Source organism: Streptomyces sp. UC4497 (genome assembly GCF_054871485.1).
On the sequence record NZ_JBTYHB010000019.1, the window covers coordinates 56,477 to 155,557 of the forward strand.

At 71.3% G+C, this 99,081-nt stretch carries 93 protein-coding genes (1 of these 93 running past the window's edge); 35 read left to right on the forward strand and 58 right to left on the reverse strand.

Going from position 1 to position 99,081, the window contains the following annotated elements:
• Positions 1 to 640, reverse strand: the 5' portion of a protein-coding gene (locus tag ACYSUO_RS24990; protein ID WP_461778477.1) for an amino acid ABC transporter ATP-binding protein. It extends 104 nt beyond the left edge of the window; only the first 640 of its 744 coding nucleotides appear in the window; it begins with the start codon at positions 638 to 640; the stop codon falls past the left edge of the window.
• Between the two features lie 134 nt (positions 641 to 774).
• A complete protein-coding gene (locus tag ACYSUO_RS24995; protein WP_461778478.1) occupies positions 775 to 1,224 on the reverse strand; it encodes a DUF6278 family protein in 450 nt (149 codons plus the stop codon).
• 144 nt (positions 1,225 to 1,368) lie between these two features.
• Between ACYSUO_RS24995 and ACYSUO_RS25000 the strand changes: the two genes are divergently transcribed.
• The gene (locus tag ACYSUO_RS25000) at positions 1,369 to 3,183 is read left to right on the forward strand and encodes an SGNH/GDSL hydrolase family protein (protein ID WP_461778479.1); all 1,815 of its coding nucleotides are present in this window, start codon (positions 1,369 to 1,371) and stop codon (positions 3,181 to 3,183) included.
• Between the two features lie 3 nt (positions 3,184 to 3,186).
• Here the strand turns inward: ACYSUO_RS25000 and ACYSUO_RS25005 are convergent, their stop codons facing one another.
• The gene (locus ACYSUO_RS25005; RefSeq protein ID WP_461778480.1) at positions 3,187 to 3,855 is read right to left on the reverse strand and encodes a class I SAM-dependent methyltransferase; all 669 of its coding nucleotides are present in this window, start codon (positions 3,853 to 3,855) and stop codon (positions 3,187 to 3,189) included.
• Positions 3,856 to 3,898: 43 nt separating this feature from the next.
• A complete protein-coding gene (locus ACYSUO_RS25010; RefSeq protein WP_461778481.1) occupies positions 3,899 to 4,678 on the reverse strand; it encodes an exodeoxyribonuclease III in 780 nt (259 codons plus the stop codon).
• A gap of 133 nt (positions 4,679 to 4,811) precedes the next feature.
• Here ACYSUO_RS25010 and ACYSUO_RS25015 point away from each other — a divergent pair, with 133 nt between their 5' ends.
• Positions 4,812 to 5,387 carry a hydrolase gene (locus ACYSUO_RS25015; protein WP_461778482.1) on the forward strand — a complete coding sequence of 192 codons (576 nt, stop codon included), beginning with the start codon at positions 4,812 to 4,814 and terminating at the stop codon, positions 5,385 to 5,387.
• 6 nt (positions 5,388 to 5,393) lie between these two features.
• Here ACYSUO_RS25015 and ACYSUO_RS25020 read toward each other — a convergent pair whose 3' ends face one another.
• The 9 genes from ACYSUO_RS25020 to ACYSUO_RS25060 form a co-directional block, all read right to left on the reverse strand.
• Positions 5,394 to 6,029: an MBL fold metallo-hydrolase gene (locus tag ACYSUO_RS25020; RefSeq protein ID WP_461778483.1), complete on the reverse strand. Its 636-nt coding sequence runs from the start codon at positions 6,027 to 6,029 to the stop codon at positions 5,394 to 5,396.
• 44 nt (positions 6,030 to 6,073) lie between these two features.
• Positions 6,074 to 7,369, reverse strand: a complete 1,296-nt coding sequence (pcaDC, locus tag ACYSUO_RS25025) for a bifunctional 3-oxoadipate enol-lactonase/4-carboxymuconolactone decarboxylase PcaDC (protein WP_461778484.1) — start codon at positions 7,367 to 7,369, stop codon at positions 6,074 to 6,076.
• A gap of 145 nt (positions 7,370 to 7,514) precedes the next feature.
• Positions 7,515 to 8,096, reverse strand: a complete 582-nt coding sequence (locus tag ACYSUO_RS25030) for a sugar kinase (RefSeq protein WP_461778485.1) — start codon at positions 8,094 to 8,096, stop codon at positions 7,515 to 7,517.
• A gap of 71 nt (positions 8,097 to 8,167) precedes the next feature.
• A complete protein-coding gene (locus ACYSUO_RS25035) occupies positions 8,168 to 9,331 on the reverse strand; it encodes an ROK family glucokinase (RefSeq protein WP_461778486.1) in 1,164 nt (387 codons plus the stop codon).
• 221 nt (positions 9,332 to 9,552) lie between these two features.
• Positions 9,553 to 10,413: an ATP-binding cassette domain-containing protein gene (locus tag ACYSUO_RS25040; protein ID WP_461778487.1), complete on the reverse strand. Its 861-nt coding sequence runs from the start codon at positions 10,411 to 10,413 to the stop codon at positions 9,553 to 9,555.
• A complete protein-coding gene (locus ACYSUO_RS25045) occupies positions 10,410 to 11,459 on the reverse strand; it encodes an ABC transporter permease (RefSeq protein WP_461778488.1) in 1,050 nt (349 codons plus the stop codon). The genes ACYSUO_RS25040 and ACYSUO_RS25045 overlap by 4 nt, the downstream gene beginning before the upstream one ends.
• The gene (locus ACYSUO_RS25050) at positions 11,456 to 12,460 is read right to left on the reverse strand and encodes a sugar ABC transporter substrate-binding protein (RefSeq protein WP_461778489.1); all 1,005 of its coding nucleotides are present in this window, start codon (positions 12,458 to 12,460) and stop codon (positions 11,456 to 11,458) included. Before ACYSUO_RS25050 ends, ACYSUO_RS25045 begins: the two co-directional genes overlap by 4 nt.
• Positions 12,461 to 12,597: 137 nt before the next feature.
• The gene (locus ACYSUO_RS25055) at positions 12,598 to 13,605 is read right to left on the reverse strand and encodes a sugar ABC transporter substrate-binding protein (protein ID WP_461778490.1); all 1,008 of its coding nucleotides are present in this window, start codon (positions 13,603 to 13,605) and stop codon (positions 12,598 to 12,600) included.
• A 128-nt stretch (positions 13,606 to 13,733) separates the two neighbouring features.
• Entirely contained in the window at positions 13,734 to 14,498 is a 765-nt protein-coding gene (locus ACYSUO_RS25060; RefSeq protein ID WP_461778491.1) for a GntR family transcriptional regulator, read from the reverse strand.
• 148 nt (positions 14,499 to 14,646) lie between these two features.
• Between ACYSUO_RS25060 and ACYSUO_RS25065 the strand changes: the two genes are divergently transcribed.
• A complete protein-coding gene (locus ACYSUO_RS25065) occupies positions 14,647 to 15,651 on the forward strand; it encodes a Gfo/Idh/MocA family protein (protein ID WP_461778492.1) in 1,005 nt (334 codons plus the stop codon).
• A gap of 52 nt (positions 15,652 to 15,703) precedes the next feature.
• Here ACYSUO_RS25065 and ACYSUO_RS25070 read toward each other — a convergent pair whose 3' ends face one another.
• The 8 genes from ACYSUO_RS25070 to ACYSUO_RS25105 form a co-directional block, all read right to left on the reverse strand.
• Complete coding sequence (locus ACYSUO_RS25070) at positions 15,704 to 16,894, reverse strand: cytochrome P450 family protein (protein WP_461778493.1); 1,191 nt, start codon at positions 16,892 to 16,894, stop codon at positions 15,704 to 15,706.
• Between the two features lie 95 nt (positions 16,895 to 16,989).
• Entirely contained in the window at positions 16,990 to 18,231 is a 1,242-nt protein-coding gene (locus ACYSUO_RS25075) for an ROK family protein (RefSeq protein ID WP_461778494.1), read from the reverse strand.
• A gap of 64 nt (positions 18,232 to 18,295) precedes the next feature.
• A complete protein-coding gene (locus ACYSUO_RS25080) occupies positions 18,296 to 18,964 on the reverse strand; it encodes a response regulator (protein WP_461778495.1) in 669 nt (222 codons plus the stop codon).
• Positions 18,965 to 18,988: 24 nt separating this feature from the next.
• Positions 18,989 to 19,561 carry a GTP-binding protein gene (locus ACYSUO_RS25085; RefSeq protein WP_461778564.1) on the reverse strand — a complete coding sequence of 191 codons (573 nt, stop codon included), beginning with the start codon at positions 19,559 to 19,561 and terminating at the stop codon, positions 18,989 to 18,991.
• Between the two features lie 79 nt (positions 19,562 to 19,640).
• Positions 19,641 to 20,072, reverse strand: coding sequence for a DUF742 domain-containing protein (locus ACYSUO_RS25090; protein ID WP_461778496.1), 432 nt, complete (start codon positions 20,070 to 20,072; stop codon positions 19,641 to 19,643).
• Positions 20,069 to 20,521: a roadblock/LC7 domain-containing protein gene (locus ACYSUO_RS25095; protein WP_461778497.1), complete on the reverse strand. Its 453-nt coding sequence runs from the start codon at positions 20,519 to 20,521 to the stop codon at positions 20,069 to 20,071. Before ACYSUO_RS25095 ends, ACYSUO_RS25090 begins: the two co-directional genes overlap by 4 nt.
• Before the next feature lie 155 nt (positions 20,522 to 20,676).
• Positions 20,677 to 23,130, reverse strand: a complete 2,454-nt coding sequence (locus ACYSUO_RS25100; RefSeq protein ID WP_461778565.1) for a sensor histidine kinase — start codon at positions 23,128 to 23,130, stop codon at positions 20,677 to 20,679.
• A gap of 191 nt (positions 23,131 to 23,321) precedes the next feature.
• Positions 23,322 to 24,593 carry a sensor histidine kinase gene (locus ACYSUO_RS25105; protein ID WP_461778498.1) on the reverse strand — a complete coding sequence of 424 codons (1,272 nt, stop codon included), beginning with the start codon at positions 24,591 to 24,593 and terminating at the stop codon, positions 23,322 to 23,324.
• Positions 24,594 to 24,772: 179 nt separating this feature from the next.
• On the opposite strand from ACYSUO_RS25105, the gene ACYSUO_RS25110 reads away from it, so the two are divergent.
• The gene (locus ACYSUO_RS25110) at positions 24,773 to 24,991 is read left to right on the forward strand and encodes a hypothetical protein (protein WP_461778499.1); all 219 of its coding nucleotides are present in this window, start codon (positions 24,773 to 24,775) and stop codon (positions 24,989 to 24,991) included.
• Here the strand turns inward: ACYSUO_RS25110 and ACYSUO_RS25115 are convergent, their stop codons facing one another.
• Complete coding sequence (locus ACYSUO_RS25115) at positions 24,992 to 25,417, reverse strand: guanyl-specific ribonuclease (protein WP_461778500.1); 426 nt, start codon at positions 25,415 to 25,417, stop codon at positions 24,992 to 24,994.
• Positions 25,418 to 25,633: 216 nt separating this feature from the next.
• Between ACYSUO_RS25115 and ACYSUO_RS25120 the strand changes: the two genes are divergently transcribed.
• Positions 25,634 to 26,365, forward strand: coding sequence for a 3-oxoacyl-ACP reductase family protein (locus tag ACYSUO_RS25120; RefSeq protein WP_461778501.1), 732 nt, complete (start codon positions 25,634 to 25,636; stop codon positions 26,363 to 26,365).
• A 70-nt stretch (positions 26,366 to 26,435) separates the two neighbouring features.
• On the opposite strand, the gene alc is transcribed toward ACYSUO_RS25120, so the two are convergent.
• Both alc and allB read right to left on the reverse strand, forming a co-directional pair.
• Positions 26,436 to 27,569: an allantoicase gene (alc, locus tag ACYSUO_RS25125; RefSeq protein ID WP_461778502.1), complete on the reverse strand. Its 1,134-nt coding sequence runs from the start codon at positions 27,567 to 27,569 to the stop codon at positions 26,436 to 26,438.
• 4 nt (positions 27,570 to 27,573) lie between these two features.
• Positions 27,574 to 28,926 (reverse strand): allantoinase AllB, encoded by a 1,353-nt coding sequence (allB, locus tag ACYSUO_RS25130; protein WP_461778503.1) that lies wholly within the window; start codon positions 28,924 to 28,926, stop codon positions 27,574 to 27,576.
• Between the two features lie 225 nt (positions 28,927 to 29,151).
• Between allB and ACYSUO_RS25135 the strand changes: the two genes are divergently transcribed.
• Positions 29,152 to 29,952 carry an IclR family transcriptional regulator gene (locus ACYSUO_RS25135; RefSeq protein WP_461778504.1) on the forward strand — a complete coding sequence of 267 codons (801 nt, stop codon included), beginning with the start codon at positions 29,152 to 29,154 and terminating at the stop codon, positions 29,950 to 29,952.
• 161 nt (positions 29,953 to 30,113) lie between these two features.
• Here the strand turns inward: ACYSUO_RS25135 and ACYSUO_RS25140 are convergent, their stop codons facing one another.
• Entirely contained in the window at positions 30,114 to 30,809 is a 696-nt protein-coding gene (locus tag ACYSUO_RS25140; protein ID WP_461778505.1) for an ABC transporter ATP-binding protein, read from the reverse strand.
• On the reverse strand, positions 30,806 to 31,879 hold the full coding sequence (locus ACYSUO_RS25145) for an ABC transporter permease (protein WP_461778506.1): 1,074 nt from the start codon (positions 31,877 to 31,879) through the stop codon (positions 30,806 to 30,808). The genes ACYSUO_RS25140 and ACYSUO_RS25145 overlap by 4 nt, the downstream gene beginning before the upstream one ends.
• Positions 31,880 to 32,015: 136 nt before the next feature.
• Between ACYSUO_RS25145 and ACYSUO_RS25150 the strand changes: the two genes are divergently transcribed.
• Together ACYSUO_RS25150 and ACYSUO_RS25155 are read left to right on the forward strand one after the other, a co-directional pair.
• Positions 32,016 to 33,197, forward strand: a complete 1,182-nt coding sequence (locus tag ACYSUO_RS25150) for a sensor histidine kinase (RefSeq protein WP_461778507.1) — start codon at positions 32,016 to 32,018, stop codon at positions 33,195 to 33,197.
• Between the two features lie 40 nt (positions 33,198 to 33,237).
• Positions 33,238 to 33,861 (forward strand): response regulator, encoded by a 624-nt coding sequence (locus tag ACYSUO_RS25155; protein WP_266715307.1) that lies wholly within the window; start codon positions 33,238 to 33,240, stop codon positions 33,859 to 33,861.
• Between the two features lie 9 nt (positions 33,862 to 33,870).
• Here the strand turns inward: ACYSUO_RS25155 and ACYSUO_RS25160 are convergent, their stop codons facing one another.
• Entirely contained in the window at positions 33,871 to 34,314 is a 444-nt protein-coding gene (locus ACYSUO_RS25160; RefSeq protein WP_461778566.1) for a universal stress protein, read from the reverse strand.
• A gap of 361 nt (positions 34,315 to 34,675) precedes the next feature.
• Here ACYSUO_RS25160 and yczR point away from each other — a divergent pair, with 361 nt between their 5' ends.
• Entirely contained in the window at positions 34,676 to 36,154 is a 1,479-nt protein-coding gene (gene yczR / locus ACYSUO_RS25165) for a MocR-like transcription factor YczR (protein WP_461778508.1), read from the forward strand.
• Between the two features lie 17 nt (positions 36,155 to 36,171).
• On the opposite strand, the gene ACYSUO_RS25170 is transcribed toward yczR, so the two are convergent.
• On the reverse strand, positions 36,172 to 36,489 hold the full coding sequence (locus ACYSUO_RS25170; protein WP_461778509.1) for a DUF5955 family protein: 318 nt from the start codon (positions 36,487 to 36,489) through the stop codon (positions 36,172 to 36,174).
• Between the two features lie 195 nt (positions 36,490 to 36,684).
• On the opposite strand from ACYSUO_RS25170, the gene ACYSUO_RS25175 reads away from it, so the two are divergent.
• Positions 36,685 to 37,287, forward strand: a complete 603-nt coding sequence (locus tag ACYSUO_RS25175; RefSeq protein WP_461778510.1) for a nucleotidyltransferase family protein — start codon at positions 36,685 to 36,687, stop codon at positions 37,285 to 37,287.
• 201 nt (positions 37,288 to 37,488) lie between these two features.
• Entirely contained in the window at positions 37,489 to 39,111 is a 1,623-nt protein-coding gene (aceB, locus tag ACYSUO_RS25180; protein ID WP_461778511.1) for a malate synthase A, read from the forward strand.
• Between the two features lie 57 nt (positions 39,112 to 39,168).
• On the opposite strand, the gene ACYSUO_RS25185 is transcribed toward aceB, so the two are convergent.
• The 10 genes from ACYSUO_RS25185 to ACYSUO_RS25230 form a co-directional block, all read right to left on the reverse strand.
• Positions 39,169 to 39,933 carry a DUF899 family protein gene (locus tag ACYSUO_RS25185; RefSeq protein ID WP_461778512.1) on the reverse strand — a complete coding sequence of 255 codons (765 nt, stop codon included), beginning with the start codon at positions 39,931 to 39,933 and terminating at the stop codon, positions 39,169 to 39,171.
• Positions 39,930 to 40,268, reverse strand: a complete 339-nt coding sequence (locus ACYSUO_RS25190) for an ArsR/SmtB family transcription factor (RefSeq protein WP_461778513.1) — start codon at positions 40,266 to 40,268, stop codon at positions 39,930 to 39,932. The genes ACYSUO_RS25185 and ACYSUO_RS25190 overlap by 4 nt, the downstream gene beginning before the upstream one ends.
• On the reverse strand, positions 40,265 to 40,747 hold the full coding sequence (locus ACYSUO_RS25195; RefSeq protein ID WP_461778514.1) for an SRPBCC family protein: 483 nt from the start codon (positions 40,745 to 40,747) through the stop codon (positions 40,265 to 40,267). The genes ACYSUO_RS25190 and ACYSUO_RS25195 overlap by 4 nt, the downstream gene beginning before the upstream one ends.
• 122 nt (positions 40,748 to 40,869) lie before the next feature.
• Positions 40,870 to 41,784, reverse strand: coding sequence for a HipA family kinase (locus ACYSUO_RS25200; RefSeq protein WP_461778567.1), 915 nt, complete (start codon positions 41,782 to 41,784; stop codon positions 40,870 to 40,872).
• Between the two features lie 30 nt (positions 41,785 to 41,814).
• Entirely contained in the window at positions 41,815 to 42,402 is a 588-nt protein-coding gene (locus ACYSUO_RS25205; RefSeq protein WP_461778515.1) for a GTP-binding protein, read from the reverse strand.
• Positions 42,383 to 42,817: a DUF742 domain-containing protein gene (locus tag ACYSUO_RS25210; RefSeq protein WP_461778516.1), complete on the reverse strand. Its 435-nt coding sequence runs from the start codon at positions 42,815 to 42,817 to the stop codon at positions 42,383 to 42,385. Before ACYSUO_RS25210 ends, ACYSUO_RS25205 begins: the two co-directional genes overlap by 20 nt.
• Positions 42,814 to 43,251 (reverse strand): roadblock/LC7 domain-containing protein, encoded by a 438-nt coding sequence (locus ACYSUO_RS25215; RefSeq protein ID WP_461778517.1) that lies wholly within the window; start codon positions 43,249 to 43,251, stop codon positions 42,814 to 42,816. The genes ACYSUO_RS25210 and ACYSUO_RS25215 overlap by 4 nt, the downstream gene beginning before the upstream one ends.
• A complete protein-coding gene (locus tag ACYSUO_RS25220) occupies positions 43,248 to 45,917 on the reverse strand; it encodes a sensor histidine kinase (protein WP_461778518.1) in 2,670 nt (889 codons plus the stop codon). The genes ACYSUO_RS25215 and ACYSUO_RS25220 overlap by 4 nt, the downstream gene beginning before the upstream one ends.
• Positions 45,918 to 46,005: 88 nt before the next feature.
• The gene (locus tag ACYSUO_RS25225) at positions 46,006 to 46,788 is read right to left on the reverse strand and encodes an MHYT domain-containing protein (RefSeq protein WP_461778519.1); all 783 of its coding nucleotides are present in this window, start codon (positions 46,786 to 46,788) and stop codon (positions 46,006 to 46,008) included.
• 292 nt (positions 46,789 to 47,080) lie between these two features.
• Positions 47,081 to 47,716: a winged helix-turn-helix transcriptional regulator gene (locus ACYSUO_RS25230; RefSeq protein ID WP_461778520.1), complete on the reverse strand. Its 636-nt coding sequence runs from the start codon at positions 47,714 to 47,716 to the stop codon at positions 47,081 to 47,083.
• A gap of 106 nt (positions 47,717 to 47,822) precedes the next feature.
• On the opposite strand from ACYSUO_RS25230, the gene ACYSUO_RS25235 reads away from it, so the two are divergent.
• Together ACYSUO_RS25235 and ACYSUO_RS25240 are read left to right on the forward strand one after the other, a co-directional pair.
• Positions 47,823 to 49,031, forward strand: coding sequence for a pyridoxal phosphate-dependent aminotransferase (locus tag ACYSUO_RS25235; RefSeq protein WP_461778521.1), 1,209 nt, complete (start codon positions 47,823 to 47,825; stop codon positions 49,029 to 49,031).
• A 1-nt stretch (position 49,032) separates the two neighbouring features.
• The gene (locus tag ACYSUO_RS25240) at positions 49,033 to 49,674 is read left to right on the forward strand and encodes a peptidase (protein WP_461778522.1); all 642 of its coding nucleotides are present in this window, start codon (positions 49,033 to 49,035) and stop codon (positions 49,672 to 49,674) included.
• Between the two features lie 199 nt (positions 49,675 to 49,873).
• Here the strand turns inward: ACYSUO_RS25240 and ACYSUO_RS25245 are convergent, their stop codons facing one another.
• Together ACYSUO_RS25245 and ACYSUO_RS25250 are read right to left on the reverse strand one after the other, a co-directional pair.
• Positions 49,874 to 51,196 carry an SWIM zinc finger family protein gene (locus ACYSUO_RS25245; protein WP_461778523.1) on the reverse strand — a complete coding sequence of 441 codons (1,323 nt, stop codon included), beginning with the start codon at positions 51,194 to 51,196 and terminating at the stop codon, positions 49,874 to 49,876.
• The gene (locus ACYSUO_RS25250) at positions 51,193 to 54,138 is read right to left on the reverse strand and encodes a DEAD/DEAH box helicase (RefSeq protein ID WP_461778524.1); all 2,946 of its coding nucleotides are present in this window, start codon (positions 54,136 to 54,138) and stop codon (positions 51,193 to 51,195) included. The genes ACYSUO_RS25245 and ACYSUO_RS25250 overlap by 4 nt, the downstream gene beginning before the upstream one ends.
• Before the next feature lie 211 nt (positions 54,139 to 54,349).
• On the opposite strand from ACYSUO_RS25250, the gene ACYSUO_RS25255 reads away from it, so the two are divergent.
• From ACYSUO_RS25255 to ACYSUO_RS25275, 5 genes are all read left to right on the forward strand, one after another.
• Complete coding sequence (locus ACYSUO_RS25255; protein ID WP_461778525.1) at positions 54,350 to 54,943, forward strand: histidine phosphatase family protein; 594 nt, start codon at positions 54,350 to 54,352, stop codon at positions 54,941 to 54,943.
• A gap of 89 nt (positions 54,944 to 55,032) precedes the next feature.
• The gene (locus tag ACYSUO_RS25260; RefSeq protein WP_461778526.1) at positions 55,033 to 55,665 is read left to right on the forward strand and encodes a hypothetical protein; all 633 of its coding nucleotides are present in this window, start codon (positions 55,033 to 55,035) and stop codon (positions 55,663 to 55,665) included.
• Positions 55,666 to 55,747: 82 nt separating this feature from the next.
• Positions 55,748 to 56,170 (forward strand): acyl-CoA thioesterase, encoded by a 423-nt coding sequence (locus ACYSUO_RS25265; RefSeq protein WP_461778527.1) that lies wholly within the window; start codon positions 55,748 to 55,750, stop codon positions 56,168 to 56,170.
• 24 nt (positions 56,171 to 56,194) lie between these two features.
• Complete coding sequence (locus tag ACYSUO_RS25270; protein ID WP_461778528.1) at positions 56,195 to 56,680, forward strand: GNAT family N-acetyltransferase; 486 nt, start codon at positions 56,195 to 56,197, stop codon at positions 56,678 to 56,680.
• Positions 56,681 to 56,826: 146 nt separating this feature from the next.
• The gene (locus ACYSUO_RS25275) at positions 56,827 to 57,783 is read left to right on the forward strand and encodes a hypothetical protein (protein ID WP_461778529.1); all 957 of its coding nucleotides are present in this window, start codon (positions 56,827 to 56,829) and stop codon (positions 57,781 to 57,783) included.
• A gap of 49 nt (positions 57,784 to 57,832) precedes the next feature.
• On the opposite strand, the gene ACYSUO_RS25280 is transcribed toward ACYSUO_RS25275, so the two are convergent.
• The 10 genes from ACYSUO_RS25280 to ACYSUO_RS25325 all read right to left on the reverse strand — a co-directional run bounded on the left by ACYSUO_RS25280 (position 57,833) and on the right by ACYSUO_RS25325 (position 69,064).
• A complete protein-coding gene (locus ACYSUO_RS25280) occupies positions 57,833 to 59,296 on the reverse strand; it encodes a nucleobase:cation symporter-2 family protein (protein WP_461778530.1) in 1,464 nt (487 codons plus the stop codon).
• A gap of 257 nt (positions 59,297 to 59,553) precedes the next feature.
• A complete protein-coding gene (locus ACYSUO_RS25285) occupies positions 59,554 to 60,939 on the reverse strand; it encodes an 8-oxoguanine deaminase (protein ID WP_461778531.1) in 1,386 nt (461 codons plus the stop codon).
• 46 nt (positions 60,940 to 60,985) lie between these two features.
• Positions 60,986 to 62,392, reverse strand: coding sequence for a nucleobase:cation symporter-2 family protein (locus tag ACYSUO_RS25290; RefSeq protein ID WP_461778532.1), 1,407 nt, complete (start codon positions 62,390 to 62,392; stop codon positions 60,986 to 60,988).
• Positions 62,393 to 62,478: 86 nt separating this feature from the next.
• A complete protein-coding gene (gene pucL / locus ACYSUO_RS25295; RefSeq protein ID WP_461778533.1) occupies positions 62,479 to 63,414 on the reverse strand; it encodes a factor-independent urate hydroxylase in 936 nt (311 codons plus the stop codon).
• Positions 63,415 to 63,419: 5 nt separating this feature from the next.
• Positions 63,420 to 63,818, reverse strand: a complete 399-nt coding sequence (uraH, locus tag ACYSUO_RS25300) for a hydroxyisourate hydrolase (RefSeq protein WP_461778534.1) — start codon at positions 63,816 to 63,818, stop codon at positions 63,420 to 63,422.
• A gap of 20 nt (positions 63,819 to 63,838) precedes the next feature.
• On the reverse strand, positions 63,839 to 64,345 hold the full coding sequence (gene uraD / locus ACYSUO_RS25305; RefSeq protein ID WP_403719966.1) for a 2-oxo-4-hydroxy-4-carboxy-5-ureidoimidazoline decarboxylase: 507 nt from the start codon (positions 64,343 to 64,345) through the stop codon (positions 63,839 to 63,841).
• Positions 64,346 to 64,505: 160 nt separating this feature from the next.
• A complete protein-coding gene (locus ACYSUO_RS25310) occupies positions 64,506 to 64,817 on the reverse strand; it encodes a helix-turn-helix domain-containing protein (protein WP_461778568.1) in 312 nt (103 codons plus the stop codon).
• A 50-nt stretch (positions 64,818 to 64,867) separates the two neighbouring features.
• The gene (locus ACYSUO_RS25315; protein ID WP_461778535.1) at positions 64,868 to 65,134 is read right to left on the reverse strand and encodes a hypothetical protein; all 267 of its coding nucleotides are present in this window, start codon (positions 65,132 to 65,134) and stop codon (positions 64,868 to 64,870) included.
• Between the two features lie 61 nt (positions 65,135 to 65,195).
• Positions 65,196 to 66,818, reverse strand: coding sequence for an ABC transporter substrate-binding protein (locus tag ACYSUO_RS25320; protein ID WP_461778536.1), 1,623 nt, complete (start codon positions 66,816 to 66,818; stop codon positions 65,196 to 65,198).
• Entirely contained in the window at positions 66,815 to 69,064 is a 2,250-nt protein-coding gene (locus ACYSUO_RS25325) for a hypothetical protein (protein WP_461778537.1), read from the reverse strand. The genes ACYSUO_RS25320 and ACYSUO_RS25325 overlap by 4 nt, the downstream gene beginning before the upstream one ends.
• Before the next feature lie 369 nt (positions 69,065 to 69,433).
• Here ACYSUO_RS25325 and ACYSUO_RS25330 point away from each other — a divergent pair, with 369 nt between their 5' ends.
• From ACYSUO_RS25330 to ACYSUO_RS25340, 3 genes are all read left to right on the forward strand, one after another.
• Positions 69,434 to 70,270: a TIM barrel protein gene (locus ACYSUO_RS25330; protein ID WP_461778538.1), complete on the forward strand. Its 837-nt coding sequence runs from the start codon at positions 69,434 to 69,436 to the stop codon at positions 70,268 to 70,270.
• 54 nt (positions 70,271 to 70,324) lie between these two features.
• The gene (locus tag ACYSUO_RS25335; protein ID WP_461778539.1) at positions 70,325 to 71,221 is read left to right on the forward strand and encodes a 2-hydroxy-3-oxopropionate reductase; all 897 of its coding nucleotides are present in this window, start codon (positions 70,325 to 70,327) and stop codon (positions 71,219 to 71,221) included.
• A gap of 183 nt (positions 71,222 to 71,404) precedes the next feature.
• On the forward strand, positions 71,405 to 72,862 hold the full coding sequence (locus ACYSUO_RS25340; protein ID WP_426899461.1) for a catalase: 1,458 nt from the start codon (positions 71,405 to 71,407) through the stop codon (positions 72,860 to 72,862).
• A gap of 450 nt (positions 72,863 to 73,312) precedes the next feature.
• Here the strand turns inward: ACYSUO_RS25340 and ACYSUO_RS25345 are convergent, their stop codons facing one another.
• Positions 73,313 to 74,215, reverse strand: a complete 903-nt coding sequence (locus tag ACYSUO_RS25345) for a LysR family transcriptional regulator (protein ID WP_461778540.1) — start codon at positions 74,213 to 74,215, stop codon at positions 73,313 to 73,315.
• A 113-nt stretch (positions 74,216 to 74,328) separates the two neighbouring features.
• Between ACYSUO_RS25345 and ACYSUO_RS25350 the strand changes: the two genes are divergently transcribed.
• Positions 74,329 to 75,075 (forward strand): SDR family oxidoreductase, encoded by a 747-nt coding sequence (locus ACYSUO_RS25350; protein ID WP_461778541.1) that lies wholly within the window; start codon positions 74,329 to 74,331, stop codon positions 75,073 to 75,075.
• 1,269 nt (positions 75,076 to 76,344) lie between these two features.
• Here ACYSUO_RS25350 and gcl read toward each other — a convergent pair.
• Positions 76,345 to 78,132, reverse strand: coding sequence for a glyoxylate carboligase (gcl, locus tag ACYSUO_RS25355; RefSeq protein WP_461778542.1), 1,788 nt, complete (start codon positions 78,130 to 78,132; stop codon positions 76,345 to 76,347).
• A gap of 290 nt (positions 78,133 to 78,422) precedes the next feature.
• Between gcl and ACYSUO_RS25360 the strand changes: the two genes are divergently transcribed.
• Entirely contained in the window at positions 78,423 to 79,115 is a 693-nt protein-coding gene (locus ACYSUO_RS25360; RefSeq protein ID WP_461778543.1) for a hypothetical protein, read from the forward strand.
• A 108-nt stretch (positions 79,116 to 79,223) separates the two neighbouring features.
• Positions 79,224 to 79,769 carry a GNAT family N-acetyltransferase gene (locus ACYSUO_RS25365; protein WP_461778544.1) on the forward strand — a complete coding sequence of 182 codons (546 nt, stop codon included), beginning with the start codon at positions 79,224 to 79,226 and terminating at the stop codon, positions 79,767 to 79,769.
• 24 nt (positions 79,770 to 79,793) lie between these two features.
• Here ACYSUO_RS25365 and ACYSUO_RS25370 read toward each other — a convergent pair whose 3' ends face one another.
• On the reverse strand, positions 79,794 to 81,404 hold the full coding sequence (locus ACYSUO_RS25370) for an AMP-binding protein (RefSeq protein ID WP_461778545.1): 1,611 nt from the start codon (positions 81,402 to 81,404) through the stop codon (positions 79,794 to 79,796).
• 259 nt (positions 81,405 to 81,663) lie between these two features.
• Here ACYSUO_RS25370 and ACYSUO_RS25375 point away from each other — a divergent pair, with 259 nt between their 5' ends.
• From ACYSUO_RS25375 to ACYSUO_RS25415, 9 genes are all read left to right on the forward strand, one after another.
• Positions 81,664 to 82,440, forward strand: a complete 777-nt coding sequence (locus ACYSUO_RS25375) for an alpha/beta fold hydrolase (RefSeq protein WP_461778546.1) — start codon at positions 81,664 to 81,666, stop codon at positions 82,438 to 82,440.
• Positions 82,441 to 82,547: 107 nt separating this feature from the next.
• Positions 82,548 to 83,090 carry an adenylyl-sulfate kinase gene (cysC, locus tag ACYSUO_RS25380; RefSeq protein WP_461778569.1) on the forward strand — a complete coding sequence of 181 codons (543 nt, stop codon included), beginning with the start codon at positions 82,548 to 82,550 and terminating at the stop codon, positions 83,088 to 83,090.
• Positions 83,087 to 84,025, forward strand: a complete 939-nt coding sequence (gene cysD / locus ACYSUO_RS25385) for a sulfate adenylyltransferase subunit CysD (protein WP_461778547.1) — start codon at positions 83,087 to 83,089, stop codon at positions 84,023 to 84,025. The genes cysC and cysD overlap by 4 nt, the downstream gene beginning before the upstream one ends.
• A gap of 2 nt (positions 84,026 to 84,027) precedes the next feature.
• The gene (locus ACYSUO_RS25390) at positions 84,028 to 85,386 is read left to right on the forward strand and encodes a sulfate adenylyltransferase subunit 1 (protein WP_461778548.1); all 1,359 of its coding nucleotides are present in this window, start codon (positions 84,028 to 84,030) and stop codon (positions 85,384 to 85,386) included.
• Positions 85,387 to 85,677: 291 nt separating this feature from the next.
• Positions 85,678 to 86,004: a TcmI family type II polyketide cyclase gene (locus tag ACYSUO_RS25395; RefSeq protein ID WP_461778549.1), complete on the forward strand. Its 327-nt coding sequence runs from the start codon at positions 85,678 to 85,680 to the stop codon at positions 86,002 to 86,004.
• Positions 86,001 to 87,275, forward strand: a complete 1,275-nt coding sequence (locus ACYSUO_RS25400; protein ID WP_461778550.1) for a beta-ketoacyl-[acyl-carrier-protein] synthase family protein — start codon at positions 86,001 to 86,003, stop codon at positions 87,273 to 87,275. Before ACYSUO_RS25395 ends, ACYSUO_RS25400 begins: the two co-directional genes overlap by 4 nt.
• Entirely contained in the window at positions 87,272 to 88,492 is a 1,221-nt protein-coding gene (locus ACYSUO_RS25405; protein WP_461778551.1) for a ketosynthase chain-length factor, read from the forward strand. The genes ACYSUO_RS25400 and ACYSUO_RS25405 overlap by 4 nt, the downstream gene beginning before the upstream one ends.
• 19 nt (positions 88,493 to 88,511) lie before the next feature.
• Positions 88,512 to 90,290, forward strand: a complete 1,779-nt coding sequence (locus ACYSUO_RS25410) for an ABC transporter ATP-binding protein (protein ID WP_461778552.1) — start codon at positions 88,512 to 88,514, stop codon at positions 90,288 to 90,290.
• 70 nt (positions 90,291 to 90,360) lie between these two features.
• Positions 90,361 to 92,301 carry a multicopper oxidase family protein gene (locus ACYSUO_RS25415; protein ID WP_461778553.1) on the forward strand — a complete coding sequence of 647 codons (1,941 nt, stop codon included), beginning with the start codon at positions 90,361 to 90,363 and terminating at the stop codon, positions 92,299 to 92,301.
• 13 nt (positions 92,302 to 92,314) lie between these two features.
• Here ACYSUO_RS25415 and ACYSUO_RS25420 read toward each other — a convergent pair whose 3' ends face one another.
• From ACYSUO_RS25420 to ACYSUO_RS25430, 3 genes are read right to left on the reverse strand one after another with little or no spacing between them, the layout of a single operon-like run.
• Positions 92,315 to 92,716, reverse strand: a complete 402-nt coding sequence (locus tag ACYSUO_RS25420; protein WP_461778554.1) for a GNAT family N-acetyltransferase — start codon at positions 92,714 to 92,716, stop codon at positions 92,315 to 92,317.
• A complete protein-coding gene (gene purB / locus ACYSUO_RS25425) occupies positions 92,700 to 93,971 on the reverse strand; it encodes an adenylosuccinate lyase (RefSeq protein WP_461778555.1) in 1,272 nt (423 codons plus the stop codon). Before purB ends, ACYSUO_RS25420 begins: the two co-directional genes overlap by 17 nt.
• A gap of 2 nt (positions 93,972 to 93,973) precedes the next feature.
• Positions 93,974 to 94,237 (reverse strand): hypothetical protein, encoded by a 264-nt coding sequence (locus tag ACYSUO_RS25430; RefSeq protein ID WP_461778556.1) that lies wholly within the window; start codon positions 94,235 to 94,237, stop codon positions 93,974 to 93,976.
• Between the two features lie 206 nt (positions 94,238 to 94,443).
• Between ACYSUO_RS25430 and ACYSUO_RS25435 the strand changes: the two genes are divergently transcribed.
• Positions 94,444 to 95,625, forward strand: a complete 1,182-nt coding sequence (locus tag ACYSUO_RS25435) for a glycosyltransferase (protein ID WP_461778557.1) — start codon at positions 94,444 to 94,446, stop codon at positions 95,623 to 95,625.
• A gap of 149 nt (positions 95,626 to 95,774) precedes the next feature.
• On the opposite strand, the gene ACYSUO_RS25440 is transcribed toward ACYSUO_RS25435, so the two are convergent.
• Positions 95,775 to 96,854 carry a glycosyltransferase gene (locus tag ACYSUO_RS25440; RefSeq protein ID WP_461778558.1) on the reverse strand — a complete coding sequence of 360 codons (1,080 nt, stop codon included), beginning with the start codon at positions 96,852 to 96,854 and terminating at the stop codon, positions 95,775 to 95,777.
• Positions 96,855 to 96,941: 87 nt separating this feature from the next.
• Positions 96,942 to 97,811, reverse strand: coding sequence for a glucose-1-phosphate thymidylyltransferase RfbA (rfbA, locus tag ACYSUO_RS25445; protein WP_461778559.1), 870 nt, complete (start codon positions 97,809 to 97,811; stop codon positions 96,942 to 96,944).
• A gap of 193 nt (positions 97,812 to 98,004) precedes the next feature.
• Here rfbA and ACYSUO_RS25450 point away from each other — a divergent pair, with 193 nt between their 5' ends.
• Entirely contained in the window at positions 98,005 to 99,012 is a 1,008-nt protein-coding gene (locus ACYSUO_RS25450; protein ID WP_461778560.1) for a Gfo/Idh/MocA family protein, read from the forward strand.
• The last annotated feature ends 69 nt before the right edge of the window (positions 99,013 to 99,081 follow it).

The window sequence follows — 99,081 nt, forward strand, 5'->3', positions numbered from 1 at the left end:
TGAAGACGACGCGGTCGGCGGCGGTGCGCGCGAAGCCCATCTCGTGGGTGACGACGACCATCGTCATGCCCTCGTGCGCGAGTTGCTGCATGACCTCGAGCACCTCGTTGATCATCTCCGGGTCGAGTGCCGAGGTCGGCTCGTCGAAGAGGAGGGCCTTGGGGTCCATGGCGAGAGCGCGGGCGATGGCCACGCGCTGCTGCTGGCCGCCGGACATCTGCGCGGGGAACTTGTCGGCGTGGGCGGCGAGTCCGACCCGGTCGAGGAGTTCGCGGGAGCGCTTGTCGGCCTCGTCCTTCTTGCGCTTCCTGACCTTCAGCTGGGCCAGCGAGACGTTCTGGAGGACCGTCTTGTGCGCGAAGAGGTTGAACGACTGGAAGACCATGCCCACTTCGGCGCGCAGTTGTGCGAGCGCCTTCCCCTCCTCGGGGAGCGGCTGTCCGTCGAGTCGGATCGTTCCGGACTCGATGGTCTCCAGACGGTTGATCGTCCGGCAGAGCGTCGATTTGCCCGACCCCGAAGGGCCGATGACCACCACCACCTCCCCCTTGCCGACGGTGAGGTCGATGTCCTGGAGGACATGCAGCTCCCCGTAGTACTTGTTCACGTCTCGCAGCTCGATCAACGGATCGACGGCCATCGGCAGTCCCTGCCCACTTTCAGCTGTGTCGGTCCGCGCAAACTATCCACGCTTACATGGGACTTAACAGACGACACGCACTTATGGGCATTAACCGTATTTGAGGCTCAGCTACGCGGCGCTCCGTGCACGGTCTACGACTCGGCGGCCTCCGCGTAGAACTGGGAGAGCTCGGGCGCCCCACTCGCCGCCCACTCGTGCCCGGCCTCCACGACGTCGATCTCGCGGCCCGACTCGAGCCGCACCACCGGCTGCCCGTTGTCCCAGATCACCCACGTGGCGCCCGAGACGTGCCGCACCATGACCGAACCGAGATAGAGGCCCGCGTCGTTGCCCAGCCAGTGCAGCGTGTCCTCGTCCTCCCGCCAGCGCGGCACGAGTTGGTCGAGGGCCTCCAACGACCGCACCGATTCGTCCAGTTCGACCCCCGCGTCGTCGGCATGGGAGCGCAACAGCTCGCACTCGGAGAGGAGTTCGACAAGTCCGCTCTCACCCTCGTCACCTTCGTCGCCGGTCGGGAACACGGCGACGCCGTGCGCCGGACCGTGCTTCTTGCGCCAATTAGCCGCGAAAGGGATCTTCATATCGCCCAGATTGGCATCCGAGCACCTGCCCGCACCACAGGCGCGCGGAGGTGGCGCCGCGCGGAGTTCAGGAACCGGACACCGGCCTTTCTCCCCCGTTTACCTCGCGGCACATTGACGGGCCATCACCCCGTCCTTAGCTTCATGGCGCAACCACCACGGCGGACACACAAGCGGAGGGAGTCGGTCTTGCGCCGACGCATTTGGGGAGCCGCGTTCATACTGGCCGTCTGTGCGGGGGTCACCCCTGTCACCGCGGTCCACGCGGCACCCGCCAGACCCGGGCCGCTCCCCCTGGAGCGGCTCTTCGACAACCGGGCCGTCAGCGACGACACGCGGCCCGGCGAAGCGGACTTCGACGGCGCGGGCAGCTCCCTGTCCGCGCAGGACCTCACCGCGGCCGGCTGGACGCCCGGCCGCACCATGGACCTCGACCGGGCCCGGCTCACCTGGCCGCGGACCGCGGGGTCGGGACCCGACAACGTACGGGCGAACGGGCAGTCCGTACGGGTGAGCGGGCGCGGGGACGCGCTCGCCTTCCTGGTCGCCGGGACCGGCGGCGACGCGACCGGTTCCGGCACCGTGCGGTACGCGGACGGCTCCCGCTCGACGTACCGGCTCACCGCGCCGGACTGGCGCACCGGGCCGCTCGCCACGAAGTCGGTGGCGCTGCCGCACCGGAACACGCCGAACGCCCAACTCCCCGAGAAGACGCGGCTGTACGCGGTGACCGTGCCGGTGCGCAAGGGCCGGCAGATCTCCTCCGTCGACCTGCCGAGGGCGAGCGGCGGGACGCTGCACGTCTTCGGCATGTCCGTGCGCGCGGCGACGTCCGGCTGGACGGGCACCTGGTCGGCCTCGCCCGCCGGGTACACCGCGGTGGGGCCGTGGGCGGACCGCACCATCCGGCTCGTCGTGCACACGAGCACCGGCGGGCCGAAGGTCCGCATCCGCCTGGAGAACACCTTCGCCGCGACCCCGGTGCGGATCGGGAGCGCGTCGGTGGCGGTGCAGGGGGCGGGGGCCACGGCGCTCGGGAAGCCGGTGCCGCTGACGTTCCGCGACTCCTCCGGCACCCAACTCCCGGCAGGCGGGCAGGCGTTCAGCGACCCGGTGGACTTCGACGTGCCGGAGAACACCAACCTTCTCGTGAGCTTCCATCTGCCGGAACCCGTCACCGCGGCGCCCGTGCACAGCCAGGCCATCCAGCGCAGCTACGTGAGCACGACGGGCGATCACGCCACTGAGGCGGACGGCTCCTCGTACACCTCGACGATCTCGTACTGGCCGCTGCTCACCGGGGTCGACGTGGGCGGCGGCCCCGGTTCCGTCGTGCTGCTCGGCGACTCCATCACGGATGGCGTGAAGTCGACACTGGACGCGAACCACCGCTGGCCCAACGTGCTCGCCACGCGACTCCTCGCCCAGTCGAAGGTGCCGCACTACGGCGTCCTCAACGAGGGCATCTCCGCGAACCGGGTCGTCGCCGACCGCTACCCCGGCGACGGGCTCTCCACCGACACGGGCGGCGTCAGCGCGCTGCACCGGCTCGACCGCGACGTGTTCGCGCAGACCTCGGCGAGGACGGTCGTCGTCTTCCAGGGCGTGAACGACGTGCGCTGGGGCGCGAGCGCAGCGCAGGTCGAGGCGGGGCTGCGGGAGATCGTGGCGCGGGCGCACGCGCGGGGCCTCAAGGTGATCGGGGCGACCATCACGCCGTGCGAGGGCGAGGCCCTGTGCACACCGGCCGCCGACGAGCAGCGGGAGGCCATCAACTCCTTTGTCCGCAGCGCCGGTTCGGGCTTCGACGGCTTCCTCGACTTCGACGCCGTCCTCCGGGACCCGGCCCACCCGGCGCGGATGCTCCCCGCGTACGACAGCGGGGACCATCTGCACCCCGGTGACCCGGGTCTGAAGGCGCTGGCCGACTCGATCGACCTGAACGTGCTCAGGCCGTAGCGGTCAGGCCGTGGCCGCCGGCCTCCGGGCGATCAGGATTCCCTGCCTGCCCTGGGTCGCCCGCTCGTAGTCCTCGGGCTCGCGGATCAGCTTGGCCTCCACCGGGAGGCCGGACTGCTCCACGAGCCCGACGACGTGCTCCGGGTCCAGCCAGTAGACGTCCAGCGAGAGATCGTGGCCGTAGGCGTGGTCCAGGTGCCGCAGCAGGTCGCCCACCTTGAAGCCGAGCAGCAGGTAGCCTCCGGGGGCGAGGACGCGGTGGAACTCGGCGAACACCGTCGGCAGCAGCTCCGGCGGCGTGTGCACCGTCGAGTACCAGGCAACGACGCCGCCCAGCGAGCCGTCGGCCAGGTCCAGGCCGGTCATCGTGCCCTCCTCGAACCGCAGTCCGGGGTGAGCGCGACGGGCCTCCGCGACCGTCTTCGGCGAGAGGTCGATGCCGAACGCGGAGAGCCCGAGGGAGTTCAGATGGGCCGTCACATGTCCGGGCCCGCAGCCGAGGTCGGCCACGGGCCCGGCGTCCGCCCGCTTGACGCGCTCGGCGAAGACGCCGAACACCGCGTGCGCGTACAGGTCCTGCGGGAAGAGCGGGGGAACGATCTCGGCGTAGGCGCCGGCGGCGGTGTCATAGGCCAGTTGGGTCGAGTTCAGGTACGTCGTCAGATCCGTCACGGGCGCAGACGCTAGCGCCCGCCACTGACAATCGGGGTCGGTCTCAGACGTCGAGGTCCACCACGACCGGCGCGTGGTCGGAGGCGCCCTTGCCCTTGCGCTCCTCGCGGTCCACGTAGGCGTCGGAGACGGCCTTGGCGAACGGCTCGTTCCCGTAGACCAGGTCGATGCGCATGCCCTTGTTCTTCGGGAAGCCGAGCGCGCGGTAGTCCCAGTACGTGAAGGGGTGGTCGTACTTGAGAGGGCGCGGCATGACGTCGCTCAGGCCCGTCTCGCGCAGCGCCGTGAGCGCCGCCCGCTCGGCCGGGGTCACATGTGTCGCACCCTCGAAGAGGGAGATGTCCCACACGTCGTCGTCCGTCGGCGCCACGTTGTAGTCGCCCATCACCGCGAAGGGGCGCGAGCCCGCCGCGTCGCCCGCGACCGCCGCCTTCAGGGCCTCGAACCACTGGAGCTTGTACGCGTAGTGCGCGTGGTCCACCTCCCGCCCGTTCGGCACGTAGACCGACCAGACGCGGACCGGGCCGCAGGTCGCGGAGACCGCGCGGGGCTCCTCCACGCCGTCGTAGCCGGGGTCGCCGGGCACGCCCTTGACCACGTCCTCCAGGCCCACGCGGGAGAGCAGCGCCACCCCGTTCCACCTGCCGTTCGCGTTCACCGCCGACTCGTAGCCCAGCTCCCGCAGCTCGTCCGCGGGGAACTGCTCCGCCGAGCACTTGGTCTCCTGGATGCACAGCACGTCCGTGCCACTGCTCTCCAGCCAGGCAAGGAGGCGCGGCAGCCGCGCGGTGATCGAGTTCACGTTCCAGGTAGCAATGCGCATGTCCCACAACCTACCCGGCGGGTCCGACAGCGGCCGATCCCGTGCCGTGGCGTGACCTCGCACCCCTGCCACCACACCCGCGATCGACAGGCAATCTTGCAAGTTTTTCTGTTAGACAGTTAGCCTGCCGAACATGACGATCAACACCCCTCTCGACGAGCGCCCCGCCCTCGTCCTCATCGACCTCCAGAACGGCATCCTCGGCCTGCCGACCGTGCACCCCTCCGCCGACGTCCTCAAGAACGGGGTCAAGCTCGCCGAGGCCTTCCGCGCCAAGGGCCTGCCGGTCGTGCGCGTGAAGGTCGCCTGGTCGCAGGACGGCGGCGACCTCCCCACGGGCCGCGCCGCCGCGGGCGCCATGACGCAGGCGCCGCCGCCGGCGTTCTCCGAGTTCCCCGACGAGCTCGGCCCGCTCGGCGACGACATCGTCATCACCAAGCGGCACTGGGGCGCCTTCACCGGCACCGAGCTGGACCTCCAGCTGCGCCGCCGCGGCGTCACGCAGATCGTGCTCTGCGGCATCTCGACGTCCATCGGCGTCGAGTCCTCCGCCCGCTCCGCGTGGGAGCTGAGCTACAACCTGGTGCTGGTCGACGACGCGACGACCGACACGGACGCCGAGTCCCACGAGCACAGCTTCGGCAAGATCTTCCCGCGCATCGCGGAGATCGGCTCCACGGACGAGGTCATCGGACTGCTCGGCAGGTAACGCGGTTCAGACCTGCGCCGAGCCCCCAGGGGCCAGGCGCAGGTGCTCCGTGCCGCCGAGCCCGCCGATCTGGTTGTCGTAGATCGGCCGGGCGAGGTCCGTGAGCAGCGCGTCGTGGATGTCGTACGCGCGGCGCGGCTTGACCTCCCGTACGTAGTCGATCACTTCGGCGATCTTGTTCCAGGGCGCCATGACGGGCAGCATCAGCGTCTCGACCGGGTGGTCGGGGACGGTGAGGGCGTCGCCGGGGTGGAAGACCGTGCCGCCGTCGACGAGATAGCCGACGTTCGTGATGCGCGGGATGTCCGGGTGGATCACGGCGTGCAGCTCGCCGTGCGCCTGGACGTCGAAGCCCGCGGCCGTGAACGTGTCGCCGTGGCCCACCGTGTGGACGCGGCCGGGGAACGCGGCGGAGATCTGCTCCGCGACCGATTTCAGGGTCCAGATGTGCGCGCCGGGGTTGGCCTCCATCCCGGCGCGCAGCCGGTCCTCGTTGAAGTGGTCGGGGTGCTCGTGCGTCACGAGGATCGCGTCGGCGCCGACGGCCGCGTCCTCCTCGGAGAATCCGCCCGGGTCGATGACGAGCGTCTGCCCGTCCTTCTGGAGCCGGACGCAGGCGTGGGTCTTCTTCGTCAGCTTCATACGTTCCATCCTGCGCCCGCCCACGCCCCGTTTCACGCCCCGGGTCACTCCTGGGGCGTGGTCTCCTCGCGGATCACCTGCTGCGCCACCTTGAACGCCGCGTTCGCGGCCGGGACGCCGCAGTAGACGGCGGTCTGCAGCAGGATTTCCTTGATCTCCGCGGCGGTGAGGCCGTTGCGCAGCGCCGCGCGCGTGTGGAACACCAGCTCGTCGAGGTGGCCGCCCGCGACCAGGGTCGCCAGGGTCACCGAGGAGCGCGTGCGGCGGTCGAGCCCCGGACGGGACCAGATCTCGCCCCACGCGTAGCGGGTGAGGAACTCCTGGAAGTCACCGGAGAAGTCGTCCGCCGTGGACAGCGCCCGGTCCACATGGGCGTCGCCGAGGACCTCGCGGCGCGTCTTGAGGCCCGCGTCGTGCGGGTCGGGCCGGGTCGCGGCCTCCGGCTGCTGCGCGGCCGCGATCTCCGCGCGCGGCGGGGCCGACGGGGGCGGCGGCGCGAGGACCGGCTTGACCGGTGCGGCCTGGATGGCGGTCTGCCCGGTCTCGTGGACGGCGGGCCAGGCCGAGGTGAAGTGCCGTACGAGGAGGTCGGTGACGGCGGCCGGCTGTTCGACCGGGGCCAGGTGGGAGGCGCCGGGCACCACCGCGAGGCGGGCGTCCGGTATGCCGGCGACCAGCGTGCGGGCCTCGGCGGGCCCCGTGACCTGGTCCTCCGAGCCGACGAGGACGAGCGTCGGCACGCCGATGTCGGCAAGGTCCTCGCGGACGTCGAAGGCGGCGAGCGCCTCGCACGAGGCGATGTAGCAGCCCGGGTCCGTCGTGCGGACCATCTGCACCGCCCAGTCCGTGATCGCGGGCTGCGCGGAGGCGAAGCCGTGCGTGAACCAGCGCTCGGGCGCCGTACGGGCGATGGGGTCCAGACCGTTGCTGCGCACGATGACGCCGCGCTGGCGGAACTCGTCGGCGGTGCCGAACCGCGGTGAGGCCGCGATCAGGGCGAGCGACGCGACGCGCTCCGGGTGGCGCAGCGCGAGCTCCGCGCCGATCGCGCCGCCCAGCGAGCAGCCCGCGTAGCCGAAGCGCTGGATGCCCAGGTCGTCGAGCGTGGCGAGCAGCCGCTCCGCGAGCACCTCGACGGAGCCAGCCGGGTGCGCGGGGGAACCGCCGTGGCCGGGCAGGTCGAAGCGGAACACCCGCCAGTGCTGGGCCAGCTCGGGCACCTGGCGGTCCCACATGTGCCACGTCGTGCCGAGCGACGGGCCGAGGATGAGCACCGGGGCGGAGTCGTCGTCACGGCCGTCGAATCGGTACTGCAGGCGCGGGGTCTTCGTGTCACTCACACCCGCCACGCTAGCCAGTGCACCTGAGCGATCCAGTGGCGGGTCCCCACAATGGACGTGACGTGTTCACTCCGGGTTCGAGGTGTGGACCAGGAGTGGGGGCGCCGTGAAGAGCGGGCGCCCCGGGCTCCGGTCAGGGGTGCGCTCAGGGGTGCGTCATCGAGACCACGTACACCATGGGGTGGTCGGGGTTGGAGCGGTTCACCACGATCGTCTGGGTCGGCGACGGGTCCTCCTGGGAGTGGGTGAGGCCGTACCAGGGGCCGGGGCCCGTGAAGTCCCAGCCCGCGATCTTCCGGTCGCGCTCGCTGATCGCGATGTCGTCGGTCGCCAGGTCACCGACCGTGTAGCCGGCGTCGACGTTCTCCAGGAACTCGTCGAGGCCCTTGTTGCTGGTGAGGAACTGCGCGTACAGGCGGCTCACCTTGTAGTTGTTCGTCTCGTAGTAGGCGACGTTGCGCGAGTGCGACGGGATCGGGATCTGGTAGAGGCGGCGCTGCACCTTGGACGGCCAGCCGACGGTGAGCCCGGTGATCGAGTACTTCGCCTCCTTGTCCTTGCCGCTGTCCCGGCTCTGGCCCGCGGAGATCACCAGGTAGCCGGCGGGGATGCCGATGAGCAGCACGATGGTCAGGAGCGTGAGGACGCGGCGTCGGATCACATGGCCGCGCTCCTCGGCCGGTCGCGGCGCTTCGTCCGCGGTCGGGGGCTGGCGGGGCACGGTCATGGCTGGCTTCCCTGTCACTGTCTCGGGCGTCGTCCGCGGCGTCTGAGGCGTCTGAGGCGCTGGCACCGGGGCTAGCCCTGCTCCGCGCCGTCCACGGGCGAGCCGGTCGTGCTGCGCGTGCGGGTGTACCGCTCGTACCGCTCGTGGCGCTCCACGCGGCGGCGCTTGGCGCGGCGGAAGCGGCGGGCGACGAGCCGGGCCAGGTCCGCGGCGCCGACCATGCCGGCCTCGGGGCCGAGCTGGGCACGGGCGATACGGGCCTCGGGCCGGTAGCCACGGCCGGTGAGCTGCCGCTTGAAGGCGTCCCGCGCGGGGACGATCAGCAGGTCGTCCGCAGCGCTGACACCGCCGCCGATGACGAAGCACGACGGGTCGAGGGCCGCCGCGAGGTTCGCTATGCCGACGCCCAGCCACTGGCCGATGTCCTGCAGCAGCTCGACGCACATGGCGTCGCCCTCGCGGGCCAGCTGCGTGATGAGCGGCCCGGTGATGTCGGGGATGTGCCCCTGGACCCGCTCGATGATGTTGTACGCGACCGGGGAGTCGGCCGCGGCGAGCTCGCGGGCCTCGCGGACCAGGGCGTTGCCGGAGCTGTACTGCTCCCAGCAGCCGCGGTTGCCGCACGGGCAGCGGTGCCCGCCGGGGACGACCTGCATATGGCCGAACTCGCCGGCGACACCGAACTTGCCGCGCTTGACCTGCCCGTCCTCCAGGATCGCGCCGCCGATGCCCGTCCCGAGCGTGATCATGACCAGGTGGTCCTCGCCGCGCCCGGCGCCGAAGCGCCACTCCGCCCAGGCAGCGGTGTTGGCGTCGTTGTCGACGAGTACGGGGACCGCGAGGCGGCCCGCGAGCCGGTCGCGGAGGGGTTCGTTGCGCCACGACAGGTGGGGCGCGAACAGGACGCGGTTGCGGTCCGCGTCCACCCAGCCGGCCGCGCCGATGCCGACGGCGTGCACGTCGTGCCGGTCGGAGAGGTCGAGCACCAGCTCCGTGATCGTGTCCTCGACGACCTTGGGGCTCTTGGACTTGTCCGGGGTCTCCGTGCGGAGCGTCTCCAGGATGGTGCCGTCCGCGTCGACGACGCCGGCCATCACCTTCGTGCCGCCGATGTCGATGCCGACGGTGGGTACGCGCGGGGCCGTCGTGTGCGAGCGGCGCTCGCGGGTGCCGACCGTCCTGAGAACGGTAGCCCGTGCGCTGCCACGGTGTGCGAGGTCGCGGTAGGTGCTCATTGCGGCGATTCTGCCTCACGGAACGGCTCCGCCGCATACCGGGTTTTACGCCGCGTCGGAGTGGGCCGGAACGTCTGCCCCCAGCCACCCGGCGTTGACGCGCGCAGTTCCCCGCGCCCCTGAAAGGGGCGCGGGGAACTGCGCAAACGCAACCAACGGCGCGACGGGCAGCCGCCCGGGAAACCGGAAACGCACCCAGCGCGGGCGCGTCAAGGAGGCCCCTACTTCTCCGCCCCGTCAGCCGTATGCCCGCCCAAATGCGTCGGCACCGGCGCCCGCTCCAACTCGTGCTGCAGGTCGTCCAGCTCGCTGCCGCCCGCCATCTGCCGCGTCAGCTCGTCCAGCGTGATCTCGTCACGGGAGTGGCTGCCGAACATCCCGCCCCGCTTGAGCAGCACGAACCGGTCCCCCACGAGGTACGCGTGGTGCGGGTTGTGCGTGATCAGAACCACGCCGAGGCCCGCGTCACGTGCCGCCGCGACGTACTTCAGCACGACGCCGGACTGCTTGACGCCCAGCGCCGCCGTCGGCTCGTCGAGGACGAGGACCTTCGCGCCGAAGTAGACGGCGCGGGCGATGGCGACGCACTGCCGCTCACCGCCGGACAGCGTGCCGATCGGCTGGTCGACGTCGCGCAGGTCGATGCCCATGCGGGCCAGTTCCTCGTGCGTCGTCCGCCGCATGAGCTCGACGTCCAGGCGCTTGAAGGGGCCCTTCCCCTTCGTGGGCTCGGAGCCGAGGAAGAAGTTGCGCCACACCGGCATCAGCGGGACCACGGCGAGGTCCTGGTAGACCGTCGCGATGCCCCGGTTCAGGGCGTCGCGCGGGTTGCTGAGGCGGGTCTCCTCGCCCTCGATCGCGAACCGGCCGCCGTCGTGCTGGTGCAGACCCGCGATGATCTTGATGAGGGTCGACTTGCCGGCGCCGTTGTCGCCGAGGACGCAGGAGATCTCGCCCGCGTGCACGACGAGCGAGACGTCGTCGAGGGCGCGGATGTTGCCGTAGAACTTGCTGACGCCGTCCAGCTCGACGAGCGGCGCGGGCGCCGTGTCCTTGGTCGTCATCTGCTCGCCAGTCGTCATTTGCTCGCCTCCGCGCGCTTGCGGACCCACGCGTTGAGCAGGGTCGCGAGGAGCAGCATCGCCCCGAGGAAGAACTTGAACCAGTCCGAGTTCCACTCGGCGAACACGATGCCCTTGCTGGTCATGCCGAAGATCAGCGCGCCGATGGCCGCGCCGACCGCCGAGCCGTAGCCGCCGGTGATCAGACAGCCGCCGATGACGGCCGCGACGATGTAGATCAGCTCGTTGCCGACGCCCTCGCCGGACTGCACGACGTCGTAGGAGAAGAGCAGGTGCTGGCCGGAGATCCAGGCGCCGAACGCGACGCCCATGTAGAGGCCGATCTTCGTCTTGTTGACCGGGACGCCCACCGCGCGGGCCGAGTCGAGGTCACCGCCGACCGCGAAGATCCAGTTGCCGATGCGGGTACGGAGCAGGATCCAGGTGGCCACCAGGACGAGGGCGAGCCACCAGACGATCGTGATCTTGAAGTCGACGCCGCCGATGCTGAACGTGGAGGCGAAGACGGACTTGGCCGAATCAAAGCCCTCCATGTCCGCGATCGACTTCGTCGAGACGGTGCCGCTGATCAGCTTCGTGAAGCCCAGGTTCATGCCCGTCAGCATCAGAAACGTGCCGAGCGTGATGATGAAACTGGGGAGTTTGGTGCGGGTCAGCATGACGCCGTTGAAGACGCCGATGGCGAGCGTCACGAGGAGCGAGACGCCGACGCCCACCCAGGTGTTCGCCGTCATCTGGTAGCTGAACATCGACGAGATCAGCGCCGAGGACGTGACCATGACGCCCGCCGACAGGTCGAACTCGCCGCCGATCATCAGCAGCGCCACGGGCACGGCCATGATGCCGAGGGTCGAGGACGCGTACAGGACCGTCGCGAGGCTGGTCGGCCGCAGGAAGCTGTCCGCGAAGATCATGAAGAAGATGAAGACGGCGACGGCGCCGATGACCGAGCCCAGTTCGGGCCGGCCAAGCAGCTTCTTCCACGGAGAGGCCTTGACCAGCCGCTCGTCGGCCTTTTCCGTGCTTGTTGGAGTCGTCGTACTCATCGCGTCCCCCGCTTCGCGTACTCCTGAAGCTTGGCTGCCTGGTCCTTGGTGACGATCTCGGGGCCGGTCAGGACCGGCAGGCCGCCGCCGAGCACATTGGCGTTGTACCGGTAGAGCCACAGCAGGTCCACGGCCTCGTACCCCTGGAGGTAGGGCTGCTGGTCGACGGCGAAGCCGAGGTCGCCGTCCTTGAGTCCCTGGGCGACCTTGTCGTTCAGGTCGAAGGTGTCGACCTCGGCCTTGCTGCTCGCGTCCTCCTTGGCCTTCACCGCGGTGGCGGCGAACGGGGCGCCCAGCGTGACGACCGAGTCGATCGACGTGTCGGACTGCAGCTTGGCCTCGATGGAGGACTGCACGTCGGGCATGTTGGTGCCCTCGACGTACAGGTTCGTCATCTTGCCGTCGAAGGTCTTCTTGGCGCCCTCGCAGCGCTGCTCGTGACCGACGTTGCCCTGCTCGTGCAGGACGCACAGCGCCTTCTTCTTGCCGCGCTTGTTGAGCTCCTTGCCGACGGCCTCGCCCGCGATGGTCTCGTCCTGGCCGATGTGCGAGATCGCGCCGTACTTCTTGTAGATCTCGGAGCCCGAGTTCACGGTGATGACGGGGATGCCGGCCTTCTCGGCGCGGGCCAGGGCGGACTTCATCGCGTCCGGCTTGGCGAGCGTGACGATGATGCCGTCGACCTTCTTGTCGACGGCGGCGTCGACGAGCTGCGCCTGCTGCTGGGCCTCCTCGTTGTGCGAGTAGAGGAAGTTGATGTTGTCCTTGGTGGCCGCCTGCCTGGCACCGTTCTGGACGATGTCCCAGAAGGTGTCGCCATCGCCCGAATGGGTGATCATCGCGAAGGTCCAGCGGGGTGTGTCCACCGCCGCCCTGCCCTGCGCGGCCTGGGACTTCCTGGCGTCCTCCGCCCGCTTGCCGCCGGTGCTGCTGCACCCTGCGAGCGAGAGGCCGAGAGCCCCCGCAACCGCGATGCTCACCCAGGTCCGAAACCGTGCCACGAGGCCGTGCCCTTCTTGGTCTGCTGCGTCATCGACCGGGATCGGCGGACCGATCCCGGCGGACCGTGAACCGGTCCATAAGGACCCCATTCCGGTCCCAAACGCACAAGTATGGGTCACGGGGATCATGCATCCATTCACCGGGTACCGCGCGCGGTGTACTTCTCCAGTCGCGGCACGTCCTTCTCGGTGACGATCGCCGGGCCGGTGAAGACCGGCTCGCCGCCGCCGAGCACGTTCGCGTTGCTCTTGTAGAGCCACAGTTCGTCCACGGCCAGATAGCCCTGCAGATACGGCTGCTGGTCGACGGCGAAGGTGACCTCCTTCGCCTTCAGGCGGCGCACGACCTCGGCGTTCAGGTCGAACGTGGAGATCTCCGCCTTGCTGCCCGCGTCGTCCTTGGCCTTCACGGCGAGCGCCGCGATGGGGGCGCCGAGCGCGACGACCGCGTCGATGTCCTTGCCCGCCTGGAGCTTCGCCTCGATGGACGACTGGGCGGAGGGGGCGTTGGTGCCCTCCACGTTGAGGTTCTCGACGTCGCCCTTGAAGGTCTTGCGGACGCCGTCGCAGCGCTGCTCCAGGGAGACGTTGCCCTGCTCGTGGATGACGCACAGGACGTTCTTCTTGCCCTGCTTCGTCAGCTCGGTGCCGACCGCCTCGCCGGCCACGCCCTCCTCCTGGCCGATATGGCTGAGCGCGCCGTACTTCTCCGAGAACTGCGAGCCGGAGTTGATCGAGACGACCGGGATGCCCGCGGTCTTCGCCTTCGCCAGCACGGACTCCATCGCCTCCGGCTTGGCCAGCGTGACGACGATCCCGTCGACCTTCTTGTCGATCGCGGCCTGCACCAGCTCGGCCTGCCCCTTGGCCTCCTTGTCGTTGGAGTAGAGGAACTGGACGTTGTCCTTGTCGGCGGCCTGCTGGGCGCCCTTGCGGACGATGTCCCAGAAGGTGTCGCCCTCGCCGGAGTGCGTGACCATCGCGATCTTCATGCGGGGCGTGTTGACGGCCTTGCCGCCGCCCTTGCCGTCGGCCTCGTCCTCCGAGTCCTTGCCGCCCGAGCCACTGCATCCTGCGGTGAGCGCGAGCACGGCCACGACGACGACGCTGCCTGCGGCCGTGCGGGCTTTGCGGGTCCTGAGCATGGTGGAGCCACCTCTCCTCCGGCCGCCCGGTGCGGCTGGAGGTGTTTGTAGCCGGGTCCCACCGCAGCGTCAATGAATTTGTCAGAACATTCTGACGACCTACGCTCCGTCGGCCGGGCGCACAACTCTCAGGAACGTACGAGGAGTTGGAACTCGAAGGAGTAGCGCGAGGCCCGGTACGTGTGCGAGCCGAACTCGACCGGGCGGCCCGTGTCGTCGTACGTCGAGCGCTGCATGGTGAGCAGCGGCGCGCCCTCCTGCTCGCCGAGCCGCTCGGCCTCGACGGCGGTGGCGGCGCGGGCGCCGACGGACTGGCGGGCGCTGTGCAGGGTGATGCCGGCGGCCCGCATCAGGCGGTAGAGGCCGGTCGCCACGAGCCGCTCGTCGTCGAGCGCGAGCAGCCCCGTGGGCAGGTGGTTGCAGAGGTACGCGACCGGTTCGCCGTGCGCGAGCCGCAGCCGCTCGACGCGGTGCACCTCCTCGCCCTCCGCGACGCCGAGCGCCGCGGCCGCCTCGGCGGGGGCGGGCACGAGGGTGTTGGCGATGACCCGGGTCTCGGGGCGCTGGCCCGCCGCCTCCAGGTCGTCGTACAGGCTGGACAGTTCGAGGGGCCGCTTGACCTGGCTGTGCACGACCTGGGTGCCGACGCCGCGGCGGCGCACGAGCAGCCCCTTGTCGACGAGGGACTGGATGGCCTGGCGGACGGTGGGCCGGGACAGCCCGAGCCGGCCCGCCAGCTCGATCTCGTTGCCGAGCAGGCTGCCGGGGGTCAGGGCGCCGCGCTCGATCGCCGCCTCCAGCTGCTGGGACAGCTGGAAGTACAGCGGCACCGGGCTGCTGCGGTCGACGCTGAGACCGAGGTCGACGGTCGGGTCGGCTGGGGGTTTGGCCACGGGGCGAGGCTATCGGTGGGAGTTCTTGACGGGAAGTCCGGAGGTCCGGTTGTCAGGACAAGCGCTTCCAGCGAGCCTCCGGCGCGGACGGGTGTTTGTCAGGACAAACGATTGACACCCACCCGGGGGCGCGTCACCGTTGGGTGCCATGCGCATCGGACTCATCGGAACGGGCCGCATCGGCACCTTTCACGCGGGCGTACTGGAGCGATACCGGGAGGTCGGTTCGCTGGTCGTCACCGACGCGGAGCCCGCGCGGGCGATCGCGCTCGCCGACCGGATCGGGGCGACGGCCGCGCCGAGCGTCGACGAGATCTTCACGTGGGGCGTGGACGCGCTCGTGATCACCGCGGCGACCTCGGCACACGCGGAGCTGATCGGGCGGGCGGCGCGGGCCGGGCTCCCGGTCTTCTGCGAGAAGCCGATCGCCCTCGACCTGCCGGGCACGCTGGCCGCGCTCGCGGAGGTCGAGGAGGCGGGCACGGTGCTCCAACTCGGCTTCCAGCGCCGCTTCGACGCCGGGTACACGGCGGCGCGGACCGCCGTTCAGGAGGGGAAACTCGGCCGGGTGCACACGGTGCGAGCGCTGACCTCCGACCCGGCGCCGCCACCGGCCGCGTACCTCCCGCTCTCCGGCGGGCTCTACCGGGACTGCCTGATCCACGACTTCGACATGCTGCGGTGGGTGACAGGGCGCGAGGTCGTCGAGGTGTACGCGACCGGCTCCGACGCCGGACCCGCGATGTTCCGGGAGGCCGGGGACGTGGACACCGCGGCGGCGCTCCTGACCCTCGACGACGGCACCCTGGCCACCGCCACCTCGACGCGGTGCAACGGCGCCGGCTACGACGTGCGCATGGAGCTCTCCGGGGAGCGGGACACCCTCGTCGTCGGCCTCGACGACCGGACCCCGGTCGCCTCCACGGAACCGGAGGGCCCGCCGGCCGCCACGAAGCCGTGGCCCGGCTTCCTGGAACGCTTCGCCCCCGCGTACGAGGCCGAACTGAAGGCCTTCGTCGACGTCGTCCGCGGCGAACGCACCAACCCGTGCGACGGCCGCGAGGCCCTCCGGGCACTCCGCGTCGCGGAGGCGTGCGAGGTGTCGCGGGCGGAGCGGCGGGTGGTGCGGATGGAGGAGATCGCCGGGGGCTGATCTAGCCCCGCCGGCGTTTGGCGCGGGGTCCGGGGCGGAGCCCCGAGGCCGTTCACCAGCGGACCGGCAGGCTCCTCGTGCCCCTGATGAGCATGCCGGGCAGCCACCCGTCCGGTTCCTCGGTGAGGGTCAGGTCCGGGCAGCGTTCCAGGAGGCTGCGGATCGCGATACGACCTTCCAGGCGGGCAAGCGGAGCGCCCAGGCAGAAGTGGATGCCGTGGCCGAAGGCGACATGGCCGCGGGCGTCGCGGCGGATGTCGAAGCGGTCGGGGTCCGTGAAGCGGTGCGGGTCGTGGCTGGCCGTGGCGATGCCGATGAGGACCGGCGCGCCCGCCGGGATCACCGTGCCGTCGATGTCGACCGGCTCCGCCGCGAAACGGTGCGTGGCCGTCTCGACGGGGCCGTCGTAGCGCAGCATCTCCTCCACGGCGCCGTCGAGGAGCGTCATGTCGGCGCGCAGCGCCGCGAGTTGCTCCGGGTGCTGGAGCAGGGCGCGGACGCCGTTGCCGATCAGGTTGACCGTCGTTTCGTGGCCGGCGATGAGCAGGAGGAAGGACATGCCGCGCAGTTCGCTGGGCGAGAGGCGGTCGCCGTCCTCCGCCGTGGTCCGGATCAGCGCGCTGAGCAGGTCGTCCGCGGGGGCCGCGTCGCGTTTGGCCGCGATCAACTCGTCCAGGAACCCGACCAGTTCGACGTGCGACGCGTAGGCCTCCTCCTCGCTGGTCGGCGCCACGACCTGCGTCGACATGCGGCGGAACCGCTCGCGGTCGATGTCGGGGACGCCGAGGAGTTCGCAGATCACCGCGAACGGGAGGGGGAAGGCCAGGGAGCCGATCAGGTCGGCGCTGCCGCGCGGCACCATGTCGTCGAGCAGCTCGTCCGTGAGCTTCTGGATGCGCGGGGCGAGTGCCGCGACCCGGCGCGGGGTGAACTCCCGCGTGACCAAGGAACGCAGGCGGCCGTGCTCCGGCGGGTCCGCGAAGAGGAGGTGCAGGCCCATCATGTCGCCCTCACGGCCCCACGGTGGGGTCTTGACCAGGCGGGGGTCGGTGAACGCGGCGCGGGCGGCCTCGTGGCCGACGATCAGATAGAGGTCCTCGGTGGGGCCGGGGCCGGGCGTGCGGACGTGGTGGACGGGGCCGCGGGTGCGCAGCCGCTCGTAGACCGGGTATGGGTCGGCGTGGAATCGGGGCGCGCCCCCGGCCAGTTCTCCCAGGTCGACGATCTCACCGCTGTCGGTCATGTCGTGCCGCCTCCCGTTGCCCGGTTCTGGCCTTCATCGTGGTCAACTCCTGGCGTTCCCCGTGCGTTCCCGTGCTCCGAGGGGGCTGGAAATGCTCAATCGCCGGAGGGGCTTGGGTGGCCACCCGTCTCCAGGAATCTCGCCAGCGGCAGCGTCGCCGCGCCCACCGTCACCGCGTCGGGGCCCAAGCGACCCAGTTCCACCGTGGTTTGGGTGAAGGGGTGGTGCAGGGCGTAGGACGCGGCCGCGCGGCGTACGGGAGCGAGCAGGCGGGGGCCGAGCATGAGGCCCGCCCAGCCGCCCACGACGATCCGCTCCGGGTTGAACAGGTTGACCAGGTCGGCGATGCCCGCGCCGAGGAACTCCGCCGTCTCGTCCAACAGGCCTGCTGTGGAGGGGTCTTCGAGGAGTTCGTTCAGCGCGCCCTCCTCGTCCGTCGCGGTCCAGCTGCCGCCCGCCTCCCGCCAGCGCGCGAGCAGCGCCTCCGCCCCGACGTACGCCTCAAGGCAGCCGCGCGCGCCGCACCGGCAGACCCTGCCGCCGACCTGAAGCACGGTGTGGCCCCACTCCCCCGCGCTGCTCGACGCGCCCTGGTAGGGCACTCCGTCGGCGATGACGCAGGCGCCGACACCGGAGCCGATGAGCGCGATCACGGCGTTGCGGGCGCCGCGGCCCGCGCCGAACCACATCTCGGCGCGGCCGAGGGTCTTGGCTCCGTTGTCGAGGAACAGCGGGAGCTGCGGGGGAAGTTCGAGCGGGAGGCCGTCGGGGGCGCGGAGCATGGCCTCCAGGGGGACCGCGTCCCAGCCGATGGTCTGGCCGTGCACCACCGCGCCGCCCCCGCCCGAGGCGTCGACGATGCCGGGCACGCCGATGCCGACACCGAGGAGGGATTCGGGAGCCACCTCCGCGTCGGCGAGCACCCGCGTCAGACCAGCGGCGATGAGGCGTACGACGTCCTTGGCGTCGCACTGGCCCTCGCGCGTCGCCACGGGCAACGGCTCGTCCACGCGCGCGAGTTCACCGAGCGCGAGGTCGAACAGCTCCACGCGCACGCGGGTCTCCCCGACGTCCACGCCCACGAGATGGCCGCTGCGCGGGGCGACGCGCAGCAGGGTGCGGGGGCGGCCGCCGTCGGACTCGACCGAGCCCGCCTCCTCCAGGAGACCGTCGGCAACGAGCTCCGCCACCACATTGCTGATGGAGCCCGAACTGAGCGCCGTGAGCGGCCCCAACTCCTGCCTGCTGAGCGGCCCGTCGAAGTACAGCTTGCTCAGGACGACGGCGCGGTTGCCGCGCCGCAGATCACGTACCGTCCGCCGACGTGGTGCCGCCATCCCCACCCCTTCGAGCACTTGCCTCGTTGAACGCTGTGAATCTACCCCGAGGCACCGACACGGCTCAGTCGCCGTCGAGCAGCCCCGCGTCGTGGGCGAGCAGCGCGATCTGTACGCGGTTGTTGAGGCCGAGCCGGGCCATGATGCGGGAGACGTGGGTCTTGACCGTGGGGACGCTCATGTAGAGCGTCGCCGCGATCTCCGCGTTGGACCTGCCGCGGCCCACCTCGACGGCCACCTCCCGCTCACGCTCGGCCAGTTCGGCCATGCGCGTACGCGCGCGTGCCCGCCGCTCCAGGGCGGGGTCGTCGCCCGATACCTTGGAGATGAGCTGCCGGGTCACGGTCGGCGAGAGGACCGGGGTGCCGGCCGCCACCCGGCGCACCGACTCGACGATCTCGCCCGGCGCGGTGTCCTTGAGGACGAAACCGGCGGCGCCCGCGCGCAGCGCCCGCAGCACCTGCTCGTCCGCGTGGAACGTGGTCAGGACGATCACCTCGGGTGCGCCCTCGCGGGCCCGCAGTTCCTCCGTGGCGGACAGGCCGTCCAGGGTCGGCATGCGCAGGTCCATGAGGACGACGTCCGGGTGCAGCCGGGCCACCTGCGCGTCCACCTCACTGCCGTCGGCGGCCTCGCCGACGATCTCGATGTCCTCGGCGGCGCCGAACATGAAGGTGAGCCCGGCGCGCACGAGGGGGTCGTCGTCGACGATGAGCAGGCGGATCGCGGTCATGGGGCCCACCGTAGCGAGCAACGATCACCCGTGTTCGTACTCCGCCCGGTTCACCGCCCCCACGTTCATCGCGTGCTCGGCCAGTGCCACGAGGGCGTCCCGCGCCGACTCACGGCCCCGTGCGTCGCACAGCACCACGGGCACGTCCTCGTCGAGGTCGAGTGCGGTGCGGACCGTCGAGATCGGGTAGTGGCGGCTGCCGTCGAAGCAGTTGACGGCGATGAGGAAGGGCAGTCCCGCGCGTTCGAAGTAGTCGATCGCGGCGAAGCAGTCGGAGAGCCGCCGGGTGTCGGCGAGTACGACGGCGCCGAGCGCGCCCTCGGCCAGGTCGTCCCACAGGAACCAGAAGCGCTCCTGGCCCGGTGTGCCGAACAGGTAGACCACCACCTGTTCACTGATGGAGATCCGCCCGAAGTCCATCGCCACGGTGGTGCTCACCTTGGCGTCGACGCCCGTCGTGTCGTCCACGTGGGCGCCCGCGTCGGAGAGCAGTTCCTCGGTGCGCAGCGGCCTGATCTCGCTCACCGCGCCCACGAACGTCGTCTTGCCGACCCCGAAGCCGCCCGCCACCAGGATCTTCAACGGGACGGGCGGCAGCGGCGCGGGCGCGCCCGGCGGCGTGCCCGCCCGTTCGGCGGCGCGGCGGGCACCGGATCGGGGTGTGCCGCTCGTCGCGTCAGAGCGCACGGAGGCCATTGATCACCTCTCTGAGAAGGTGTTCGTCCGGCAGTTCGGCCGGGCGGACGGGACGGGTGATGCGGGCGATGCCGTCGTCGACCAGGTCCCCGAGAAGGACGCGGACGACCCCGGCGGGCAGGTCGAGGACGCCGGAGAGCTCCGCGACGGACTGGGCGTGGCGTCGGCACAGCGTGAGAATCCGGTGGTGCTCGGGGCCGAGGCCGAACTCGTCGGCCAGGTCGTCGGCCTCCCGCTCACCGAGCCCGCCGCCCCCTTCGACGCGCGGGTCGACCACGGTCACCATGGCGGCCAGGTCCAGCTTCTTGCGGTGCGCCGTGCGCGCGGTGCGCCCGCGGGTGAGCGTGTAGGCGCGGACGAGGGAGCTCGCATCGGTCTCGAACCCGGCCCCTGGTTCCCCGCCGCCGCTCATGACGAGGGGTCGGTCGCCTCGGCCCTCGGCTGCGTCACGAGATGCGCGCCGACGCGCTTGACCAGGAGGGTCATCTCGTACGCGACCCGGCCGATGTCCGCGTCACCGGCGGTCAGCACGGCGAGGCAGCTGCCCTCGCCCGCGGCCGCGACGAGCAGGAAGGCCTCGTCCAGTTCGACGATGGTCTGGCGGACCTCGCCCGCTGCGAACTGCTCCCCGACGCCGCGGGCCAGGCTGTGGAAGCCGGAGGAGACGGCGGCGAGATGCTCGCTGTCCTCGCGGCCGAGGTCCTGCGAGGCACCCTTGGCGAGTCCGTCGCGGGACAGGACGAGCGCCTTGCGGACGCTGCCGACGCGCGCGACGAGATCGTCGAGAAGCCAGTCGAGTTCGCCGCCGCGGACGGTGGCGTCCGGGGTGGCCGAGCGGGGTGAGGGTGACGGTGCGGACACGGTTGAGCTCCCCTTTGTTTCGGTGGTGCTTGGTGTGATGCGGTGCGGTGACGCGCCTTGTGGGCGGTGTGGGGACGCACCCTCGCGCCGGGCGACGCTGCCGCGTCGGAGTTCCGGTGTCGGTAGTCGTTGCGGTGTCGGTAGTCGATCCGGTGTCAGTCGTCGGTGCCGCGGGCCCGCTGCCAGCCCGACTGCATCGACTGCATGCGTTCGCGGACCTCGTCGGCGTCTCGTTCCGCGGGCCGCTGCGAGGCCGTGGCCGACTCGGCGGCGCGGCGCCGCAGTTGCGGGGCAAGGCTGGCCTGGCGGACCCGGCGCGGCAGGCCGTCGACGGTCTCGTCCGGGCTGATCAGGGGCGCGGGCGCGGCGCCCCGCGCGTGACCGCGCTCCGGCTGCGCGGAGGGGGTGTTGCGGCGCCCCGGCTGGTGCGGGATGCCGGCGCTGCCCAGCGGTACGCCCTGGGGCGCGGGCCGCGCGGCGCCGGTGCCGGCCGCCGCGGGGTCGTGGACCGTGGGCGGCGCCGTGGGTGGGGCGGGGATTTCGTACGCCGCGGGCGGCGCGGCGGGCGGTGCCGGGGCGAGCCGCCCCGCCGGGGCCGGCTCCCTGGCCGGCACCGCGAACACGTTGTCGAGGCCCCCGGGGCTCTCGCCCGCTCCCTCCTCGGGCACGGTGAGCACGGCCCTTGGAACGAGGACGACCGCGGTGGTCCCGCCGTACGGCGAGGCCCGCAGGGACACCGTGACGCCCTGGCGGTGGGCGAGCCGGGAGACGACGAGGAGGCCGAGGCGGTCGGTGCGCGCCGGGTCGATGTCCGCGGCGTCGGCGAGGCGTTGGTTGATCCGCTCGCGTTCGTCGGACGGGACGCCGAGTCCCCGGTCGTGGATCTCCAGGGTGAGCCCCTTCGCCGCCCCCTCGCAGGCCAGCTGCACGGTGGAGCCGGGCGGCGAGAAGATCGTGGCGTTCTCCAGGAGTTCGGCGATGAGGTGCGTCAGGTCGGCCACGGCCGGGCCCCGCACCCAGAACTCCGGCAGCCGGGGCACGTCGATCCGCTCGAAGTCCTCCACCTCGCCGATCGCGCCGCGGATCACCGAGAGCAGCGGCACGGGCCGGCCGCCGTGCCTCGGCGCGCCCGCGCCGGAGAGGATGACCAGGCCGTCGGCGTGCCGCCGCATGCGGGTGGTCATGTGGTCGAGGCGGAACAGGTCGGCCAGCTCGTCGTCGTTGTCGGTGCGGCGTTCCATGGTGTCGAGAAGCGTCAACTGACGATGCAGCAGCGCCTGGTGACGCCGCGCCAGATTCACGAACACCTCGGAGATGCCGCGCCGCAGGTCGGCCTGCACGACGGCGCCCCGCATCGCGGCCCGCTCCAGGGTCTGCAGCGCCTCGCCGACGTGGCCGATCTCGCTGCGCGGATGGTCGCGTCGCGGCGACTCGGCGTCGACGTCGACCTGCTGCCCCGCGCCGAGGCGGCGCACGACGTCGGGCAGCCGGACGTCCGCTGACTCCCGTGCCTGCGAACGGAGTTGGCCGAGCTGACGGATGATGCGTCGGGCCACCCGCACGGAGATGACCAGGGAGGCGATCACCGCGATGAGCCCGACGACGCCGGTGACGCCGGCGATCACCAGGGTGCGGACGGAGACGGGCTTGGCGCGGGCCACGAGGTCGTCGACGGACTTGAAGTTGAGGTCGGTGATCTTCTTGTCGAGTCCGGTCGCGGCGGCACTCAACTCACGTGCGGTGGTGGCGAGTTCCGGGTCGGCCTGGCCGCTCGGCCGCGGGGTCGCGGCTTGCAGCTTCCACTCGGCCGCGCGCAGCTCCCGCGTCGGCGGGCCGCTCCAGAAGCCCTTGAGCCGCTCGCGGTCCGCGTCCTCCAGCAGGCCGCCCGACGTCCGTATGCTCAACGCGCGCTGGGCGACGAGGCCCGCCACCTCGCGCTGGTCGGCCGCCGTGATCCCGCCGCCACCGGCGGCCCAGCCGAGCAGGGCGCCCTCCCGGAGCACCGCCTCACGGCTCTGCGTGATCACGGCGAGTCCGGCCAACTGGCCGCTGATCCCGCCGCCTTGGGAGATCGCCTTGGCGCCCTGCAGATAGAGCCGGTACCAGCCGTCCGCCTGGGCGTTGTACCGCCGGTACGCCTCGCGGCCGCCGATGGTGCCCGCCTCGACGGCGCGGCGCAGCGGCTTCAGCCCGGCGACCTGCTCCGCCTGGCCCGCCACGTCCCAGCCGTGGATCTTGCCGCGCAGCTCCGTGTCCTTCGCGAGCCGCGCCAGGTCGGCGACCTTGGCGTCGGTGGCGTCGGCCTTGCGTCGCAGCGTGTCGTGCGCCCGCGCGTCCTGCCGGTCCGCGAGGTAGTCGAGGGCGGCGGCGCGCTCGCTCTGCACCGTGCCCAGGGCGTCGACCACCACGGGGATGAAGTCGTCGAGCACGTCGGAGGCGTCGAGCACCTTCACCGCCTCGCTGCCGGTCACCGCCGTGGACGTACCCCACAGCGCGACCAGACTGACCAGGGGCAGCAGCACCAGGGCGACGATCTCCCTGCGGATGCCGCGCGCCCGCCCCTGCCTTCTCCTGCGATGTCCTCCGCCGTGCGGTCTTTCACCGTGCACAGCAGCCAACGGACGATCCCCCTGTGGTGACATACGTCGTCACTCCCGAACCCTCGGCACACCCCGGCACCCCTGTGGCGCCGCCCCGATGAGGCCCGGAGCCTACGCCGCGTGATTCCTTGGGTACAGGCCTCCGGCACCCCCAATTTCGTTACCGCTGGTATTGGATCTCCATTCGCGCCGCCCCGCCGTCATTCCGGCCACGGAAGCCAGGCCCGCACCGCGAAACCGCCGTCCGGTTCGGGGCCGTGGTCGAGTCGGCCGCCCGCGAGCGTGGCGCGTTCGGTGAGGCCGATCAGGCCCTGGCCCGAGCCGGGGACGTGCGGCACCTTGCCGGGCGGTGGTGGGTTGCGCACGGTGACCGTGAGGCCGTCCCCCGCGCCGCCCTCGACCGTGACCGCGACCTCGGCGCCAGGGGCGTGCTTACGGGCGTTAGTCAGGCCCTCCTGGGCGATGCGGTAGGCGGTGCGGCCGGTGGAGGCGGGCACGGCCTGCGCTTCGGGGACCCGGTTGTCGAGGTCTACCTTCATGCCGGCCTCGCGGGACTCGGCGACCAGGGCGTCGAGCGCGGCGAGGGTGGGCTGCGGCCGCCCCGACTCGTCGCCGTGGTCCGCCGCGCGCAGCACGCCGATGATCTCGCGCAGGTCCTGCAACGCCTCGTGCGCGCTCTCCCGGATCACGCCCGCGGCCCGGGCGATCTCGTCCTGGGGCGCGTCGGGGCGGAACTCCAGGGCGCCCGCGTGCACGCTCAGCAGGGTGAGGCGGTGGGCGAGCACGTCGTGCATCTCGCGCGCGATGTCCTCGCGGGCGAGCCGCTGCGCCTGCTCGGCGCGGAGCTGGGCCTCGGTCTCGGCGCGCCGCGCCCGGTCCCGCAGGGACATCAGGAGCTGGCGCCGGGAGCGGACGAACATGCCCCAGCCGACGACCGTGATCGTGATGATGACGGTGAACGAGACCGACAGCAGGTACGAGGACTCGGGGTCGGGCCGCAGCCAGAAGAACAGCGGGATGAGCGCGATGGAGATGCCCGCGACCCAGCCGACGAAGCGGAACGGGCGGTGCACGGCGAGCGTGAACACCGCGATCATGGACGCGCCACCCGCGGTGTTGGACAGGAAGCCGACCGGGATCATCGCCAGGGCGAGGCCCAGCGGCCAGCGTCTGCGCAGCCAGATCGCGGCGCAGGCGGCGGCGCCGAGCACCTGGTCGAGCAGGGCGACGGCGGGCGGGGTGTTCGGGTCGTCCCCGACCTGCTCGGCGAAGATCAGGCCGAGGAAGACGGCGACCCCGAAGCAGCTGAAGTCGACGATCCAGTCACGGGCGGTGCGCCGCCTGCGGCCCGGCTGCCCCTCGGGGTCCAGGTCGGGCTCGTCGGCGACGGCCGAGGGCAGCAGCCGTCGGCGCCATCGCTCGGCGGGCGTGTCCGCCGCCTGCGGGGTTCCGGTCTGCCGCACTGCTTCCATGGTCGACAAATCTACGCACCCCGGGCGGCCCGCACCGCCCCGAGCGCCGCTTCCGCGACCAAAGTCGTACCCCCGTCGACTTTGGTCGCGGCCGGCGCCCGCGCTCCGCTACCGGAGTCGGACGGGGCTCGCCCCGCGGCCGATGTGGGTGGGGGGTCCGCGGGGCGAGAGTCCTGTGCATGAACAAGAGGCAGTGGCTACAGATCATCGAGGTCATCGGCGGCCTCGCCCTGCTCCAGGGCGCGGTCGGCATCCTTCAGGAGTTCACCGGCCGGCTGGGCTGGGGACTGATCGGGCGGATCGGCTTCCTCGACGGCCACGAGGTGTACGGCAGCGTCGCGCTGATCGTGTTCGCGTTCGCCGTGTTCGCGGCCGTCGAGGCCCAGCGCAAGAACTGACTAGCAGGTGTAGTCGACCAGGTCGAAGGACGCGTAGTGGTCCGCCGTGTAGTAGTCCTCCTTGTCGGAGTCACCGGTGACGATGCGGCGGGCACCGCGGTCGTCCGAGCCCGGCGTGATCACCGTGTACTCGTGGTAGTAGCCGGACGACTGGTCGGGGAGGATGCCCTCCCGGTTCGAGAAGACCGTGCCGTCCTGCTCGTACGGGTACGGTCCGCCCTGCTCGATGAGGTCCAGGGTGTCGTGCGCCTCGGCGGGCAGCGCGGAGTAGCAGATGTCGCCGACATCGGCGGCCGAGACGGTGTGGGAGGCGACGGCCGGGGCCTGCGCGGCCGGTGCGGCGATCGCGGTGGAGCCGCCCACGCCGCCCAGGAGGAGGGCGGCGGCAACGGCGATGGCACTGATGAAGCGTGGGGGAGTCTTCATGCCCCACAGTGTGACGCGCGTAGAGGTGGGCATGTCAACACCAACTCACGGCTGTTTTCCGTTAGTTCACATGCGTCACATGCCGGGGGCCTAGCCCCGGGGCGCTCCGGTCCTCGATTCGGCGTGTCCCGACATCGACGTCCATTTGCCGCCAGTGCTCGCCTCCGTGGATCGCTGTACTTGAAGACACAACGTCCGCTCCCTACAGGAGGCGACATGAACGGCAAGGTGGCTCTGGTGACCGGCGGCTCGCGCGGAATCGGCGCGGCGACGGCGCTGCGGCTCGCCCGCGACGGCTTCGACGTGGCGCTCACCTACGTACAGGGCAAAGAGGCCGCCGACGAAGTGGTGCGGCAGGTCGAGGCGCTGGGGCGGCGGGGGCTCGCGGTGCGGGCCGACTCGGCGGACGCGGGCGAGGCGGCGGAGGCGGTGGAGCGGACCGTGGCGGGGCTCGGCCGGATCGACGTGCTGGTCAACAACGTCGGCGTGGGCGCGCTGGGACCGCTGGACGGCTTCTCTGTCGCGGACGTGGACCGGGCGCTCGACGTGAACGTGCGCGGCGTGTTCCTCACCTCGCAGGCCGCGGCGGCCCGACTGCCGGAGGGCGGCCGGATCGTCACCGTCGGCTCCTGCATGGCGCAGCACGTACCGGGCCCTGGTGGCACGCTCTACGCCACGAGCAAGGCGGCCCTGATCGGGCTGACGAAGGCGCTCGCCCGCGAGTTGGGCGGGCGCGGCATCACGGCGAACATCGTGCACCCGGGCCCGACGGACACCGACATGAACCCGGCCGACGGACCGTACGCGGAGGGCCAGGCCGCGGCGACGGCGCTCGGCCGCTACGGCACCGCGGACGAGGTGGCGTCGACGGTCGCGTATCTGGCGGGCGAGGGCGCGTCGTACGTGACGGGTGCGGAGTTCGCGGTGGACGGCGGGCACGCCGCCTGAGGCGAAAAGGAATGCGGGGCACACCGGTGCTGTCAGGCCGGTGTGCCCCGCAAGTCGAGCAGAGTAGCGGTTACGCGCCCAACTCCGCGTGGCGGGCCGCAAGTTGCGACTCGCCCTGGTCCGTCAGCGAACCGAACAGGCGCAGGCGCGAGATGCCGCCGTCCGGGTAGATGTCGATGCGCGCGTGCGTACCGACCGCCGGGGTGTCGAGCACGAAGCGGTGGTTCGTGTCGGGCTGGAGGCGGGTGCGGGGCAGGACCTCGACCCAGTCGCCGTCCTCGCCGTCCTTGACGGAGACCGTCGCCCAGCCGGCGCTGTTGCCCTTCAGGTACGCCGTGTCGATCTCGATGGCGCGGATCTGCGACTGGGCGACGAGCTGGTAGCGGATCCAGTCGTTGCCGGTGTCGCGGCGGCGCCGGGTCTCCCAGCCGTCGTCCATCTTGCGGGAGCGGCCCGGCTGGATGGTGTTCGAGGCCGGCGAGTAGAAGAGGTTCGAGGCGTCCTCGGCGCGGCCGCCGTTCTCCAGGGCGACGACGTCGAAGGTGCCGAGCGTGGCGAGCCACTTCGGGTCCGGCAGGACCTCTCCGTAGACGCGCAGGCGGGCGATGCCGCCGTCGGGGTGCTGGTTGACGCGCAGGTGCGTGAAGCGCTGCGGGGAGTCGACGACGAAGCCGTTCGCCGCGTGGCCGCCAACGGCCGTGCGGGGTACGAGAGTTGTCCACTTCACGTCGTCGGCGAGCAGCTCCTCGGGCGTGGGCGCGCCCTCGACGGACGTGCCCTCGACCGAGACGGCCTGCGGGTAGTTGCCGCGGAAGTGGGCGGTGTCGACGACGATGCCGCTGATCACGCCGGGGGCGCCGAGCCGGACGAGGGCCCAGTCGTGGTCCTCCTGCGTCGGCCACGGGTGGTCGGCGGAGGCGCCGCGGCGACGGCGGGTCTCCCAGCCGTCCATGATCTTGCCCTTGTGGCCGAAGTGCTCCGGGTCGAACTCGGCGCGCTCGGGCACGAGCAGGTTCTCGCGCTGCGCGAAGAACTCGTCGTTCGCGGCGATGACGCCGGCGCCGAGCTGGCGCGCGGCGAGGTTCGCGTCCTTCGTGAACGGGAAGTCCGCGGTGCGGTAGTCGGCGTACGGGTCGCCGCCGCCGTAGGGGCTGGCGTCGCCGGTGAAGTGGGGTATCGCGGAGGACCCGGAAGTCGCGGACATGGTGTTACTTGTTCCTTTCGAGCAGCTGCCCCTGCGGGGCGGTGAACTCGCCCTCGGCGACGATGCGTTCGCCGCGCAGCCAGGTCGACCTGACGACGCCGTGCAGCGTCTTGCCCGCGTACGCGGTGACGCGGTTGCGGTGCTGGAGGGCGGCGGGGTCGACGCTGAAGGTTTCCTCGGGCGCGAGGACGGCGAAGTCGGCGTCGCGGCCGGCCGCGATGGCGCCCTTGCGGTCGTCGAGGCCCACGAGCTTCGACGTGCGCTCGGACATCCAACGGACCACGTCCTCAAGGGAGTAGCCGCGGTCGCGGGCGGCGGTCCAGATGGCCGAGAGGCTCAGCTGGAGGCCGGAGATGCCGCCCCAGGCGGTGGCGAAGTCGTCGGTCTTCAGGTCGGCCGTGGACGGCGAGTGGTCGGTGACGATGCAGTCGATGGTGCCGTCGGCGAGCGCCTGCCACAGCAGGTCCTGGTTGGCGGCCTCGCGGATCGGCGGGCAGCACTTGAACTCGCTTGCCCCGTCCGGGACTTCCTCGGCGGTGAGCGTGAGGTAGTGCGGGCAGGTCTCGACGGTCAGCTCGACGCCCTCGGCCTTCGCGGCGGCGATCAGCGGCAGCGCGTCGGAGGAGGAGAGGTGCAGGATGTGGATGCGGGCGCCGATCCGCTTCGCGGTGTCGATGAGGCCCTTGATGGCGACATCCTCGGAGACCCGGGGGCGGGTGGCGAGGTAGTCGTCGTACTTCGGGCCGGAGTTGTGGGGCGCCACGTCCAGCTCGTGCGGGTCCTCGGCGTGCACGATGAGCAGGCCGCCGAAGCCGGCGATCTCGGCCATGGAGGCGGTGAGCCGGTCGGCGTCCAGGTGCGGGAACTCGTCGACGCCGGAGGGCGACAGGAAGCACTTGAAGCCGAAGACCCCGGCGTCGTGCAGCGGGCGCAGGTCCTTGACGTTGTCGGGCAGCGCGCCACCCCAGAAACCGACGTCGATGTGCGCCTTCGAGGCGGCGACGTCCTTCTTCGTACGAAGGTTGTCGACGGTCGTGGTCGGCGGCAGGGAGTTGAGCGGCATGTCGACGAGGGTCGTGATGCCACCGGCCGCGGCGGCGCGGGTGGCGGTCCAGAAGCCCTCCCACTCCGTGCGCCCCGGGTCGTTGACGTGCACGTGCGTGTCGACGATGCCGGGCAGCAGCGCGTCGTCGCCGAAGTCCTCGAGGCGGGCCCCGGCCGGGACCTCGGCGTCGTGCGCGAGCACCGCGACGATCTTCCCCTGGGCGACGGCGACCGAGGCGGGGCGCGTACCTTCGGGAGTGACGACGCGCGTCGAGCGCAGCACGAGTTCGATCTGGACTTCGGCGTCCGACACCTGGGCCTCCTCAAGCTTCAACGTTCTGTTGAAGGACTTTCACTCAGACTTCGGGAACCGTCAAGACCCACCGGGACCCACCCGATCTCTGGACGTTTCCACAAAGTGGAATTAAGATTCCGTCACGCAGAACGTAGCTACCCACGAACTTCTAGGTCAAGGGATCACTGGACAGGAAGCCGCCGGTAGGCTGCCCATCTGCCTGCCACCCGAAAGGAACGCGCTGTGCCGACGCCCGACGCCAGCACCACTGATGCCGCCAAGTCCGCACCCACCGGCGGTGTCCAGTCCCTCGAGCGCGCCTTCGATCTGCTCGAGCGGATGGCCGACGCCGGTGGTGAGGTCGGTCTGAGCGAGCTCTCCGCCAGCAGCGGGCTTCCGCTGCCGACGATCCACCGGCTGATGCGCACGCTGGTCGCCTGCGGCTACGTACGCCAGCAGCCCAACCGGCGTTACGCGCTCGGCCCGCGGCTCATCCGGCTCGGCGAGTCCGCGTCCCGACTGCTCGGCACGTGGGCGCGCCCGTACCTGGCGCGCCTCGTCGAGGAGACCGGCGAGACCGCGAACATGGCGCTCCTCGACGGCGACGAGGTCGTGTACGTCGCCCAGGTGCCGTCCAAGCACTCCATGCGGATGTTCACCGAGGTCGGGCGGCGGGTGCTGCCGCACTCCACCGGCGTGGGGAAGGCGCTGCTCGCGTACACGCCCGCGGACGAGGTGCGGGCGCTTCTTGGGCGGACCGGGATGCCGGCGGCCACGGAGAAGACGCTCACCACGCCCGAGGGTTTCCTCGACGCGCTCGAGGACGTGCGGCAGGCCGGGTATGCCGTCGATGACAACGAGCAGGAGATCGGGGTGCGGTGCCTTGCGGTGTCCGTGCCGGACTCGCCCACCGCGGCGGCGATCTCGATTTCGGGGCCGGCGGGGCGGGTGACGGAGGCGGCGACGGAGAAGATCGTGCCGGTCCTTCAGCAGGTGGCGCGGGAGTTGTCGGTGGCGTTGGCCAGTTCTGGTCAGAGTGGTTGACGACTCGGGGCGCTGCCCCGGGCCCCGCGCCTCAATCGCCGGCGGGGCTGAAAAGATCGGGGCTCTGCCCCGGACCCCGCTGCTCAATCGCCGCAGGGGCTGAAATTGCTCAACCGGCGCCGGAGCCTGAATTGCTCGATCGGCGCCGGAGCTTGATTGAGTCACCCTGCGCCGAGCCCGAGGGCTCGTGACGTGACAAGTGCGCCGTCGCGCATCTCGTGGACCTCGTCCGCCACCGTCAAGTGGGCCTTGTCGTGTGTGACCAGGACCGTGGCCGTCCCGCGTTCCCTCGTCAGATTGCGCAGCAGGTCCAGTACTGCCGCGCCGCGTTCGTGGTCGAGGGCGCTGGTTGGTTCGTCGACCAGGAGGACGCGGGGCTCGTTGATCAACGCCCGCGCGATGTTCACGCGCTGGCGCTGGCCGCCCGAGAGTTGGTGGGGGCGGCGGTGGGACTGGGCGGTGAGGCCGACCGACGCCAGCAACTCGCGTGCCCTGTCGCGGACTTCGCGCGGTTTGCGGCCCTCCAGGTGGGCCATCACCTGGAGTTGTTCAAGCGCGGTCAGCGACGGCAGCAGGTTCGGCTGCTGGAAGACGATGCCGATCGCGCGGCGGCGCAGCTCCGCGGCGTCGGAGCGGGACAGGCCCGTGGCCTCGGTCCCGTCGACGGTCACGCGGCCGCTGTCGGGGGTGACGAGCGTCGCCGCCACCGCCAGGAGGCTGGATTTGCCGGAACCAGAGGGGCCCACCACCGCCGTGAGGCCGCCGGCCGGGACCCGGAGGGCGACCCGGTCGAGGGCCGTGAGGCGGCCGTCCCCGTCGGCGTAGGTCAGGGTGATGTCGTCGAGCAGCAGGGTCATCGGGCGCTCCCGAGTGCGGTGAGGGGGTCGACGGCGGTGATCCGCCGGACGGAGAGGGCGGCGCCCGCGAGGCCGAGGACCGTCATGACGGCGGCCGGGCCGAGCGCGGTCAGCGGATCGAGGACGAAGGGCACGGTGTCCGGGACGAAGGCGCCGATGAGGGTGGCGAGGCCGGTGCCCACCGCCGTACCGGCCACCAGCATCAGGACTGCCTGGCCCAGTGCGTCCCGCAGCAGGTAGCGGGTCGAGGAGCCGAGGGCCTTCAGGACCGCGATGTCGGCGCTGCGCTGGATCGTCCACACCGTGAAGAACGCGCCGACGACGAGCGCCGAGATGACGAAGAGGAAGCCGCGCATCAGTTGCAGCGAGCCGTTCTCGGCCTGGTAGGACCCTATGGCGGAGAGCGCGCCGTCGATGGTGGTCGTGTCCGTGCCCGCGACCTTGTCGGCCGCTTGTAGGTCGGCGCCCGACCCGGTGCGCAGGGCGATCACCGTCGCGCGTTCGCCGTCCCCGCCCGTGGGCGTGATGTGCTGCCAGTCGTCGAGGTGCGTCCAGACGACCGGTGTGTGGCTGTACGAGGCGTCGCCGGAGATCGCCGCGACCGTGAGGCGGGTGTCGCCGAGGGTGAGCTTGTCGCCCGTGGCCGCCCCCAGTTCCTTCGCCGCCTTGGTGGAGAGGACCGCGGTGCCGGGCTCCGTCGCGTCGGGGGCGAGGCCGGAGTCCTCGCGCACGCCGAACGCGGAGACCGCCGCGGTCTGCCGGCCCGCCTCGGCGTTCACCGTGCCGATGCCGATGGGCTCCGCGCTCTCGACGCCCGGCCGCGCCGCGAGGTCGCGCCACTGCTCGGGGCGGACCGTGGACGCCGTGAACGACACCGACTGGCCGTCGGCGGGCCGGGCGAAGGCGAGGTGGTCGGCGGGCAGCCCGGTGAGCGCCGACGTGTTGTCCCGCGCGAGCCCCGCCGTCAGTCCCGACAGCAGTCCCACGAGCAGCGTGATCAGTACGATCACGGTTCCCATCAGGGCGAACCTGCCCCTGGCGAACCGTAGATCTCTCCATGCGACGAACATGCGGTCAAGACTGCGGCTCCGGGGCCCGCCCGGGCATCGCGCCACAGCACGCTTCACCCGAATCGAAGGAGGGACGCGCCTTTCAAACTTTCGGTTGACCGGTTCCGTGTCCCGGCTTCGTACGCTGGTGAGCGGTATGGATCCACGCACGCTCAACCCCGTCCTGCGCGCGCTGCGCCTCTGTCTGCATCTGCTGACGGCGGGCCTGCTCGCGCTCGTCGTCGTACGGGCCCTGACCGGCCGCTCCGCGGAGCCGGTCGCCGCGGTGGTGACGGTGGCCGGGGCGATGGGCCTCGTCTACGGAGTGGGCGCCGCGCTGCCCGTCGTACGGTCCACGCGGGCGGGCGCCGCGTGGTGGCTGGCCGTGCTCGGCGCCGTGTGGGCGCTGCTGCTCGTGCTCTCGCCGGACGGGCTGTGGCTGGCGTTCCCGCTGTACTTCCTGCTGCTGCATCTGCTGCCCGCGCGCTGGGGCGTCCCGGCGGTGGGCATCGCTGCGGGCGCGGCCATCTGCTCGTACGTCGGTCATGACGGGGCGGTGAATCCGGGGGCGTTCATAGGGCCGCTGCTCGGCGCGGCCGTCGCCGTGGCGACCGTGCTCGGCTACCAGGCGCTGTACCGGGAGAGCGAACGCAGGCAGCGGCTGATCGAGGAGCTGGTCGCGACGCGCGCCGAACTCGCGGCGGCGGAGCGCGCGGGCGGCACCCTCGCCGAACGCGAGCGGCTGGCCCGGGAGATCCACGACACGCTCGCGCAGGGGCTGTCCTCGATCCAGCTGCTGCTGGTCGCGGCCGGGCGCGAACTGCCCGCAGGCTCCCCCGCCGCCGGGCACGTCGAGCAGGCCAGGGCCACGGCGCAGGACAACCTCGCGGAGGCCCGCCGCTTCGTGCGCGCCCTGGCCCCGCCCGACCTGGACGTCGGCTCGCTGGCCGGGGCGCTGGACCGGCTGTGCGCCACGGCGCCCGGCCTCACCGCCCGCTTCTCGGTCAGCGGCACTCCGCTCGAACTCCCCACGCCGTACGAGGTGGCGCTGTTGCGCATCGCCCAGTCGGCGCTCGCCAACACCGTGCGGCACGCGCGGGCGGGCCGCGCGGAGATCACCCTCAGCTTCATGGAGACCTCGGTGGCCCTGGACGTGGTGGACGACGGCGCGGGCTTCGACCCCGAGCGGGCGCCGAGCGGCGGCGACGGCGGGTTCGGACTCGTCGCGATGCGCTCGCGGGTGAGCGAGCTCGGCGGCACGTTCACCGTCGAGTCGGAACCGGGCCGCGGCACGGCGGTCGCGGTGACGCTGCCGCTGCCCGCCGGGGGTGTGGCGTGACCATGCCGCTGCCGATGCCGATGCCGACCGGAGGTGCCGCATGATCCGGCTGCTGCTCGCCGACGACCACCCCGTCGTACGCGCCGGGCTGAGGGCCGTGCTCGACGCGGAGCCGGACTTCGCGATCGTCGCCGAGGCCGCGACGGCCGAACGGGCCGTGGAGCTGGCGGGTGACGTGGACGTCGTCCTCATGGACCTGCAGTTCGGCGCGGGGACGATGCACGGCGCCGAGGCCACCGCGCGGATCGCGGCTCTCGACGGCGGGCCGCGCGTCCTCGTCCTCACCACGTACGACACCGAGGCGGACATCCTCGCCGCGGTGGAGGCGGGGGCCTCCGGCTACCTGCTGAAGGACGCCCCGCCGGAGGAGCTCGCGGCGGCCGTGCGCACGGCGGCGTCCGGGCGCTCCGCACTCGCGCCCGCCGTCGCGGACCGGCTCATGGACCGGATGCGGGCTCCCGCCGAGGCGCTGAGCCGGCGCGAGCTGGAGGTGCTGCGGCACGTACGGGACGGCCTCTCCAACGCGGAGATCGCCCGCGAGCTGTTCCTGAGCCAGGCCACGGTCAAGTCCCACCTCGTGCACATCTACGCGAAGTTGGGCGTCGACTCGCGTACGTCGGCGGTGGCACGGGCGACGCGGGACGGGCTGCTGCGGCGGCGGTAGGCCTCCCCTTCAGCCCGTCACCTCGAAGTCCGCCGCCCGCACCCGTCGCAGCGCCCGCAGTTCCGCGCGCTGGAGCGGCCGTACCGGCACCGTGAGCACCGGGCACACCGCGTGCCGTCGTACGTGGCGGTGGGCGGCGCGGCGCAGGCTCCGTGGGCGTACGCCGACGACCAGCAGGTCGTCGGGGCGCGCCGCGAGTTCGACCAGGGCGGGGCCCGGGCGGGAGCGCACCACGCGGAGCGTCACGTCGAGGTCGGGCGGCAGTCCGCCGAGCGCTTCCCCGAACACCCCCGCCAGCCGGGCGCGGGCCTCCTTGTACCAGTGCCGGGCCCACGCCGCGTCCGGCCACCGCCGGTACATGGCCTCGCCCTCCGGCGGCTCCCACGCGAGCACCGCCACCAGGGGCCGGCCGGACCGCCGGGCCTCGGCGACCGCCGAGCGCAACGCGGCCAGGGCCTGTCCGGCGGATCGGGCTGGATCCGGGTGGCCGCAAGCCGATCAGTGCAGGCGAGCGGGGTCTGGTGCGTGCAGCTGCAAGGCGGAGGAGGGCGACAACGCGGAGCGTTGGCAACCGACGACAACGCCGCAGATGTGCGTGCCAGACCCCGCGACTCCAGCAGGATCCGCCGGACAGGCCCTGGGCTCGCCGGGGAACCGCTGATCCCGACCACCACGCGACCACCGACCCGCTCGCCGTCCATGACACTCCTCCTCGTACGCGCACCGCGGCCGCCTCCAGGCCACTCCGCACCGATCGAGCCCCACTCTGTACGCTGATTGGCCTGGACAGCAGGGCCAATCACGGAGTGGTGGCATGGGTGACAAGGCGGTGGTCCGCAGCGTGGACGATGGTGGGCGCGGGCTCGGCGGCAGGCGGCTCGGCGCGCTCGTGACCGGGGTGGCCGGGGAGCGCCCCGGCTACCGCGCGCTCGCGCAGGGCGTGCGGACGCTGCTGCTCGACGGGCGGATCGCGCTGCACACGCGGCTGCCCGCGGAGCGCGAGTTCGCGGCCTCGCTCGGGGTCAGCAGGGCCACCGTCACGGCCGCGTACGACCTGCTCCGCGAAAGCGGGTACGCGCGCAGCAGGCGCGGCGCCGGGACGTGGACCGAGCTGCCGGAGGGCGCGCGTCCGACCGTCGTGGCCACCCCCGCAGCGGGCGACGACGTGATCGATCTGGCGGTCGCCGCGCCCGGGTTCCTGGAGGACGAGCTGTCGGCCGCGTACGCCGCCGCGGCCCCGGACGTCGCCCGGCACGCGGTGACCAACGGCTACCACCCGTACGGCCTGCCGGAGCTGCGCGCCCAGATCGCCGAGCGGTACACGCGGCGCGGTCTTCCCACGCTGCCCGAGCAGATCCTGGTCACGACGGGCGCCCAGCAGGCCGTGTCGCTCACGCTCACGCTGCTCGGCAGGCCCGGCGACCGGATCGTGGTGGAGAACCCCTCGTACGCCAACGCCCTGTCGGTGATCCGGCAGTTGGGGCTGCGCACCGCGCCGGTTCCGGTCACCGAGGACGGCTGGGACGTGGAGCTGATCGGCGCGACGCTGCGACAGTCGGCGCCCCGGCTCGCCTACCTGATCCCCGACTTCCAGAACCCGACGGGCCGGCTCATGCCGAGCGAGCAGCGACGGCAGATCATCGCCGCGGCGCGGGCGACCGGCACCTGGCTGGTCATCGACGAGACGATCGCGGACATCGCGCTCGACGGGAGGAGCGAGCCGCCGTTCGCCTCGCTCGCCCCGTCCGGCGGGGGCGAACAGATCGTCACCGTCGGCTCGTTGAGCAAGGGGCACTGGAGCGGCCTGCGGGTCGGCTGGGTGCGCGCGGGCACCCGCCTGATCACCGAGCTGACGGCGCTGCGGGTCACCGCGGACATGTCGGGCTCGGTCCTCGACCAGCTGGTGGCCGGGCGGCTGCTCGACCGGGAGGACAGCATTCTGCGCGGCCGGATCCCGGTGCTGCGCGAGCGCCGCGACCGGCTCGCCGAGGCGCTCGGCCGCGAATTCCCGGACTGGCGCTGGGAGGTGCCGCCCGGCGGGCTCTCCCTCTGGGTGGACCTGGGGCGGCCGATCGCCTCCGCGCTCGGGCGGGCCGCGCTGCGCCACGGGGTGCGGATCGAGGGCGGGTCACGGTTCGGCGCGGACCCCGGCACGTTCGAGCACCGGCTGCGCGTCCCGTACGTCCAGCCGGTCGAGGTCGCCGAGGAGGCCGTGCGGCGGATCGCGGCGGCGCTCGACGGCGGGCTCGGCGGGGCGGGCGAGGAGCCGGGGCGGCCGCACTGGGTGGCGTAGCCCCGCCGCGGGGGACATCAGCCCTGCGAAGGCGGTCCTCCGAACAGCTCCACAGCGCCCCTGACCTGGGACAGCGCCGCCGACAGCGCGCTCACCGAGCCGATCGCCCCCGCCACAAGCAGCAACGAACGCCGCAGCCTTGGCACCTCCGGCCGGCCCCCACCGGCCATCGCGTCCAGCGCCGCGAGCTCGTCCTCCGCGATGCCCCGGTCGGGAAACTCGACCGGGTGCGCGGCGAGTTCACGACGTAACCGGGACACGGCGGTACGCAGCTCGTCCACCCGCGGGTCCACGTCGCTCCCGGCCACAAGCCTCTGCTCCACGCTCCGCAACACAGCTCTCCCCCTCGCACATCCTTGTGCGTGTGTTGTCCTTCTGCACCCCCGGTCGGAGCGTCGATCGGGCCTCCAACTCGGGTTTGTGGCGGCCCAGTTAACGCCACGCGAAAGCGTTTCGCCAGTCCGTTGCGCAAGGCAACTGTGAAAATCCGAACGACTTCGATCGCGTCTTGCGTGCGATATGCAGGGGGCATGACGACAAAGAGCACGGGCACGGTTGCCGGACTTCTGCTCGCCGCTGGTGGCGGCCGGCGGCTCGGTGGCCGGCCCAAGGCACTTCTCCAGCACCGCGGGCGCCCACTCGTGGAGCACGCGGTGCGGATCTTGCGCGCGGGGGGATGCGATCCCGTGCACGTGGTACTCGGCGCGACGGCCGGCGACGTACGGGAGCGGGCCGTGCTGGAGGGGTGCCAGGTGACAGAGAACCCGGACTGGGAGGACGGCATGGGGTCCTCGCTGCGGGCGGGGCTCGAAGCGCTCGCGGACACGGAGGCGGACGCCGCGCTCGTACTCCTGGTGGACCAGCCGGGGATCGGCGAGGCGGCGGTGGCGCGCGTGCGCGCGGCGTACGAGTCCCCCACCTCGCTCGCGGCGGCCGCGTACGGCGGGGAGCGCGGGCATCCCGTGCTGTTCGGCCGGGACCACTGGGCGGGCATCGCGGCGAGCGCGAGCGGGGACCGCGGGGCCCGCGCGTATCTCAAGGAGCACGCGGGGGCGGTGGAACTCGTGGAGTGCGGGGACATCGCGGAGGCGTACGACATCGACACGGAGGCGGACCTCGGGCACCTTGAGTAACGCTGTGTGGCACGGGGGGCCACGTTCTGTCGACTCTGAGAATCTCGACGTCAACAAACCATTGAACTTCCACAATGAGGAAACTAATATCCACTGTCGAGAAGGGCCGGTCCCCCAAAGCGGGGCCAGCAGCCATACCCAGGCGGCCCCGGCACCCAGTGCCGCAGGGGCCGTTCGCTCGCTGAAGGAAGTGACAGCCACATGTCCGCACCAGCGCCGTCCCCGCTGGCCATCGTCGACGCCGAGACCCTGCCCGGACAGGGCGAGGTGCTCACCGAAGCGGCCCTCGCCTTCGTGGCCGAGCTGCACCGCCTTTTCACGCCCCGGCGTGACGAGCTCCTCGCCCGTCGCACGGAGCGCCGCGCCGAGATCGCCCGCACCTCCACGCTCGACTTCCTCCCGGAGACCGCCGCCATCCGCGCGGACGACACCTGGAAGGTCGCCGAGGCCCCGGCCGCCCTGAACGACCGCCGCGTCGAGATCACCGGACCGACCGACCGCAAGATGACGATCAACGCGCTCAACTCCGGCGCGAAGATCTGGCTCGCCGACTTCGAGGACGCCTCCGCCCCGACGTGGGAGAACGTCATCGGCGGCCAGCTCAACCTCACCAACGCCTACAACCGCGCCATCGACTTCACGGACGAGCGCTCCGGCAAGTCGTACGCGCTGAAGCCCGCCGAGGAGCTCGCGACGGTCGTCATGCGCCCGCGCGGCTGGCACCTGAACGAGCGCCACCTCGTGGACGGGAACGGCAAGGCCGTCCCCGGCGCGCTCGTCGACTTCGGCCTCTACTTCTTCCACAACGCGAAGAAGCTGATCGAGCTCGGCAAGGGCCCGTACTTCTACCTCCCGAAGACGGAGTCGCACCTGGAGGCCCGCCTCTGGAACGAGATCTTCGTCTTCGCGCAGGACTACGTCGGCATCCCGCAGGGCACCGTGCGCGCCACCGTCCTGATCGAGACGATCACGGCCGCGTACGAGATGGAGGAGATCCTCTACGAGCTCCGCGACCACGCCTCCGGCCTGAACGCCGGGCGCTGGGACTACCTCTTCTCGATCGTCAAGAACTTCCGTGACGGCGGCTCGAAGTTCGTCCTGCCGGACCGCAACCTGGTGACGATGACCGCCCCGTTCATGCGGGCGTACACCGAACTCCTCGTGCGCACCTGCCACAAGCGCGGCGCGCACGCGATCGGCGGCATGGCGGCCTTCATCCCGTCCCGCAAGGACGCCGAGGTCAACAAGGTGGCCTTCGCGAAGGTCCGCGACGACAAGGACCGCGAGGCCGGTGACGGCTTCGACGGCTCCTGGGTCGCGCACCCGGACCTCGTCCCGATCGCCATGGAGTCCTTCGACAAGGTCCTCGGCGAGAAGCCGAACCAGAAGGACCGCCTGCGCGAGGACGTCTCGGTGGCCGCCGGCGACCTGATCGCCATCGACTCCCTCGACGCGAAGCCCACCTACGACGGTCTGGTCAACGCCGTCCAGGTCGGCATCCGTTACATCGAGGCGTGGCTGCGCGGCCTCGGCGCCGTCGCGATCTTCAACCTCATGGAGGACGCGGCGACGGCTGAGATCTCCCGCTCCCAGATCTGGCAGTGGATCAACGCGGGCGTCGTCCTCGACAACGGTGAGACCGTCACCGCCGAGCTGGCCCGCAAGGTCGCCTCGGAGGAGCTGGCGAACATCAAGGCCGAGGTCGGCGAGGAGGCCTTCGCGGCCGGCAAGTGGCAGCAGGCCCACGACCTGCTCCTCCAGGTCTCCCTGGACGCGGACTACGCGGACTTCCTGACGCTGCCGGCGTACGAGCAGCTCGGCTGACGTTTCGCGGTGTGTGTGGGGCCCGGCGCCGGGTAGGCGCCGGGCCCCTTCGCGTTCTCAGCCCAGGTCGTCGCTGTGGCCTGCCGCGAGGCGCGGCCAGTGCGGGATGGGCCGGCCGTCGGTGCGCAGCCGGATGTCCTCGGCCGGTTCGCCCTGGCCCTGCGGCCAGCCCTCCGGCGAGTCCTCCCACAGCTCCTGTCGGCCGTAGGGCGTGAGGTCCATCAGCCGGTAGCTGTTGTCCACCTGCTCCACGCCGCGCAGCGTGGTCCACCAGGTCTCGAAGACGCGGTCGCCGTCCCGCAGATAGCTCACCAGGTGCATCATGCCGACGTGCCGGCCGACCAGCAGCCGCTCCAGGGACGGGACCGCCGAGTACCAGGGCATGTCCCAGCCCATGAAGTCCCGGTAGCGCCTGCTCTCCTCGTACGGGCCCTGACAGAGGACCGCGTACGTGATGTCGCGCGAGTGCAGATACGACAGCTCCCTGACCTGGCTCGCGCACCAGGTGCAGCCCTCGCACTGCTCGGCGGCCGGGTGGCCGTCGTGCCACATGAAGTAGTACGCGAGGAGCTGTCGGCGGCCCTCGAAGGCGTCGAGCAGCGTGGTCGGCCCGTCGGGCCCGGTCAGTTCGAGGCCGCCGTCCACCTCGACCATGGGCAGCCGCCGACGGGCGGCGGCGATCGCGTCGCCCTCGCGGGTGTGGGCCTTCTCGCGCTCGCGCAGCTTGTCGATCTCGGCTTCGAAGGCGGCCCGGTCGGTCACCGGTGGCAGTGCCGGGGCGTGGTCGGTCACCGCCGGCAGTGCCGGGGCGTGGTCGGTCATGACTCCTTCTCCCCTCGTGCGTCCGGCCCTTCGGCCAGTTCCTTGATGCGCAGCAGGCGGTTCTCCCAGGAGCGGCCCATCCGGTCGAGTTCCCGGGCGAGCGCGCCGAGCCGGGCGCCGACGGCGATGTGGACCACCTCGCGGCCGCGCTGCTCGGACTCGACGAGCCCGACCTCGCGCAGCACCTCCAGGTGCTTGACGATCGCCTGCCGGCTCACCGGCAGCTCGCGGGCCAGCGCGGACGCCGACATCGGCCCCTGGCCGAGCCGGGTGAGGATCTCCCAGCGGGTCGCGTCGCCGAGCGCGGCACACATGGCGGGCGGCGCGGCACTCACGCCCGGGCCTCGACGAACGCCTTCGCCGCGGCGAGTTCGGTGAACCAGCCCTTGTCGTTGCCCTCGCGCTCCTTCAGCCATACGGCCGGGTCGTCGGCGAGACCGGAGAATCCGCTTTCGACGACGCGCAGCGTCACCCCGCCCTCCGCGCGTTCGTCGATCCAGAACTCGACGAGGGTCGAGCCCGTCGTCTCGCCGCGGTGCGGGGTGCCGATCCAGCGGAACGCGGCGTAGCGCGGCTTGTCGAGCTCGACGGCCTTGAACCGGAACTCGCCCAGTGAGGCGTGCCGCACGACGGCCACGTCCCCCTCGTACCGGATGTCGGGCTCGGCCTCGACGGCCCCGTCGTTGATGTACCAGCCGGGGCGTACGACGAGTTCCCAGACGCGCTCGGCGGGGGCGTCGATGTCGATCCGGCGGGCGATGCGGTCGAGCTCCGCGAGGTCGGCGGCGGTGTGGGTGGCGTGTGCGTCGGACATGGGGTCCTCCTAGCGACGTTGCCTGCAACTCAAGGGTTGCACTTGCCGAGCCGAGCTGCAACCCCTTGGTTGCAAGTGAGCCGCGTCGGGGACTGCCCCTTCACGGTTTCGCAGGAAGGGCGTCAGCCCACGTGGCGGGACCAGTCCTGTTCCGCAGGGGGCTTCCCGTGGAGGTCAGGGACGCGCTTCAGCCAGGCCGGACGGCCCTTTTGGGTGGCCGCCGCGCGCTTCGCGTCGGCCGCAGCCAACTCGTCGCGGGACGGGAAGTCCGTCGGCAGCCAGGAGGCGGAGGAGCGGGCGCGGGCCAGGAGGTAGGTGACGTAGGCGTCGCGTGCCTCGTCCGGTGTGGCGAAGTCCGTGAGCCAGGCGTCCGGGACGAGGGAGAGGATCTCGCGCAGCAGGTCCTCCGTGACCTTGGGTGCGAGTTCCGCGTCGGCCGCGCGCGTGTCGGGGCCGTAGCCACCGAGCGCGTGGTGCTTGAAGTCGTACGCCTTCGCCGGGTCCGCGCCGTCCCAGCGGTGGTGGAAGACGAGCGCCGCGCCGTGGTCGATGAGCCACAGCTTCGGCTCGGCGATGCCGAGGGCGGGCCAGACCATGAGGTTCGAACTGTGCACCGTACGGTCCACGTTGACCGTCAGCGCGTCGAGCCAGACGATGCGGCCCGCCTCCAGCGGGTCGACGGGAAACGTCTCCGCGATCTCCGGCGTGAAGTCCACCGCGCCCGGCAGGAAGTCCATGCCGAGGTTGAGACCCTCGCTCGCCTCAAGCAGCTCCTTGACCTCCTGGTGCGGCTCGTCCGCGCCGAGCGCCGGGTCGAAGTGCGCGAGCACCAACTCCGGGAAGCGCAGCCCGAACGCGCGCGCCAGCTCGCCCACGACGATCTCCGCGACGAGCGCCTTCACGCCCTGCGCGGACCCGGTGAACTTGAGCACGTACGTGCCCAGGTCGTCCGCCTCGACGACACCGGGTACGGAACCCCCGGTGCGCAGCGGGTTCACGTATCGGGTCGCGGTGATCTCTCGGAGCCTGGGCACCAGCTCAGGCTAATACGCAGCGGTCGGGACCTCTCACGCGTCCCGGCGCAGCACCTGTTCGAGGAGTGAGATCAGCGTCTCCTTGCCGGACTCCCGGTCACGGGCGTCGCACAGCAGCACCGTGGTGTCCGGGCCCAGGTCGAGCGCGCGGGCGACCGCTTCCGAGGAGTGGGAACGTACGCCGTCGAAGCAGTTCACCGCAACGATGAACGGGATGCCGCGGCTCTCGAAGTAGTCGACCGCCGGGAAGCAGTCGGCGAGCCGGCGGGTGTCCGCGAGGACGACCGCGCCGAGGCACCCCGTCGCCAGCTCGTCCCACAGGAACCAGAACCGGTCCTGGCCCGGCGTGCCGAACAGATACAGCGCGAGGTTCTCGCGCAGCGTGATGCGGCCGAAGTCCATGGCCACGGTCGTCGTCGACTTGGTGGTGACGCCGTCGAGGTGGTCCACGCCGCGCGAGGCGACCGTGAGCTGCTCCTCGGTGCGCAGCGGGCGGATCTCGCTGACCGACTCCACCATCGTGGTCTTGCCGACACCGAAGCCGCCCGCGATCAGCACCTTCAGGGCCGTGAAGTCGGCGCGGGCGGGTGTGGTCATCGGGTCAGAGTGCGCGAAGGCCATTGATCACTTCTCGGAGGAGATGGGCGTCGGGACGGGCGTAGCCGGCGGGTTCACCCGTAGCGGGGTCGGCGGCCGGGGTCTGTGGCGGCGCGACGGTGACGAGGGATTTCGCCGACAGGTCGCCGAGCAGGACGCGGACGACGCCCAGCGGGAGGCCGGAGTCGGAGGCCAGGTCGGCGAGGGGGCGCGGGCCCCGCAGGCACAGGGCGAGCAGCTCGCGCTGTTCGGGTGGCAGCGGACCGTTCGGCCTGGTGTGGGTGGGGCGGACGATGGCCATGAGGTCCATGCGTTCCGCTCCGTTGCCGGTGCGGGCGCGGCCCGAGGTCATGGCGTAGAGCCGGACCAGGGGCCCCGCGTCCTCGTCGTAGCGGTCGGACCAGGCGTCGTCCGTGCGGTCGGGGGGTTGCGGTGTCACGGGGTATCGCCGTCCGAGCGGGTGGGTACGCCGAGGTGTTCGCGCACGCGGTCCACGAGCAGCGCCATCTCGTACGCGACGAGGCCGATGTCGGCGTGTCCGTCGGTGAACACGGCGAGGCAGGAGCCCTCGCCCGCGGCGACCACGAACAGGAAGCCGCCCTCGAGTTCGACCATCGTCTGGACGACGCCGCCCGCGTCGAAGTGGCGGCCCGCGCCCTTGGCGAGGGAGTGGAAGCCGGAGGCGATCGCGCAGAAGCGTTCGGACTCGTCGCGGCCGAGGCCGGTGGAGGCGCCGACGCAGAGGCCGTCGCCGGAGAGCATGACCGCGTGGTGGACCTCGGAGACGCGGGCGGCCAGCTCGTCGAGGAGCCAGTCGATTCCCATGGCGCCGCCGGTGTCCCCGAGGCCGGTGACGTTGTACGTCGGGGTCATCGGTGTCCTCCGTCGTTGGGGGCGGCGGGGCCGCTTTCTTCGCGGGCGGCGCGGGCGCGTCTGCGGCCCGAGCTCAGTGACGTCATGGTGGCGCGGGCGGCCTCCGGCGAACGGGTGGTCCCGTCGCCCTGCGCGGGCGCGGCGTCCCGCAGGTCGGGGCTGATGTTGGCCTGCCGCACGCGCCGCGGAAGCCCGTCCGGGCCGGGGTCCTGGGTGTGCTCGTGCTGCACCGGGGTCTCGGCCGTGCCGGGGTCGGCGTCCTGGCTGTGGGTGCGCTGCGCCGGGGTCTCCGCCGTGCCGGGGTCGACGCCTTCCGTGAGGGGCGCGCCGCGCCGGGGTGCCGCCTTGCCCACCCTGCCGCCCAAGGCGGCAGATTGCCCAAGGCGGGACGGCACATCCAGCCCCGCCGGCGTTTGAGGCGCGGGGTCAGGGGCGGAGCCCCGAGGCGTAGGACCGTCGGCCGACACCGGCACTTCAAGCCCCTCCGTTTGCCGACGGCGGGTGGGCAACTCAGACTCCACCGCCTGCTCCCGGCGGGTGGGCACATCAAACGCCTCCGCTTGGCCGCGGCGGGTGGGCAAATCAAGCCCCGCCGGCGATTGAGGCGCGGGGGCCGGGGCGGAGCCCCGAGGCGTAGGGCGGTCGGCCGGAATCTGCATTTCCAGCCCGTCGGCGGGTGCCTGCATTTCCAGCCCCGCCGGCGTTTGAGGCGCGGGGTCCGGGGCGGAGACCCGGGGCGGGGGGCGGTCGGCGTTCACCTGTCGGAGGGGCGACTCCAGAAGGTTCTGCGGGATGAAGACGACCGCGGTGATGCCCCCGTAGATGGAGCGCCGAAGCGTGACGTCCAGGTGCTGCCGCTCCGAGAGCCGGTTGACCACGAAGAGACCCAGCTTGCGGGAATCGAGCAGGTCGATGTCGCTGGCGTTGATGCGCGCGTTGGCATCGGCGAGGGCCTCGTCGCTCATACCGAGGCCCCGGTCCTCGATCTCCAGACAGGCGCCCGCGCCGACCGGCTCACCGCGCACCACCACGGGAGTGTGCGGCGGCGAGAACGACGACGCGTTCTCGGCGAGTTCGGCGACGAGATGGACCACGTCGGCGACGGCCGAGCCCGCGAGGAGAAGGTCGGGGATGTCCTGGAGCTGGACCCGGTCGAAGTCGGGCGTCTCCGCGAGCCCCGCCCGGATCGCGTCGATCAGCGGCACCGGATTGCGCCAGGCACGCCCCGGAGCCGACCCGGAGAGGATGAGGAGCGACTCGGCGTGCCGCCGCATGCGCGTCGTCAAGTGGTCGATGCGGAACAGGTCCTCGAGGTCCGTGGGGTCCTCCGTACGACGCTCCATCGCGTCGAGGAGGTCGAGCTGACGGTGCAGCAGCACCTGGCTGCGCCGAGCCAGCGACACGTACACACCGGAGACACCCGTGAGGACCGCCGCCCGGTCCGCGACCGCCCGCAGCGCCGCACGCTGCACGGTGGTGAGCGCCGCGCCGACCTGCCCGACCTCGTCGCTGTGCGGCGTCTCGTCGAGCGGCGCCTCCTTGTCGAGGTCGACGTCCTCGCCGTTGTGGATGCGCCGCATGGAGGCGGGCAGCCGCGTCGCCGCCATGTCGAGCGCCGCGTCCCGCAGCCCAGTGAGGTCGGCGACGAGGCCGCGCCCGATCCGTACGGAGAGCAGCAGCGACACGATCACACCGAGCAGACCGAGGAGCACGGCGATGCCCGAACTTCCCAGGGAGGAAAGGGAGTACGGCTCGGCGCCCGCGGCCTCGTCGATCGCACGCGACTCGGCCTTGTCCAGGGCGGTCAGGGTCGACCGCGCGTCCGACTGCCAGCGCCCGGCGGGCACCGCGTCGGCGGCGTTCCGTGCGCCCGCGGCGAGGACCATGTCCTGCACGTGGCTCAGGTCCTTGGCGCCCGCGGTGCCGAGCGCGGCACGGAACGCGGTGGCGTCACGGCCCGACAGCTCGGGCAGCGCGGCCTCGGTGAGGCTGCGCTGCACCGCCACGTCACCCACGAAGTCGCGGTACTGGCCGGCCGCCATCGCCCCGTCGGCCGCGTGCGCGGCACCGAGCAGCGCGTCCTGGCGGCTCAACGCATCGCGGGCGCGGGCGAGTTGGAGCAGCGTACGGGCGGTGTCGCCGTCGGCCGCGGCGAGTCCGGCCCGTACGGACAGGGCCCGCTGGACCGCGGTGTCGTATCCGCCGATGGCCTCCGTGCCGCCCGGCGCCCCGGCCTTCTGGCGCGGCCCGGACAGCGAGTCGGCGCTGAACTTCAGCTTCTGGATGCGGTCGGGCAGCGACGCGTCGAGGTCGGCGAGGTCGGTGCTGATCGAGCGCAGGCCGGCGTTGAGGGCGTCAACGACCTTGTCCGTACGGGCTGTTGAGCCGGTGAACTCCTGCCGCGTGGCGGCGTCGTGGGCGGCGCGGTACTTCATCGCGGCCGCGCGCTCGTCCTGCACGGCGACGGTGAACCGTGAAATCGGCGTGACGAGCGCCGAGTTCACCTCTTTCAGCTGTTCCTTGTCGGATATCTGGGACGCCGTGGTCACCGCGGCGTGGCCCCACAGCGCCATCACGGAGACGACGGGGACCGTGAGCAGGGTGACGACCTTGGCTCTGATCGATTTGGAGCGCAGCCGTTCGGGCAGCGGAAAGCGCGCGGGCATGGGGGGACAGCTCCTCGGCCGGACCTGAGTGGTGGTGTGGGGGTGGGAACGCGCCTACATGGCGGGCGCGCCTACGTGGCGGGCACGCCTATGTGGCGGGCAGTTCGACCTCGTGCAGCGGGCGGGCCGCGGCCTCGCTCCGCGCGCGCTCGTCGGCCGTCGGCGACAGGGCGACGAAGGCGCAGGTGAGGAAGAGGAACGAGCCGAGCACGACGGCCAGCGGCAGGATGAACGCGGTCGCGGTGGCGCCGGGCAGCGGCGCGGTTCCCGCGTGCACGCTGACCTTCACGGCGGCCATTCCGGTGTAGTGCATGCTGCTCACCGCGAGGCCCATCACAAGGGCGGCGACGGCGGCGACCACGGGCCCGCGCACGGACAGCGCGGCCCACAGCGCGGCGGACGCGGCGACGACGGCGATCACCACGGAGACGGCCACGAGCACCGGGTCGTAGGACAGGGACCCGTTGAGCCGCACCGCCGACATGCCGATGTAGTGCATCGCGGCGACACCGAGTCCGGTGCCGAGTCCGCCAAGCACGACGGAGAGGGCCCGCGACCTGCCGTACCCGGCGACGAACATGCCCGCGCCGACCACCAGGATCGCCACGAGAAGGCTCAGCAGGGTGAGGGGGATGTCGTAGCGGATCGCGGTGCCGTCGACGGCGTAGCCGAGCATCGCGATGAAGTGCATCGTCCAGATCCCGGCGCCGATCGCGACGGACGCGGTCAGCAGCCAGTTCCGCTTGGACCGCTGTCCGGCGGCCTGGGCGCGCGCCGTGCAGCGCAGGCCGAGCGCGGATCCCACGACCGCCATCACGTAGGACAGGACCGGAGTGATCCAGCCTCCTGCCATGTGGTGCATGTGCCCCATATTCGCTACGGGTCCCTCTCACTCTTCACATCGGCCCCCCGGTCGACCGGGACGCTAACACGCATGTCACGGCTTGATCGGAGCGGTAAATGGCCTGAAAGAGAGGGGTTACTGATTGGTAGAGCCCGAGTTCATGGGCTCTTCACAAAGTGGCGCTTCCTGTGACCGCGGATGATGTTGCGACTCTTGTCACGCCGCGCCTCGGGACGGTCCGGACATTGCCGCCGTTCCTCGCGGGACGCCTATGAGGAGAGGTTTCAGGAGGTGCCGTCCCCCACGGCGGGGGGGCAGCTCAGGACGCGCCGCCGCGCAGCGCCTTCGCCAGCGCGCCCTCGCCCACCACGGCGACACGCCCGCCGCGCACCGCCTCGACCAGACCGACCGCGCCGCGTGCGACCTCGCCGCACACCTCGGCCTCCAGGGTCAGCCGCGCGTCCGGCTCCCCGTCCGGGTACGCCCCGTCCCCGTACACGGGCTCCCCGCCCAGCCGGACATGGAACACACCCTCGTCGACCCGGACCTCCACCGCGCCCGGCTCCCCCAGCGCCTCCAACTGCCGGGACAACGGCAGTGCCAGCCAGTGCGCCCGCACCGCGTCGGTGGGCCGCCGCTCGGCGAGAGCCGGCGCACCCCACTCCCCCAGCGCCTGGAGCACGGGCAGCAACTGCCCCCCACGCTCGGTGAGTTCGTACACGTACACAGAAGCGGGCGCGGGCAACCGCCGGCGCACGGCGATGCCGTCCCGCTCCATGCCCTTCAGGCGCGTGGCCAGCATGTCCGTACTCACGCCCGGCAGATCGGCGTGCAGGTCCGTGTAGCGGCGCGCCCCGGCGAGGAGTTCGCGCACGATCAGCAGGGTCCAGCGGTCCCCGACGGCGTCGAGGGCGCGGGCTGCGGCGCAGTACTGGTCGTAACTTCGGCGTGGCATGACGCGCATCCTATGCAACTTGTTGGACTTTCCAAGCACCCACTTGGTAAAACCAAGCAACAACGGTTCAGCACAGTGGCACCTGGTCCGCCTGGAGGGCAAGCGCATGGAGTTCCGGCAGTCGAGCAAGCTGAGCGAGGTCTGTTACGAGATCCGCGGCCCGGTGATCGAGCACGCCAACGCGCTTGAGGAGGCGGGCCACAGCGTGCTGCGCCTGAACACCGGCAACCCGGCCCTGTTCGGCTTCGAGGCGCCGGAGGAGATCGTCCAGGACATGATCCGGATGCTCCCGCAGGCACACGGCTACACGGACTCGCGCGGCATCCTCTCCGCGCGCCGCGCCGTCGCCCAGCGCTACCAGGCGCTCGGCCTCGACGTCGGCGTGGACGACGTCTTCCTCGGCAACGGCGTGTCCGAACTGGTCTCGATGGCGATCCAGGCGCTCCTGGAGGACGGCGACGAAGTCCTCATCCCGGCCCCGGACTTCCCGCTGTGGACCGCCGTCACCACGCTCTCCGGCGGCAAGGCCGTCCATTATCTCTGCGACGAGCAGTCGGACTGGTACCCGGACCTCGCCGACATGGAGTCGAAGATCACCGACCGTACGAAGGCGGTCGTCATCATCAACCCGAACAACCCGACGGGCGCGGTGTATCCGAAGGAAATCATCGAGGGCATCCTCGACCTGGCCCGCCGCCACGGCCTCATGGTCTTCGCCGACGAGATCTACGACCAGATCCTCTACGACGACGCGGTGCACCACACCGCCGCCACCCTCGCCCCGGACCTCGTCGTCCTCACCTTCTCCGGCCTCTCGAAGACGTACCGGGTCGCCGGGTTCCGCTCCGGCTGGATGGTGGTCACGGGCCCGCAGCAGCACGCGAAGAACTACCTGGAGGGCCTGAACATGCTGGCCTCCATGCGCCTGTGCCCGAACGCGCCCGCCCAGTACGCCATCCAGGCCGCGCTCGGCGGCCGCCAGTCGATCCGCGAACTCACCGCGCCCGGCGGGCGGTTGCTGGAGCAGCGCGACAAGGCGTGGGAGAAGCTGAACGAGATCCCCGGTGTCAGCTGCGTGAAGCCCAAGGGCGCGCTGTACGCCTTCCCGCGCATCGACCCCAAGGTGCACAAGATCGTCGACGACGAGAAGTTCGTCCTCGACCTGTTGCTCCGCGAGAAGATCCAGGTCGTCCAGGGCACCGGCTTCAACTGGCCGAGCCCGGACCACTTCCGCATCCTCACGCTCCCGTACGCCGATGATCTCGATGCCGCGATCAGCCGGATCGGGCGCTTCCTGAGCGGATACCGTCAGTGACGTGATCTCTTCGACCTCGTGCAGCACCTGTGGGCACTCCAGCCACACCCAGTTCGCCTCCCCCGACCTGGTCGGGCCCATCGTGTCCGGGCGCTTCGACCGGGCGCGGGATCCCGCGTGGCGGCAGTCGGGCGCGGCGACGGTGGAGGACTACGCGCGCTGGTGCGGGCACCTGTGCGGGGCGACGTGCCTGCGCATGGCGCTCGGCCCCGGCGCCCCCTCGCTCTTCGAACTGCGCGACGGGGCGCTGAAGTTCGGCGCGTACCGGGTGGACGCCGAGGGCGAGATCCGCGGCATGATCTACGCGCCCGCGGTGGAGTACGTACGGGAGGTGCACGGCGTCGACGCGGCGGTGCACCGGGCGCTGCGCGCGGACGAGATCGGTGAACTGCTCGACGCGGGACGTCTGGTCATCGCCTCCGTGCACTACGCGATCCGCCGCCCGCACGAGCCGGCTCCCGGCCGCGGCGGCCACCTGGTCCTCGTCACGTCCCGCACGCCGGACGGCTCCGGCTACCACTTCCACAACCCCTCGGGCACGGACGCGTCGACGCGCATGGCGGAACTGCCCGTGGAACGCTTCGAGGAGTTCTTCGCGGGGCGGGGCATGTCGCTGGCCCCATCAAGCCCCTGCGGCGACTGAGCAGCGGGGTCCGGGCGGAGCCCTGATCTTTTCAGCCCCGCGGGCGTTTGAGGCGCGGGGTCTGGGGCGGAGCTCCGATCTTTTAAGCCCGCTCTTTGGACGAGAGCCCGCGGGGTCCGGGGCAGCGCCCCGATCCTTTCAGCCCCGCCGGCGATTGAGGCGCGGAGTCCGGGGCAGCGCCCCGTGGCCGGGGAACGGGTCAGCCGCCGCCCAGTAGGGACTCCAGCGCCGACACCGGGTCACGGCCCGGCTCGCCTCGGGGCCACCAGTCGTCGCGGTCCGGCTCGGACTCGTATCCGTACCACCAGCCGTCGCGGCCCAGCCTGAGCTGGACGGACGACGTCGACAGGTGGTTGCGGTGGGGCCGGAAGTCCGGGTGGCCCATGGCCAGGAGGGCGGGGCGGGCGCGGTCGAACGGGCCCGCCGGCGGGTCCCACTCCTCCTCCAGGACCGAGAGGCCCTCCAGACCGCCCTGGCGCCAGGCGGCGACCGCCCGCGCCAGATCGGTGGGCGTACGCCCGGTGCCCCGGGACAGCGACGCGTACAGGGCGCGGGTCGCCGCCGTGAGACCCGAACCGGGGTGGGCCGCGGCGAGGCGGACCGCGTCCTGCCACGGGGAGAGCGGCGCGATCGGGTCCGTGCCGGTGGTGAGCAGCGCGTGGGCGCGGACCCCCGCCTCCGTGGCGAGGAGGTCGAGCGCGAGCGGGTCGGGGGCGTCCGGCGCCTGCGGGTAGGAGGGCGGGCGCTCGGGGTACTGCGGCGCCGGGAACTCCGGCGGAAGCGGCGGCAGTTGACCGCCCCGCGCGCCCGCGTACGCGTCCTTCGCCGGAAGCGAGTCGAGCTCGGGGGTCCGCGCCTTGGACCGCTCCTCCGCCTCGTGCACCGAGCTGCGCCGGGTCAGCGCCCGCAGCAGCTCCTGCTCGCCGCGGCCGCGCAACAGGAACAGCACGAACGGGTCCTCGTCGAGGATCCGGGCCGCCTGGTAGCAGAGCGCCGCCGCGTGCTTGCAGGGGTGACCCCGGTCCGGGCAGGTGCACTCGGGGGTGAGGTCGTCGACCGTGGGCAGCAGATCGGCTGCCGCCGCCAGCGCGTGCGGCACATCCTTGTCCAGGAGCGACGCCAGATGCTCGGGCCGGGCCGCGGCCGTGCCCAGGAAACGGTCCCACGCCTCGTCCGGCAGCGTGCGCAGGCGCAGTTCGGCCCGGTAGGGGCGGGGGCGCGAGCCGTGCACGTAGGCGACGACGCGGCCCGGGGTGACCGTGATCGCGTCGACGTGACCCCGGTCCGCGTAGGCGCGGCCGCGGACGAGGCGCCCCTGGTCGAGGGCCGTGTCCTCCAGGGCGTCCACCCACGCGTTGCCCCACCACGTCAGGGCGAAGCTGCCGCCCGGCTCGGCGCGCGGCGGCAACGGAGGGAACGTGCGGCGCGCGTCGAGGTGCCGGGCCCGCGCCTGCTCGTCGGCGCCCGCGCGGCCCGGCACGTGCGGGCGGTGCGTCCTGGTGGGCCTGCGCGTCGGGCTCATCGCGTCGCCTCCCTGCGCAGTGTCACGAGGTCCGTGAGTTCCCGGTCGGTCAGCTCGGTGAGCGCCGCCTCGCCGGTGCCGAGCACCGCGTCCGCCAACGCCCGCTTGGTGGCGAGCAGTTCGGCGATCCGGTCCTCCACCGTGCCCTCGGTGATGAGCCGGTGGACCTGCACCGGCTGGGTCTGCCCGATGCGGTACGCGCGGTCGGTGGCCTGCTCCTCCACGGCCGGGTTCCACCATCGGTCGAAGTGGATCACGTGCCCCGCGCGCGTGAGGTTGAGTCCGGTGCCGGCCGCCTTCAGGGAGAGCAGGAAGACGGGCACCTCGCCGGACTGGAAACGGTCGACCATGCGCTCCCGCTCGACGATCGTGCTGCCGCCGTGCAGAAGCTGGCTGGGAATGCCGCGGGTGGTCAGGTGCGTGGCGAGCAGCTTGGCCATGGACACGTACTGGGTGAAGACCAGCACGGCTCCGTCCTCGGCCACGATCGTGTCCAACAGCTCGTCCAGGAGGGCGAGTTTGCCGGAGCGGCCCGCCAGGCGCGGCCGGGAGCCGTCGCCCTGGCCCTCCTTGAGGTACTGCGCCGGGTGGTTGCAGATCTGCTTCAGCGACGTCAGCAGCTTCATGATGAGGCCGCGCCGGCCGATGCCCTCGGCCTCCTCGATCTGCGCCATCGACTCGCGCACCACGGCCTCGTAGAGCGACACCTGCTCGCGGGTGAGCGGCGCGGGATGGTCGGACTCGGTCTTCGGGGGCAGTTCGGGGACGATGCCTGGGTCGGACTTCTTGCGGCGCAGGATGAACGGGCGCACCAGCCGGGCGAGGCGCTCGATCGCCTCCGGGTTCGTACCGCCCTGGCCCTGCAGCGGGACCTCGCCCTCGACCACGCGCGCGTGCCGGGCGCGGAACGCCTTGAGCGGACCGAGCAGTCCGGGGGTCGTCCAGTCGAGCAGGGCCCACAGCTCGGACAGGTCGTTCTCCACCGGAGTGCCGGTGAGCGCCACGCGCGCGGGGGTCCCGATCGTGCGCAGCGCCTTCGCCGTCGCCGAGTTGGGGTTCTTCACGTGCTGCGCCTCGTCGGCCACGACCATGCCCCAGGTGTGTCCCGCGAGTTCGGCGGCGCGGGTGCGCAGGGTGCCGTACGTGGTGAGTACGAAGCCGCCCTCGACGCCGGTCAGGGCGCGGTCCACGCCGTGGAAGCGGCGCACCGGGACGCCGGGGGCGAACCGCTCGATCTCCCGCTGCCAGTTGCCGAGCAGCGACGCGGGGCAGACGACCAGCGTGGGCGCGGGCCGGGCGCGGCGCAGGTGCAGCGCGATGAGCGTGACGGTCTTGCCGAGGCCCATGTCGTCGGCGAGGCAGCCGCCGAGGCCGAGCGAGGTCATGAGGTCGAGCCAGGCCAGGCCGCGCAGTTGGTAGTCGCGCAGCGTCGCGTGCAGACCCTCGGGCGGTTCGACCGTGTCGATGCCCCGGGTGAGCCGGTCGCGCAGCTCGGCGAGGCGGCCCGCGGGCACGGCCGCGACCCGCTCCCCGTCGATCTCGGCCTCGCCGGTCAGCGCGACCGCCAGCGCGTCGACGGGCTCCAGCAGGCCCAACTCCCGCTTGCGGGCCTTGCGTACGAGATCGGGGTCGACGACCACCCACTGGTCGCGCAGCCGCACCACCGCGCGGTGCGACTCGGCGAGCAGGTCCATCTCGCGCTCGGTCAGCGGGTCCCCGTCGAGCGCCACCTGCCAGTTGAACTTCAGCAGTTCCTCGCTGTCGAAGAACGGCGTCCCGTCGGTCGCCGAGCCGGGCGCGGCCTGCGCGCGCACCACGGCGGTCGCGGTGAGGGAGCGGGCGATGTCGCGCGGCCAGTGCACGGTGACGCCCGCCTTGGCGAGGCGCGCGGCGCCGGGCCCGAGCAGATCCGTCAGCTCGCTGTCGGACAGGGCGAGCACGTCCGGCACGTCCTGCTCCAGGAGGCGGCCGAGCGGCGGCCAGGCGAGCGCGGCCCGCCGCACCGCGAGGACCGCGTCGATCCGGGCGCGCGGCCCGAAGTGCTCACCGGCCTCCCCTGCCCACAGGCCTGCGGCGTCGACCACGCGCGTGGGGTCGGCGAGGCTGTGCACCTGGACGATGGCGGCGCCCGCACGGCGTGCGCCCACGCCTTCCTCCGACTCCGATCCCGACCCCGACTCCGGCTCTGCCTCCCCGTCGAATTCGTCCCCGTCGAACAAGGCGGCCTGCGACAGGTCGAGCCGCAGCGACACCTTCACGCCCGCGTCGAGACCGGCCGCCGCCTCGACCGCCCAGGGGCGGGCCCGCGGAATGTGCTGGGCGGCCACCGCCGCGAACGGCGCGCCCGCCGCGTGCGCCGCGGCCGGGGTGCGCGGCAGCGCGTCCGCCACCGCGTCGAGCAGCGCCCGCACCAGTGCCTCCGGCTGCGGGACCCGCAGCGGTTTGCTCCCCGGCACCGGCGTCGCGTACCCCTCGGGCGGCAGGGCCGCGGCGATGCCCCGCACCTGCGCCACGTCGTCCTCGTCGAGCGGGCCCGCGCGCCACGCGTCGTGGTCGGAGGCGGTGAGACCCGGCAGCAGGCGGCCCCGCGCCACCAGGTGCAGGGCGTGCGCCGCGGCCGCGCCCCAGGCGGCCGCCGCGGGGTGGGCGCCCCGGGTGCGGCGGGCCCGCAGCAGCAGCGGCAGCGCGTCGAGGACCGGCAGCACGAGGGCGGGAACCTTGTGGCTGCGCACCGTGGAGCCGTGCGACCGCACGAGGGTCAGCTCGCCGTCGGCCCCCGGAAGGCCCGACCAGCCCGCCCAGCCCTGCCCGCCCGGCCCGTCCTGCCCCTCCGGGGTGTCCTGCGCGTCCGGGGACCAGAAGGCGATCCGCCCCGCGCGCGGCAGCGGATCGGGCAGGAAGACGGCGGCGGCGCTCAGCGGGACACCCGACAGCTCCAGCACGGACGCGCCACCTCCCTTCCCACTCTCCGCTCATGTCTCGATGACCTCTAAGACCTTACGGGGCGGGTCTGACAATCCTTGATCCCATGCCCGGCGCCCGGCCCCCGGCGCCCGGACCCGCCCGGTCCGACCCTCCCGCCGGGCCCGCACGCGCCCGCCCGGGGACAATGGCCATTGCCTCTGCCCACCTCCAAGCGAACAGGCGCGAACCTTGGGTGATCTGCTTCTCGTCCGGCACGGCGAGACCGAATGGGCCCTGACCGGGCAGCACACCGGCCTCACGGACATCCCGCTCACCGACAACGGCCGGGAGGAGGCGCGCCGTGTCGCGCCCCTCGTCGGCAGCTACCACATCGGGGCGGTCTTCGTGAGCCCCCTCCAGCGCACCCGCGAGACCGCCGAGCTCGCCGGTCTCACGCGCTACACCGTCGATCCGGACCTGCACGAGTGGGACTACGGCGCGTACGAGGGCGTCACCACCCGGGAGATCCAGCGGACCCGGCCCGACTGGTACCTGTTCGACGACGGGGTGCCGCCGGGGCCGCCCGAGCATCCCGGTGAGACGCCGGAGCAGGTGGGCGAGCGGGCCGACCGGATGCTGTCCAAGGTCGACGCGGCGCTCTCCAACTACGAAGGCAGCGTCGTCCTCGTGTCGCACAGCCACTTCCTGCGCGTCCTGACCGCGCGGCGCCTCGGCCTGCCGCCGTCGGGCGGCTCGCACTTCCTGCTGTCGACGGGCACGGTCAGCCGCCTCACCTTCGAGCACGGCAGACCGGTGATCTCCGGCTGGAACCTGCGGCCCTGAGCCCACCAGGCCCGCTCGGCCCGGCCCGTTGTCAGACTCGTCGTGCACCATCGACCGGAGAGGTGGGAGCACCGGACGGGAGGCACGCCATGACCAGACCGCCGACTGCCGCGCAGCGCCGCATCATCGAGGCCGCCGATCCGGAGACCGGCCGGGTCTCCGGCAGCCCGGCCCTGCTGGCCCGGCTCGTCGTGCTGAAGCTGGCGTTCCGGCACCCGCGTCCCCCGCACGACCACTTCCTGACACCGGCGGGGCACCGGGTGCGCGAGGCCGGGGACGGGCCACCGGCCGCCGAGCCGGCCGGTGAACCGGCAGCGCCAGGCGGCCTGTTCGCCGCCCGGCTCGGCGGGGAGCCGGAGGCCGACACGGGCCCCGCGCGGGCGCGCGAAGTGCGGACGGCGTGGCAGGGCCTGTTGGAGATACGCAGGATGACCAACCCGGACGGCGCGACGGACCGGCCGTGCGCCTGGGAGCGGGGCCGCCTCGCCCCGTCCGCGGCGCTCGCCCTGGAAGCGGCGGGCTGCGCTCCGGCCGGTGAGACCTCGCCCGGTTACCGCGTGCGCGACACCCCGCAGCCGGAGGCCGTCGCCGTACAGCATCCGGAACCGGACGGGCTCGCGGCGTGCGCGGCGGCGCTGCGGGAAGCGGGCTGGCAGGTGAGCGAGCACACGGGGGCGCGCGGCGGGGCCCGCTACCTCCTGGCGTCGCCCAGACGTGCGTAACGCACCTCACGGTGGCCAAAATCCCCTCCCCCGCCCGTCTGTTGGCATGATCGGCACAACGCCCCCCATCGAGAGGAACGTCGTGGCAGAGCAGTTTTCCGTGCCGGTCGAGGTGCGCGGGTACGAGATCGATGTCAACGGACACCTCAACCAGGCCGTCTATCTGCAGTACGCGGAGCACGCGCGCTGGTCGTTCCTGCACCACGCGGGCCTCGACGACAGGGCGCTGCTCGGCCGCGGCGTCGGTCCGGTCGTCCTGGAGACGAACATCCGCTATCTGCGGGAGCTGCGCGCGGGCGAGGTCGTCGACGTGAGCTGCGCCTTCGAGTTCGGCGACGGCAAGGTGTTCCGCGTCCACCAGACGATCCGCAAGGCGGACGGCACGGTGGCGGCCGAGGTGTCCGCGGTGAGCGGCGTCATGGACCTCTCCGAGCGCAAGCTGGTGAAGAACCCGGGAGAGATCTTCAAGGAGCTGGCCTCCGCCCCGGCCGTCCTCGGCCTCTGACCGGCGCACCGCCGCTCCCCCGCCATGAACATCCACAGCCGTTCCTACGGACACCCCGACGCGGTCTCGCTCAGCGACCAGGTGCAGGCCGAGTACCGGAAGCGTTTCGGTTACGACGACTTCACCGAGCTGCACCCCGGGCACTTCGACCCGCCGCAGGGCCTGTTCCTCGTCGCGTACGACGCCGGACTCCCGGTCGCCTGCGGAGGCTGGCGGGCGCAGGATCGCGACGACGAGGGTTATGCGGACGGTGACGCCGAGCTGAAGCGGATGTTCGTCGTGGAGCGGGCGCGCGGGCGAGGTCTCGCGCGCCGGATCCTGGCCGCACTCGAGGAGAGCGCGCGGGACGCGGGCCGTACGCGGATGGTCCTGGAGACGGGCGTGCACCTGCCGGAGGCGATCGGCCTGTACGAGGCCGACGGCTACCGCCCGGCGCCGCCGTTCGGCCCGTTCCGCGGCTACGACGACAGCCGCTTCTACGCCAAGTCGCTCGCGCTGCCCGGACGTTGAGGCGGCCTGCCCCGACAGCGGGGCGGCGCCACCCCCTTGCCCCGTACTCCGAAGATCGCTACGGTCCCCGTCGACCCGGTTTTCTACGCGCGTCAACCTCGTGCTCAGCACCGGCCGAACGTCCCCTACGCGAGAGGCCCCCGCCCATGCAGTTGCGCCACACGTCCCTGCTCTCCGCCGCCTTGGTGACCCTGGCCCTCGCCGCGCCGGCCCGCGCGGGCGCCCCGGCGGAACCCGCGCCGCAGAGCGGCGGTTGGCAGCAGGTCGGCGATGACGCCGCCTCCGGGGTCAGCGGGCTCGCGCTCTCCGGCGAGGCCGCGGCCGACGGCGCCGTGGACGCTCTCGTCGTCCACGACAACAAGAAGCCCGGCCAGCAGCGGATCAGCCGTGTCACCTTCCACCCGTCCGCGCCGAAGGACACGAAGGTCACCCCGGTCGCATGGGACGGCATGGCACCCAAGGACCTGGAGGCGATCGAGGCGGTGCCGGGCACGGACGGCGAGTTCATGGCGCTGGCGAGCAGGGGCCTGGTGTACCGGCTGCACGTCGACGGGGACACCGCGCGGGTGCTCGACCTGACGCCGCTGCCCGCGATCCCCGACGGCGCGGACTTCGAGGGCTTCGCGCTCGGCACCTCGGCGCACGGGAAGACGGTCGCGGTATGGGCCGACCGGGGCGCCGGCACGGACCGTCCGGCGACGGTGTTCGCGGCGCCGTTCTCCCTCAACGAGTACGGGGAGGCCGAGTTCGGGAGCGTACGCGAGGCGGAGTTCCGCGCGGCCTACCCGAAGGGCGACGTGCGGCACGTCTCCGACATGTCGATCACCAAGTCCGGCCGGATCATGGTGAGTTCGACCTCGGACGCCGGGGACGACGGGCCGTTCGCCTCGACGGTGAGCGAGGCGGGACGGGTGTCGCTGAACGCCAAGGGCACCAGGGCGGCGCTGCGGATCGCCGCGCCGCGGAGCGCGCCGGACAGGTTCGACGGCCGCAAGATCGAAGCCGTGGAGTGCCTGCCGGGCGCGGACGGCCGGGCGCTGCTCGGTACGGACGACGAGAATCTGGGCGGATACCTGAAGTCGGCGCCCGTGTGCGGCGGTTGAGGCACGAGCGGGGGTGGCGCCGTCGGCCGCGCCACCCCCGCCGCACAGCTCAGTGCGCGCCTGCCGCTGTCGGCTCGGAGCGCTGGCCCGCGATGTCGCTGCCCGACTCCATCGGATGCGTGACGTCGTCGGCGTCGCGCCCCTTGCCGATGTGGTTGAACAGCAGGTTGAGCACGACCGCCGCGACACAGCCCGTCGAGATGCCCGAGTCCAGGATGATCTTCGCGTTCTCCGGGAACGCGTGGTAGAACTCCGGCACCGCGATGGGGATCAGGCCCACGGCGAGCGAGACGGCGACGATGAGGACGTTGTTGTCCTTGTCCAGGTTGGCCTTGACCAGGGTCTGGATACCGCTGGCCGCGACCGAGCCGAACAGCACGACGCCGGCGCCGCCGAGCACCGGGCGCGGCACGACGGCGATCAGCGAGGCCGCCATCGGGCACAGGCCCATCAGGACGAGGAAGCCACCACCGGCGGCGACCACGAACCGGCTGCGGATCTTCGTCATCGCGACAAGCCCGATGTTCTGGGCGAACGCGCTGCACATGAAGCCGTTGAACAGCGGGCTGACGGCCGAGCCGAGGGTGTCGGCGCGCAGACCGGCCGCGATGGTCTTCTCGTCGGCGGGGCGGCCGACGATCTCACCGAGGGCGAGCATGTCGGCGGTCGACTCGGTCATCGAGACGACCATGACGACGATCATCGAGACGATGGCCGCGCCCGCGAACTGCGGGGCGCCGAAGTGGAACGGGGTCGGGAAGCCGATGATGTCCGCCTCGCCGACCGGCGAGAAGTCCGTGACGCCGAACGGGATCGCGATCACCGTGCCGACCACCAGGCCGAGCAGCACCGCGATCTGCTTGACGAAGCCCGCGGTGAAGCGACGGATGATCAGCACGATCAGGAGCGTGATGCCGGCGAGCGCGAGGTTCTTCATCGAGCCGTAGTCGGCCGCCTTGACGTCGGGCCCCTGCGCCCAGCCGAACGCGACCGGCATCAGCGAGACACCGATGAGCGTGATGACCGTGCCGGTGACGACCGGTGGGAAGAACCGCACCAGCTTGGAGAAGAAGGGTGCGGCTATGAAGCCGAGCACACCCGCGACGATCACCGCGCCGAAGATGATCGGCAGCGCGTCGTCCTTGTCCTTCGTCGAGCCGACGACGGCGAGCATCGGGGCGACGCCCGCGAAGGTCACGCCGTTCACGAACGGCAGCCGGGCGCCGATCTTCCAGATGCCGAGCGTCTGGAGGAAGGTCGCGAGTCCCGCCGTGAACAGACAGGCGCCCGTCAGGAACGTCAGATCCTTCGGGCTGAGGCCGATCGCCGCGCCGACGATGAGCGGGGGCGCGACCACGCCCGCGTACATCGCCGCCACGTGCTGGAGGCCGGTCGTCGCCATCTTCAGCGGTGGCAACTTCTCGTCGACCGGATGTTTGGTATGCCCCGCACGGGCCTCTTCGGACTCGTCGGGGGTGGTGCCTTGCTTGGTGAACCTGGGCTTCGTCGCCACTGCGGCTCCTCCGGTTGTTTTCCAGCCCCGGCAGGCCGCCGGCGCTTTTCGCTTCTGGGAGGTGGTGCAAGGTGCAAGGTCGTACTGGTGGTGCTGCGGTATTCGGTTGTTGTGCGCCCAGGTACTACTGGCCGCCCCGGGAACGTGAAGCTTTGGGCCACGTTCCGGGGCGGCACTCGGTCGAGCAGCCCGCTCGGCAACTCGATCGAGTCCCCGGCCAGGGGCCGTCCCCCCTGACCGGAGTCTCAGGTCCTGCGTCAGCTCTCGGCGGTGATCCGCGCGAGTCGCTGCGCCTCCGCACGCGTGGAGCGTGCGATGGCGTCCTCGTCGACGTTGAGCAGGCGGCTGTCCTCGACCACCGGCTTGCCGTTCACGAGGGAGAGGGTGACCGGTGCGGCCGCGCCGAAGACGAGCGCGGTCACCGGGTCGGCGATCGATGCGTGGGCGAGGGTGTCCATCCTCCACAGCACCAGGTCGGCCAGCTTGCCTGCTTCGAGCGAGCCGATCTGGCTTGCCCGGCCCAGGACTTGGGCTCCTCCGTACGTCCCGAGGCGCAGCGCCTGACGGGCGTTCAGGGCCGCCTCGCGGTGCGCGCCGAGGCGGTTGATGAGGAGGGCGTTGCGCAGTTCGGTGTGCAGCTCGCCCGACTCGTTGGAGGCGGTGCCGTCGACGCCGAGGCCGACCGGGACGCCCGCCGCCAGCATGTCGGGGACCCGCGCAATTCCCGCTGCCAGTCGGGCATTTGAGGACGGGCAGTGCGCCACACCCGTCTTCGTACGCCCGAACGCGGCGATGTCGGAGTCGTTCATGTGGACGCTGTGCGCCATCCACACGTCCTCGCCGAGCCAGCCCGTCGACTCGAAGTAGTCGGTCGGGCCCATGCCGAACAGCTCGTGACAGAACTTCTCCTCCTCGACCGTCTCGCTGCCGTGGGTATGCAGCCGCACGCCGAGGCGGCGCGCCAACTCGGCGCCCTGCTTCAGGAGTTCGGTGGAGACGGAGAACGGTGAGCAGGGGGCCACGGCCACCTGCGTCATCGCGTCGAAGGAGTCGTCGTGGTGCTTCCTTACGGTCTCCTCGGTCGCGGCGAGCGCGCCGTCGAGGGTCTCGACGGCGAAGTCGGGCGGCAGGCCGCCGTCCTTCTCGCTGCGGTCCATGGAGCCGCGCGCCAGGGTGAAGCGCACGCCGGTCTCGGAGGCGGCCCGGATGATCGATCCGGAGAGGTCGCCCGAACCCTTGGGGAACACGTAGTGGTGGTCCATGGCGGTGGTGACACCGCCGCGGGCCATCATCGCGAGGGAGCCCTGCGCCGCCGCGTATGTCATCTGCTCGTCGATGCGCGCCCATGTCGGGTACAGCGCCACCAGCCAGTTGAACAGGTTGTGGTCCGTCGCCAGGCCACGGGTGATCCACTGGTAGAAGTGGTGGTGCGTGTTGACGAGTCCGGGCGTGGCCAGGTGGCCGGTGCCGTCGATCCGGCGGACGACGTTCTCGAGGCCCTCGGGCGCGGGGCCCGCGCCGATGGACTCGATCTTGTTGTCCGCCACGACGATGTGGCCCGAGGCGTGCTCGGTGTCGTGCGCGTCGACCGTCGCGATGGCGACGTTCTCGATGACGATGCGGTTTGCCGTGGCAGGAGCCATGGTGCTGCTTCCTTCAGTCGGTGTGACGTGTGGGCACGGCAGGACCCTAGGAAGATTTGAGTGCCGCGGCAGGTGCGCCACGGGTGCCGAGATGGTGGAAGAAGAGGTTCAGCGAGACGGCGACGAGCGCGCCCGCGCTGATTCCGGAGCCGAGCACGGTCTGTGCCCAGGCCGGGAAGTCCGCGTAGAAGCTGGGCGCGGCGAGCGGGATGATGCCCGCGCCGAGCGAGACGGCCACCAGGATGATGTTGGAGCTGTCGTCGAGGCCCGCTTCGGAGAGCGTACGGATGCCGCTGACGGCGATCGAGCCGAACAGCACGATGCCCGCGCCGCCCAGGACCGGCATGGGGACCAGGGAGACGACCGCGCCGAGCATCGGGAAGATGCCGAGGATCAGGAGGGTGCCGCCGGCGACGGCGACGACGTAGCGGCTGCGCACCTTGGTCAGCGAGACGACGCCGACGTTCTGGGCGAACGCCGAGGTCGGCAGGCCGCCGAAGATCGGTCCGAGGAAGGTGGCGATGCCGTCGGTGCGCAGGCCCCGGGTGATGGTCCGCCCGTCGCACTCGCGCTCGCAGATCTCACCGATGGCCAGCATGCCGGCGCTCGACTCGGTCATCAGGACGAGCATGACGAGGCAGAGCGAGATGATCGCGGCGGGCTGGAACTCGGGGGCGCCGAAGGCGAACGGCGTCGGGAGCGCGGCCACGGGCGCCGACTTCAGCGAGGAGAAGTCCGCCATGCCGAACGGGATCGCGGCGAGCGTTCCGATCAACATGCCGAAGAGCAGGGCGACTTGCTTGACGAAGCCCGTGGCGAAGCGCTGGATCAGCAGGATGACGACGAGCGTGAAGGCGGCGAGGGCGAGGTAGCGCATGTCGCCGTAGTCGGCGGCGGTCTTGTCGCCGCCCTGGGCCCAGCCGACGGGCACGGGCATCAGCGTCACACCGATGAGGGTGATGACGACGCCGGTGACGAGCGGCGGGAAGAACCTCAGCAGCCGGCCGAAGAACGGCCCGACCGCGAGACAGAAGACACCCGCGACCATGACTGCCCCATAGATGGCGGGGAGCTGGTCACCTTTGGCGTTCGTCTCGGCGATGGCGAGCATCGGTGCGATGCCCGCGGAGGACGCGGCGTTGACGAAGGGCAGGCGGTTGCCGACGAAGCCCTTGACGCCGAGCGTCTGGAGCAGGGTGGCAAGACCCGCGATGAGCAGCGACGCGGCGATCAGCCGGGTCTGGCCCGCGGTGTCGAGACCGACGGCCTGGCCGATGATGAGCGGCGGGGTGACGACGCCGGCGTACATGGCGGCGATGTGCTGGAGTGCGGCGGGCGCGAGCCGCGACGGGTGGAGCTTTTCGTCCACCGGGTGCACCTGCGATGCGGTGCTCTCCGATGGGGTGGAACACGGGCCCTCGGCTTCAGCCGGCCCCTTTGCTGGCACTGCCATTGCTTTATGTTCCCTCCGGGTGCTGCGCGCCCCCGCCTACTGCGGGTGGGAAGGGGCGCGCTGCCGCGTCAACTACGCACAGAGCGTCAGAGGTTGGTCATGTCGACCGGGATGCGCTGGTCCGCGCCGTCCCTGAGGATGGTGGCCTCGATCAGGCCGTAGGGGCGGTCGGCGGCCCAGTACACGGCGCCGTCCTTCGCCTCGTTCTCCAGGCCGAAGGCCGAGAGGTCCTGCCGGAAGTGGTGCTTGTTCGGCGCGGAGAAGCGGATCTCGTCGATCTCGCTGCGGTTGTTGATGACGCGCGAACCCATCTGGAAGAGGGTCTGCTGCAGCGACAGCGAGTACGTCTCGACGAAGGCCTGCAGGATGTGCTTCTTCGACTGCTCGTACGACTTGTTCCAGTTGGGCGTGCGCTCGTCGTCGACGCCCGTCCAGCTGTGCCGCCACCAGGTCGACAGCGACGTCGCGAGGATGCGGTCGTAGTCCTCCTTGAGCGTCGTGTACTTGTCCTTGATGTAGCCCCAGAACTCGGAGTTCGTGGTGTTCATCACGGTCAAGTCCTTGAGCCCGGTGAGGACTTCGAACTTCTCGCCGTCATACGTGATCTGCGCGACGCGCACTTCCTGGCCCTTGCGGACGAAGGAGTGCTGGACCTCGTCGGCGCCGATGAAGTTGGAGCCCGCGTCGGAGCCGGCGATGCGCTCCCACGAGTACTCCTCGATGCGGATGCGCGCCCGGTGGATCGACGGCTGGCTGTCGACGAAGTGCCGGGCCAGCTCGATGCCGTACTGCTCCGCGGACTCGATGCCGTGTTCCTTGGCGAACGCGAAGCAGGTGTTCTTGGTGGTGTCGGTCGGAAGGCAGTTGGCGTTCGACCCGGTGAGGTGGACGTCGTCGAGGTCACCGCTGAGGGCGACCGAGACGTTCAGGTCCTTGATGTGGTGGGTGTCGCCGTCCCGCGTGATCTTGACAACGCGGTTCTCCGCCTTGCCGTACTGGTTCTGTCCCAGGATCGTGGGCATGTCTGCTAGCTCCCTCGGTAAACGGAGTAGCCGAACGGGTTGAGCAGCAGCGGCACGTGGTAGTGCTCGCCCGGCTGGACGGCGAACGTGATCGCCACCTCCGGGAAGAACGCTCCGGTCGTGTCGCTGTCCCGATTCGCGGGGGCGTCCTGCTGCGCATCGGCTTGCTTCTTGTCGAAGTACGCCTCGGTCTCGAAGTCGAGGCGTACGTGGGTGGTGCCCTCCGGCAGCGCCGGCAGGTCCTTGCAGCGCCCGTCCGCGTCGGTGGCACTGCCGCCGAGCGCCTGCCACTCGGCGCCCGAACCGGCGCGCGCGGCAAGGGAGATGGCGACGCCCTCGGCGGGGCGTCCGATGCTGGTGTCCAGAATGTGCGTGGACACCGATGCCGTGGTCTCGGTGCTCATCAGGCGTTCGCTTCCTGTTCTTACGGTGCTTCTACGATGCGGGTCAGGCGGATGCGGTTGATCTTTCCCAGCTCGGTGCGGACGATCTCCCGCTCCTCCTCGGCCGTGTGGCCGATCCGGTCCTTGAGCGCATCGAGCATCTGCTCCGCGGTCGCGCCGGTGGCGCAGATGAGGAAGACATGACCGAACCTGTCCTGGTACGCCAGGTTGAGCTCGAGCATCTCCTTCTTGAGCTCCTCGGAGGCCCCCGCCATGCCGCGCTGCTCACGCGAGGACGTCGGGTCGCCGGGCTTCGGGCGGCCGATCGGCGGGTGCCCCGCCATCGCCTCCGCGAGGTCGTCCGCGGTCAGCTCGGCCATCGCGGCGTCACTGGCGGTGAAGAGGGTCTCTGCGGAAGCGAAGGGGCGCTGGGCGAGAAGCTTGCTCCCCCACGCCGATGAAGCACACACCTCGTGGAGCTCGGCCTGGGCCGTGCTCTCGTCCGAGGTGTTGAACCGGGTCAGACCCGGCGTCGAACCTGAAGTCACGGGGTGCCTCCGTGGCCTTGTGCTGGACGGGCTGCAGATAGCTAACGCCCCCGGAAACATCACGTCAACACTTTGTTGAAAACTCGGAGTTACAAAAAACCGCCGTCCGGATATCGGACGGCGGCGTGGAGGCGGGCGGCCGGCTCAGTATCGTCCCAGGTCAGGGGGTCTTGTCCCGGTTGAGATAGTTGTAGACCGTGAAGCGGGAAACGCCGAGGGCGCCGGCCACGGTCTCCACACCGTGCCGCACGGAGAACGCTCCGCGCGCCTCCAGGAGCCGTACGGCCTCCTGCTTCTGCTTGCGGTCGAGCTCGGACAGCGGCATCCCCTTGCTGCGCTCCATGGCGGCCAGGATGTGGTCGAGCGAGTCCGCCAGCTGGGGCAGGCGCACGGCCACGACATCGGCCCCCTGCCACGCCAGCACGACGTCGTCGGGGCCCGCGCCGTCCGGCGGCACCATCTCCCCGCCCATGGCGTCGACCAGTGGCTTCACCGCCGTGATGAAGGCGTCCCCGGTGTCGTTCACTCGTCGTCACCCTTCCCCTGGGGGTCCCCCACCACGTTGACCTGCAGCGAGATGCGCGTCGCCCCGTTCGCGAGGCTGCTGCGCAGCAGGGCGTCGACCGCGGTCAGGACCTCGTCCGCGCCACCCGCCGCCGTGTTGCCGAACGGCCCCACGTCGACCTCGTCGAGATCGGCCGCCTCGATGACCCGGCGCGCCGCGAGCGCGTGCTCGGGCGCTTCTTCCAGGTCGAAGGGCTCCGTCGTGAACTCCACTCTCAATCGCACGCGTTCAACCTAACGTGCAGGGGGCGGTTACCGGGAGCCACCGCGGGGATCGGGCCGGTGATCAGGGGGCGGGGCACTTGCTGTGCGCGCTCTCGTACGTCCGGTGGAGCGGCGATGCGCTCCGGTTCCGCTCCGGGAACGTCACGATGGGTATCGGTTTGCACACGGGCCACTGTCCGGCTCCGGTCCTGGCGTCGTCCTCGTCGGCGTCGACGAACGTGAAGTCCCCGCCCGCGGCCTGTACGCACTGGACGCAGTCGTCCTGCGGGCTGCCCTTGCGCAGCTGGTCCCGGACGTCGTCGTGGGTCACCTCGCCGTCGCCGCTCGAACCGGCCTGCTTCACCGCGTTGCTCACCGCGGCGAGGGCGTCGTGGTACATCACGGCGTACCCGTCGTCGAGGGCCCGCCGCCCCTCGTCCGTGAAGGAGCGTTGGTAGGCGCTCGCGAACCGCCCGAAGTGCCGGGGCGTCTCTCCTTCGCCACGCTCCCAGCGGGGCGCGTCCACGGCGGCCGCCGTCACGATCCGGATGTGCAGCCGCCGGGTCGCCTCGCCGATGGTGGGGGTCTCGGTGACCGGGTCGCGGGCCGTGCTGACGCGCAGGATGCGCAGCGGGTCGTCGGACCGGTACCGGCAGGAGCCCGTCTCGTCGATGGCCTCCACGAAGGGCTGCAGGTCAGCGTCGCGGCCGGCCAGGAAAACCGTCCTGGTGCCGGCCCCGCACATCGCTTCCACCGACTTCTCGAAGTCCTGTGTGTCGCCCCGGGCCGGCCCCTTTCTGCCCTGGTACATCTCGACCGTCCGCCGCACCGGGTCGTCGGTGATGCCGTAGTCGGCGCCGAACTTCTTCCGGAGGACTTCGCGCAGGTCGGACACGTAGTTGTCGTCCCGGTCGTCCGCGATCATGAACGTCTTCCCGCGGTCGACGTCGCTGCGCCCCGCGTACTCCTTCAGGGCGTCGACGAGCTGGGCGTTGGAGGGCGACACCTTGAACAGGTACGGGTTCTCCATGTCGGTGGCGCTCAGCGCGGCGCTGACGGCCGGGATCCGGGCCTTCTCGAGGCTCCGCACGGAGGCCAGGGTCCTGCTGTCGCTGTTGGGGAAGCCGATGGCGGCGACGAGCGGAGCGTCCTTGTCGCCGGTCCGGGCGCTCAACTCCCGGGTCACGTCCGGCCAGTGGTTCAGGTACTCGCCCACGTTGGCGAAGAGGAGCTGGACCGCGCTGTCCCTGGTCGTCGAACCGTGGTTGTGCTCGTACTGCGCGATATACGCACCTTGCAGCGCGTGCAGGATCAGCTCCTTGGACATGGCCGCGCCCCGCGTCCTCGCGGTGTACGGCATGACGACGGCCACACTCACCGTCTGCCGGCCCGGCGTGCTCGCCCGCGCCGCCGCGTTCTCGCGCGCGATGGCGTCCAGGACACCCTTCAGGCCCGGGTCGAACCCGTACGGCCGCGCCGTGACGCCCACACACTCCCCGGCGTCCCCCACGCGCCGCAGGTCGTGGCCATCGGAGCAGTAGGTCCGCTGGTCCAGATACGTGTCGACGCCCCACCACGCCCCGCCCCCGACCAGCGCCCCGACGAGCACCCACAGCGCGATCACGTCGATCAGGCCGAACACCCGGAACCGGAGCCGCCGCGGCAGCCAGCGCCAGTTCCTGCGGTCGGTCCGGCGGCTCCTCATGCCACCCCTCCCCAGCTGCGCTCCAGCGGCCAGTCCTCGCCGTCCCGCACCGCCCGCGGCCAGCGGACCGCGGCCTGGGCGAGGACCGCGCGCCCGGTCAGGTGCTGGGCGGACAGGAACGACAGCTCCTGCCCGATCCTGGAGGCCAGCAGCCGGTCCGCCTCGGCGAGCTCGTCGGCGGAGTACCACAGCGCGTGCAGGAGCCGGTGGATCGCCTGCTTCTCCAGGCCCGCCTCCGGGTCCGCCCGCACCTGTAGCCGGTCCCTGCGCCCCTTGCCGACCTCCTGGCACTGCTCGAACCAGAGGTCGCCGGGCGGACGCGGCGCGTGCGCCACCGTCCGCAGCGCCCGCAGCCACTCCAGGGCGTCACCGTCGGGCTTTACGAACTCCGTGTGCAGCCGGTCGACGACCTCCTGGGTCTCTCCCCCTGCCAGCCGGTGCCACAGGAACCGGGCCCACTCGTCGCGCCCGGCCCGACCCGCGCGGCCCTCGGCCCGGCGCCTGTGGTGCTGCGCGAGCAGCCCGTGCGCGTCGCCCCAGCCCACGCCGCCCGCGCCGCGCCCGCTGCGCATCTGGTGCACGAGCAGCGTGCGCAGGAAGCGGTCCGTGATGAACGGCCGGCTGCCGGGCCCCCGCGACCAGCGCTCCCGCTCCAGTTGGGCGGCGACGCCGTCGGCCGCGGCCAGGTCGTCGATCCGGCGCGGCACCCACCGCTCGGCCAGCTGTTCGGCCGCTTCCCGGTCCCAGGCCAGGGAGAGCAGGCACAGCTCGTCGTGGTTCTCGCTGCCGACGAGGGTGTTCAGCAGCTGCCAGATGACCGACTCGCCGGCGCCGCCGGGGTGGGCCAGGTCGAGCAGCTCCTCGGCCGCCACCCACTCCTCGTCGCGCGCCTTGTGCACGACGGCGTCGCACATGCGGCGGGCCCCCATGGGGTGGCCGCGGGTCAGATCGTGCAGCGCCGTCGCGATGTACGGGTCGAAGGTGACCCGCTCGTCGCTGCGGAGCATGCGTTCGAGGTGTTCCGTGTCGAGCGGCGGCAGCGGCAGCATCAGCACGCCCTCGGACGGCTCGTCGCTGTCGCGGCTCCAGCGGGTGCGGCCTCCGACCTCGTGCAGGGGCTGCCGGGTGGCCCGCTGGTACGGGGCGGTCTCCTGCTCGTCCTCGGGGGTTTCGTCATCGTCGTCGGCGTCGCCGCGCAGCTCCGTGGCGAGGACGACGAGCGGGTCGCGGGCGCCGCGCTCCTGCAACGCCCGCTGTTGCAGGAGGAGTTCGAGGAAGTCGCGGCCGGGGTCGGTGTGCACGTTGTCAAGCAGGATCAGCGGCCGCGGGGCCCGGTTCCCGCGCCGCAGCCTGCCGTAGCGCACGTCCCTGAGGAACGCGGCCATCAGCATGCGCTCGACGCCGCGCCGGAAGCCGCGGCCCTGGTGGAACTCCTGGCAGAGCCGGGCCACGGCCCGCGCGCGCTGCGCGGCCGGCACCCGGGGCGGCTCGGTGGCCGCGTCGGGCGGCATCCCGCGCAGCCGGTTGTCGCTCTCGCTGCGGTGGTTCTCGTACCAGCCGACCAGGCCGCGGGAGCCGAGCCCGCGGGTGCGGCGGTGGGGCCTGCCGAGGTAGGTGCGCACGGCCGCCTCGGGGAACTCGGCCGGGTCCGGCGAGCCGCCGTCGGCGGGCGTCGGCAGCGCGGGGCGGAACAGCGCGTCCCAGGTGGGCGGGGGCCGGCCCGGCGGCCATGGGCCCATCAGGGCGGCGGCGTGCCGGTCGGCGACGTCGAGCTCGTCGTCGATGCCGGGGCGCCGGGCGGAGATCACGGCGAGCAGCCCCGCGGTGGTCCTGGGGAAGCGCAGGCGTCCGAACCCGGCGACGGGGAGCGAGAGTTGACGAACGAGCTCGACCAGCATCTCGACCGTGTACGAGTTGTTGGCGATCTCGGGGCCGACCCCGGCCCGCTCCTCCAGGTCCGTGCAGTTGATCCGGGCGAAGGGGACGCGCGGTCCGGGCCAGGGGCCGGTGTCGGGGGCGTAGGCGCGCTGGAGGTCGTTCAGCATGGCGCTCTTGCCGGTGCCGTGCCGCCCGCTGAGCAGCACGACGGGCAGGTCGTCGGCGAACTCCCGGCGCCCGCGCCTGCGATGGCGATCGCGCTCCAGGCCGATGAGGCGCGGCACCAGCTGACTCAGGAGCGGCCGGCGCGCGTACACCTCGGGTATCTGGTCGTCCGATTCGGTTGTGGAGCCCCCGTGGTCCGTCATGGCAGCCTCAGCGCCTGCCGGACCAAGTCGGCGAGGAAGCCGACCACCACCCCCTTGCCGACCGAGGCGGCCGTTCGTCGGCACTGACCGGGATCCGCCCATCTCCCCCAACTCCCGCGACCGACAACGGGCGTTCACCTTCCCAGAACTTCAAGGCCGAACACGTGTCATGCACCGCTTTCTCGATGCCCGGACGGACCCGCGGGTGGGGCGAAATTCGACGACCCCTCTTGACAGCCAGGAGCCCTTGCAGGCAATCTTCCATCAAGTAGAAACGAACTTCCGCAATACGGAATTGTCGAGTGGATCACACAGGGGTCGCACTCGGCGGCCGTACCGGACACGAACCGGAAGGGAGCGCCGACCCTGATGGGCTTCGCTGACCAGCGCTTCAACGTCAACCTGTCGATCCTCTTCACGGAGCTCCCGCTCCTGGAGCGCCCCGCGGCCGCCGCCGCGGCGGGCTTCACCGCGGTCGAGCTCTGGTGGCCCTGGGTCGACGCCCCCACCCCCGAGCAGTCCGAGCTCGACGCGCTGCGCGCCGCGATCAACGACGCGGGCGTCCAGCTCACCGGCCTGAACTTCTACGCGGGGCAGCTGCCGGGCCCGGACCGCGGCGCCCTGTCGATCCCCGGCGAGGAGAGCGAGAAGTTCCGCGCGAACATCGACGTCGCGGCCGACTTCGCGCAGTCCCTCGGCTGCACGGCGCTCAACGCGCTGTACGGCAACCGCGTCGACGGCGCCTCGGAACAGGAGCAGGACGAACTCGCCCTGGAGAACCTGGTGTTGGCGGCCCGCGCGGCCGACCGTGTCGGCGCCGTGCTGCTGATCGAGGCGCTGAACGCGCCCGAGTCGCCGAAGTGCCCGATCGTGAGCGCCCCGAAGGCGATCGAGATCGTGGACAAGGTGAACGCGGCGACCGGCCTCGGCAACGCCAAGTTCCTGATGGACCTGTACCACCTGTCCATGAACGGCGAGGACCTGACGGCGGTCATCACCTCCTACACCGACAAGACGGCGCACGTGCAGATCGCCGACAACCCGGGCCGCGGCGCTCCGGGCACCGGCTCGCTGCCGCTGGAAGACCTGCTCGACCAGCTGAAGAAGGCCGGCTACGAGGGCTACGTGGGCCTGGAGTACAAGCCGGGCGACGCCCCGAGCGCCGAGGCCTTCGACTGGCTGCCGCGCGAGCACCGCGCCGCCTGAGCAACTGAGCGCCCGTCAATTCATGGACGTACCAACGCTTTTGGAGTCACCCTCATGAGCAACAACCTCCCCAAGGTCGCGTGGATCGGTCTCGGCATCATGGGCTCCCCCATGTCGGAGAACCTGATCAAGGCCGGCTACGACGTCACGGGCTTCACCCTGGAGCAGGACAAGCTCGACCGCCTCACGGCCGCCGGCGGCACCGCCGCGAAGTCGATCGCCGAGGCCGTCAAGGACGCCGACGTCGTCGTGACGATGGTTCCGGCCTCCCCGCAGGTCGAGGCGATCGCGTACGGCCCCGACGGCATCCTGGAGAACGCGAAGTCGGGCGCCCTGCTCGTCGACATGTCCTCGATCACCCCGCAGACCTCGGTCGACCTCGCAAAGGCCGCCAAGGACAAGGGAATTCGCGTCCTGGACGCCCCCGTCTCCGGTGGCGAGGCCGGCGCGATCGAGGCCGTCCTGTCCATCATGGTCGGCGGTGAGCAGGCCGAGTTCGACGAGGCCAAGCCGCTGCTCGACGCGCTCGGCAAGACCATCGTGCTGTGCGGTCCGCACGGCTCGGGCCAGACCGTGAAGGCCGCCAACCAGCTGATCGTCGCCGTGAACATCCAGGCGTGCGCCGAGGCCGTGGTCTTCCTGGAGAAGTCCGGCGTCGACCTGAAGGCGGCCCTGGACGTCCTCAACGGCGGCCTCGCCGGCTCCACCGTGCTGACCCGCAAGAAGGACAACTTCCTGAACCGGGACTTCAAGCCGGGCTTCCGCATCGACCTGCACCACAAGGACATGGGCATCGTCACCGACGCCGCCCGCAATGTCGGTGCCGCGCTGCCCGTCGGCGCCACGGTCGCCCAGCTGGTCGCGTCGCTGCGCGCCCAGGGCGACGGCGGCCTCGACCACTCGGCGCTGCTGCGCGCGGTGGAGCGCCTCTCGGGCGACCAGCCCAAGTAGCACCCCGGGCAACACCTCAGACTTCCGGGCCGTGGCGGCGCTGACACCTGTCCTGTCGCGCCCAGGCGCCGCCGCGGCCCGGAACCACATTCGCCCACCCATAACTTCAACAAACTGTTGACGTAGCTGTTCAGAGGTCCTTACGCTCCGAACACCTCAGCAGTCACAGCACGGAAGGTCACGATGTCGAAGCGCGTGCTTACGACCGAGTCCGGCGCCCCCGTCGCCGACAACCAGAACTCCGCCACCGCCGGCGTCGGTGGCCCGCTCCTGCTCCAGGACCAGCACCTCCTGGAGAAGCTCGCCCGCTTCAACCGCGAGCGCATCCCGGAGCGCGTGGTGCACGCCCGTGGCTCCGGCGCCTATGGCTACTTCGAGGTGACGGACGATGTCACCGACTACACGTACGCCGACTTCCTGAAGTCGGTCGGCAAGCGCACCGAGGTCTTCCTGCGCTTCTCGACCGTGGCCGACAACCTCGGTGGCGCGGACGCCGTCCGTGACCCGCGCGGCTTCGCCCTCAAGTTCTACACCGAAGAGGGCAATTACGACCTCGTCGGCAACAACACCCCGGTCTTCTTCATCAAGGACCCGCTGAAGTTCCCCGACTTCATCCACTCCCAGAAGCGCGACCCGTTCACGGGCAAGCAGGAGCCGGAGAACGTCTGGGACTTCTGGGCGCACGCCCCCGAGGCCACGCACCAGATCACCTGGCTGATGGGTGACCGCGGCATCCCGGCGTCCTACCGCCACATGAACGGCTACGGCTCGCACACGTACCAGTGGACGAACGAGCAGGGCGAAGCCTTCTTCGTCAAGTACCACTTCAAGACGAACCAGGGCATCCGCAGCCTGTCGGCCGAGCAGGGCGCCGAGCTCGCGGGCAAGGACCCGAACTCGCACCAGACGGACCTGCTGCAGGCCATCGAGCGCGGCGTCAACCCGTCCTGGACCCTGTACGTCCAGCTGATGCCGGCGGCCGAGGCGGCGGACTACCGCTTCAACCCGTTCGACCTCACCAAGGTGTGGCCGCACAAGGACTACCCGCTGCAGCGCGTCGGCCGTCTGGTCCTGGACCGCAACCCCGACAACGTCTTCGCCGAGGTCGAGCAGGCCGCCTTCTCCCCGAACAACTTCGTTCCGGGCATCGGCCCCTCCCCCGACAAGATGCTGCAGGGCCGCCTGTTCGCCTACGCGGACGCGCACCGCTACCGCCTGGGCGTCAACCACACCCAGCTCGCGGTCAACGCCCCCAAGGCCACGGCCGCGAACAACTACGGCCGCGACGGCGCCATGGCCACGAACGCCTACGCCCGCGCCCACAAGAACTACGAGCCGAACTCCTTCGACGGCCCCGTCGAGACCGGCCGCCCGCTGGCCGCGCCGCTCGCCATCAACGGCCACACCGGCACGCACGAGGCGCCGGCCCACACGAAGGACGACGACTTCTTCCAGGCGGGCGAGCTGTACCGCCTGATGTCGGAGGACGAGAAGGGACGCCTGGTCGCGAACATCGCGGGCGGCCTCTCCCAGGTCTCGCGCGACGACATCGTCGAGAAGAACCTGGCCCACTTCCACGCTGCCGACGCCGACTACGGCAAGCGCGTGGAGGAGGCGGTCCGCGCCCTGCGCGAGGACTGACCTCTTCGGGTACAACCCCCAGACTGCGTACGAGGGTTGGCGGGAGGTCTTCCCCCGTACGCAATGGCCCGCGCCGTCTGCCACGACCCGGATGAGGGGTGGTCCTGGCCGACGGTAGCGGGAGGACGAGGACCGCGGCGGCTTGTGCAGCGTACGAGCCAGTGCGGTGGTAATGGTTCCTCCGCTTCCCTCTCGACCTGAGGGAGGGGAACGGAGCGAGCCGTCGTGCGACAGCCGCCGCGGTCCCAGCCAATTCCCTGACGGGGCCCACCCGTTGGGGCTTCGGCTTCCCCGATCTCCGTCCGGTGGCGCGCATGCATGTTCCGCCAGTCGCGCGCCGTCGGACGGCAACAACCCCACCTCCCACGGCATCCCGAACCAGAGCCCCGGATACGACGGTCCGTATCCGGGGCTCTTCGCGTGCCTACGCCAGGGGCCGGGCAGAGGGGGTCAGTTGACCGACAGTTCGTTGTTCTGCCGGCGGGAGGCCGTGCCGAGCACTGTACGTGCGACGTCTTCGAGTGATCCGAGCAGCGGGTTGGGGTCGCCGGCGCGCGTGACGAGCACGGCTTCGCAGGGATCGATGTCGATGACAGGCACCAGGGCGATGTCCTCACGCCCAGCGGCGCGTCGATCGCCGGCAGGGAAGATCGCGACACAGTGGCCGGTGGCGATGAGTTCCAGCTTGTCCTCATAGCTGTCGTCGATCGCGGGCGGGGGTGGTGGCGGTCGGTCGCCGACCGGCTTGGGCGTGCTCCAGACGACCGGAGTGCTGACGCAGGCCACCAGTTCCTCGTCCGACAGAGCCCGCAGGCTGACGGTTTCCTCGTTCGCAAGATGATGACTCGCCGAAGTGACGAGCATCCGCGGCTCCTGATGGAGCGTGTTCACGCGGAGGCCGTCCGTGGGCCAGGGCAGGGGTTTGTATGCGACGAGGGCGTCGACCCGACGCTCGGCGAGGGCGTCCGTGTCCCGCCAGTCGAGGTGCCGGGTGCGGACCTGGCTGTCGGGGTGCCGACGGCGCAGTTCCTGCACGCAGGAGGTGATGACCAGTCCTTCGGCGCAGCCGACAGTGAGGGTACGGGGCCGGCCGGCGGCTCTGGCCGCGTGGGCGGCCTGCTCGGCCTCGTGGAGCAGTATCCGGGCTCTGGAAAGAAAGGCCTGACCGGCGTCGGTGAGGCTGGTGCCCTGCGGCGAGCGGTCGAAAAGCCGGACACCCAACTGGGCTTCCAGTCGCTGGATCTGGCGGCTCAGCGACGGCTGCGCCAAGTGCAGCTTGGCGGCGGCCCGACCGAAGTTGCCGTACTCCGCCACGACCGTGAAATAGCGCACGAGCCGCAGATCGAAGTCCATTCGCTCAGGATACGGTGCGCGCCGTCATACGCCTGCCGCCATACGCCTGGGGCATGACGGCATACGGAACAGGCCTTGGACGTGGTGTGCGGGTGGGTATTTGGCTTGGGGGCATGACCACTTATGACGGCAAGAAGATCGTGATCACGGGCGGAAGCAGCGGTATCGGCCTGTCCACGGCCCAGTTGTTCGCGGACGGTGGGGCGCGTGTACTGATCACGGGCCGTACCCGCTCCTCCCTGGACACCGCGTTGGAACAGTTGGGGCACAAGGCGATCGCCGTCCGTAGCGACGCCGCGTCCCTGAAGGACATCAGGGCGCTGGCCGACACGGTCCAGGAGCGGTTCGGCGCGGTGGACGCGCTGTTCGTCAACGCCGGCGTCACCGCGTCCGCGCCGTTCGACTCGACGACGGAGGAGATGTACGACGAGCTGTTCGGCGTCAACACCAAGGGCCCGTACTTCACGGTGCAGGCGTTGGCGCCGCTGTTGCGCGAGGGAAGCGGCGTGGTTCTCACCACGTCGGTGGTGAACGTCCTGGGCCTCGACGCGCTCAGTGTCTACTCGGCGAGCAAGGCGGCCCTGCGGTCGATGACACGCACCCTGGCCCGCGAGCTGCTGCCGCGCAAGGTGCGCGTCAATGCCGTGAGCCCCGGCCCGATCGACTCGGGCATCCTGGACCGCTCCTCGCTGCCCGCCGATGTCGTCGAGGCGACGAAGGACACCTACCGGAGCACCATTCCGATGCAGCGGCTGGGGTCGTCCGAGGAGGTGGCCGCCGCGGTGGCGTACTTGGCGTTCGGCGCGACCTTCTCGACGGGAACGGAGTTCCCTGTCGACGGAGGGGCGTCGCAACTCTAGCGCTGTGACCGTGAGTTGAGTGCGCTCAGTCGAGCAGTGCCGCCTTCCACACCCACGACGTCCGGTGCACCACAGCAGCACTCGGACGGGCTCGCCGAGCGGGGCGTCGGGGGGGCGGGGGCGGTCGGTCGAGCACGGCCGCGGGTGATGTCGTCGGTGTGCAGCAGGGCGACGCCCATCGCCGCGAACCCCGTCGGGTCGGACGGCCCGCCGCGGACGGCGGCCACCTGCGGCACCTTGGCAGGCGAGAAGGGGAGGCAGGCGGCGGCCGGGCTCGCGGCGAGCCGGCCCGCGTAGGCCGGCGGGTCGTGGCCGATGTGCGCGGCCGCCTGCCGGCGGCTCCACACCAGCGGGCCGAACCGTGCGGTGCTCGCCCGTGCGGGGCCCCAGTACCTCCACGGGGCCGGTGCAGCCGGAAGGCAGGGGCCGCGGCGGATCCCGGGAGAGGAGGCGGTGCCGCACAGCCGTCTCTGCCACCACCCCGGGCCCCGGGGCCCCGAAGCCCCCGGAGGGGACGGGCGGGTGGGAGACGAGCGGGCGCCGACGCAGCACACCGGCGCCGCAGACGCCAACCCCGGCACAGGACCAGAACCCCGGTGCCGCGCATCGATGACGGCAGACGTCCACACCGGCAAAGCCCCGCCCCCGCACACCGGCACGGCAGACGCCCACCCCGGCAAGGCCCCGGCGCCACGCACCCACCGCCACCGGCGCCGCCCCCGACTCCACCCCGGGCCCCGGGAGGCCGAAGCCCCCGGAGGGGGCGGGCGGGTGGGAGACGAGCGGGCACCGGCGCAGCCGGAGCAGCGCAACGGCGCCGCAGACGCCAACCCCGGCACGGCTCCAGAACCCCGCCCCCGCGCATCGAAGACGTCAGAGGTCCACACCGGCGAAGTCCCGACGCCGCACACCGGCACGGTAGACGTCCACCCCGGCAAGGCCCCGGTGCCGCACACCCACCGCCACAGGCGCCGATCCCGGCTCCATCCCGGGCCCCCGGGGTGCCGAAGCCCCCGGAGGGGGCGGGTGGGTGGGGGACGAGCAGGCGCCGGCGCAGCCGGAGCAGCGCAACGGCGCCGCAGACGCCGACCCCGGCAAAGCCCCGCCCCGGCACGGCTCCAGAACCCCGCCCGCCCCCGCGCACCGGCACGGCAGGTGCCACCCCGGCAAGGCAGCGGAACCCCGGCCCCGCGCAACAAACCCACCCGCACGACCAAAGGCGGGCCGCCGGTTCGCGTGGAACCGGCGGCCCGCCCAGGGGCGTACGACTCAGACCTTCAGCGGCCGGATGGCCGTCGGCGCGTGGCCCGGCTCCGTGGCCAGTTCCTCGAACTCCTTGACCGCGCTGATGTCGGCCGTCGGGCTCATGGAGATGTTCGTGATGCGCTCCAGGATCGCCTCGACGACGACCGGGACCTGGAACTCCTGGGCCATCTTCTTGGCCTGCTCGAAGGCCGTACCCAGCTCGTTCGGGTCCGTCACCCGGATCGCCTTGCAGCCGAGCCCCTCGGCGACCTTGACGTGGTCGACACCGTAGACACCCAGCTCGGGGCTGTTCTGGTTCTCGAACTCCAGGTTGACCTGGAAGTTGATGTCGAGGCCGATCTGGGCCTGGCGGATCAGGCCCAAGTAGGCGTTGTTCACCAGGACATGGACGTACGGGATGCGGTGCTGCGCCCCGACCGCCAGTTCCTCGATCATGAACTGGAAGTCGTAGTCGCCGGACAGGGCCACCACCTGCGTGTCCGGGTCGGCCTTGGAGACGCCGAGCGCGGCCGGGATGGTCCAGCCGAGCGGCCCGGCCTGGCCGCAGTTGATCCAGTGGCGCGGCTTGTAGACGTGCAGCATCTGCGCGCCCGCGATCTGCGACAGACCGATGGTCGTCACGTACCGCGTGTCCTTGCCGAACGCCTTGTTCATCTCCTCGTAGACGCGCTGCGGCTTCATGGGGATGTCGTCGAAGTGCGTACGACGCTGCAGCGTCTCCTTGCGCTCCAGGTGCGAGGCGACCCACGCGGAGCGGTCCGGCAGCTTGCCGGCGGCCTTCAGCTCCTTCGCGACCTCGACGAAGAGCTCGAGCGCGACCTTGGCGTCGGACGCGATCCCGTAGTCCGGCGCGAAGATCTTGCCGATCTGCGTCGGCTCGATGTCGACATGCACGAACTTCCGCTCGCCCTGGTAGACATCGAGCTTGTACCCGGTGTGCCGGTTGGCCCACCGGTTGCCGATGCCGAGGACGAAGTCCGACTCCAGGAACGTGGCGTTGCCGTACCGGTGACCGGTCTGCTGGCCCACCATGCCCGCGTTCAGCTCATGGTCGTCGGGGATCGTGCCCCAGCCCATCAGCGTAGGAATGACAGGCGTGTTGGTGACCTCGGCGAACTCGACGAGCAGGTCGGACGCGTCCGCGTTGATGATGCCGCCGCCCGCGACGATCAGCGGCCGCTCGGACTCGACGAGGAGCTTGACCGCCTTCTCGATCTGCGCGCGGCTCGCGGCCGGCTTGTAGACCGGCAGCGGCTCGTACGTCTCCGGGTCGAACTCGATCTCCGTCTGCTGGACGTCGATGGGGAGGTCGATGAGGACCGGACCCGGACGGCCCGAACGCATCAGGTGGAAGGCCTGCTGGAAGATGCCCGGGACCTGCGCGGCCTCCAGGACCGTCACCGCCATCTTCGCGACCGGCTTGGCGATCGAGGCGATGTCGACGGCCTGGAAGTCCTCCTTGTGCAGCAGGTGACTCGGCGCCTGACCCGTGATGCACAGGATCGGGATCGAGTCGCCCGTGGCGGAGTACAGGCCGGTGATCATGTCGGTCCCGGCGGGACCCGAAGTGCCGATGCAGACACCGATGTTGCCCGGGTTGGCCCGGGTGTAGCCCTCGGCCATGTGCGAGGCGCCCTCGACGTGCCGGGCGAGCGTGTGATCGATGCCACCGCTCTCCTTGAGCTCCTTGTAGAAGGGGTTGATGGCGGCACCGGGCACGCCGAACGCGTTGCTGACGCCCTCGCGCTTGAGGATCTCAACGGCCGCGCGGGCGGCGGTCATTCGAGCCATGAGTGCTCCCGACTCCTGCTGTGACTGTGTACCGCTGCTGTGCAGCTGTACGACTACGGCTACGGCTGTGGCTGTCGGATTCGCGCTCCCGTCGCGCCCCGCGGCGAGCTCTGAATTCCGTCACCTGGTCCCCGCGCTCGCTTCCCGATCGATCTCCCGATCACTTTCACGATGCGGAAACTAGGTTCTGCTATATGGAAGCAATGTAGAGGGGCTCTTTGGAGGCCGTCAAGGTGGATGATGGGACGGACGTCGATCCGTTTCCGGGGCAGGACCGAGGGGGAGTTGCCATGGCCGAGCCCACCCATCTGCGCTGCCCCACCTGCCGGCGCGAGCATCTGTACGCACCCCAGGCCCTGCCCTGCGCCTGTGGCGCGCCCGTCGCGCCGCCGATGGTGCGCGGCGCCGCGCCCGTCCCCGTCTCCGAGCGCACCTGGGACGACGACTGGGTGACGCTGCGCTGCCCGATGTGCGGGCGGCACGACCGGTGGCCCCGGCCGGAGCTGGGCTGCGCCTGCGGCTCGGTGCTGCGCGTCCCCGTCCACGACGACCAGGCGCCCGTGCCCGCCCACATCCCGCTGCCGCGCACGGCCGCTCCCCCGCGCCCCGCGTTCCAGCCCGTCGCCATCCGCACCGCGCGCGACGCCGTGACGGCCGTGGCGCTGTATCTGCGCTGGCTCGGCTACGACGACGTACGCAGGGCCGACCAGCGACCGCCCTCCGGCATCGGGCTCGCGGCGCGCGGGGTCGTCGTCCAGGTCGAGCCGTCGGTGCGGCCCGCGACGCTGCGCGACGTGGAGTGCCTGTGGCTGCAGTCGATGACGGAGTCCGCGGCCTGCGCCTACTTCTCGCTGGCCGGTTACGCGGACGAGGCCAGCACCCGCGCCGACGCCCTCGGCGTCCCGCTGTTCGTCCTCGACCTCGCCGGAGTGCCGCAGCCGGTGAACGGCCCGGCGGACGAGCTGATCGCGGGCGGCACGTAAGCACGTAGGTGCGCGACACATAGACGCACGGCACATAGGCGCGCCGCACATAGGCGCCCGGCACATAATTCCGGTGAGCCCGCGCCCGCCCCTCGGCATACTTTCCGGGTGATCATTCGCAGCGCCGAGCCCGCCGACCTCCCCCGCCTCCAGGCGATCGAGACGGCCGCGGGCGAGATCTTCCGTACGGTCGGCATGGCCGCGATCGCCGACGACGCGCCGCCCACGGTCGCCGAACTGGAGCGGTTCCGGCGGGCGGGGCACGCCTGGGTCGCGGTCGAGGACACCGGGACCGTGGTCGCCTACCTGGTCGCCGAATGGGGTCTCCCCTGCTCGAACGTAGTTGAGAGCTTGGGGAACGTCGACGGCGCCTTCCACATCGAGCAGGTCACCGTGCACCCGGACGCCGCCCGCCGCGGCGTGGGCCAGGCCCTGATCGCGCGCGCCGCCGACTGCGCGCGCGACCAGGGCCTGACCGGTCTCACCCTGACCACGTTCGCCGACGTTCCGTGGAACGCCCCGTACTACGAGCGCCTCGGTTTCCGCCGGCTCTCCGGGTCCGAGCTCACACCGGGGCTGCGCGCCATCCGCGCGGCCGAGGCCGAGCACGGCCTGGACCGGTGGCCCAGGGTGTGCATGCGAAGGGAGTCGTGAACCCCCTCACTACGGTTGCTGGTTCTACAACTCCCCGTACCCCTCTCGGAGTTCCACCTTCCGGACCTTCCCGCTGACGGTCATCGGGAACCGTTCGAGAAGGCGCAGCCGGCTCGGAATCTTGTAGTGCGCGAGCCGGTCGCGGCAGAAGGCGCGCATCTCGTCGAGGGTCAGCGTGTCCGCGGGGTCGCGCAGGATCACACAGGCGAGCACCTCCTCGCCGTACTTCTCGTGCGGCACGCCCACGACCTGCACGTCGGCGATCTTCGGGTGCCCGTAGAGGAACTCCTCGATCTCGCGCGGGGAGATGTTCTCGCCGCCACGGATGATCATGTCCTTGATGCGCCCGACGATCTGCCCGTAGCCGTCCTCGCGGATGACCGCGATGTCGCCCGTGTGCATCCACCGGCCGGCGTCGATGACCTCGGCGGTCTTCTCCGGCTCGTCCCAGTAGCCGAGCATGACGCTGTACCCGCGCGTGCACAGCTCACCGGGTTCGCCGCGCGGCAGCGTGACGCCGGTGACCGGGTCGATCACCTTGACCTCGATGTGCGGCAGGACGCGGCCGACGGTGCCGGTGCGGCGCTCCAGATCGTCGTCGCGCCGCGTCTGCAGCGACACGGGCGAGGTCTCGGTCATGCCGTAGCAGATGGAGACCTCGGCCATGTGCATCTCGGCGACGACCCGCTTCATCACCTCGACCGGGCACGGGGAGCCCGCCATGATGCCCGTACGCAGGGTGCTCAGGTCGTACGAGCCGAAGTCCGGCAGGTTCAATTCCGCGATGAACATGGTCGGTACGCCGTACAGCGAGGTGCACCGCTCCTGCTGCACGGCGCGCAGCGTGGCGGCCGGTTCGAAGGACGGGCCTGGGATGACGATGCACGCGCCGTGCGAGGTGGCGCCGAGGTTTCCCATCACCATGCCGAAGCAGTGATAGAAGGGAACGGGCAGACACACCCGGTCCTGCTCGGTGTAGCCGACCGTCTCCCCCACCCAGTACCCGTTGTTGAGGATGTTGTGGTGGGAGAGCGTTGCACCCTTCGGGAAGCCGGTCGTGCCGGAGGTGTACTGGAGGTTGACCGGGTCGTCGCACGACAACTCGGCGTCACGAGCCTCCAGTTGGCCCTCCGTGACACTGTCCGCCGCCGCCACCAGGGCGTCCCAGCTGCCCGTGCCGATGAAGACCTGCTCGCGCAACTTCGGGCATTCGGGAGCCACTTGCCGCACCAGCTCCCGATAGTCCGTGCCCTTGTGCTCGGTCGACGACACGAGGAGCGAGACACCCGACTGCTTGAGCACGAACGCCAACTCGTGTGCCCGGTAAGCGGGGTTGATGTTCACCATGATGGCGCCGATCCGCGCGGTCGCATACTGCACGAGCACCCACTCGGCACAGTTGACCGCCCAGATGCCGACGCGGTCGCCCTTGGCGATCCCCCGGGCCATCAGCCCGCGCGCCAACTCGTCGACATCGGCTCCGAATTCGGCGTAAGTCCAGCGGCGCCCGCTCGGCACATCGACGAGTGCCTCGCGCTCGGGCCGGGCCTCGACGACCTTGCGCAGGTTGGCACCGACCGTGTCGCCGAGGAGCGGCACCTCGCTGGTCCCGTGCGCGTAGGAGAGTGCGGTCACCGGTGATCCTCCTCGTGGTACGTGGCGGCCGCCTCCTCGGCGGTGGCCTCTCGCGGCATCGGCACCAGCATGCACCGGGCACCGCTCGGCCGTCGCCCCTTGCGCACATGCCTTGCCACACCGGCCACCCCGGGTGGTCCGTTCTCCGTCGCGCCTGCCCCTTCCCACGACCGGCCCTCAAGCGGTGGTCCACCACACCACTCGACGATTCCGAGTACGCGAGGTGACAGCGCCTCGGTGACGCCGTGAGGAGTGCGTGATGCGCAAAGTCGTTTCCAGGGACGGCACGACGATCGCCTACGAGAAGGCCGGCCAGGGACCGCCGATCGTGCTGCTCAACGGCTCGTTCCGCGATCACACCATCTTCGACGCGCTGGTGCCGGAGCTGACCGCGCACTGCACCACCTACGTCTACGACCGGCGCGGGCGCGGGGAGAGCGGTGACTCGCCGCACTACGCCGTGGCGCGCGAGGTCGAGGACCTCGAGGCGGTCATCCAGGAGGCCGGTGGCTCCGCCGTGGTGTTCGCGGGCAGTTCGGGTGCCAACCTGGCGATCGAGGCGGCACTGTCCGGCACCCCGATCCGCAAACTGGCCCTGCACGAGCCGTTCTACCGGGTCGAGGGCTTTCCCAAGCCGCCCTGGAACGTGGCCAAGACGATCCGCGTGCTGATGGAGCAGGAGCGGCGCCACGAGGCGGTCGAGTACTACCTCGGCAGCTTCCTGGGGCTGACGCCCGACACGGTCGCCGACTGGCGCAAGGGACCGATCTGGGCGGTCAACGAGGCCAACGCGCACACGCTCGCCTACGACCTGGAGATCTGCGGCGACTGCGAGGTCCCCGCCGAGCGGCTGGCCGGCTGCGAGCTGCCGGCCCTGGTCCTCAACAGCGATCACACGAGCGAGTGGCTGCGGGCCGCCGCCCGTGCCACGGCCGCGGCCCTTCCGGGCGGGCGCTCGCTGGAACTTCCCGGTTCCTGGCACCGGATCGACATGGACGTCCTCGGCAGGGCTCTCGTCGAGTTCGCCACGTCCTGAGAGACGGCGACTGTCGCCCGTACGACATCTCAGCCGAGGAGGCACCGCCCGTGACATCCGTTCACACTCCGGCCGACGACGCACCGGCACCGGCCACAGCGCGCACCGTGTCCCGCGGTCGCGGAGCCACCGTGTGGCTGACCGGGCTGCCCAGCGCGGGCAAGACCACCCTGGCCCGCGCCCTGGCCGAGAGGCTGCGGGCGCGCGGACGACCGGTGGAGATACTCGACGGCGACGAGCTCCGCCTGTTCCTCTCCGCAGGCCTCGGCTTCTCGCGCCAGGACCGGGACACCCACGTCCGGCGGGTCGGGTTCGTGGCGCAGAAGCTGGCGGCACACGGCGTCACGGTCCTCGCCCCGGTCATCGCGCCCTACGCCGCGTCCCGCGCGGCCGTCCGCGGCCACCACGCCACGTACGGCACCGACTTCGTGGAGGTCCACGTGTCCACGCCCGCCGACGTGTGCGGCGAACGCGATGTGAAGGGGCTCTACGCGCTCCAGGCCGCGGGGCGGCTGACCGGTCTCACCGGTGTCGACGACCCGTACGAGGAACCACGCAGCCCGGAGCTGCGCGTGGCCACCACGGGCCGGACGGTGGCCCAGTGCACCGCGCAGCTGCACGGCTTTCTGACCGAGAGGGGCCTGGCATGACGCCGGCGAAGCAGAGTCCGGCGCCGCCCGCGGAGGCGGTGTTCGACCTGTCCCATCTGGACGCCCTGGAGGCGGAGTCCGTCCACGTGATCCGTGAGGTCGCGGGCGAGTTCGAGCGGCCGGTGATCCTCTTCTCCGGGGGCAAGGACTCCCTGGTGATGCTGCATCTGACGCTGAAGGCGTTCAGTCCGGCGCCGCCGCCCTTCGTGCTGCTGCACGTGGACACGGGGCACAACTTTCCCGAGGTCCTGGCCCACCGGGACCGGGTGGTGGCGCGCTCCGGGCTGCGGCTGCACGTGGCCTCGGTGCAGGAGTACATCGACGAGGGCCGGCTGCGCGAACGCCCGGAAGGCACCCGCAACCCCTTGCAGACGGTTCCGCTCCTGGACGCCATCGCGGCCCACCGGTTCGACGCGGTCCTCGGCGGCGGGCGCCGTGACGAGGAGAAGGCGCGGGCCAAGGAGCGGGTCTTCTCGCTGCGCGACGAGTTCGGCGCCTGGGACCCGCGCCGCCAGCGCCCCGAGCTGTGGCAGCTCTACAACGGGCGGCACGTGCCGGGCGAACACGTGCGGGTGTTCCCGCTGTCCAACTGGACCGAGCTGGACGTGTGGCAGTACATCGAGCGCGAGCGCGTCGAGCTCCCCTCGATCTACTACGCGCACAAGCGCGAGGTGTTCGCCCGCGACGGCATGTGGCTGACCGCCGGTTCCTGGGGCGGCCCCGGGCCACGGGAGACGGCGCGGTGGCGCATGGTGCGCTACCGCACGGTCGGCGACATGTCGTGCACCGGCGCCGTCGAGTCCGACGCGGCCACCGACGCGGAGATCGTCGCCGAGGTCGCGGCCAGCCGGCTGACCGAGCGGGGCGCGACCCGGGCCGACGACAAGGTGTCCGAGGCCGCCATGGAGGACCGCAAGCGCGAGGGGTACTTCTAGCCATGACCATCACCGAGCACACCGCCGCGGCCACGCTGCTGCGGTTCGCCACCGCCGGCTCCGTCGACGACGGGAAGTCGACCCTGGTCGGCCGGCTGCTGCACGACTCGAAGTCCGTGCTGAGCGACCAGTGGGACGCCGTGGCGCGGGCGTCGGCCGGACGCGGGCAGGAGGCACCCGATCTGGCGCTGCTGACCGACGGGCTGCGCGCGGAGCGGGAGCAGGGCATCACGATCGATGTCGCCCACCGCTACTTCGCCACGCCCCGGCGCCGGTTCATCCTCGCGGACACCCCGGGGCACGTGCAGTACACGCGGAACATGGTGACCGGTGCCTCGACGGCCGACCTGGCCGTGGTGCTGGTCGACGCCCGCAACGGGGTCGTCGAGCAGACGCGCCGGCACGCCGCTGTCGCCGCGCTGCTGCGGGTCCCGCACCTCGTACTCGCCGTGAACAAGATGGACCTGGTGGGCTACCAGGAAAGTGTCTTCGCGGGCGTGGCGGCGGAGTTCACCGCCTATGCCCGCGGCGTCGGTGTCTCCTCCGTGACGGTGATCCCGGTCTCGGCGCTCGCCGGGGACAACGTGGTGCACCCCTCGGCCCGGATGGACTGGTACGGCGGGCCGACGCTCCTGGAGCACCTGGAGACCGTCCCCGTGGGCGGGGACCCGCGCACGGCCGACGCCCGTTTCCCCGTGCAGTACGTGATCCGCCCGCGGCGCGAGGGCTTTCACGACTACCGCGGCTACGCCGGTCAGATGGCGTCCGGTGTGCTGCGCGTCGGGGACCCCGTCACCGTGCTCCCCTCCGGTCGCGTCACGACCGTCGCGGCGCTCGAGGTACTGGGCCGTCCCGCGCGGGCCGTGTGGGCGCCCCAGTCGGTGACACTGCGGCTCGCCGACGACATCGACATCTGCCGCGGCGACCTGATCGCGGCGGCCACGGCCGTCCCGCCGCTGACCCGAGACATCGGGGCGTACGTCTGCCACCTGCACGAACGCCCGCTCCGCCGGGGAGCGACGGTGCTCGTGAAGCACACCACCAAAACGGTGCGCGCCCGCGTCACCGACCTCCCGTACCGGATGGACATCGACACCCTGCGGCGGCGTCCGAACCCGGAGGAGCTGTGCGTCAACGACATCGGACGGGTGGTGCTGCGGACAGCCGAGCCCCTCGCCGTGGACGACTACGCGGACAACCGCCGCACGGGCTCGTTCCTGCTGATCGACCCGGACGACGGTGCCACCCTCGGCGCGGGGATGGCCGGCGAAGCCTTCGGGGAAAAGCGCGCCGAAGCGTCGCTCGAGAATGACGCGACCGCGGCTCCGGACGTACTCCATCAATCTTCCACGCGTCACTGATTCCCTCTTGAGCAGTCGCCGATTCGGCAACAAAGGCCCCATGAACGGAGATTGATATGCGACCCCGGAAAAGGTCGGTCATGCGGTCCCTCGGGCGGACCCTCGGCGAGGGACTGATGTGGATGGGATACGCCTGGAACGGACTCCATCCGCCCCTCTCGGAGGGGGACTACGACATGCACCTTGCTGAACAGCCCTGCTGGCCGCCGCTTTCGGAGAAGGAACTCGCCGAATGGACGGCACTGGTCAGGAATGTGTGACAGGCGCAGCACAGTTTCGAGGAGACGTCGTATGCACAGCAATCTGATAGTGGCCCGAATGGATTCCCGGTCGAGTGCCGACGTGGCCCGACTGTTCCGGGACTTCGACGCGTCGGAAATGCCGCACCTCATGGGCACCCGGCGCCGTCAGCTCTTCATGTACAACGGCCTGTACTTCCACCTCCAGGACTTCGAGGACGACCACGGCGGCGAGCGCATCGAGGAGGCGAAGACGGATCCGCGGTTCGTGCGCATCAGCCGCGACCTCGACCCGTTCATCGGCGCCTACGACCCCGACACCTGGCGTTCGCCCGCGGACGCGATGGCGCGCCGCTTCTACTCCTGGGAGTCCAAGTGAGCGGCCGGCGCGTGGTGATAACCGGCGTGGGGGTGGTCGCCCCGGGCGGGATCGGTACCAAGAACTTCTGGAACCTGCTCAGTGAGGGCCGCACCGCGACCCGCTCGATCAGCTTCTTCGACCCGGCGCCGTTCCGCTCCCGGGTGGCGGCGGAGGTCGACTTCGACCCGTTCGAGCACGGACTGCGCCCGCAGGAGGTCCGGCGTACCGACCGTGCCGCGCAGTTCGCCCTGGTCACCGCCCAAGAGGCGGTCACGGACAGCCAGTTGGACCTGAACGCGCACGCTCCGCACCGCGTCGGGGTGGCCGTCGGGAGCGCGGTGGGCGCCACCATGGGGCTCGACGACGAGTACCGGGTGGTCAGCGACGGCGGCCGGCTCGACCTCGTCGACCACACGTACGCCGTGCCGCATCTCTACAACTACTTCGTGCCGAGTTCGTTCGCGGCCGAGGTCGCCTGGTCGGTCGGCGCCGAGGGGCCGTCCACGGTGGTCTCCACCGGCTGCACCTCGGGCATCGACGCGGTGGGGTACGCCGCGGAGCTGATCCGGGACGGTTCGGCCGAGGTGATGATCGCCGGTGCCACGGACGCGCCGATCTCGCCGATCACCCTGGCGTGCTTCGACGCGATCAAGGCGACGACACCGCGCAACGACGACCCGGAGCACGCCTCGCGTCCCTTCGACCGCACCCGCAACGGGTTTGTGCTGGGCGAGGGTTCGGCGATGTTCGTCCTGGAGGAGTGGGAGTCCGCGCGCCGTCGCGGCGCCCATGTCTACGCGGAGGTCGCCGGGTACGCCTCGCGCTGCAACGCCTTTCACATGACCGGGCTGCGTCCCGACGGCCTGGAGATGGCCGAGGCCATCGGCGCCGCCCTCGACGAGGCGCGGGTCGACGCGCAGGCCGTCGACTATGTCAACGCCCATGGTTCGGGCACCAAGCAGAACGACCGGCACGAGACGAGCGCCGTCAAGCGCAGCCTGGGCGAGCACGCCCGGCGCACCCCGATGAGCTCGATCAAGTCGATGGTCGGGCACTCGCTGGGCGCGATCGGCTCGATCGAGATCGCCGCCTCGGTGCTGGCCATGGAGAACCACGTGGTGCCGCCGACCGCCAATCTGCACGACCCCGATCCCCAATGCGATCTCGACTACGTGCCGTTGACCGCACGCGACTGGCGCACCGACACGGTGCTCACCGTCGGCAGCGGCTTCGGTGGTTTCCAGAGCGCCATGGTGCTCGCCCGACCGGACAGGAACAGGACGGCATGAGCTCTCAAGTCGTGGTGACCGGTATCGGAGTCGTCTCCCCCAACGGCTTCGGCACCGAGGACTTCTGGGACGCGACCCTCGCGTCCAAGAGCGGCATCGGCCGCATCACACGCTTCGACCCGGGACAGTACCCCGCCCAACTGGCGGGCGAGATCGACGGGTTCACCGCCGCGGAGCACCTGCCGAGCCGGCTGCTCCCGCAGACCGACCGGATGACGCAGCTCGCCCTCGTCGGCGCCGATCACGCGCTGGCCGACGCGGGCGTGGACCCGCAGCAGGGCGACGCGTACGGCATGGGGGTGATGACCGCCAGCACGTCGGGCGGCTTCGAGTTCGGTCAGGGGCAGTTGCGGAACCTGTGGAGCAAGGGCAGCCAGTACGTCAGCGCCTACCAGTCCTTCGCCTGGTTCTACGCCGTGAACACCGGCCAGATCTCCATTCGGCACGGCATGCGCGGGCCCAGCGGTGTGGTGGTGGGCGACCAGGCCGGCGGTCTGGACGCGCTCGCGCACGCGCGGCGGCTGGTCCGCAAGGGCAGCGATCTCATCCTGTCCGGCGGGGTCGACGCGGCGATCTGTCCGTGGGGCTGGGCCGCCCAGCTGACCTCCGGCCGGCTCAGCACCGCGGACCAGCCGGAGCGGGCCTACCTTCCGTTCGACACGGACGCCTGCGGTCATGTCCCCGGCGAGGGTGGCGCGCTGCTGATCCTGGAGGAGGCCGGGGCGGCGCGGCGCCGTGGCGCCCGTCGTGTCTACGGCGAGATCAGCGGGTACGGCTCCACGTTCGACCCCCGGCCCGGCAGCGGCCGTCCCCCGGGGCTGCGCACGGCGATCGAGGTCGCGCTGGACGACGCGGGTGTGCGCCCCGGCGACATCGACGTCGTCTTCGCGGACGCCGCGGGTGTCGTGGACCTCGACCAGGACGAGGCCGACGCGATCAACGGTGTGTTCGGCGCCCGGGCGGTGCCCGTCACCGCTCCCAAGACGATGACGGGCCGGCTCGGTTCGGGCGCAGGACCGCTGGACGTGGCCACCGCGCTGCTGGCGCTGCGCGACGGTGTGATCCCGCCGACCGCGCATGTCGTGCCGAACGCCGCGTACGGCCTCGATCTGGTCACCGAGCCGCGGCGCACCGCCCCGGCGACGGCACTCGTCCTGGCCCGGGGCCACGGCGGTTTCAACTCGGCGCTCGTCCTGCGCTCCGGCGCCCGGGCATGACCCCACGAAGGAGACCAGCGTGACCACCACCGGGTCGGCCACCGCTCCGCATCCCTCGCACAAGCGGCGTGTCCTCGGGCTGTTCCGCCCGTACCGCCGGAGTCTGTTGTTCGTCGCGGCGCTGGTCGCCGCCTCGTCCCTGGTCTCCCTCGTCAATCCGTTCCTGATCCGGGAGATCATGGACGAGGCGCTGCCCGAGGGCCGGACCGGCCTGCTGTCGGTGCTCGCCCTCGGCATGATCGTGATCTCGGTCGCCACCAGCACCTTCAACGTGTGGCAGACCCATGTCTCGGCCAAGGTGGGCCAGTTGGTGATGCATGATCTGCGCACCGCCGTCTACGCCCACCTGCAGCGCATGTCGCTCGCCTTCTTCACGCGCACCCGCACCGGTGAGGTGCAGTCCCGCATCGCCCACGACATCGGCGGCATGCAGGTGACCGTGACGACCACGGCCACCGCCCTGGTCTCCGACCTGACGATCGTCGTCGCCACGACGACGGCCATGCTGCTGCTCGACTGGCGGCTGACCATCGCCTCGATGGTCATGCTGCCCGCCTTCGTATGGGTGAGCCGCCATGTCGGGGACGAACGCCGGGTCATCACCCGAGAGCGTCAGCGCCACTTCGCCGACCTGACCTCCATGGTCCAGGAGTCGCTGTCGGTCAGCGGGATCATGCTCGGCCACACCATGGGCCGCTCCCGCTCGCTGGCCGACTCCTTCGCGAACGAGTCCCGCAAGCTGACCGCGATCGAGGTCCGCGCCAGTACCGCGGGCCTGTGGTACCAGTCGACGATCTGGATCGTGATGGCGTCCATGCCCGCGGTCGTGTACTGGGTCGCCGGGCTGACGGCCGGTGGCGGCCGCACGGCCCTCTCGCTGGGTTCCCTGGTGGCGTTCACGACGCTGCAACAGGCCCTGTTCCGGCCGGCGCAGCGGCTGCTCACCATCGGGATCGACATCCAGAGCTCCCTGGAGCTGTTCGCCCGCATCTTCGAGTACCTCGATCTGCCGGTCGACGTCGCCGAGCCCGAACACCCCGTGCTGCCGAAGGAGTTGCGCGGTGATGTGTGCCTGCGCGGTGTGGGGTTCTCCTACGCGGGAGCGCTGCGGCCCACGCTGGAGGCCGTCGACGTGACCGTGCCCGCCGGCGGGAGCCTCGCCGTCGTCGGCGAGACCGGTTCGGGCAAGACGACGCTGAGCTATCTCATCCCCCGTCTGTACGACGCGAGTTCGGGCAGCGTGACGATCGACGGGATCGACGTGCGCGACCTGTCCTTCGACACCCTCGCCGCCGCCGTCGGCGTCGTCTCGCAGGAGACGTACCTCTTCCACGCGACCGTCGCCGACAACCTGCGGTTCGCCAAGCCCGACGCCACCGACGAGGAGCTGGTCGCGGCCGCCCGGATCGCCCATATCCACGACTACTTGACGGCGCTGCCCGACGGCTACGACACCGTGGTCGGGGAGCGTGGCTACCGCTTCTCCGGCGGGGAGAAGCAGCGCCTGGCCATCGCCCGCGCCATCCTGCGCGATCCACCCGTCCTGGTCCTGGACGAGGCGACCAGCGCGCTGGACACGCAGACCGAGCAGTCCGTCCAGGCGGCCATCGACGCGGCGAGCGCGGGCCGCACCACCATCACGGTCGCCCATCGTCTGTCGACGGTCCGCGACGCCGACGAGATCATCGTCCTGGACAAGGGCCGCGTCGCCGAGCGCGGCACGCACGACGAACTCCTCGCGCTGGGCGGTCAGTACGCCGCGCTCATCGACCGGGACACCCAGCCGGTCGCGGTGTAGCGGGCCCCAACAGGCCCGCCCTGGAGCGGAGTTCGAGCCGCTCTGGAGCGGCCGTCCCTAACTTCGCGCCATGGACACTGCTTTCGCCGACACACCGGACAGATCCGGACTCGACCGCCGTACGCTGCTGCGCGGCGCCGCCGCCGGCCTCGGGGCCCTGGTGGCCACCGCGCCCGTCTTCACCGGCTCACCGGTGGCGGCCCCGTACACCGCGGGCCCCGAACCCTCGCCGTCCGAACTGATCCTGACCAAGTTCCAGGACCGGCTGCGCATCCCGCCCGTCCTGCGCCCCAAGAGCCGTGGCAAGCACGATGAGTTGACCGTGCGTCTGCGTACCGCCGACGTCACCGTCCACTCGCAGCTGCCGCCGGTGCGGATGTGGACCTACGAGGGCTCCTACCCGGGCCCGACCATCGAGACGACCGCCGGCCGGCCGCTCCGAGTGGCCTGGGAGAACGGGCTCAGCGGCACCATCCCCGTCACGGCCGTCGACTTCGGTCTGCCGACGGGCCCCTCGGCCGACCCGCTCACCAACTACCCCGGGACCGCGGGCTGCCAGGAAGTACAGGGTGTGTCGGGCCTGGAGCCGTGGGCGGTGGTCCATCTGCACGGCATGCTCACCGGCGGCGGCAACGACGGCTGGATGGAGAACCTGCTGCCGCCGGGCGACGTGCAGCTGTCGGCCTACCCGAACCGGGACGCGGCCACGCTCTGGTACCACGACCACTCCCACCACGTGAGCCGCTTCAGCGTGTACGCGGGCCTGGCAGGACTGTTCGTCTCGCGCGGCGAGCGGGAGAAGGACCTGGATCTGCCCCGGGGCGAGTACGAGGTGCCGCTGGTGCTCAGCGACCGCAACTTCGACCTCGACGCCTCGGGCGAGCTGACCGGCCGGCTGGTGCACAAGGTGGAGATGGTCGGCGCCCAGCGCCTCATGCGCGTGCACGCGGCCCCGTACACGCTGGTCAACGGTGTCGTCTGGCCGTACTTGGAGGTCCAGCCCCGCTGGTACCGGTTCCGCGTCGTCAACACCGCGAACTCCCGGATCTACCGGCTGATGCTGCTCGCCGACGGCGAGCCGGTGCGCGGCGCCCTCCAGGTGATCGGCACCGATCAAGGTCTCACCGACCGGCCCCGCCAGGTCGAGGGGGCCCTCAACCTCTCCCCCGGTGAACGCGCCGACGTACTGGTCGACTTCGGCGAATTCCGCGGCCGCGCGCTCAAGCTGGTCAACACCCTCGAAGGCATCACCCCGGGCGACTCCAGCAAACGGAGCGACATGCTGGAGCCGGACGTGATGCAGTTCCGGGTCGCCGACCGCAGGCCCAGCACCCGTTTCACCCTGCCGGAGACGATCGATCCCGACTTCCGGCGGCTCGGCGCGGACGACCTCCCGCAGGAGCGGACCACGCGCTGGATCGCCCTGGTGGGGCCGGGCACGCAGAACATGCCCGAGATGTGGGAGATGGAGGAGATCACCCCGGACGGGCTGACCCCGCCCGCGGAAGGGATCGTGCAGGTACGGGACGAGAACGGGGTCCTCACGACGCTGCGCAGGACGGCGATGGCGTACGACGACGGAAACACCGTCCGTGCCGGGCACGAGGACCTGGAGGTCTGGAAGTACCTGAACCTGGCGGCCTCACCGCACCCCATGCACATCCACCTGGCGCACTTCCAGGTGCTGTCCCGTGCCCTCTACGACATCACCGGCTTCGACCGGAAGGTGCGTGGCTCCGCCAAGCCGATCGCCTTCAAGGCGGCGGCCGAGCTGGAGGCGCACGAGATCGGGGTGAAGGACGTGGTCCGGGTCGGGACCGCCGGTCAGATCACGGCGGGCCCGAACGGCACCCCGGGCGAACTCGTCACGGTCGCGGTGCGCTTCCCCGTGGTGGGCCGGGGCGTGCACCACTGCCACATGCTGGAGCACGAGCAGCACATGGTGCGGCCCCTCGTGGTGGGCCCGGTGGGCGGCGCGCACGACGAGGGGCACGGGGGCATGCACCACTGAGGTTCCCGGCGGCTCAGGGGTTGAGCACCCACGCCGAGTGGTGCGGGGTGAATCCGATGTGGGGGTAGTACTCGGCCGCGGCGGGGGCGGACAGCAGCACGATCTTGGCCCGCGGTGCCTCCTTGCGGGTCGCGTCGATCAGCTCGCGGCCGATGCCCGAACGCTGGTGGGCCCGTACGACGGCGATGTCGGACAGGTACGTCACGTAGGCGAAGTCGGAGACGCTGCGGGCGATGCCCACCAGTTCGCCGTCGACGCGGCAGGTGACGACGAGGTTGGCGTGGCGCACCATCTCGGCCATCCGCTGGGTGTCCTCGACGGGCCGGCGCTCGCCGAGCCCCGACTCCCGGTAGACCCTCAGCACGTCGTCGAGATCGAGTTCCCGGCCGTTCGCACGCTCAATGATCCTGCTCACGCAGCTTGTCCAATCGCTTGTGGATGACGTCATGGTGGGACAGGAACCGCTGCGGGGTCAGGCTGCCCGTGTCGAAGCCCGCGCTGTCGAGTTCACGGAGGAAGTCTCCACTGTTCGCGGCGTTCTGGATGGTGCGGTAGATCCGCTCGCGTTCGCCGCCGGAGCGCAGCTGCTCGGCGAGGACGGCGGAGCTGTAGGCGAGTCCGCCGGTGTGGTCGATCGCGGCACGCATGCGCTCCGGGAACACCATCAGGTCGCGTATCAGGGCGGTGGCCGCCGTGACTTGGTAGTGCGCGACGGTGAACGCGTCGGGCAGCACGACGCGTTCGACCGAGGAGTGCGACAGGTCGCGCTCGTGCCACAGCGCCACGTTCTCCAGCATCGCGCCGGCGTGCCCGCGCAGCAGCCGGGCCAGGCCCGTAAGGCGTTCGGCGGTCGTCGGGTTGCGCTTGTGCGGCATCGCGCTCGACCCCTGGTAGGCGGCGCCGCGCGGCTCCTCCACCTCGCGCACCTCGGTGCGCGACAACAGCCGCACCTCCACGGCGATCTGCTCGACGCAGGCGCCGAGTGTCGCGATGGCCTGCACGAGCTGGGCGTGCCGGTCCCGGGCCACGACCTGGCTGGGGGCCTGCTCCACGCCCAAGCCGAGCGCGCCGCACACGTGCTCCTCGACGAACGGGTCGATCAGCCCGTAGGTGCCCACGGAGCCTGAGACGGTGCCCACCGCGACCTGTTCGCGCGCGTCGCGGAGCCTGCGGATCGACCGGTCGACCGCGAAGGCGAACCCGGCGAGCTTGTGCCCGAAGGTCGTCGGCTCGGCGTGCATGCCGTGGGTGCGCCCGATGCACACGGTCTCCCAGTGCTCGGCGGCCCGCTCCACGAGGGTGGCGCGCAGCCGCACCGTCGTGTCGAGCAGCACGTCGCAGGCGCGCGCCAGCGTGTGTCCCAGGGCGGTGTCCACGAGGTCGTAGCTCGTCATGCCCAGGTGCACCCAGCGGGCGGTGTCGTCCGGCATGGTCTCGCAGAACGCGGCGAGGAAGGAGAGGATCTCGTGGTCACGGTCGCGTTCGAGTTCGGCGACCCGGGCGGCGTCCGGCACCGGGGCCCGCCGGATCCCCGCCAGAGCGGACTCGGGGACGAGACCCAGGCGGGCCTGCGCCTCGGAGGCGAGTACCTCCACCTCGGTCCAGGTCGCGTACCGGGCCTGGTCGGAGAAGAGTTCCGCCATCTCCGGCAGCGCGTAGCGGGGAATCACGGTCAGGCGGCCTTGCGGACGATCTCGACCGGGCGGGCGTCCAGGAGGGTGCGGACGGCCTCGTCCCCGCCGGCGACGTCGAGTTCCATGTCGTGCAGCCGGTCGATGACGTTGCGGACCACCTTCTCCTGCTGCCGCTCGCCCGAGCCCTCCCAGACCAGCTCGGGGAACACCGTCAGAAAGACCTTGTCGTTGCCCTGGCTGAAGATGTTGACTTCCATGACGTCGCGCAGCGCCATTCGGGCGTTGTAGATCAGGGTATTCATGCCTGCCACCGACTTTCGGGTATCCGGGTCCGTCGCGACACATGATGGTCGGCGCGTCGGGCGCACACAAACGTTCAACTGCGCGAATTCCCCGCTTGAACGGCATTGCCATTTCCGGGTGTTTGACAGAAAAAGGCGCCGCCGCAGACGATGCAGGCGTTCGTAAATGCGTTTGGCCGCGTCTCACGAAAAACATCCGGAGTGCCATGAAAATCCTGTTCATAACGACGGGCAGCCAGGCAACCTACTACGCCACTGCCCCGCTGGCGACGGCCGCGCGAAATGCCGGCCATCAGGTCATGCTGGCCGCCCACGAACCCTGGGTGGAGACCGCGGAGGCCATCGGGCTTCCCACGTTCTGCTACACGGTCGACCCGATCCGGCACTTCATGCGGATCACCAACCCCGGCAAGGGGCTGCGCTTCCCGCGGGAGCTGGGCGACGAGGAGATGATCGGGCAGGGCCGCGGCTTCGCGCAGATGGGCCTGGCCGGCGTCAAGTCCCTGCTGGAGCTGGCCAAGGACTGGACTCCGGACGTCGTCGTCGGCAGCTCGCAGAGCTACGCGGCGATGCTGCTCGCGGCCCACCTCAAGGTGCCCTACGTCCGGCACGTGGAGTACCTGGGCATCCCGCTGACCGGGATCGACCCGGGCGCCGAGGCCGAACTCCGCCCGGAGATGGAGCGGTTGGGCGTGGACGGGCTGCTCCGGCCCGACCTGCTGATCGACTCGACCCCGCCCTCGCTGCGCCCGGCGCAGGACCCCGAGGCCCAGCCGATGCGCTGGATCCCGAGCAACCCGCAGCGCCGGCTCGAGCGGTGGATGTACACCCGCCCCGAGGGGCGTCGCCGCGTCGTCATCACGTCCGGCTTCCGCAGCCTGATGTTCCGCGATCCGGGCTGGACGATGCCGCTGCTGGTCAGCGAGTTGAACAAGCTGGGCGCCGAGGTGCTCATCGCCGCCTCCCCGGGCGCGGCCGAGCGTTTCGGCACCGAGCTCGGCGACGCGCGGGTCGGCTGGATCCCGATCGACGTGGCCGCGGCCACCTGCGACCTGGCCGTCCACCACGGCGGGGCGACCACCGCCACGAGCCTGATGGCCAACGGGGTGCCGCAGCTGATCATTCCGGAGAACCCGCCGGAGTTCCCGCCCAACTACCACCGCGAGGCCATCGCCGGCGCGATCAGCGGGTTCGGTGCGGGCAGGACGCTGTGGCCGCAGGCGCAGGAGCCGGACACGGCGCCCGGCGCCGTGATCGCCGCCGCCTGCCGCGAGCTGCTCGAGGACCCGAGCTACACGGAGCGCACGCAGTTCCTCGCCAAGGAGATCGCCACGCTGCCGACGCCCGCGGACATCGTGCCGCGCCTGGAGGCACTGACCACCGGCTGACCCGGCCCCGTACGGCGCGCATACGAATCGCCCCGGAACCACGGAGATCCTCCGTCGGCTCCGGGGCGATTTCCGTGCGCGACGCGCCTTACGTACGGGCACACGAAAGTGCCGCCGGCCCGCGGGTGGGGGCCGGCGGCAGTCGGTGCTCAGCGGGCGGCGAGCGCCTCGATGTCGCGCAGTACCTCGTCGGGCCTCGGCAGCGCGGCGCTCTCCTCGGCCAGCAGCCGGGCGCGCTCGGCGTACCGGGGGTCGTCGAGGACCGACCGGGCGGCCTCGACCATGACCTTGTACGGGTCGCGGCCCTCCTCGGGGCGGTGGCGGTCGACCAGTTCGGCCGCGCCGAAGTCGCGTACCGCTTCGGCGACGGCCTTGCCGTATCCGTTGTCGGGGGCGATGAGTTGGGGCACACCGGAGTTGATGAGGGTCATCGCCGTGGTGGCTCCGCCGTGGTGGACCGCGAGATCGCAGGTGGGCGCGACGACGTCGAGGGGGATCCAGCCGATGCGGACGTCCTCGCCCAGTTCCGCGCCGAACCGCTCGGCGGCCTCGGGCAGCGCCGCGACGAGCACCTCGGCCCCGGCGCCCGACAGTTCCTCGACCAGGGCGCGCAGTGAGCTGCCGGGGGTGTCGAGCACGAGGTTGCGGGTCCCGGCGGTGATCAGGACCCGCGGCCGGCCCTCGGGCCTGGTGTACATCCACGGCTCGACGCGCCGCTGGCTGACTCTCGGCACCCAGCGCATGGACCGGGCCTTCGGGGCTCCCGCGGGGCGCAGCGACGGCGGGCACAGGTCGATGAAGAGGTCCGGGTCGGGCAGCTCGTCCAGCCCCAACCGTTCCAGTTCCGGCTGGAGTTCGGCCACGGCCGTGCGGTCGCGCCGCGCCATCTGGGCGATGTGCCAGATGTGCCGTACGTAGGGGACGCGCAGCCGGGCGGCCAGCACCCGCGGGACGTGGGAGAGCCCGCCGACCACCACATCGGGCGCCCATTGCCCGGACAGTTCCAGCAGTGCGTCCAGGCGGACGGATGCCGTCATGGCGTCCTGGCCGTAGCGCATGCGTTCGGGCGTGATGCAGATCGCGGGCAGTCCGACGGACTGTGCGGCCGCCATCAGCGGTTCGTCGGCGGCCAGCAGGATCTCGTGTCCCGCGTTGCGTGCGGCGGCGGCGAGCGGGGCGACGCCGAACACGGCTGCCTGGCTGCCGCCGACGGTGAACAGGAATTTCATGGCGCTGCCGTTTCTTCCGGTGAAAGGGCCCCGGTGGGAGTCCGGTGGGAGTCCCACGGGAGGGGATGCGGTGCCTTCGGGCGCGCCTCAGCCGGCCTGGGCCATCTCCATGACGTACCGGCCGTAGGAGGAGTTCGCGAGCCTGCTGCCGAGGCGGTAGCAGTCGTCACGGTCGATGTAGCCCATGCGCCAGGCGATCTCCTCGAGGCACGCGATGCGCACTCCCTGGCGGTGCTCCAGGACCTGGACGTAGTCGCCGGCCTCCATGAGGGCGTCGTGGGTGCCGGTGTCCAGCCAGACGAATCCGCGGCCCAGCGGGATGAGCGTGGCCTCGCCGCGCTCCAGGTAGACGCGGTTGAGGTCGGTGATCTCCAGTTCCCCCCGCTCGGAGGGGCGCAGCCCGCGGGCGATGTCCACGACGGAGTTGTCGTACAGGTACAGCCCGGTGATGGCCATGTTGGTCTTGGGCTTGGCCGGCTTCTCCTCCAGGGCGATGAGCCGGCCCTGCTCGTCGAGTGTGCCGACGCCGTAGCGCTCGGGGTCGCGCACCGGGTAGCCGAACAGCACGCAGCCCCGGATGTCCTCGGCGGAGCGCTGCAACAGGCGGCCGAATTCGTAGCCGTGGAAGATGTTGTCGCCGAGGACGAGGGCGACGGAGTCGTCGCCGATGTGGTCGGCCGAGACCAGGAACGCGTCGGCGAGGCCGCGGGGCTTGTCCTGTTCGGCGTAGGTCAGGGTGAGCCCCAGCCAGGATCCGTCTCCCAGCAGCCTGCGGAACATCTCCAGGTCGTCGGGGGTCGTGATGATCTCGATCTCGGTGATGCCCGCGAGCATCAGCGCGGAGAGCGGGTAGTAAATCATTGGCTTGTCGTAGACCGGGAGCATTTGTTTCGAGACGCCCAGCGTGATCGGATGCAGCCTCGTACCATTGCCGCCGGCCAGGATTATTCCTTTCACCGTGGCACCTCCTCAGTGACTTCGTGCCCCGTGGGCGATGCGAGCACTTTATCGGCGGTTAACACGCGTTCAAAAGGCCCGTCGGTCACCATCGGGCAGTCGGGGAACGGACATTGACAACCGCAGGTCGGCTATCCAGTCTTGGGGCGTCCCGGTTCAGGCATGTGCATTCTTATATCGTTTGGGTGGACCTGTGAAAATAGAAGGGCCAACGTCCGTTCTCGAATCCGAGCGGAGAGCCGGTATAGGCATCGTCGGATGCGCCGACATCGCCGTACGGCGCGCCATCCCGGCCATCCGGGAGTCGCCTTTCCGGCTGTCCGCGATCGCGAGCCGGTCGGCCGCGAAGGCCGAGGACGCCGCCTCCCGGGCCGGCTGCGCGGCGGTCGTCGGGTACGAACGTCTGCTGGAGATGCCGGAGATCGAGGCGGTCTACATCCCGCTGCCCAACAGCGAGCACGCGCGGTGGGCGCGCCGGGCGCTGGAGGCGGGGAAGCACGTACTGATCGAGAAGCCCGCGGTGTCCTCACGGCGCACGGCTCTGGAGCTGACGGAGCTGGCCGAGTCGAGCGGGCTCGCGGTCATGGAGAACTTCGCCTTCCTGCGTCACCCGCAGCACGACCGGGCACAGGCCCTCGTCGCGGACGGGGCGATCGGTGAACTGCGCTCCTTCACCGGGTCGTTCGGGATTCCGCCCACCGATCCGAGCGGCATCAAGTACCAGGCGGAGCTCGGCGGCGGATCGCTGTGGGAGGTGGGCTGCTACCCGGTGCGCGCCGCCCAGGCCTATCTCGGCGCGTCCGCCCGGGTGGTGGGCGCGAGCCTGTCCCACGACACCGCCCTCGGCGTGGACACCTCGGGCTCCGCGCTGCTGTGCGACGACGCCGGGACCACCGCGAACTGCTCGTTCGGGCTGTCCCACAGCTACCGCTCGACCTACGACGTGTGGGGCAGCGAGGGGCGGCTGATCCTGGAGTGGGCGTTCACGCCCGCGCACACGGCGCGTCCGGTGCTGCGGCTTCAACAGCGGGACGTCGAGACGACGATGACCATGCCGGCCTGCGACCAGTTCGTGGGCGTCTTCCAGACGTTCCACGACGCCGTACTCGATCCCGCGCGGCGTGCGACGCACCGTCAGGACATGGTGCGGCAGGCGACGTTGATGGAACAGATCAAGGACCACGCGAACGGCGCCGCGTGAGATGACACGGGCAAGGCGCGGTAAGGCGGCGGGCACTGTTCGTACGTCGGGAGCAGTCCCGCGGCCGCA

Excerpts from the sequence above, each read along its gene's own strand:
- yczR (WP_461778508.1), top strand. The coding sequence starts at position 34,676 with ATGGGTGACAAGGCGGTGGTCCGCAGCGTGGACGATGGTGGGCGCGGG.
- ACYSUO_RS25150 (WP_461778507.1), top strand. The coding sequence starts at position 32,016 with ATGGATCCACGCACGCTCAACCCCGTCCTGCGCGCGCTGCGCCTCTGT.
- ACYSUO_RS25000 (WP_461778479.1), top strand. The coding sequence starts at position 1,369 with ATGGCGCAACCACCACGGCGGACACACAAGCGGAGGGAGTCGGTCTTG.
- ACYSUO_RS25075 (WP_461778494.1), bottom strand. The coding sequence starts at position 18,231 with ATGGCGGCACCACGTCGGCGGACGGTACGTGATCTGCGGCGCGGCAAC.
- aceB (WP_461778511.1), top strand. The coding sequence starts at position 37,489 with ATGTCCGCACCAGCGCCGTCCCCGCTGGCCATCGTCGACGCCGAGACC.
- uraH (WP_461778534.1), bottom strand. The coding sequence starts at position 63,818 with ATGAGCACCGAGACCACGGCATCGGTGTCCACGCACATTCTGGACACC.
- ACYSUO_RS25110 (WP_461778499.1), top strand. The coding sequence starts at position 24,773 with ATGAACAAGAGGCAGTGGCTACAGATCATCGAGGTCATCGGCGGCCTC.
- ACYSUO_RS25275 (WP_461778529.1), top strand. The coding sequence starts at position 56,827 with ATGCAGTTGCGCCACACGTCCCTGCTCTCCGCCGCCTTGGTGACCCTG.
- ACYSUO_RS25065 (WP_461778492.1), top strand. The coding sequence starts at position 14,647 with ATGCGCATCGGACTCATCGGAACGGGCCGCATCGGCACCTTTCACGCG.
- ACYSUO_RS25015 (WP_461778482.1), top strand. The coding sequence starts at position 4,812 with ATGACGATCAACACCCCTCTCGACGAGCGCCCCGCCCTCGTCCTCATC.
- ACYSUO_RS25175 (WP_461778510.1), top strand. The coding sequence starts at position 36,685 with ATGACGACAAAGAGCACGGGCACGGTTGCCGGACTTCTGCTCGCCGCT.
- ACYSUO_RS25020 (WP_461778483.1), bottom strand. The coding sequence starts at position 6,029 with ATGAAGCTGACGAAGAAGACCCACGCCTGCGTCCGGCTCCAGAAGGAC.
- ACYSUO_RS25405 (WP_461778551.1), top strand. The coding sequence starts at position 87,272 with ATGAGCTCTCAAGTCGTGGTGACCGGTATCGGAGTCGTCTCCCCCAAC.
- ACYSUO_RS25330 (WP_461778538.1), top strand. The coding sequence starts at position 69,434 with ATGGGCTTCGCTGACCAGCGCTTCAACGTCAACCTGTCGATCCTCTTC.
- ACYSUO_RS25035 (WP_461778486.1), bottom strand. The coding sequence starts at position 9,331 with ATGAGCACCTACCGCGACCTCGCACACCGTGGCAGCGCACGGGCTACC.
- ACYSUO_RS25345 (WP_461778540.1), bottom strand. The coding sequence starts at position 74,215 with ATGGACTTCGATCTGCGGCTCGTGCGCTATTTCACGGTCGTGGCGGAG.
- ACYSUO_RS25390 (WP_461778548.1), top strand. The coding sequence starts at position 84,028 with ATGACCATCACCGAGCACACCGCCGCGGCCACGCTGCTGCGGTTCGCC.
- ACYSUO_RS25360 (WP_461778543.1), top strand. The coding sequence starts at position 78,423 with ATGGCCGAGCCCACCCATCTGCGCTGCCCCACCTGCCGGCGCGAGCAT.
- ACYSUO_RS25440 (WP_461778558.1), bottom strand. The coding sequence starts at position 96,854 with ATGAAATTCCTGTTCACCGTCGGCGGCAGCCAGGCAGCCGTGTTCGGC.
- ACYSUO_RS25350 (WP_461778541.1), top strand. The coding sequence starts at position 74,329 with ATGACCACTTATGACGGCAAGAAGATCGTGATCACGGGCGGAAGCAGC.
- ACYSUO_RS25140 (WP_461778505.1), bottom strand. The coding sequence starts at position 30,809 with ATGACCCTGCTGCTCGACGACATCACCCTGACCTACGCCGACGGGGAC.
- ACYSUO_RS25155 (WP_266715307.1), top strand. The coding sequence starts at position 33,238 with ATGATCCGGCTGCTGCTCGCCGACGACCACCCCGTCGTACGCGCCGGG.
- ACYSUO_RS25285 (WP_461778531.1), bottom strand. The coding sequence starts at position 60,939 with ATGGCTCCTGCCACGGCAAACCGCATCGTCATCGAGAACGTCGCCATC.
- ACYSUO_RS25235 (WP_461778521.1), top strand. The coding sequence starts at position 47,823 with ATGGAGTTCCGGCAGTCGAGCAAGCTGAGCGAGGTCTGTTACGAGATC.
- ACYSUO_RS25225 (WP_461778519.1), bottom strand. The coding sequence starts at position 46,788 with ATGGGGCACATGCACCACATGGCAGGAGGCTGGATCACTCCGGTCCTG.
- ACYSUO_RS25220 (WP_461778518.1), bottom strand. The coding sequence starts at position 45,917 with ATGCCCGCGCGCTTTCCGCTGCCCGAACGGCTGCGCTCCAAATCGATC.
- ACYSUO_RS25010 (WP_461778481.1), bottom strand. The coding sequence starts at position 4,678 with ATGCGCATTGCTACCTGGAACGTGAACTCGATCACCGCGCGGCTGCCG.
- ACYSUO_RS25245 (WP_461778523.1), bottom strand. The coding sequence starts at position 51,196 with ATGAGCCCGACGCGCAGGCCCACCAGGACGCACCGCCCGCACGTGCCG.
- ACYSUO_RS25055 (WP_461778490.1), bottom strand. The coding sequence starts at position 13,605 with ATGCTCAGGACCCGCAAAGCCCGCACGGCCGCAGGCAGCGTCGTCGTC.
- ACYSUO_RS25205 (WP_461778515.1), bottom strand. The coding sequence starts at position 42,402 with ATGGCCTTCGCGCACTCTGACCCGATGACCACACCCGCCCGCGCCGAC.
- ACYSUO_RS25435 (WP_461778557.1), top strand. The coding sequence starts at position 94,444 with ATGAAAATCCTGTTCATAACGACGGGCAGCCAGGCAACCTACTACGCC.
- ACYSUO_RS25070 (WP_461778493.1), bottom strand. The coding sequence starts at position 16,894 with ATGACCGACAGCGGTGAGATCGTCGACCTGGGAGAACTGGCCGGGGGC.
- ACYSUO_RS25335 (WP_461778539.1), top strand. The coding sequence starts at position 70,325 with ATGAGCAACAACCTCCCCAAGGTCGCGTGGATCGGTCTCGGCATCATG.
- ACYSUO_RS25290 (WP_461778532.1), bottom strand. The coding sequence starts at position 62,392 with ATGGCAGTGCCAGCAAAGGGGCCGGCTGAAGCCGAGGGCCCGTGTTCC.
- ACYSUO_RS25340 (WP_426899461.1), top strand. The coding sequence starts at position 71,405 with ATGTCGAAGCGCGTGCTTACGACCGAGTCCGGCGCCCCCGTCGCCGAC.
- ACYSUO_RS25185 (WP_461778512.1), bottom strand. The coding sequence starts at position 39,933 with ATGACCGACCACGCCCCGGCACTGCCGGCGGTGACCGACCACGCCCCG.
- ACYSUO_RS25430 (WP_461778556.1), bottom strand. The coding sequence starts at position 94,237 with ATGAATACCCTGATCTACAACGCCCGAATGGCGCTGCGCGACGTCATG.
- ACYSUO_RS25105 (WP_461778498.1), bottom strand. The coding sequence starts at position 24,593 with ATGGAAGCAGTGCGGCAGACCGGAACCCCGCAGGCGGCGGACACGCCC.
- ACYSUO_RS25270 (WP_461778528.1), top strand. The coding sequence starts at position 56,195 with ATGAACATCCACAGCCGTTCCTACGGACACCCCGACGCGGTCTCGCTC.
- ACYSUO_RS25260 (WP_461778526.1), top strand. The coding sequence starts at position 55,033 with ATGACCAGACCGCCGACTGCCGCGCAGCGCCGCATCATCGAGGCCGCC.
- ACYSUO_RS25145 (WP_461778506.1), bottom strand. The coding sequence starts at position 31,879 with ATGTTCGTCGCATGGAGAGATCTACGGTTCGCCAGGGGCAGGTTCGCC.
- pucL (WP_461778533.1), bottom strand. The coding sequence starts at position 63,414 with ATGCCCACGATCCTGGGACAGAACCAGTACGGCAAGGCGGAGAACCGC.
- gcl (WP_461778542.1), bottom strand. The coding sequence starts at position 78,132 with ATGGCTCGAATGACCGCCGCCCGCGCGGCCGTTGAGATCCTCAAGCGC.
- ACYSUO_RS25090 (WP_461778496.1), bottom strand. The coding sequence starts at position 20,072 with ATGAGCGGCGGCGGGGAACCAGGGGCCGGGTTCGAGACCGATGCGAGC.
- ACYSUO_RS25310 (WP_461778568.1), bottom strand. The coding sequence starts at position 64,817 with ATGGGCGGGGAGATGGTGCCGCCGGACGGCGCGGGCCCCGACGACGTC.
- ACYSUO_RS25120 (WP_461778501.1), top strand. The coding sequence starts at position 25,634 with ATGAACGGCAAGGTGGCTCTGGTGACCGGCGGCTCGCGCGGAATCGGC.
- alc (WP_461778502.1), bottom strand. The coding sequence starts at position 27,569 with ATGTCCGCGACTTCCGGGTCCTCCGCGATACCCCACTTCACCGGCGAC.
- ACYSUO_RS25030 (WP_461778485.1), bottom strand. The coding sequence starts at position 8,096 with ATGACCGTGCCCCGCCAGCCCCCGACCGCGGACGAAGCGCCGCGACCG.
- ACYSUO_RS25375 (WP_461778546.1), top strand. The coding sequence starts at position 81,664 with ATGCGCAAAGTCGTTTCCAGGGACGGCACGACGATCGCCTACGAGAAG.
- ACYSUO_RS25230 (WP_461778520.1), bottom strand. The coding sequence starts at position 47,716 with ATGCCACGCCGAAGTTACGACCAGTACTGCGCCGCAGCCCGCGCCCTC.
- ACYSUO_RS25115 (WP_461778500.1), bottom strand. The coding sequence starts at position 25,417 with ATGAAGACTCCCCCACGCTTCATCAGTGCCATCGCCGTTGCCGCCGCC.
- cysD (WP_461778547.1), top strand. The coding sequence starts at position 83,087 with ATGACGCCGGCGAAGCAGAGTCCGGCGCCGCCCGCGGAGGCGGTGTTC.
- ACYSUO_RS24995 (WP_461778478.1), bottom strand. The coding sequence starts at position 1,224 with ATGAAGATCCCTTTCGCGGCTAATTGGCGCAAGAAGCACGGTCCGGCG.
- ACYSUO_RS25045 (WP_461778488.1), bottom strand. The coding sequence starts at position 11,459 with ATGAGTACGACGACTCCAACAAGCACGGAAAAGGCCGACGAGCGGCTG.
- ACYSUO_RS25415 (WP_461778553.1), top strand. The coding sequence starts at position 90,361 with ATGGACACTGCTTTCGCCGACACACCGGACAGATCCGGACTCGACCGC.
- ACYSUO_RS25195 (WP_461778514.1), bottom strand. The coding sequence starts at position 40,747 with ATGTCCGACGCACACGCCACCCACACCGCCGCCGACCTCGCGGAGCTC.
- ACYSUO_RS25325 (WP_461778537.1), bottom strand. The coding sequence starts at position 69,064 with ATGACGGACCACGGGGGCTCCACAACCGAATCGGACGACCAGATACCC.
- ACYSUO_RS25215 (WP_461778517.1), bottom strand. The coding sequence starts at position 43,251 with ATGACCCCGACGTACAACGTCACCGGCCTCGGGGACACCGGCGGCGCC.
- ACYSUO_RS25395 (WP_461778549.1), top strand. The coding sequence starts at position 85,678 with ATGCACAGCAATCTGATAGTGGCCCGAATGGATTCCCGGTCGAGTGCC.
- ACYSUO_RS25040 (WP_461778487.1), bottom strand. The coding sequence starts at position 10,413 with ATGACGACTGGCGAGCAGATGACGACCAAGGACACGGCGCCCGCGCCG.
- ACYSUO_RS25320 (WP_461778536.1), bottom strand. The coding sequence starts at position 66,818 with ATGAGGAGCCGCCGGACCGACCGCAGGAACTGGCGCTGGCTGCCGCGG.
- ACYSUO_RS25080 (WP_461778495.1), bottom strand. The coding sequence starts at position 18,964 with ATGACCGCGATCCGCCTGCTCATCGTCGACGACGACCCCCTCGTGCGC.